Annotated in this window: 86 protein-coding genes, 1 tRNA gene and 1 pseudogene; 61 read left to right on the top strand and 27 right to left on the bottom strand. The window is 70.4% G+C overall.

Annotated features, from left to right (window positions below):
• Both JWR33_RS06855 and JWR33_RS06850 read right to left on the bottom strand, forming a co-directional pair.
• Positions 1 to 2,374, bottom strand: a 2,374-nt coding sequence (locus tag JWR33_RS06855; RefSeq protein WP_297410489.1) for an SNF2-related protein, incomplete at its 3' end; no start/stop codon positions are given.
• A 69-nt stretch (positions 2,375 to 2,443) separates the two neighbouring features.
• Complete coding sequence (locus JWR33_RS06850) at positions 2,444 to 3,814, bottom strand: APC family permease (RefSeq protein WP_297410488.1); 1,371 nt, start codon at positions 3,812 to 3,814, stop codon at positions 2,444 to 2,446.
• A 229-nt stretch (positions 3,815 to 4,043) separates the two neighbouring features.
• On the opposite strand from JWR33_RS06850, the gene JWR33_RS06845 reads away from it, so the two are divergent.
• On the top strand, positions 4,044 to 4,763 hold the full coding sequence (locus JWR33_RS06845) for a neutral zinc metallopeptidase (RefSeq protein WP_297410487.1): 720 nt from the start codon (positions 4,044 to 4,046) through the stop codon (positions 4,761 to 4,763).
• Between the two features lie 42 nt (positions 4,764 to 4,805).
• Here JWR33_RS06845 and JWR33_RS06840 read toward each other — a convergent pair whose 3' ends face one another.
• On the bottom strand, positions 4,806 to 5,471 hold the full coding sequence (locus JWR33_RS06840) for a response regulator transcription factor (protein WP_297410486.1): 666 nt from the start codon (positions 5,469 to 5,471) through the stop codon (positions 4,806 to 4,808).
• A gap of 129 nt (positions 5,472 to 5,600) precedes the next feature.
• Between JWR33_RS06840 and JWR33_RS06835 the strand changes: the two genes are divergently transcribed.
• Both JWR33_RS06835 and JWR33_RS06830 read left to right on the top strand, forming a co-directional pair.
• A complete protein-coding gene (locus JWR33_RS06835; RefSeq protein ID WP_297410484.1) occupies positions 5,601 to 5,888 on the top strand; it encodes a GlsB/YeaQ/YmgE family stress response membrane protein in 288 nt (95 codons plus the stop codon).
• A 191-nt stretch (positions 5,889 to 6,079) separates the two neighbouring features.
• Complete coding sequence (locus tag JWR33_RS06830; RefSeq protein WP_297410483.1) at positions 6,080 to 6,925, top strand: G5 domain-containing protein; 846 nt, start codon at positions 6,080 to 6,082, stop codon at positions 6,923 to 6,925.
• 117 nt (positions 6,926 to 7,042) lie between these two features.
• Here JWR33_RS06830 and JWR33_RS06825 read toward each other — a convergent pair whose 3' ends face one another.
• The gene (locus JWR33_RS06825) at positions 7,043 to 7,804 is read right to left on the bottom strand and encodes a FadR/GntR family transcriptional regulator (RefSeq protein ID WP_297410481.1); all 762 of its coding nucleotides are present in this window, start codon (positions 7,802 to 7,804) and stop codon (positions 7,043 to 7,045) included.
• Positions 7,805 to 7,971: 167 nt separating this feature from the next.
• On the opposite strand from JWR33_RS06825, the gene JWR33_RS06820 reads away from it, so the two are divergent.
• From JWR33_RS06820 to JWR33_RS06765, 12 genes are all read left to right on the top strand, one after another.
• A complete protein-coding gene (locus JWR33_RS06820) occupies positions 7,972 to 8,922 on the top strand; it encodes an isoaspartyl peptidase/L-asparaginase (RefSeq protein WP_297410479.1) in 951 nt (316 codons plus the stop codon).
• Positions 8,919 to 9,878, top strand: a complete 960-nt coding sequence (locus tag JWR33_RS06815; RefSeq protein ID WP_297410477.1) for an ABC transporter permease — start codon at positions 8,919 to 8,921, stop codon at positions 9,876 to 9,878. The genes JWR33_RS06820 and JWR33_RS06815 overlap by 4 nt, the downstream gene beginning before the upstream one ends.
• 70 nt (positions 9,879 to 9,948) lie before the next feature.
• A complete protein-coding gene (locus JWR33_RS06810; protein ID WP_297410476.1) occupies positions 9,949 to 11,133 on the top strand; it encodes a substrate-binding domain-containing protein in 1,185 nt (394 codons plus the stop codon).
• Positions 11,134 to 11,196: 63 nt separating this feature from the next.
• Positions 11,197 to 12,726: a sugar ABC transporter ATP-binding protein gene (locus JWR33_RS06805; RefSeq protein ID WP_297410474.1), complete on the top strand. Its 1,530-nt coding sequence runs from the start codon at positions 11,197 to 11,199 to the stop codon at positions 12,724 to 12,726.
• On the top strand, positions 12,723 to 13,721 hold the full coding sequence (locus tag JWR33_RS06800; protein WP_297410473.1) for an ABC transporter permease: 999 nt from the start codon (positions 12,723 to 12,725) through the stop codon (positions 13,719 to 13,721). Before JWR33_RS06805 ends, JWR33_RS06800 begins: the two co-directional genes overlap by 4 nt.
• Positions 13,722 to 13,758: 37 nt before the next feature.
• Entirely contained in the window at positions 13,759 to 14,238 is a 480-nt protein-coding gene (locus JWR33_RS06795) for a pyridoxamine 5'-phosphate oxidase family protein (protein ID WP_297410471.1), read from the top strand.
• Positions 14,235 to 14,993, top strand: a complete 759-nt coding sequence (locus JWR33_RS06790) for an SDR family oxidoreductase (protein WP_297410469.1) — start codon at positions 14,235 to 14,237, stop codon at positions 14,991 to 14,993. Before JWR33_RS06795 ends, JWR33_RS06790 begins: the two co-directional genes overlap by 4 nt.
• Complete coding sequence (locus JWR33_RS06785; RefSeq protein WP_297410467.1) at positions 14,990 to 16,171, top strand: M20/M25/M40 family metallo-hydrolase; 1,182 nt, start codon at positions 14,990 to 14,992, stop codon at positions 16,169 to 16,171. The genes JWR33_RS06790 and JWR33_RS06785 overlap by 4 nt, the downstream gene beginning before the upstream one ends.
• Positions 16,161 to 16,901: an amidohydrolase family protein gene (locus JWR33_RS06780; RefSeq protein ID WP_297410466.1), complete on the top strand. Its 741-nt coding sequence runs from the start codon at positions 16,161 to 16,163 to the stop codon at positions 16,899 to 16,901. The genes JWR33_RS06785 and JWR33_RS06780 overlap by 11 nt, the downstream gene beginning before the upstream one ends.
• Positions 16,898 to 17,626: an amidohydrolase family protein gene (locus tag JWR33_RS06775; RefSeq protein ID WP_297410465.1), complete on the top strand. Its 729-nt coding sequence runs from the start codon at positions 16,898 to 16,900 to the stop codon at positions 17,624 to 17,626. The genes JWR33_RS06780 and JWR33_RS06775 overlap by 4 nt, the downstream gene beginning before the upstream one ends.
• 328 nt (positions 17,627 to 17,954) lie before the next feature.
• Entirely contained in the window at positions 17,955 to 18,302 is a 348-nt protein-coding gene (locus JWR33_RS06770; RefSeq protein ID WP_297410464.1) for a metalloregulator ArsR/SmtB family transcription factor, read from the top strand.
• Positions 18,303 to 18,312: 10 nt separating this feature from the next.
• On the top strand, positions 18,313 to 19,326 hold the full coding sequence (locus JWR33_RS06765; protein WP_297410463.1) for an SRPBCC family protein: 1,014 nt from the start codon (positions 18,313 to 18,315) through the stop codon (positions 19,324 to 19,326).
• A gap of 97 nt (positions 19,327 to 19,423) precedes the next feature.
• Here JWR33_RS06765 and JWR33_RS06760 read toward each other — a convergent pair.
• A pseudogene (locus JWR33_RS06760) lies at positions 19,424 to 19,942 on the bottom strand (DUF2071 domain-containing protein); the annotation flags it as partial.
• A 138-nt stretch (positions 19,943 to 20,080) separates the two neighbouring features.
• Here JWR33_RS06760 and JWR33_RS06755 point away from each other — a divergent pair.
• Both JWR33_RS06755 and JWR33_RS06750 read left to right on the top strand, forming a co-directional pair.
• The gene (locus tag JWR33_RS06755; RefSeq protein ID WP_297410461.1) at positions 20,081 to 20,407 is read left to right on the top strand and encodes a hypothetical protein; all 327 of its coding nucleotides are present in this window, start codon (positions 20,081 to 20,083) and stop codon (positions 20,405 to 20,407) included.
• Between the two features lie 67 nt (positions 20,408 to 20,474).
• The gene (locus JWR33_RS06750; RefSeq protein ID WP_297410460.1) at positions 20,475 to 21,884 is read left to right on the top strand and encodes an HNH endonuclease signature motif containing protein; all 1,410 of its coding nucleotides are present in this window, start codon (positions 20,475 to 20,477) and stop codon (positions 21,882 to 21,884) included.
• A 39-nt stretch (positions 21,885 to 21,923) separates the two neighbouring features.
• Here JWR33_RS06750 and JWR33_RS06745 read toward each other — a convergent pair whose 3' ends face one another.
• Positions 21,924 to 22,757, bottom strand: coding sequence for an aldo/keto reductase (locus tag JWR33_RS06745; RefSeq protein ID WP_297410459.1), 834 nt, complete (start codon positions 22,755 to 22,757; stop codon positions 21,924 to 21,926).
• 107 nt (positions 22,758 to 22,864) lie between these two features.
• Positions 22,865 to 23,158 carry a hypothetical protein gene (locus JWR33_RS06740; protein ID WP_297410458.1) on the bottom strand — a complete coding sequence of 98 codons (294 nt, stop codon included), beginning with the start codon at positions 23,156 to 23,158 and terminating at the stop codon, positions 22,865 to 22,867.
• A 144-nt stretch (positions 23,159 to 23,302) separates the two neighbouring features.
• Between JWR33_RS06740 and JWR33_RS06735 the strand changes: the two genes are divergently transcribed.
• The 10 genes from JWR33_RS06735 to JWR33_RS06690 all read left to right on the top strand — a co-directional run bounded on the left by JWR33_RS06735 (position 23,303) and on the right by JWR33_RS06690 (position 32,449).
• Positions 23,303 to 24,361, top strand: a complete 1,059-nt coding sequence (locus JWR33_RS06735) for a LuxR C-terminal-related transcriptional regulator (protein ID WP_297410457.1) — start codon at positions 23,303 to 23,305, stop codon at positions 24,359 to 24,361.
• Between the two features lie 502 nt (positions 24,362 to 24,863).
• Complete coding sequence (locus JWR33_RS06730) at positions 24,864 to 25,439, top strand: HhH-GPD-type base excision DNA repair protein (protein WP_297410456.1); 576 nt, start codon at positions 24,864 to 24,866, stop codon at positions 25,437 to 25,439.
• An 8-nt stretch (positions 25,440 to 25,447) separates the two neighbouring features.
• Complete coding sequence (locus tag JWR33_RS06725; RefSeq protein WP_297410454.1) at positions 25,448 to 25,795, top strand: hypothetical protein; 348 nt, start codon at positions 25,448 to 25,450, stop codon at positions 25,793 to 25,795.
• A gap of 54 nt (positions 25,796 to 25,849) precedes the next feature.
• Positions 25,850 to 26,239 carry a DUF3054 domain-containing protein gene (locus JWR33_RS06720; RefSeq protein ID WP_297410452.1) on the top strand — a complete coding sequence of 130 codons (390 nt, stop codon included), beginning with the start codon at positions 25,850 to 25,852 and terminating at the stop codon, positions 26,237 to 26,239.
• Between the two features lie 128 nt (positions 26,240 to 26,367).
• Positions 26,368 to 26,613 (top strand): glutaredoxin domain-containing protein, encoded by a 246-nt coding sequence (locus JWR33_RS06715; protein WP_297410450.1) that lies wholly within the window; start codon positions 26,368 to 26,370, stop codon positions 26,611 to 26,613.
• A 77-nt stretch (positions 26,614 to 26,690) separates the two neighbouring features.
• Positions 26,691 to 27,425 (top strand): NAD(P)H-hydrate epimerase, encoded by a 735-nt coding sequence (locus JWR33_RS06710; RefSeq protein WP_297410448.1) that lies wholly within the window; start codon positions 26,691 to 26,693, stop codon positions 27,423 to 27,425.
• A gap of 196 nt (positions 27,426 to 27,621) precedes the next feature.
• Complete coding sequence (locus JWR33_RS06705) at positions 27,622 to 28,320, top strand: beta-phosphoglucomutase family hydrolase (protein WP_366073851.1); 699 nt, start codon at positions 27,622 to 27,624, stop codon at positions 28,318 to 28,320.
• Positions 28,317 to 30,869 carry a glycosyl hydrolase family 65 protein gene (locus tag JWR33_RS06700; protein ID WP_297410446.1) on the top strand — a complete coding sequence of 851 codons (2,553 nt, stop codon included), beginning with the start codon at positions 28,317 to 28,319 and terminating at the stop codon, positions 30,867 to 30,869. The genes JWR33_RS06705 and JWR33_RS06700 overlap by 4 nt, the downstream gene beginning before the upstream one ends.
• Positions 30,870 to 31,013: 144 nt before the next feature.
• A complete protein-coding gene (locus JWR33_RS06695; RefSeq protein ID WP_297410444.1) occupies positions 31,014 to 32,102 on the top strand; it encodes a DUF3253 domain-containing protein in 1,089 nt (362 codons plus the stop codon).
• 50 nt (positions 32,103 to 32,152) lie between these two features.
• On the top strand, positions 32,153 to 32,449 hold the full coding sequence (locus JWR33_RS06690) for a hypothetical protein (protein WP_297410442.1): 297 nt from the start codon (positions 32,153 to 32,155) through the stop codon (positions 32,447 to 32,449).
• A gap of 1 nt (position 32,450) precedes the next feature.
• On the opposite strand, the gene JWR33_RS06685 is transcribed toward JWR33_RS06690, so the two are convergent.
• Positions 32,451 to 33,374 carry an alpha/beta hydrolase gene (locus JWR33_RS06685; RefSeq protein ID WP_297410440.1) on the bottom strand — a complete coding sequence of 308 codons (924 nt, stop codon included), beginning with the start codon at positions 33,372 to 33,374 and terminating at the stop codon, positions 32,451 to 32,453.
• Between the two features lie 26 nt (positions 33,375 to 33,400).
• On the opposite strand from JWR33_RS06685, the gene JWR33_RS06680 reads away from it, so the two are divergent.
• The 8 genes from JWR33_RS06680 (at position 33,401) to JWR33_RS06645 (ending at position 42,019) form a co-directional block, all read left to right on the top strand.
• Positions 33,401 to 34,072 carry a nucleoside/nucleotide kinase family protein gene (locus tag JWR33_RS06680; protein WP_297410438.1) on the top strand — a complete coding sequence of 224 codons (672 nt, stop codon included), beginning with the start codon at positions 33,401 to 33,403 and terminating at the stop codon, positions 34,070 to 34,072.
• 122 nt (positions 34,073 to 34,194) lie between these two features.
• A complete protein-coding gene (locus tag JWR33_RS06675) occupies positions 34,195 to 35,166 on the top strand; it encodes a cation transporter (protein ID WP_297410436.1) in 972 nt (323 codons plus the stop codon).
• Positions 35,167 to 35,257: 91 nt separating this feature from the next.
• Positions 35,258 to 36,034: an isocitrate lyase/phosphoenolpyruvate mutase family protein gene (locus tag JWR33_RS06670; RefSeq protein WP_297410434.1), complete on the top strand. Its 777-nt coding sequence runs from the start codon at positions 35,258 to 35,260 to the stop codon at positions 36,032 to 36,034.
• Positions 36,035 to 36,147: 113 nt separating this feature from the next.
• Positions 36,148 to 37,608 carry a ferredoxin reductase family protein gene (locus JWR33_RS06665; protein WP_297410432.1) on the top strand — a complete coding sequence of 487 codons (1,461 nt, stop codon included), beginning with the start codon at positions 36,148 to 36,150 and terminating at the stop codon, positions 37,606 to 37,608.
• A complete protein-coding gene (locus JWR33_RS06660) occupies positions 37,605 to 38,120 on the top strand; it encodes an FMN-binding protein (RefSeq protein WP_297410431.1) in 516 nt (171 codons plus the stop codon). The genes JWR33_RS06665 and JWR33_RS06660 overlap by 4 nt, the downstream gene beginning before the upstream one ends.
• Positions 38,117 to 38,911: an FAD:protein FMN transferase gene (locus JWR33_RS06655; RefSeq protein ID WP_297410430.1), complete on the top strand. Its 795-nt coding sequence runs from the start codon at positions 38,117 to 38,119 to the stop codon at positions 38,909 to 38,911. Before JWR33_RS06660 ends, JWR33_RS06655 begins: the two co-directional genes overlap by 4 nt.
• A 4-nt stretch (positions 38,912 to 38,915) precedes the next feature.
• Positions 38,916 to 41,489: a glutamate--cysteine ligase gene (locus JWR33_RS06650; protein ID WP_297410429.1), complete on the top strand. Its 2,574-nt coding sequence runs from the start codon at positions 38,916 to 38,918 to the stop codon at positions 41,487 to 41,489.
• Positions 41,490 to 41,794: 305 nt separating this feature from the next.
• The gene (locus JWR33_RS06645; protein WP_297410428.1) at positions 41,795 to 42,019 is read left to right on the top strand and encodes a hypothetical protein; all 225 of its coding nucleotides are present in this window, start codon (positions 41,795 to 41,797) and stop codon (positions 42,017 to 42,019) included.
• Positions 42,020 to 42,064: 45 nt separating this feature from the next.
• Here JWR33_RS06645 and JWR33_RS06640 read toward each other — a convergent pair whose 3' ends face one another.
• Positions 42,065 to 43,867: a DUF4012 domain-containing protein gene (locus JWR33_RS06640; protein WP_297410427.1), complete on the bottom strand. Its 1,803-nt coding sequence runs from the start codon at positions 43,865 to 43,867 to the stop codon at positions 42,065 to 42,067.
• Positions 43,868 to 44,138: 271 nt separating this feature from the next.
• On the opposite strand from JWR33_RS06640, the gene mgrA reads away from it, so the two are divergent.
• From mgrA to JWR33_RS06625, 3 genes are all read left to right on the top strand, one after another.
• A complete protein-coding gene (gene mgrA, locus JWR33_RS06635) occupies positions 44,139 to 45,167 on the top strand; it encodes an L-glyceraldehyde 3-phosphate reductase (protein ID WP_297410426.1) in 1,029 nt (342 codons plus the stop codon).
• Positions 45,140 to 46,750, top strand: coding sequence for a bifunctional phosphatase PAP2/diacylglycerol kinase family protein (locus JWR33_RS06630; protein ID WP_297410425.1), 1,611 nt, complete (start codon positions 45,140 to 45,142; stop codon positions 46,748 to 46,750). Before mgrA ends, JWR33_RS06630 begins: the two co-directional genes overlap by 28 nt.
• 291 nt (positions 46,751 to 47,041) lie before the next feature.
• Positions 47,042 to 47,317, top strand: coding sequence for a GlsB/YeaQ/YmgE family stress response membrane protein (locus tag JWR33_RS06625; RefSeq protein WP_297410424.1), 276 nt, complete (start codon positions 47,042 to 47,044; stop codon positions 47,315 to 47,317).
• A 101-nt stretch (positions 47,318 to 47,418) separates the two neighbouring features.
• Here JWR33_RS06625 and JWR33_RS06620 read toward each other — a convergent pair whose 3' ends face one another.
• From JWR33_RS06620 to JWR33_RS06605, 4 genes are all read right to left on the bottom strand, one after another.
• Complete coding sequence (locus JWR33_RS06620) at positions 47,419 to 47,676, bottom strand: DUF6752 domain-containing protein (RefSeq protein WP_297410423.1); 258 nt, start codon at positions 47,674 to 47,676, stop codon at positions 47,419 to 47,421.
• Positions 47,670 to 49,202 carry a methyltransferase domain-containing protein gene (locus JWR33_RS06615; protein ID WP_297410422.1) on the bottom strand — a complete coding sequence of 511 codons (1,533 nt, stop codon included), beginning with the start codon at positions 49,200 to 49,202 and terminating at the stop codon, positions 47,670 to 47,672. Before JWR33_RS06615 ends, JWR33_RS06620 begins: the two co-directional genes overlap by 7 nt.
• A 144-nt stretch (positions 49,203 to 49,346) precedes the next feature.
• The gene (locus JWR33_RS06610) at positions 49,347 to 50,006 is read right to left on the bottom strand and encodes a ribonuclease H (protein WP_297410420.1); all 660 of its coding nucleotides are present in this window, start codon (positions 50,004 to 50,006) and stop codon (positions 49,347 to 49,349) included.
• A 420-nt stretch (positions 50,007 to 50,426) separates the two neighbouring features.
• Positions 50,427 to 50,511, bottom strand: a tRNA-Leu gene (locus tag JWR33_RS06605).
• An 86-nt stretch (positions 50,512 to 50,597) separates the two neighbouring features.
• Between JWR33_RS06605 and JWR33_RS06600 the strand changes: the two genes are divergently transcribed.
• Positions 50,598 to 51,926 (top strand): M20/M25/M40 family metallo-hydrolase, encoded by a 1,329-nt coding sequence (locus JWR33_RS06600; protein ID WP_297410418.1) that lies wholly within the window; start codon positions 50,598 to 50,600, stop codon positions 51,924 to 51,926.
• 144 nt (positions 51,927 to 52,070) lie between these two features.
• The gene (locus JWR33_RS06595; protein WP_297410416.1) at positions 52,071 to 53,300 is read left to right on the top strand and encodes a GAF domain-containing protein; all 1,230 of its coding nucleotides are present in this window, start codon (positions 52,071 to 52,073) and stop codon (positions 53,298 to 53,300) included.
• On the opposite strand, the gene JWR33_RS06590 is transcribed toward JWR33_RS06595, so the two are convergent.
• Both JWR33_RS06590 and JWR33_RS06585 read right to left on the bottom strand, forming a co-directional pair.
• On the bottom strand, positions 53,278 to 54,111 hold the full coding sequence (locus tag JWR33_RS06590; RefSeq protein ID WP_297410414.1) for a TetR family transcriptional regulator: 834 nt from the start codon (positions 54,109 to 54,111) through the stop codon (positions 53,278 to 53,280). The two genes, JWR33_RS06595 and JWR33_RS06590, sit on opposite strands and share 23 nt — an antisense overlap.
• A gap of 245 nt (positions 54,112 to 54,356) precedes the next feature.
• Positions 54,357 to 54,770, bottom strand: coding sequence for a CBS domain-containing protein (locus JWR33_RS06585; protein ID WP_297410412.1), 414 nt, complete (start codon positions 54,768 to 54,770; stop codon positions 54,357 to 54,359).
• A 193-nt stretch (positions 54,771 to 54,963) separates the two neighbouring features.
• On the opposite strand from JWR33_RS06585, the gene JWR33_RS06580 reads away from it, so the two are divergent.
• Positions 54,964 to 55,845, top strand: a complete 882-nt coding sequence (locus JWR33_RS06580; protein WP_297410410.1) for an undecaprenyl-diphosphate phosphatase — start codon at positions 54,964 to 54,966, stop codon at positions 55,843 to 55,845.
• A 76-nt stretch (positions 55,846 to 55,921) separates the two neighbouring features.
• Positions 55,922 to 56,245: a GNAT family N-acetyltransferase gene (locus JWR33_RS06575; RefSeq protein WP_297410407.1), complete on the top strand. Its 324-nt coding sequence runs from the start codon at positions 55,922 to 55,924 to the stop codon at positions 56,243 to 56,245.
• A gap of 39 nt (positions 56,246 to 56,284) precedes the next feature.
• Here the strand turns inward: JWR33_RS06575 and JWR33_RS06570 are convergent, their stop codons facing one another.
• On the bottom strand, positions 56,285 to 57,217 hold the full coding sequence (locus tag JWR33_RS06570; protein WP_297410405.1) for a PAC2 family protein: 933 nt from the start codon (positions 57,215 to 57,217) through the stop codon (positions 56,285 to 56,287).
• A 155-nt stretch (positions 57,218 to 57,372) separates the two neighbouring features.
• Between JWR33_RS06570 and JWR33_RS06565 the strand changes: the two genes are divergently transcribed.
• From JWR33_RS06565 to lnt, 10 genes are read left to right on the top strand one after another with little or no spacing between them, the layout of a single operon-like run.
• Entirely contained in the window at positions 57,373 to 58,065 is a 693-nt protein-coding gene (locus JWR33_RS06565; protein ID WP_297410404.1) for an HAD family phosphatase, read from the top strand.
• Positions 58,062 to 59,084 (top strand): tRNA (adenine-N1)-methyltransferase, encoded by a 1,023-nt coding sequence (locus JWR33_RS06560; protein ID WP_297410402.1) that lies wholly within the window; start codon positions 58,062 to 58,064, stop codon positions 59,082 to 59,084. Before JWR33_RS06565 ends, JWR33_RS06560 begins: the two co-directional genes overlap by 4 nt.
• 52 nt (positions 59,085 to 59,136) lie before the next feature.
• Positions 59,137 to 60,093 carry an FKBP-type peptidyl-prolyl cis-trans isomerase gene (locus JWR33_RS06555; protein ID WP_297410401.1) on the top strand — a complete coding sequence of 319 codons (957 nt, stop codon included), beginning with the start codon at positions 59,137 to 59,139 and terminating at the stop codon, positions 60,091 to 60,093.
• Positions 60,094 to 60,100: 7 nt separating this feature from the next.
• A complete protein-coding gene (locus tag JWR33_RS06550; protein ID WP_297410399.1) occupies positions 60,101 to 61,093 on the top strand; it encodes a WYL domain-containing protein in 993 nt (330 codons plus the stop codon).
• The gene (locus JWR33_RS06545) at positions 61,090 to 62,088 is read left to right on the top strand and encodes a WYL domain-containing protein (protein ID WP_297410397.1); all 999 of its coding nucleotides are present in this window, start codon (positions 61,090 to 61,092) and stop codon (positions 62,086 to 62,088) included. The genes JWR33_RS06550 and JWR33_RS06545 overlap by 4 nt, the downstream gene beginning before the upstream one ends.
• 9 nt (positions 62,089 to 62,097) lie before the next feature.
• Positions 62,098 to 62,508, top strand: a complete 411-nt coding sequence (locus tag JWR33_RS06540) for a hypothetical protein (protein ID WP_297410492.1) — start codon at positions 62,098 to 62,100, stop codon at positions 62,506 to 62,508.
• Complete coding sequence (gene tatA / locus JWR33_RS06535) at positions 62,432 to 62,683, top strand: twin-arginine translocase TatA/TatE family subunit (protein ID WP_297410395.1); 252 nt, start codon at positions 62,432 to 62,434, stop codon at positions 62,681 to 62,683. The genes JWR33_RS06540 and tatA overlap by 77 nt, the downstream gene beginning before the upstream one ends.
• 43 nt (positions 62,684 to 62,726) lie before the next feature.
• The gene (gene tatC, locus JWR33_RS06530; RefSeq protein WP_297410490.1) at positions 62,727 to 63,473 is read left to right on the top strand and encodes a twin-arginine translocase subunit TatC; all 747 of its coding nucleotides are present in this window, start codon (positions 62,727 to 62,729) and stop codon (positions 63,471 to 63,473) included.
• Positions 63,474 to 63,497: 24 nt separating this feature from the next.
• A complete protein-coding gene (locus tag JWR33_RS06525) occupies positions 63,498 to 65,930 on the top strand; it encodes a DEAD/DEAH box helicase (RefSeq protein WP_297410393.1) in 2,433 nt (810 codons plus the stop codon).
• Positions 65,920 to 67,569, top strand: coding sequence for an apolipoprotein N-acyltransferase (gene lnt / locus JWR33_RS06520; RefSeq protein WP_297410391.1), 1,650 nt, complete (start codon positions 65,920 to 65,922; stop codon positions 67,567 to 67,569). The genes JWR33_RS06525 and lnt overlap by 11 nt, the downstream gene beginning before the upstream one ends.
• A 117-nt stretch (positions 67,570 to 67,686) precedes the next feature.
• Here the strand turns inward: lnt and JWR33_RS06515 are convergent, their stop codons facing one another.
• The 4 genes from JWR33_RS06515 to JWR33_RS06500 all read right to left on the bottom strand — a co-directional run bounded on the left by JWR33_RS06515 (position 67,687) and on the right by JWR33_RS06500 (position 70,480).
• A complete protein-coding gene (locus tag JWR33_RS06515) occupies positions 67,687 to 68,052 on the bottom strand; it encodes an RNA polymerase-binding protein RbpA (RefSeq protein WP_297410389.1) in 366 nt (121 codons plus the stop codon).
• A 108-nt stretch (positions 68,053 to 68,160) separates the two neighbouring features.
• Positions 68,161 to 68,880, bottom strand: coding sequence for a glycerophosphodiester phosphodiesterase family protein (locus tag JWR33_RS06510; protein ID WP_297410387.1), 720 nt, complete (start codon positions 68,878 to 68,880; stop codon positions 68,161 to 68,163).
• Positions 68,881 to 68,921: 41 nt separating this feature from the next.
• Positions 68,922 to 70,004: an SPFH domain-containing protein gene (locus JWR33_RS06505; RefSeq protein ID WP_297410386.1), complete on the bottom strand. Its 1,083-nt coding sequence runs from the start codon at positions 70,002 to 70,004 to the stop codon at positions 68,922 to 68,924.
• Positions 70,001 to 70,480 carry an NfeD family protein gene (locus tag JWR33_RS06500; protein WP_297410385.1) on the bottom strand — a complete coding sequence of 160 codons (480 nt, stop codon included), beginning with the start codon at positions 70,478 to 70,480 and terminating at the stop codon, positions 70,001 to 70,003. Before JWR33_RS06500 ends, JWR33_RS06505 begins: the two co-directional genes overlap by 4 nt.
• A gap of 105 nt (positions 70,481 to 70,585) precedes the next feature.
• Here JWR33_RS06500 and JWR33_RS06495 point away from each other — a divergent pair, with 105 nt between their 5' ends.
• From JWR33_RS06495 to JWR33_RS06485, 3 genes are all read left to right on the top strand, one after another.
• Positions 70,586 to 71,365: an SDR family oxidoreductase gene (locus JWR33_RS06495; protein WP_297410384.1), complete on the top strand. Its 780-nt coding sequence runs from the start codon at positions 70,586 to 70,588 to the stop codon at positions 71,363 to 71,365.
• A complete protein-coding gene (locus JWR33_RS06490; protein WP_297410383.1) occupies positions 71,362 to 71,811 on the top strand; it encodes an NUDIX domain-containing protein in 450 nt (149 codons plus the stop codon). The genes JWR33_RS06495 and JWR33_RS06490 overlap by 4 nt, the downstream gene beginning before the upstream one ends.
• Before the next feature lie 117 nt (positions 71,812 to 71,928).
• Entirely contained in the window at positions 71,929 to 72,633 is a 705-nt protein-coding gene (locus tag JWR33_RS06485) for a phosphatase PAP2 family protein (RefSeq protein ID WP_297410382.1), read from the top strand.
• On the opposite strand, the gene JWR33_RS06480 is transcribed toward JWR33_RS06485, so the two are convergent.
• Positions 72,630 to 74,303: a sodium:proton antiporter gene (locus tag JWR33_RS06480; protein ID WP_297410381.1), complete on the bottom strand. Its 1,674-nt coding sequence runs from the start codon at positions 74,301 to 74,303 to the stop codon at positions 72,630 to 72,632. The two genes, JWR33_RS06485 and JWR33_RS06480, sit on opposite strands and share 4 nt — an antisense overlap.
• A 111-nt stretch (positions 74,304 to 74,414) precedes the next feature.
• On the opposite strand from JWR33_RS06480, the gene JWR33_RS06475 reads away from it, so the two are divergent.
• Complete coding sequence (locus JWR33_RS06475; protein WP_297410380.1) at positions 74,415 to 75,380, top strand: acetylxylan esterase; 966 nt, start codon at positions 74,415 to 74,417, stop codon at positions 75,378 to 75,380.
• Positions 75,381 to 75,494: 114 nt separating this feature from the next.
• Here JWR33_RS06475 and mmsB read toward each other — a convergent pair whose 3' ends face one another.
• The 4 genes from mmsB to JWR33_RS06455 all read right to left on the bottom strand — a co-directional run bounded on the left by mmsB (position 75,495) and on the right by JWR33_RS06455 (position 80,419).
• Positions 75,495 to 76,694: a multiple monosaccharide ABC transporter permease gene (gene mmsB, locus JWR33_RS06470; RefSeq protein WP_297410379.1), complete on the bottom strand. Its 1,200-nt coding sequence runs from the start codon at positions 76,692 to 76,694 to the stop codon at positions 75,495 to 75,497.
• A 2-nt stretch (positions 76,695 to 76,696) separates the two neighbouring features.
• Complete coding sequence (gene mmsA / locus JWR33_RS06465; RefSeq protein WP_297410378.1) at positions 76,697 to 78,226, bottom strand: multiple monosaccharide ABC transporter ATP-binding protein; 1,530 nt, start codon at positions 78,224 to 78,226, stop codon at positions 76,697 to 76,699.
• A 110-nt stretch (positions 78,227 to 78,336) separates the two neighbouring features.
• Positions 78,337 to 79,464, bottom strand: a complete 1,128-nt coding sequence (locus tag JWR33_RS06460; protein WP_297410377.1) for a sugar-binding protein — start codon at positions 79,462 to 79,464, stop codon at positions 78,337 to 78,339.
• A gap of 307 nt (positions 79,465 to 79,771) precedes the next feature.
• The gene (locus tag JWR33_RS06455) at positions 79,772 to 80,419 is read right to left on the bottom strand and encodes a GntR family transcriptional regulator (protein ID WP_297410376.1); all 648 of its coding nucleotides are present in this window, start codon (positions 80,417 to 80,419) and stop codon (positions 79,772 to 79,774) included.
• A gap of 290 nt (positions 80,420 to 80,709) precedes the next feature.
• On the opposite strand from JWR33_RS06455, the gene JWR33_RS06450 reads away from it, so the two are divergent.
• The 5 genes from JWR33_RS06450 to JWR33_RS06430 all read left to right on the top strand — a co-directional run bounded on the left by JWR33_RS06450 (position 80,710) and on the right by JWR33_RS06430 (position 85,442).
• Positions 80,710 to 81,660 carry a 3-hydroxyacyl-CoA dehydrogenase family protein gene (locus tag JWR33_RS06450; protein ID WP_297410375.1) on the top strand — a complete coding sequence of 317 codons (951 nt, stop codon included), beginning with the start codon at positions 80,710 to 80,712 and terminating at the stop codon, positions 81,658 to 81,660.
• Positions 81,661 to 81,685: 25 nt separating this feature from the next.
• On the top strand, positions 81,686 to 82,504 hold the full coding sequence (locus JWR33_RS06445) for an SDR family NAD(P)-dependent oxidoreductase (protein WP_297410374.1): 819 nt from the start codon (positions 81,686 to 81,688) through the stop codon (positions 82,502 to 82,504).
• Positions 82,505 to 82,510: 6 nt separating this feature from the next.
• Positions 82,511 to 83,386: an SMP-30/gluconolactonase/LRE family protein gene (locus JWR33_RS06440; protein ID WP_297410372.1), complete on the top strand. Its 876-nt coding sequence runs from the start codon at positions 82,511 to 82,513 to the stop codon at positions 83,384 to 83,386.
• A gap of 25 nt (positions 83,387 to 83,411) precedes the next feature.
• Complete coding sequence (locus JWR33_RS06435; protein WP_297410370.1) at positions 83,412 to 84,344, top strand: 3-keto-5-aminohexanoate cleavage protein; 933 nt, start codon at positions 83,412 to 83,414, stop codon at positions 84,342 to 84,344.
• 99 nt (positions 84,345 to 84,443) lie between these two features.
• Positions 84,444 to 85,442, top strand: coding sequence for a glycerate kinase (locus JWR33_RS06430; protein ID WP_297410369.1), 999 nt, complete (start codon positions 84,444 to 84,446; stop codon positions 85,440 to 85,442).
• Positions 85,443 to 85,524: 82 nt separating this feature from the next.
• Here JWR33_RS06430 and JWR33_RS06425 read toward each other — a convergent pair whose 3' ends face one another.
• Both JWR33_RS06425 and JWR33_RS06420 read right to left on the bottom strand, forming a co-directional pair.
• Positions 85,525 to 86,094, bottom strand: coding sequence for a dihydrofolate reductase family protein (locus tag JWR33_RS06425; RefSeq protein WP_297410368.1), 570 nt, complete (start codon positions 86,092 to 86,094; stop codon positions 85,525 to 85,527).
• Positions 86,095 to 86,143: 49 nt separating this feature from the next.
• Positions 86,144 to 86,554, bottom strand: coding sequence for a RidA family protein (locus JWR33_RS06420; RefSeq protein WP_297410367.1), 411 nt, complete (start codon positions 86,552 to 86,554; stop codon positions 86,144 to 86,146).
• Positions 86,555 to 86,916: the final 362 nt, after the last annotated feature.

The following is an 86,916-nucleotide window of genomic DNA, read 5'->3' as shown; positions in this document are numbered from 1 at the left end:
CCGCGCTCTCATGCGCCTTCGACTCGGCGTTCTTCACGAACTGTGCCTCGTCCAGCACCATGCCGGCCCACTGCACCGACGAGTAGCCCTCGAAGTCGAGCCGGAACAGTGCGTAGGAGGTGATGACGAGGTCCGCTCCGTGCGCGGCATCCCGCACGGACTGCCCGGACTTCCGCTCCGTCTCGGTGATGCCCGCCACCACGAGATCGGGTGCGAACCGCTTCGTCTCGGAGATCCAGTTGGACACCACGGATGTGGGTGCGACGACGAGGAACGGACGCCGCTTCTCCTCGGGGGTCTTCGACACGGCGTGAGCGACAAGGGCGAGCGTCTGCAGGGTCTTGCCGAGGCCCATGTCGTCGGCGAGGACTCCTCCGAGATCGTGCTCCCAGAGGAAGGCCAGCCAGTTGAACCCCTCCTGCTGGTAGGGCCGAAGGGTCGCGTTGATGCCGGCCGGCAGGGGAGTGGCGGCGACGCTGCCCGACTGGGCGAGGTCGAGCAGCCCCGAGACGCTCTCCCGCCAGGCGACCGCCTGCTGGGTCTCCTCCGCGAGGTCCTCGAAGTCGGCCCAGAGGCTCGCCTGGAAGCGGCTGATCCGGACGCCGGTCTCCCACTCGTCCAGTACGGACGCCTCGGTGAGCAGATCGCGGAGCTCGTCGAACACCGGCTGCTTGAGTGAGAGGTAGGAGCCGTCGACGAGCAGCAGCTTGGTGTGGCCCTTGGCCAGCGCCTTGAAGATCGGTCCGAAAGGCACCTTCTTGCCGTCCACGGTGACCATGACGCCGAGGTCGAACCAGTCCCGCTTGTCCGTCTCCACAGTCGAAACGCTGAGTGTGGGCGCGCCGGTCAGCTCCCGGTAGTCGGGCTGGTCGCCGACGATGTCGACTCGAACGTCGTCCTGTTCGCGGATACGGGGGAGCACCTTCTCGGTGAACTCGGCGGCGTCGATCCCGGAGAGCTTCTGCGAGGAGACGATCGCCACGTCCGGCAGCGCGGCCCGGGTCCGCTCAAGGAACTCTCGCTCGGCGACGAGCTCGCGGAAGGTTTCACCGTGAAACGCCGGCTGCACGAGCGGCGCTCGGGTCGTCCCGTAAGCCCAGCCCCACTCGAGCTTGAGGTGGTGGTTGGGGGAGTAAGAGGCGGTGAGCACGAGGGTGGGCGTGACCGGCTCGGGCAGCTCCACCGACGCGTCGGGGCTCGTCACCGGAACGGTCCGACGCAGCTTCGGGTAGTACTCCGCGAGGAACTCGGGAGCGTCCTCGGCTGGCACGATCACCGGCGTTCGGGTGGCGAGGAGCTGCCGCTGCTCGCTCGTGAAGGGCTCAGCGGCGGGTGCGAGCGTCAGCCGGGGGAGCGGGTCGAGTTCGAAGGTGTACAGGCCGTGGTCGCCGATCAGCCGAGTGGCCTCGACGGCATGCGGGTCGCCATCGATCCGGACGGACGGCGCCACCCGCAGGTCGCCGCGTGTGCCGTCGTCGGCGCTGGCGACGACCTCGATGCCGATGGTGGCCTCGCGAGCGAGACCGACCGGCGTCCCCTTCTTCCCGGTGATCAGCTCGACACCGACCTCGCCGGCGGTGGCGAGCAACGGCCAGAGGAGGGGGCTGGCGAGGTCGTCAAGGTAGATCCAGTCGGCTTCGGTGTAGCCGAAGGTGGAGCGACTGGACCGGTTGAGGGCGACGATCTGACCGAGCCAGCTCTGGTGGTCGGAGTTGAGCCGCAGGCGCCCGGCGTGGTGGCCGACGTTGCTCCAGTTGACCTGCCCCCGGACCCAGTTTCCGGACTCGCTGCGCATCACGGGGCGGACCGCAAGCCGCAGGTCCGCACTGCTTGGAGTGCGGTTGTCCGCCGGCTTCGCGGATGCCCCGCGCCAGCGGTCGCGGAGGGCGCCCATCTCCCGCACCTCGAAGAGGAGTCCCAGCGGAGCAAGCTTCGGCTGCCGCCCGGAGTCGCCGTTGATCCCAGGAGTCGTGAGGGCTGCGACAGCGGTCTTCCAGCTCGGCGTCGTCGGCTCGGTGCGGTCCGCACTGGGTGCCGCTTCCTCAGGGACGGGCGGAGTCATCCGCTCCTGAACGGTGAGGAAGTTGCGTCGGATGAGCGTGGCCGCGACGTGCTTGCAGCGTCCGCCGATGGGACAGGTGCAGGAGCTGTTGACCTCGCCCGGCTCAGGTCGGAAGCGGATGCGGCTCTCGTACGGCTCCCGGGCGGTCCCTCTCACATGCCCGCTGAGCACCTGGTGCTCGGGATCCCAGCTCGTGTCCAGGACTGCGCCGCTCGACGCGTACTCCTGGCCCCGGGCGAAGGAGCCGAGGCCGACGTGTCGGGTGATGTCGCGCACGTCGAGGAACGGTTGACCGTCACCGTGCGCAGGCATCCTTCCAGGCTACCTGCGCTACGGCACTGAGACCGTACTGAAGGTCCAGACGTCATGGCCGCAGACCGTCTAGCCCGAGCTCTCCGCCCGCCGCTCCGCAGCCCTCTTCCTGGACCCCCGCGCCGCGAAGAACAGAATCGTCCCCACCACCACGTACCCGGCAGCACCGAGCCACACGATCCCGTTCTGCTGGGTGAGCAGCACGATGCTCGCGAGGATCGCGAGGACCGGAACCACCCGCGGCACCGTGAAGTGCGCGTGCTCCACCTTGTCCTTCTTGAGCATGAGCACGCTGACGTTGGCGGAGATGAAGACGAGGAGCAGCAGCAGCACCGTCGTCTCCGCCAGCGTGCCGACGTCGCCGAAGATGCTGAGCACCATGGTGGCGCCACCGATGACGAGGATCGACACCCACGGCGTGCGCCGCTTCGGGAGCACCCGCGCGAACGGCGACGGGAGCAAGCCGGTGTCGGCGAGGCCGAACGCCACCCGGCTCGCCATCACCATGAACAGCAGCGCCCCGTTCGAGATCGCCACGAGGGCGATGAGGCTGAAGATCCACGGCGGGATTCCGACGCCGCTGGCGGCGACCACGTCGAGGAGAGGCCCGGTCGACTTGGCGAGGTCGGCCGGCGGCACCACGGTGACGGCGCCGAGCGCGATGAGCAGGTACACCACGGCCGCGGTGGACAGTGCGCCGAACAGTGCACGCGGGTAGACCTTCGAGGGGTTGCGCACCTCCTCCGCCATGTTCGCGGCGGCCTCGAAGCCGAGGAAGGAGAAGAACGCGACAACGGACGCCGCGAACGCGCCCTGCAGCGGAGCCACATCGGGCGCGAACTCGAGCACGCGGGCCGGGTCGCCGCCGCCACTGCCGAGCAGGACCGCGGCGCAGAAGATCACGATCACCAGCCCGGTCACCTCGATGAAGGACGCGACCAGGTTGGCGGAGAGCGACTCGCGGACCCCCCAGAGATTGATGAGCATCAGGATCGCGATGAATACGAGAGCAGTGGGGACGGCGGGCAGGGGGAGGAGCACGCTGAGGTAGTCGCCCGCGAACGCGTTCGCCAGCGCGGCCGCCGTCGTGATCCCGGACGCCATCATCAGGAACCCGACCAGGAACGACAGGTACGGCTTCCCGAAGGCGCGGTCCGCGTAGCGGGCAGCTCCGCCGGCGTGCGGATACTTCGTGATCAGTTCCGCGTAGGTTCCCGCCGTCAGCAGCGCGACGACGAGCGCGATCACCAGCGGCAGCCAGATGACCCCGCCCACATCGGCTGCCATCGTGCCCACCAGGGTGTAGATGCCGGCGCCGAGGGTGTCGCCGACGATGAAGCCGTACAGCAGGGGTCCCGTGATGGCTCTCTTGAGCTTGCCCCCCTCCGCCGTGGCCGGTGCCCCGCCTGCCGCATCGGATCTGCTCGTCGCGCCGCTCATGCCATTACCCCAGCGAGGACCAGCAGGCGCCGGCAAGGGGTTGCGGTGACCCCGGAAGGGTGGGAGCGCCACTGGGGAACCACCGTTCGTCGGCCGGCCGACACACCGGTTCCGGCCCGTGTCCGTGACGCGACCCGGGAAACACAGCAGACTGTCGTCCACTTCCGCATGACAGGAGATCCCGATCGTCCGCCGAACCACCCTCACCGCTGCCGCATCCGCTGCGGGTGTGCTCCTCGCCCTCACCGGGTGCGCTGCGCTCTTCGGTGCGCAGCCATCGCCGAACACCGTGGTCGAGCAGAGCCCCCAGACCATCGAGGTCACTCCTTCCGCGACCCCGAGCGCCGCGCCGGGAGCCGAGCCGCCGAGCGGCGAACCCCTCGTCGACCACCAGGTGATCGACCAGGAGATCGCGGACGCCGTCTCGGTCGTCGGCCAGTTCTGGGCCACGCACTTCGCCGAGTACTACGGCGGCACCTACTACTCGCCCGCCGATTTCATCCCCTACACAGCGGACGATCTGCCCGGCTGTGGCGGGGAGCCGGTCGAGCCGGACAACGCGTTCTACTGCATCCCCGACAACACGATCCTGTGGGATCAGAACCTGATGGATCAGCTGTACACGAGCGGCGGCGACGCGGTGATCTACCTCGTCATCGCGCATGAGTGGGGCCACGAGATCCAGGCGCAGCTCCCCGACGCCGCGCTCTGGACCGCGGAGGAGCTGCAGGCGGACTGCTTCGCCGGGGCGGCGCTCTACGGCGCCGCCGCCGACGGGACCTTCCAATGGGAGGAGGGCGACACTGCAGAGATCACCAACGGGCTGACCTTCCTCGCCGACGAGACCCCATGGACCGACATCGACAGCCATGGTGACCCGCTGGACAGGATCGACGCATTCAACGATGGACGAGTCGGCGGGACCGAAGGCTGCCTGCCCGTCGAATAGAGCCGCGGGGCAAGAGCCGCGTTGGACGAGCCGAAAGGGGTTCTACGGCCCGCCCCGCCAGTGATCGATCCGGTGATGATCGGGCGTGAACCCATGCTCCACGCCCCAGAGCAGCGCCTGGGTCCGGCTGTCCGCGCCGATCTTCCGGTACACGTTGCGGATGTACGACTTCACCGTGTTGGGGCTCAGGTAGGTGAGCTTCGCCACCTCCGCGTTGCTCTTGCCCTGGGTGATCAGGGCGAGGATCTCCGACTCGCGGTCGGTCAGGCCCTCACGGCGCCCCGGCCAGTCGAGGCCGTTCGCGCTGCTCGCCCGGCGCGGTTCTTCCATAAAGATCTTCTCGCCGGCGTGGATCCGCTCCAGGGCAGACACCAACTCGCGCGCCGCCAGCGTCTTCGACAGGTAGCCGCTCACTCCTTGCTGGCGGGCGTTCTCCACCAGCTCCGGAGCGAAGTTCCAGGTGTAGACGACCACCTTCTTCGCGTTCGGATTCTTCACCAGCTCGCGGATCTCCTCCTGGTCCGACTCCGGCTGCGCGAAAGAGTCGTAGAGGACGATGTCGACCGCGTCGTTGGTGGCCTGGTTGGCGTCGATCTCCGCGACCACGATGCGGTCGCGATACCGGTCGAACATGTGCGCGAGACCGATGAGCACCACGTCGTAGTCGTCCACAAGGGCTACGCAGATCGGCTTGGCGGGCGGGATCATAGTCCTAAAAAGCTACCCCCCTAAAGGGTGTAGCGGCACACCCTTACAGGTGGTCAGATAGAACTCTCAGCCCGGCATCTGCCGGGGCAGATCGCATGTCGACGACGTGCGCCAAACAGAAGGCGAACAATGGGAACCATCGGGCTCATCATCACCATCATCGTCATCGGGCTGATCGCCGGCGCAGTCGCCCGGCTCATCGTTCCGGGACGACAGAACCTCTCCATCGGGATGACGATCCTCCTCGGGATCATCGGCTCGTTCGTCGGAGGCTTCCTCGGCAAGGTGCTCTTCGGCGCCGACGCCGGCGACGGCTTCCTGCAGCCCGCCGGCATCATCGGCTCCATCATCGGCGCGATCATCGTGCTGCTGATCTGGATCGCCGTCACCAACCGTCGGACCACCGCCCGCCGCTGAGCGAGCGCTTATCTCACCGCGCCCCGGTCGTCCTCTCACGGAGGACGGCCGGGGCGCGGCTGCGTGCGGGGGCGGCGCACCTTCTCTCCGTCGCGCGGTAAGCCGTCCCGGATATCGAATCCTCGTGTCGGACTAGGCAATCTGCGAACCCGGCCGCATCCTGTGAGAGTTCGATTTCAACGAGGAGATCCGTGAACCCCTCAGCAGGCTGGTACGACGACCCCTACGACAGCAACAGCGTCCGCTGGTGGGACGGGGCCCAGTGGACGACGGGGACGCAGACTCGGCCGGCACCCGTCGTCACGGCGGCCGCCGCTTCTGCCAGTTCACCAGAGCCGACTTCGGGGAGCACAGCGGTCGCGAGCCCCCGCCGGTTCAAGACGCGCACCATCATCCTTGCGGCCGCAGCCGGAGTTCTGCTCTTCGTATCGGGAGCGGTCGCGGCCGGGAACGCCGCGACGCAACTCGCGCTGAGCGTTGCGGCCGTGCGACCGACGGCAACGGCGGTGCCCCTTGCCGCTCCGGTCCCCACCACGACGTCCACACCGAGGGGACCGGTGATCACGTACGCCAACACCGAGGAGCTCGAGCCGGTGGCGTTCAAGCAGAAGACCGTGAAGGACGCCGATCGCGATTCGGGCACGTCAGAGGTGACGCAGACGGGGCGGGCTGGGGTTCGCACCAAGTCGTTCCGCATCACCCTGCGCGACGGCAAGGAGGTCGATCGGGTTCTTCTCACTGACGAGGTCACGACCGCGCCGGTGGACGAGGTGACGACCGTCGGCACCTATGTCGCGCCGGCGCCCGAGCCCGCGCCTGATCCCGAACCGGTGGCCGAGCCGGATCCGGAGCCCGAGCCATCGGATGACGGCTGCGATCCGAACTACTCCGGGGCGTGCGTGCCGATCGACAGCGATGTGGACTGCGCAGGCGGAAGCGGCAACGGCCCCTCCTATGTATCTGGCCCGGTCTACGTCGACGGCTCGGACATCTATGACCTCGACCGAGATGGCGACGGAGTGGCCTGCGACGCCTGATGCGCCGCCTGGCTTGCGGCGACTGACGGCAGGCGTTCCATGGCTGCCCAGCTCTTCGACCTGCCGCCCGAACACGACTCGACCGGATGAAGCGCCCGAAGGAGGCCAGGCAGCCTCTCAGTCGTCGAACCAGGCGCGGCGGTCCGCGATCTCCTTCCGGAGCGCTCCATCGGTGGGGTTGGTATTGGCGGCCGTGGTGACCAGCGAGTAGAGGTCCCAGAGGTGCTCGAGAGTCGCCGAGCGACTCTGGAACGGATCGTGCGCGGCGACCGCGTCGACGATGGCATCGTGCGTGTGCGCGGAACGCTCAGCCGAAGCCGGGATGGCCAGCGACATCCGTCGGAAGTCGCGCAGCCCGGGCACGAGCATCGCGTACAGCCGCGCCACCAGGGCGTTCCCGGCACAGCGCACGAGAGCGGTGTGGAACTCCTCGTCCGTGTCGATGAGTTCTTCGATGCCCCTGGCGCTCCGGTGCCGTAGGGCCGCCGCCTGAAGCGCGGCAATCTCTTCCTCGCTGGCGCGCTCGCCCGCGAGTCCGGCCGCGGACACCTCCAGCGACAGGCGCGCCTCGAAGACCTCGGTGACCTCGAACTCGTTCGCCACCGACCACTGGACGAACGAGTGCACGGGTTCCATCCGGGTGCGATCGACGACGAAGGTGCCGAGGCCATTGCGCACCTCGAGCACCCCGATGGTGCGGAGGCGTTGGATGGCCTCGCGCAGCGACGTGCGACCGATGCCCAGTTGGGCGGCGAGTTCGAGCTCGGTCGGCAACTGCTCGCCCGGCTTGAGCGACCCGTCGTTGACGGCGGAGAGGAGCCGCTCGGCCACGATGTCCGGGAGTGCTCGCCGGTCTCGGCCCGTCACCGGGAGAATCACGGCGTCATCGTAACAGCGAGGTGTCGAGGCTTCGTCCTGGCCTGTGGATGAACGTCGGAGTCCCGCATTGTTTCGATCTCGTAAAAGCACGGGCCTGGGGTAGCAGGCTGTCTGACAGCTTCCCTAGGGTTGGTCCGAGTCGCTCCTGCCGACGGAAAGGGTCAGCCATGAACGCGCGCTTCACGACGTCCGAGATTGTTCTCGAGCGCCGTGCCCTGCCCGGTGGCAGCCGGGTGGTCCTCGTTCACGGCGGTGTCGACATGGAGCCGACTCAGGACACCTTCGATTCCCTGGAGACGGCAACGCTCGCGGGTTTCGAGATGTTCAGCGGCGACGACCGGGGCATCGAAGCTGCAATCGCGGCAGTCGGCGTCCTGGAGGACGACCCGGCGTTCAACTCCGGCTTCGGCTCGGTGCTCACCCGCGCGGGCACTGTGGAAACAGACGGCGCCGTCTCGGACGGCTGGCTCGGCCGATCGGTCGGCGTCGGGGCTGCGCCCGGGCTTCGGCGGCCCGCGGCGCTGGCGTATCGGCTGCTGCAGGAGGAGGACGTCGTTCTCCTGGTCGGCGCCCAGGCGAGCGACTACGCCCGATCCCGCGGCATCCCGATCGAAGACCTCGTCGTCGACGAGCAGAAGACGGCCCTCGACGCGATCACGGCCGACCCCACTCGGAGCGTCTTCACCGGGCGCGCCGTCCCCAGCGAGACGGTGGGGAGCCTGGCCATCAACGGCCTGGGACGCGTCAGCGCGGCCTCCAGCACGGGCGGCCTCGTCGGCAAGCTGCCGGGGCGTGTCGGCGACGCGTGCATCCGCGGCGCCGGCTACTGGACGGACCGCCGCTTCGGCGTCCTCTGCTCCGGGTCGGGTGAGGCCACGATGAACCGGCAGCTGGCGTCGTCGCTCGCGGCCCTCGCCTCGCGCATCGGGCTCGCCCCGGCGATGGAGGAGACCCTGCTTCAGCTGGCCGGCGCAGAGAATGCGGTCTGCGCCATCGTCGCGGTGGACGCCGAGCAGAACGAGGTCGTCACCGCGCACAACGGCTCCAGCTTCCCCGTGGTGGCGCGCACCGCCACCGAGGTCTTCCGACTCGGCGACCCCCGGGCAGGCACCCGATGACCGCGGAAGCAACGGTGAGCACCCGGGACCGGGTGCGTGGCGTCGCGAACGCGGCCCTCTCCGGCAAGGGCATCTTCATCGCACTGGCGGTGATCCTCATCGCCGCCGCGATCCTCGCGCCCAACTTCTATGCCGGGGTCAACGTCGGCAACACCCTCCGCCGTGCATCGATCCTCGGAATCATCACGGTCGGGCAGGTCTTCGTGCTCATGGTGCGCGGCGTGGACCTGTCGGTCGCGGCGATGGCGGGGATCACCGCGATCGCCGTCACCACGCTGGACAGCAGTGCGGTCGGCATCCTCGCCGCGCTCGGCATCGCCGTTCTGGTCGGCAGCGCGAATGCCTGGCTCGTCGTGCGTCGCGGCGTCCCCGCCTTCGTCGCCACCTTCGGCATGGTCCTCGTGCTCACCGGGGCGCAGCTGCTGTGGACCCGTGGAGGGGTGAGCGCGCAGGCGCCGGCGGACCTCATCGGGCTGGCCCGGGGGTCGCTGGGACCGATCGCCATCCCCGTGCTGCTCTGGCTTCTCGCCACGGCCGCCTCCACCTGGTGGACGTCACGGACGCCGTCCGGGCGCCGCCTCGTGCTCTCCGGTGCCAATCCCCGAATGGCCCAGCTGTCCGGCATCGCCGTCGGCGGCAAGCAGTGGCTGGCCTTCGTGATCTCGGCGGTTCTCGCGGTGATCGGGGGCGCGCTGCTCACCGGCTTCTCCGGCTACGTCGACCGATCCATCGGTTCCGGACTCGAACTCGACTCCATCACGGCGGCGCTGCTCGGAGGCGCGCGCTTCAAGGGAGGAGAGGGCTCTTTCGTCGCCGCGCTCGGCGGCGTGCTCGTGCTCAGCGCCCTGTCGACCCTCGTCGTGGTGCTCGGCCTCCGACCCGAGACGCAGAACATCCTCAAGGGTGTCGTGCTGATCCTCGCCCTCACCCTGCACCTGCCGGCGCGGCGCCGATGATGTCCCCTCCCCGCCTCCCGCCCCGCTTCCCGACCAGCACCAGCACCCCGCACACCATCCAAGGAGAATCGTGAATCGTCACACCCGTTCCCGGCTGATGAGGGCAACCGCCCTGATCGCACTCAGCACCACGGCGGTGAGCCTCGCCGCCTGCTCATCGTCCCCGGGCTCCACCGGCTCATCGTCGGGGACCGCCGCATCCGCGACCCCGATCGAGACGGACGCCAACGGCAACCCTGCGCTCACCGACGACTACTCCAAGCAGGTCGCGGACGCGGAAGGCGTGACCGTGGACACCAGCGCGTTCAAGAAGGACGCGCCCTACAACATCGCGGCAGTCGTCCAGGGACCCACCAACGGCTGGGGTACCACCTTCGACGCAGTCATGAACGACGCCTTCGACAAGTCCGGCAAGGTCGGCGACGTGCTCTACGTGCCGTGGGACTTCGCCACCGAGAATCAGACGAAGGGTGTCGAGGACGCCATCGCTGCGGGGGTTGACGCGATCCTGCTGACCTCGCTCTCGCGAGCAGGCCTCGTCTCCTCCGTCGAGCGGGCCAAGGAGGCAGGCATCCCGGTCGTCACCTGCATGGCCGGCGTGCAGACCGATGCCTACACCGCAGAGGTCAGCCGGGACATCCCGCTCATGGGCTTCTCCACGGCCGATGCGATCGCGAAGAAGCTGGGCGGCAAGGGCAAGGTCGTCATGCTGCACGGCATCGCCGGTGCCGACGCGGCCGAGTTCTGGAAGTCGGGCGCACAGGCGGCCTTCTCCCAGTACCCGGACATCCAGATCGTGAGCGAGCAGTACGCGAACTGGTCGGCGGCCGACGCGATCGACGTCATGCGCACCGTCATCGCTCAGCAGCCCGAGGTGGACGCGGTCTGGGTCGGTGGCCTCGAGATGGGCCCGTCGGTCATCCAGGCCTACCAGGAGGCCGGCCTGGACGTTCCGCTGATGGGCGGCACCAACCCGACCAACGGGTTCCTGCGCCTCGCCATCGAGAACAAGCTCGACTTCGAGGTGGCGCCGTTCCCGCCGGCTGCCGCACAGGAGTGCGTCAACACCGTGCTGGATGTCCTCGACGGCAAGTCGGTCCCCAAGTACACCGACGTCATCGATCTGATGGACGGCACAGCGCCGTACAACCAGGCCGACGCCGACAAGTGGTATGAGCCCGCCTTCAACGATGACTTCATCGGACCGAAGGTGGCCGACGACCAGGTCTACCTGGACGCAGGCTTCGGCAAGTAGCAGACGAGCGCCGGTGGGATCCCGCGGGGTCCCACCGGCGCTCCCCCTGAAGGGAACACACGCATGGCGGACGCACCCGCGATCCAGCTCGAGGGCATCGGCAAGACCTACGGCCCCGTGACTGCCCTCGACGACGTGAGCCTCACCGTGCACCGCGGCGAGGTGCACGCGCTGATGGGGGAGAACGGCGCGGGAAAGTCGACGCTGCTGAAGATCCTCAGCGGCGTGGTGCGCCCCGACGCGGGAACGCTGCGGGTGCTGGGGGAGGCGGTCGAACTGGGCAGGTACACGCCCGGCGCGGCTCGCGATCTCGGCGTCGCGATCGTGCATCAGGAGTTCTCGTTGATCCCGTCCCTGACGGTCGCGGAGAACATCTTCCTCGGCCAGGAGCGCGCCCGCGGGGGAGTGCTCCGAGAGGCCGAGATGGCGGCTCGGGCTCGGGAACTCCTGGCGCGGGTCAGCGCCTCTGTCGCACCGTCCACGCGCGTGGAAACACTCTCCGTTGCCCAGGCGCAGCTCGTGGAGATCGCGAAGGCCCTCGCGAGTGATGTGAAGGTGATCGCCCTCGACGAGCCCTCTGCAGTTCTCTCCGGCGCAGAGCTGCGCGGCCTCTTCGAGGTCATCCGCGCTCTTGCCGCCGACGGTGTCGCGGTCCTCTATGTGAGCCACCGCATCGACGAGGTGTTCGAGCTCTGCAGCCGTTTCTCGGTGTTGAAGGATGGCCGCAACAGCGGCGCTGGCGCGATCGAAGAGACGGACGCCGACTCTCTCATCTCGCTGATGGTCGGCCGCAGTCTCTCCCATCTGTTTCCGCCCCCCGGCGTCGAACCGGGCAGCGCCGTGCTCGAGGCGACGAATCTCGAGGTCCTCGGACTCGCCGCCCCCGTCAACCTCACGCTCCGCGCGGGGGAGATCGTCGGTCTCGCCGGCCTGCAGGGCTCGGGTCGCACACGGCTGGCCCGCGCGCTGTTCGGGGACGTCCCGATCCTCGGCGGCAGCCTCACCCTCTCCTCCTCGCCCCTCCGGCCAGGAAGCCCCGCGGACGCGATGCGGGGGCGCATCGCCTACCTGCCCGAGGATCGCAAGGGCATGGGGCTCGCACTCGACAAGCCGGTTTCTCTGCACATCTCGATGCTCGCCTGGAAGCGCCTGCGCTCCCGGTTCGGCGGCATCGGGCGCATGCAGGAGCGCACGCTGGTGGACAAGGCGATCGACGCTCTCGCGATCAAGACCGCGAAGGGCGGAGCGGCGCCGGTGCGCACCCTGTCCGGTGGCAACCAGCAGAAGGTCGTCATCGCCAAATGGCTGGAGCTGCTGCCGGACGTCATCATCTTCGACGAACCAACGCGCGGCATCGACGTCGGGTCCAAGGAGCAGATCTACGGAATCCTCCGAAACCTCGCCGACGCAGGCAAGGCCGTCCTCGTGGTGTCGTCCGAGCTCATCGAAGTGCTGGGCCTCTCCGACCGCATCCTCGTCATGGCGGACGGTCAGATCGTCGGCGAGCTTCCCGGCACCGGAGCCACCGAGGAGAGCATCATGCGGCTCATCGCATCGCACACGACGCACGGAAAGAACGAGGCCGCCGCATGAGGACCTCCTCCTGGAGCGACCGGCTGGCACGGGTCGCGGGCAACGGCGGCGTCGTCTGGCTCGTCGTCGGCATCCTGCTGGTGATCGCCCTGCTGTACGCGAAGAACTTCGCGACGCCGGGCAACCTCAACAACGTCAGCCGGCAGGGCGCCATCCTCGCGATCGTCGGGCTGGCTCAGTTCCTCGTCGTGCTCCTCGGCCACGTCGACCTCTCGATCGCCGCGAACGCCAAGCTGACCGCCATCCTCGCCGCCCTCGTGATGGACGGCTCCGACGCCAACCTGCCGACCGGCATCCTCGTCGCCGTACTCGTCGGCATCGCAGTCGGCGCCCTCAACACCCTCGTGGTGGTGGTCCTCAAGGTCGAGTCGTTCATCGCGACGCTGGGCACCGCGGCAATCGTGCAGGGCGTCGCTCTGTACATCGCTCCGACTCCCGTCGGCAAGAGCGCCCCCGCGCTCACCGCCTTCTACGGCGCCCAGACCGTCGGCGGCATCTATGTGATCGTCGTCGGCGTGGCGGTCATCTGGATCGCGGCCTGGTTCCTGCTGACGAAGACGGTATGGGGCCGCCACGTGTTCGCCGCCGGCGGCAACCCCGAGGTGGCCGCGCTCAGCGGGGTGCGGGTGCCGCTCGTCCAGGCCGGCGGATTCCTCATCAGTGGCCTGCTCGGCGGGCTGGCAGGACTGCTGTTCCTCGCCGGAGCCGGGGTCGGCGACCCTGCGGCCGCCAACGGGCTCGAGTTCACGGCCCTCGCCGTCGTCGTGATCGGCGGCGCCAGCCTGGAGGGCGGTCGCGGGCGACTCATCGGCCTGCTCGGCGGTGTGCTGCTCTTCGCCCTGCTCGGCAACGTCTTCAACCTCCTGCGCATCGAGGTCTGGTACCAGCAGCTGTTCCGCGGACTGATCATCCTCATCGCGGCTGCCCTCTTCGTGCGCGGCGTCAGCCGGGTCCGGCGTTTCCGTCGCCGTCCCCTGGCACCCGTTCCCTCCTGACCTTCAGCACCGACAGAAAGGCACTCCACTCATGGCCATGACCTCCAACGACGGCCGGGGAATGACCCCGGAGGAACGCGACGAGTTCCTCACCACCGGCCGCCTGTTCGCGAAGATCGCGACGGTCAACGAGAACGGCTTCCCCTCGATCAGCCCGGTCTGGTACACGTGGGACGGCTCCTCCTTCCTGGTGGTCAGCAAAGAGCGGACCGGCATGGTGAAGAACCTGCGCCGCGACCCCCGCTGCGGCCTCCTGGTGGACAACTTCGAGCTTCCCTACAAGCGGGTGAGCGTGCAGGGCGAGATCGAGTTCCTCGGTGACGATTTCGAGTACGTCGAGCCGATGATGGAGATGGCCATGCGCTACCTCGGACCGGATGGCATGGACTACGCGAAGAGCACCCTGGTCTTCCCGCGCGTGCCGTTCCTCGTGCATCCCAAGAAGATGACGAGCTGGAACGGCGGCGGCTACGACCGCACCTTCACCCAGGACACGCACTGGAAAGAAGCGAAGTGACGGTGGCGCCCGGCCGGCTGGAGGGCAAGCGGGTCCTCATCACCGGCGGCGGCTCCGGCATCAACTTCGCGATCGCCGAGCGGTTCCGCGCTGAAGGCGCAGCGGTGTCGGTCGCCGACCTCAACCCGGATGCCCGCGCTGCGGTTGAAGGGCTGGGCGCGCGCTTCGCGCCCGTCGACGTGGCCGACGCCGCTGCGGTCGACGCTTGGGTCAACGAGGAAGCGGACACTCTCGGCGGCATCGACGTGACGGTCGCCGGGGCCGGATACGAATTGGTGGCGAAGGCGACAGACCTCACGGTCGAGCAGTGGGACCGGCACATGGCCGTGATGCTGCGCGGCCCGTTCGTGACGTTCAAGGCCGCCCTGCCGCATCTCATCGCGGCAGGCGGCGGCTCGCTGATCGCCCTCGGCTCCAATCTCTCCTTCGCCGGCCTCACCGGGTTCACCTCGTATGTGCCGGCGAAGCACGGAGTGATCGGTCTGGTCCGAGTCCTCGCGATCGATTACGCCGAGCACAACATCCGGGTGAACGCGCTCTGCCCGGGCCCCACCGACACCCCACTCATCCGCCGCCAGCTCGTGGGGGTCCCGAATCCCGAGGAGCTCCTGGCCAGCTGGGAGAGCGACACCGTCTTCAACCGGCTCGGCCGGCCGGAGGAGGTCGCCGCAGGCGCCGTGTTCCTCGCCAGCGACGAGTCCAGCTTCGTGACCGGATCGTCCCTGATGGTCGACGGCGGGTACACCGCCCGATGAGCGCCGCCGAACTCGACCTCGAGCAGCTGCTCGAAGACCTGGTCCGCATCGACTCGCGGAACCCGTCGCTCGCCGCCGACAGCCCGGGGGAGGAGCCGCTCAACGACGCGCTGGATGCTCTCCTCAGCGGCATGGGGCTCCGGGTGACCCGCGAGCCAGTGCTGCCGGGACGGGACAACCTCGTCGCGGTGCTTCCCGGCGTGGACAGCAGCGCGACGGTGGTGTTCGAGGCGCATCTCGACACGGTGCCGGCGGACGCCGCGGTGCGGGAGGTGCGCCGTGAAGGCCGCCGCCTCTTCGGCAGGGGAACCTGCGACACGAAGGCGTCGCTCGCCGCGATGATCGGCGCCATCCAGCGGATCGCGTCCACAGCGGGGCCGCGGCCCACGGTGATCCTCGCCGCCGCCTGCGACGAGGAGTACATCATGCGCGGGGGAGCGGCGCTCGCCCGCACCCTGCCCTCGGCGGACCTGGTCGTCGTGGGCGAACCGACGTCGCTTCGACCCGCACGCGCCCACAACGGCCTGATTCGCTTCGCCGTCACGGTGGTCGGCCGCGCCGCGCACAGCTCGAAGGCGGAGCTCGGGATCAACGCGATCGCGCAGGCGTCCGAACTCGTCCTCGCTCTCGATGCGACGGTGGGGAAGCTCCGGCGGGAGACCCGGCATCCGCTGACCGGGTCGGCTCTGCTGTCGGCAACGCTCATCGAGGGCGGCACCGCCCCCAACGTCGTGCCCGACCGCTGCGTCGTCTGGTTCGATCGTCGCGTGGCGCCTGACGAGGACCCGCGGGTCGCGATGGAGGAGATCCGCACGGTGATCCGCCAGGTCGCCGACGCCCGATCGATCACCGTCGTCGTGGACGAGCCGATCATCGCCCTGGGCGGGCTGGAGACGGCGGCCGACAGCATCGCCGTGCGAGCAGCCGAGGCGGCAGCGTCCCGCGCCCTCGGCGCCGACGTGGTGGCCTCGGGGGTCACCTTCGCGACCGACGCGTGCTGCTTCTTCGAGCGCCCTGACCTGCCCGCGGTCGTGCTCGGTCCGGGGTCCATCGACCAGGCCCACACCGACAGCGAGTGGGTCGACCTCGACGAGGTCCTCGCCGCGCGCGACCTGTATGCCGATCTGGCGCGAACCGTCCACGAGCTGCGATCGGAGGAGACCGCGCGTGCTTCTTGACTTCCACACCCACGTCGATGAGGCGGAGGCCTTCGGCTGGATCGACCCGCCCGAGAAGATCGTGGGACTCCTCGACGAGGCCGGCATCGACATGGCGGTGATCATGACCTACACGGATCTGCCGGGCCTCAACCCGGACGCGCTCGACTACATCGTGGCGTGCGCTGCCGCCTTCCCGGACCGGCTCATCCCCTTCGTGCGGCTGAACCCCAACTACCCGGCCGACATGCCGGGCCTTGTCGAGCGCTCCATCGAGCTGGGCGTGAAGGGCATCAAGCTGCACCCCACCACCACGCTCGCGCACCCGGCCGGGGACGCAACCGTGGCGCTGCTGCGTCTCGCTGCCGCCGCCGACCTTCCCGTGCTCTTCCACTGCGGTGACGACCCGTACACGACGCCGCAGTCGCTCGGGCTGGCTGCCGAGCTGGTGCCGGACGCCGCCATCGTGTTCGGTCACATGGGCGGCTACTTCCACGTCCTCGATGCGATCGAGGTGGCCAAGCGGCACGACAACGTGTACCTCGAGACCTCGGCGATGCCCTACCCGGAGCTGATCCGGCGGGCCGTCGGGGAGGTGGGCGCGCATCGCGTGGTGTTCGGCAGCGACGGCCCAGGCTGCAACCCGCGGCTGGAACTCCAGAAGGTGCAGGGCCTCGGTCTCGCCGCCGAAGATGAGGCAGCGGTCGTGGCGGGCAATGCCCTCCGACTGCTCGGGATGGAGGAGCGGTGATCGACTCTCTCGTCATCCTCGGCGACAGCCTGTTCGGCTCCCGCGTCTCAGTCGACGACGCCGTCGCGGACGCCGAGCGCCTCGGCATCGACGGCATCGTCGCTGCTCCCGCCCGCGGACGCGACTACGTGCTGCCGGCCGCCAACACCCGGCTCGCGGAGGAGGCAGCGGCGCAACCCGCTGTCCGACGGCTGGTCCGCGTGGACCCGAACCAAGGCCAGGCCGCGGTGGCCGAGCTGCACCGTGGCATCGACGAGCTCGGCTGCATCGGAGTGTTCCTCAACCCCGACGAGGAGGTCTTCCGCATCCAGGACGCCGAGCCGGTCGTCCGGGTGGCAGCCGAGCGCGGCCTGCCGGTCGTCATCGCGGCCGGAGTGCCACTCCGGTCGGAGCCGCTGCAGATCCTCGAGCTCGCGCAGCGAGTCCCGCGCAGCCAGCTCGTGCTCACCTCGGGCGGGCAGATCAACATCTCCGGTCTCTCGATGGTGGATGCCTGGGCGGCGCTCGAGCAGGCACCCAATCTCGCGGTGCTGTCCAACGGCGAGTATCGGCAGGACTTCCTCGAGCGGATCGTCCGCGACCTGGGTGCCGAGCGGCTGCTGTTCGCCTCCTTCGCGCCATACTACGAGCAGGCCTTCGAGGTCACCCGGATCCGCAGCGCACGCTTCAGTGTCATCGAGCGCGACCTGGTGATGGAGGGCAACGCACGGCGGCTCTTCGGCTGACCGGCCCCGCTGATCCACAGCTGCGCGCTCAAGCCGCGCGGGCTGCGGTGCCGTCCCCTTCCGCACGTGCTCGACGGCTGACCGCCGCTCTCATCGGCACCGTCCTCGCCGGCTCGAAGCTGCAGAGCAGGCATTCGGGGTGCCCGGCCGCAAGCCGGGCTGCTCGCTGTGCCCTCCCTCGCCTTCTGCCTGCATGTCGCAATGCGTTCAGCCCGAGGGGGGTCTCCCGCGTCGCCTCGTCGGCGGTCGGCCCATCCTGGTGGAAGCTGGGCGCCCGTGCAGCCCGGTGTCTTGCGCTCCGCGTTCCCCTGGGATAACGTACAACCAAATGGTTGTACTAGGCCGAGAACTCAGTGACGAGGACGTGGACCGCATGTTCCGCGCCCTGGCCGACGCGACACGCCGGGACATCGTGCGGCGGACGCTCATCGCCGAAGCCACCGTCTCGGAGCTCGCCGACTCGTACGACATGTCTTTCGCGGCCGTGCAGAAGCACGTCGCCGTCCTCGAGGAGGCAGGTCTCGTGACCAAGCGTCCACGCGGGCGAGAGCGGATGGTCAGCGGCAACCCTGAGGCCATCCGCCGCGCCCAGACGCTGCTCGACCAGTTCGAACAAATCTGGCGGGCACGCATCGATCGTCTCGATGCGCTGCTCGACTCCGAAGAGAACGAGTGAAAGGTTCCCCATGCCCGTCACCTCCGTCGAGAAGGACCTCGACGCGCTGACCCTCACCGTCGTCGCCGACTTCCGCGCCCCGCGGGAGCGCCTCTGGGAGGCATACACCGACCCGCGCCAGATCGAGCGCTTCTGGGGGCCGCCCAGCTACCCCTCCACATTCACGCGGCACGACGCCGTCGCCGGCGGCCGCAGCATCTACACGATGACCGGGCCCGAGGGCGACAGCCACGGCGGATACTGGGAGTGGGTATCGGTCGACGCGCCCCGCTCGTTCGAGGTGGTGGACGGGTTCCTCGGCTCCGACGGGTCGCCGAACATCGACCTGCCGGCCATGCGAGCGCAGTTCAGGTTCGAATCGACCGACACAGGCTCACGGCTCACCACGGTCAGCCATTTCGGCTCGCTCGACCAGCTCGAGCAGATGCTCGCAATGGGCATGCTGGAGGGCACCACGGAGGCGATGGCTCAGATCGACGACGTGCTCGCCGACCTCGCCTCATTCGCCTCAGATCAGGCGGCCCACGCTCAGATCCTCGGCGACACCCAGGTGCGGGTGTCGCGGGTGATCCGCGGGACGCTCGAGCAGGTGTGGCTCGCCCACAACGACGCCGACCTCATGCGGCAGTGGCTGCTGGGCCCGGACGGCTGGACGATGCCCGTCTGCGACATCGCCACCTCCGTCGGCGACAGCTACCGCTACGAGTGGGAGCAGGACGGCGGCGCCAACCGGTTCGGCTTCACCGGCGAGCTGCTCGAGTCGGAGCCGCCCCGCCGAGCCGTCACCACGGAGTCGATGATCGACACCGACTACCCGTCGGCGCTCAACGAGCTGACCCTCACACCCGTTGCAGGCGGCACGCTGCTCACCCTCGTCATCACCTACGCGGACCCGGAGATGCGGGACGCGGTCCTCTCGACCGGAATGACCACCGGCATGGAGGCGAGCTACAGCCGACTCGAATCGGTGCTCGCGTCCGGAGCTGGCGGCGCGATGCGGGAGGCGGTTGCGGGCGCCCGCTGATCCGTCGCGGCAAGCGCCCCGGTTCTCTCCGAAGGAAGGTGAGCCGGGTGCGGCCGAGGTGCCGCTCGTGGAACGCCCACCGAGCGGTGAGGAAGTCCGCGAGGGGATCACCGCTCACCGCGCCGTCGTGGATGCGGGCGACGACGTGGGTGGCCGGCGTGCCGCCCGGGTGCCGGCGTGACCGGTAGGCGATCCGGTTCCCGCGGCGCTCCAACCGCATCCGCGACCACCGATAGGGGAGGCCGAACACGGCGTCGGCCGCGAGAACGGGCAGCAGATGCGACGCCTCGAGCGACACGAAGACGACGCCCCGGCCACCCGTGTCGTCCACCGAGTAGAGCCGCACGTTGATCTCGGGGAACGTTCCGAGCCACGGCACCGGCGGACCGGGCGGGACCCGGGTGCGGGACAGCAGGAAGGGGATCAGGCCCACTCAGGACTCGCCCTCGAACACGTCCGGCCGCGTGCCTGCCGGAAGAAGCGGCGCCACGCGGGCAGGGTCGACCCTCCAGTGCAGGAAGGTGACATCACTCCACCGCCGGCCGAGGATCGGACGGCCCGGCAGCGGGGGAGCGGTGACCGTGATCGGGTCCGGTGTTCGGCACGCCTCGGCCATGACCTCATCCTTCCTCGAGGGAGCGTGCAGACACCAGATGTTGTGCCTTTCCACCGTTTCGCCCTCCACATGGGGAGGACGCGCCGGAAACTTTCGGGGGCTGGTGCGGTGTCGGCGGAGCGCCGTACGGTGACCGGCATGGGGAGCACAGGAGAGCCGATGATCGAGGGGGAGCGGGCCTCTCTGGTGCTCGCGGCAGTCCTGAGTCTCCGGATTCAGAGCAAGCACGACGGCACCGTTCAGCTCGCCGGCAGAGCGGATCCGCGCGCCATGGCGGCACTCGTCCGGGCGGTCGACCGTGTGGAGCGGCGGATGCGCACGCTCGGATCCGCAGATCTGGTCGAGCAGGCCACGACCTACTCGGTGCGTCGCGGCGAGGCCTTCACGATCGTCGCGCAGCGGGCGATGGGCGCGTATGGGATGACCGTCGCCCCCTGGCAGCACCAGTTGAGCGACGCGTCCTGACGCGGCCCCAGGGACGCGGCGGTCCTGGCCGTGGAGCGATGTCGGTGGCTGGCGGTTGACTTCTCTCATGGCCAGCAATGGATCCCCCGATCAGCGCGAGCGCGCGGAGGACTTCGGGATGCCCGAGGACTGGGAGTGCTCCGAGCCGATGCTGGCTGCCGCGGCCGACCTGCTCGGTCACGGCAGGAGCTACGCCGGCCAGCTCGTCGGGTGGATCGCGGAGCGGAAGAACCTCGCCACCACGTTCGCTGCCGAGCGGCTGAGCTATATCGACGAACTGCGCCTGGAGTCCGAGCGCGTCACCGGCGCCACCTGGACAGACCCCGACGCTCTGGAGTGGCGGTCACTCCGTGCCGAGGTGGCCGCGGTGCTGCAGGTTCACGAGCGGACCGCGCAGACGGTGCTCGATCTCGCCCGCCTGCTCGTGCACTCCTTCCCACGCACGCTGGAAGCGCTGCACCGGGCCGAGTTCTCGGAGCGGCACGCGCGCATCCTCGTCGACGAGGCGGTCGGGCTTCCGCAGCAGCTGTGCGGGGAGTACGAACAACGGCTGCTGCCCCACGCCCGAACGCTCGTGGCGTCGCGATTCGAGCGGAAGGCGCGGCTGGTCCGCGAGATGCTCGCCCCCTCTGACATGACGGAGCGGCACCGCCTGGCGATCGAGGAGCGACGCACCGCGATCGAGGCGGCTCCCGACGGGATGGCCTGGTACGGCGCACTCCTGCCAGCCGAAGACGCCCTTGGCGCGGCGTCCGCCGTCAGCGGGCTGGCCCGCGGTCTCCTCGTCGACGAGGAGACCCGCACACGAGCGCAGATCGAGGCCGATGTGTTCCGGGACCTGCTCCTCGATGCCGCGGGGACCACCTCGCCTGGCGAGGCCGGCGGGAACCCGGTGCCTACCCCCGCTGCCCGGCGCGGAGTGAAGCCCGAAGTCCTCCTCCATGTGCCCGTCCTCACCGCGATGAACTGCGATCAGGGTCCCGCGCTGCTCGAGGGGTACGGGCCGATCGACGCCGAGACCGCCCGCCGGCTGGCAGGATCGGCGACCGGCTTCCTGCGGATCCTGACCGCGCCCGAGACCGGCGCGATCCTCTCCTTCGGCAGAGACGTCTACCGGGTGCCGACGGAGCTGCGGCGCTACCTGCAGCTCCGCGACGAGGTGTGCCGCTTCGTCGGCTGCACCCGCCCTGCCCGGTACTGCGAGATCGACCACACCGTCCCCTGGGCCGAGGACGGCGAAACCGTGGCGGGCAACCTGAGCCACCTCTGCAAGGCTCACCACCGCGTGAAAGGCGGAACCGGCTGGAGAGCCGGCCAGCTCCCCGGCGGGAACGGGACGATGACCTGGACCTCCACCCTCAGCGGAGTCAGCTACACCACGGCCCCTGCGGTTCAGCTTCCGCCGGGAGGGCGACGAAGGCCCGGGAGTCCACCCCTCGTGCGGACGGAGTGGTTCACCGAGGACCCGCCCTTCTGAGCTTCCCCGCTCTGCTTCTGTCAGGGATCCTCGGGATCCTCAGCTGACCTCTGCGGGGTTGCCGCCGACGCGGCGATCCTCGTTCAGGGCGTCGATCGACTCCATCTGGGCCGCGTTCAGCTCGAAGCCGAAGACATCGAGATTCTGCGCCATGCGCTCCCGGGACCCCGACTTGGGGATCACGATGTTCCCCGTCTGCAGGTGCCAGCGCAGCACCACCTGGGCCGGCTGCACCTGATGAGCGGCGGCAGCGGCCTGGATGGGAGGCAGGCCGAACAGGTCGTACTTGCCCTGCCCCAGCGGGCCCCACGCTTCGGTGCGGATGCCGTGCTGGTGGTGGAAGGCCCTCAGCTCGGGCTGCGAGAAGATCGGGTGCAGCTCCACCTGGTTGACGGCCGGCACTGTGTCGGTCTCGGCGAACAGCCTCTCGAGGTGCGGGATCAGGAAGTTGCTGACGCCGATGCTCTTCGCCCGCCCGTCGGCCGCGAACGTCTCCAGCTTCCGCCACGTCTCGACATAGAGGTCGTGGGCGGGAAGCGGCCAGTGGATGAGGTAGAGGTCGATGTACTCGAGTCCCAGCATCTCGAGGCTGCGGCCGAACGCACCCTCGACGTCCTGCTCCTTGTGATGGTCGTTGCGCAGCTTCGTGGTCACGAAGATCTCCTCGCGGGGAATTCCCGACGCGCGGATCGCGGCCGCCACCTGCGACTCGTTGTTGTAGCCGGTCGCCGTATCGAGGTGCCGGTAGCCGACGTCAAGGGCGTCCTCCACCACCTGCTGCGTCTCGGACGGGTCCACCAGGAAGACCCCGAAACCGAGCTGAGGGATCGAGGAACCGGAGTTCAGGGGGATCGACGGCACGCTGTTGCTCATGCTTCGAAGGCTACCCGCGCCCCAAGAGCCGCGCCGGCGCCCGTCGAAGTTCAGCGGGAACGCCCTGCCCCTCGTCCCGTCCGCTCCGCTGCCGGCCGCAGCGCGCCTCACGCGGTCGAGCCGCCCACCAGGGACAGGATGCGCGTCTTCGGCTCACCGGCAAGCGCCGGGGACGTGGATGGCGACGCCCACACCTTCTGGCGGAGGAATCGCTCGAAGGACGCCGCATGCTCGACATCTGCGAAGTCCAGCTCGATGACCACGTACGCCGGGTCATCCTCGGGGCGCAGGATCCGTGAGGCGAGCACCCCTCCCTGCTTCCGCGCCGGTGCGAAGCGCGCGAATGCCGCGCTCCACGTGCCGAAGTCCGAGATGGGGTGCTCGATCTGCAAGGTGGTCATGGTTCTCTCCTCTGCTGGATGGGATCGGGAGCGACGCTAGACGTGCCGCATCCGGCCGCCCATCCCCGTGATCTGGGGTATCGGACGCTGGCGCGAGGGAACGGAGTGGACGGCCAGCCCGGGCGCCGGAGTACTGTCGGCGCCATGTCGAGGTTCGTTCACGCGCGTGCGCTGGAACGGGTCGAGTCGATCTGCGACACCGCCGAGGACGCAGCATCGCTGCGCACCGAGCTCCTCGCAGAGTTCCGTCGCAGCATCCGCTTCCACGCTCACGTCTGGGTGCTCACCGATCCCGGGACGGGGGTCGGATCCGCTCCTGATGCGCGCATACCCTGCCTCCCCGAGCTCCCTGCCCTCATCCGCCTCAAATACCTGACCCGGGTGAACCGGTGGACCTCACTGGCGTCGCCGCCCGTCGCGTCGCTGCGGGCCGCGACCGATGGCGATCTTCCGGCGAGTGCGCTGTGGGCGGGGGTCCTTTCCCGCTACGCCGTGTCGGACGTGCTCTCCGCCGTGTTCCGGGACCGCTACGGATGCTGGGCGTTCCTCGATCTCTGGCGGATCGGGGACGACAGTTCGTTCACCGACGGTGAGGTGGCCTTCCTGGGTGACGCCGCGGCTCCGGTCACCGCCGCCATCCGCCGGTGCCAGGCCGCCACCTTCAGCACCGGCCGCCCCACCGCGCCTCCACCAGGTCCCGTGGTGCTCATGCTGTCTCCCGCGCTCGAGGTCCTCGGCCAGACGCCCGAGACGCGCGAGTACCTGGCGCGCCTGCTTCCGCCATCCGGCGAGCGGTCGCCGATCCCCGCCAGCGCCTACAACGTCGCGGCCCAGCTGCTCGCCGTCGAGGCAGGGATCGACGCGCACGCGCCCTCCGCGCGCGTCCATCTGTCGGACGGGTTCTGGCTCACCCTCCGTGCCGCCCGCCTCTCGGGGGAGGGCCCGCCGGGCGGCCGCAGCATCGCGGTCACGATCGAGCCGACGCCGCCGGCGGCACGGATCGACGTCTTCGCCCGCGCCTTCGGCCTCAGCGCACGCGAGACGGAGCTGCTCGCGCAGCTCGCGTCGGGAGTCGACACGAGAGAGCTGGCACGGCTCCTCTTCGTGTCCGAGAACACCGTGCAGGACCACCTGAAGTCGGTCTTCGCGAAGACGGGCACCCACAGCCGGCCTACGCTGCTGGCTCGGTCGCTCGGGACGTAGGCCGCCGGGACGCCCGACCCGCTGTCCGCCTTCATACCAGGTCGGGGGCCCGATCAACAGCACGTTCCACACGAACAAGGGTGTCGACGCGCAGATCGACGAGGCGGCCACGCAGACCGACGACGCCGCGCGGGTTAAGCTGTACCAGCTGATCCGCAAGCAGGTCACGGGCGACGCGCCCCTTGTGGTCGTCGACTACGAGACGCTCAACTATCTGATGAACCGCAATGTGGTGGGCTCGGAGATCACTCCGACGCTGAGCCTGCACATGGAGAACGTCGGCTTCACCTCCAGCCGACGCACTGAACGCCCGGGCCCTGGCCGTCTCCTGAGACGCCGGGGCCCGGTGCTTTTCCGCCCGCTGTGCGGGCACTCTCGCTCAGCAGGCAATCTGGGCTTCAGCAGGCGATAGCGGCCCGACTGGCGGCGTGTCCCCGCGTTCTGCCTGCTGAGCGAGAAGGTCGGCGATCCGCCGGCGAATGCGTGCTGTCAGGATGTGCGCATGAGCACGTCTCTGCACATCACCGGCGACGCCGCGGCGGACGAGCTGCTGTCCGCCGATCCGCTCGCGCTCCTGCTCGGCATGCTGCTGGACCAGCAGGTGCCGATGGAGACGGCCTTCGCCGGTCCGGCCAAGATCCGGGACCGGCTGGGGGCGTTCGATGCGAGGACACTCGCGGACGAGAGCGAGGAGCGGCTGACCGAGGTGTTCCGCACGCCGCCCTCGGTCCACCGGTATCCGGGTTCCATGGCGGGCCGCACGAAGGCGCTGTGCGAGGCGCTGGTGGAGCACTGGGACGGAGACGCCTCGGCCGTCTGGACCAGGGACGACCCGGACGGCCCCGAGGTGCTCCGGCGGCTCAGGGCGCTGCCCGGCTTCGGCGAGCAGAAGGCGAAGATCTTCCTCGCCCTGCTGGGCAAGCAGTGCGGCCTTCCCGCCGCCGGCTGGCGGGAGGCCGCGGGCCCGTACGGCGAAGCGGGGAGCTACCGGTCGGTGGCCGACATCGTCGATCGGGACTCTCTCACACGCGTCCGCGAGACCAAGCGGGCCGCCAAGGCCGCAGCCAAGAACGGCTGAGTGCGCACGTGGCCGAGATCTCGCACGACGAGGCGGAGCGCATCTCGCTGGCCCGCCAGCACTTCGCCGACGTCCTGGAGGCACTCGCCCCCGAGGTCCGGCAGGGCACGATGATGGGCCGGCCCAACCTGATCGCGGCCGGAACGATGGTGGCGTGCCTGCACCAGGACGTCTTCGGGCTCCGGCTCGGGCGGAACAGCGCCGAGTTCGCGCGGGCCATGGCGGTGCCCGGCGCGGCCCTGTTCGACCCGTCCGGAAAGGGGCGGCCATTCAAGGACTGGGTCGGCGTCCCGGTTGCCGCCGCCGACGAGTGGCTGCCGCTCTGCGCGGCCCTCCTCGCTCGCCGCCACGCCTGAGGCCTGCACGAAGCGCCGGGCGGACGAGGCCCGCCGGCGATCTAGCGTGGACGCATGCGTCCGTCTACCCGCCGGGGAATCGCCTGGCTGATCGATCTCCTGCTGCTCCTGGTCTTCGTCGCCATCGGCCGCGCGAGCCACGGCGAGGACGCCGGGGGATATGCCCTCACCCTGCTGCCCTTCCTCGTGGGACTGCAGAGCGGATGGCTGCTCGCCGGACGAGGGAACCCGTTCGCGGTGCTGCGCTTCGGCGGGGTGGTCTGGATCAGCACGCTGGTGCTCGGGATGCTGCTCCGCGCGGCGATCGGCCAGGGGATCGCCCCCGCCTTCGTCGTCGTGACGGTGATCCTGCTCGCCGTGTCCTTCCTGGGCTGGCGGCTGCTCGTCGCGCTGGTCCTCCGAGCCCGCAGCTCACCTTCCGCGATCCGGGCCAGGAGGCGATGAGGTCTCCCGCTCCGTGTCCGGAGGTTCCGGGTCAGCTGACTGGTCAACATCTCGGACGCCCCAGCGGATGGTGCTGCCGCGTCCCAGCCCCGGGAATACGCCCTCCTGCGGGGGCGTTGGCCATCCGCATGAGCGATACGAAGCGGATCACGATGTTCGGTGCGGACTGGTGCGGCGACTGCCGCCGGGCGAAGGCGGTGCTCGACCGGGAGCAGATCGACTATGACTACATCGACACGGAGGCAATCGTGGATGCGGCGGACCGGGCTCGCGCCATCAGCGGACGCATGAACATCCCCGTGATCGTCTTCCCCGACGGCTCGCATCTGGTGGAGCCGAGCGACTCCGAGCTGCTCGCCAAGCTCGCCGCCTAGGCCGTCGTGATCGAGGGCTGCTCCGCGGCGCAGGACCGCGGCGCGGACCAGCCCCACCTCGACGCGGGGCAGCCGTCGTGATCGAGGGCTACTCCGCGGCGCAGGTCCGCCGCGCGGAGCAGCCCCACCTCGACGCGGGGGAGCCGCTGATGGCGCGGGCCGCCGCGGGCTTGGCGGCGGAGATCCGCGCGATGCTCGAGAACGAGAGCGACAACGGCACCGGCACCGGCACCGGGCGCAGCCGCAGCCCAGGAAGCGCGCCGCGGCTCCTGCTGCTGGTGGGGCCCGGCAACAATGCGGGCGACGCCCTGTTCGCGGGCGCGGAGCTCGCCGCAGGCGGCACGGAGGTGACCGTCGTCCCCGTGCTCGGGCGCACCCACGCCGAAGGACTCGCGGCGGCGGAGGCGGCCGGCGTCGCTGTCCTGCCTCCGACGCCGATCGACGCCGTGGTCGCCGCCGCGCGGAACGCGGACATCCTGGTCGACGGACTCTTCGGGACCGGATCCGCAGGCTCGCCCGCCCTTCGCGGAGCCGCGCGCGCGGCGGTGGCCGCCCTGCTGCCCCTGCTCGGCCTTCCCGGGGCACCGCGCGTCGTGGCCGTCGATCTCCCGAGCGGCGTCGACGCCGACACCGGGGAGGTCCCCGACCCGACCGTGCTCCCGGCCGAGGTCACCGTCACCTTCGGGGCGGTCAAGGCCGGTCTGCTTCGTCCTCCTGGCCGCGACTACGCCGGGCGGCTCCGCCTCATCGACATCGGCCTCCTCCCGGAACTCGCCCAGGTCGAGCCGCTCGTCCGGCTTCCCGAGCCCTGACCCGGCGCCCGCGGCACGGCCGGGGCGTCGTGCTCGACGACAGCCGTGATCGAGGCGTTACCTGTCGGAACCCGCCGGCGCACCACCGGTCGCATATGCTTCCCGGTGCCGCGGGAACCCGGGGCAGCAGAACCCGGGAGCCCTCCTGAATTCCACCCCCTCTCCGTCGCTGCCTCGCCTCGAGGACTATCGCGCCGTGCTGTTCGACCTCGACGGCGTGCTCACGCCCACCGCGGACATCCACATGCATGCCTGGCGCGCCATGTTCACCGAGCTGTTCGCCGAGAAGGGCGTGACCGCGCCATACACCGACGACGACTACTTCACCTATCTCGACGGCAAGAAGCGGGACGACGGAGTCGCCGGCCTGCTCGCCTCGCGAGGCATCTCGGTGCCGCTGGGGACGCCCGGGGATCCGTCCACCGCGGACACGGTGTGGGGCATCGGCAACCGCAAGAACGACGTCTTCACCCGGGTGCTCGACGAGGAGGGCATCGAGGCGTATCCCGGCTCGCTGGCCCTCGTCGATCGGCTCGCGGCGGCCGGCATCCCCATGGCCGTGGTCTCCAGCTCGAAGAACGCTCGCTGGGTGCTCACCGCAGCGCACCTGCTCGACCGCTTCCCGATCGTCGTCGACGGAGTCACGGCGGGGGAGCAGGGGCTCGGCAGCAAGCCGGCGCCCGACATGTTCCTGCACGCGGCGCGCGCGCTCGGCGTCGAGCCCGCGCAGGCGGTCGTGTTCGAGGACGCCATCTCCGGCGTGGCCGCCGCGCACGCCGGCTCGTTCGGTCTCGTGGTCGGGGTCGACCGCGGAGCGGGTGAGGAGGCGCTGCGATCGGCCGGCGCCAGCATTGTGGTCGACGATCTCGCCGAGTTCTCGGAGGTGCGCGAATGAGTGCGGAAAACGTGTCAAGGCCGGTCCTCGATCGCGACCGGTTCCCCGTGGATCCCTGGCGGCTTCGTGAGGCGCGCTACAGCGGTGAGGACATCGGCGTGGTCGAGACCCTCTTCGCCGTGGGCAACGGCTTCCTCGGCATGCGCGGCAACAATGCGGAGGGACGCAAGGCGCACGAGCACGGCACCTTCCTCAACGGGCTGCACGAGACCTGGAAGATCCGGCACGCCGAGCAGGCGTACGGGTTCGCCGAGGTCGGTCAGACGATCGCGAACGCGCCGGACAGCAAGATCATGCGCCTCTACGTGGACGACGAGCCCCTCGCGCTCGACGAGGCGGACCTGCTGGAGTACGAGCGCAGCCTCGACTTCCGCGAGGGCGTCCTGCGCCGCGACCTGCTCTGGCTCACCCCGGCAGGCAAGCGCGTGCGAGTGAAGACGAGCCGCATGGTGTCCTTCTCCGAGCGGCACCTCGCGATCATGACCATCGAGGTCACGATGCTCGACGCCGATGCGCCGATCACCGTGGCCTGCCAGCTGCTCAACCGGCAGGACGGCGAGGACGAGTACGCGGGCACTGTTGCGCCCGCGAAGGTCGTGCACGACCCGCGCAAGGGCGAGCGCATCGTCGACCGGGTGTTCCTGCCCGGCGAGCACTGGCAGGAGGGGGACCGTGCCGTGCTCAGCTACCGCGTCGCCAACTCCGGGATGCGGGTGGCCGTGGCGGCCGACCATCGGATCGAGACCGACAACGACTACACGGTCGACAACTACGTCGACGCCGACATCGCCAAGAACGTCTACTCGGTGCAGGCGCGCCGCGGGAAGCCGGTGCGGATCACGAAGGTGGTCGCCTACCACGACTCCCGCAGCACGCCGACACGTGAGCTCATCGACCGCTGCGGCCGCAACCTCGACCGCGTCCGCACCGAGGGCGTCGAGCTGCAGTACCTGCGGCAGCGGCAGTGGCTCGACGCCTACTGGTACCGCTCCGACGTGGAGGTCACCGGGCACCGCGACATCCAGCAGGCGGTGCGCTGGAACCTGTACCAGCTCGCCCAGGCGGCCGCCCGCGCCGACGGTCTCGGCATCCCCGCCAAGGGCGTCACCGGCAGCGGCTACGGCGGCCACTACTTCTGGGACACCGAGATCTACATGGTCCCGTTCCTCGCCTACACGAGTCCGCTCTGGGCGCGGAACGCCCTCCGCGCCCGGCAGCACATGCTGCCGCTCGCCCGCGAGCGCGCCCGGATGCTCAACGAGGACGGAGCGCTCTTCCCGTGGCGCACCATCAATGGCGAGGAGGCCTCCGCGTACTACGCGGCTGGCACCGCGCAGTACCACATCAACGCGGACGTGACGTTTGCTCTGGCCAAGTTCCTGCATGCCACCGGCGACATCGGCTTCCTCGCGAACGGCGCCATCGACATGGCGGTCGAGACGGCGCGGATGTGGATGACCCTCGGCTTCTGGCGGCACAACGGCGGCGACAGCTTCGAGATCCACGGCGTCACCGGCCCCGACGAGTACACGACGGTCGTCAACAACAACCTGTTCACCAACGTGATGGCCCGATTCAATCTCCGCTATGCCGCTCAGACCGTGCGGCAGCTGGCCGAGTTGGAGCCCGACGCATATGTGCGGATGGTCGACCGGCTGAGCCTGCGCGATGACGAGCTCGAGGACTGGGACCGCGCCGCGGAGGCGATGTTCATCCCGTACTCGGAGGCGCTGCAGATCCACCCGCAGGACTCGCACTTCCTCGAGCGCGAGGTATGGGACCTCTCGAACACGCCGCCCGAGCAGAAGCCGCTCATGCTGCACTTCCACCCGCTCGTGATCTACCGGTTCCAGGTGCTGAAGCAGGCGGATGTCGTGCTCGCACTGTTCCTGCAGGGCAACCAGTTCACGCTCGAGGAGAAGCTCGCCGACTTCGACTACTACGACCCCCTGACCACCAGCGACTCGACCCTGTCGAACGTGGTGCAGTCGATCATCGCCGCCGAGATCGGCTATCAGGACCTCGCGCTCGAGTACTTCACCCACAGCCTGTTCGTGGACCTCGCCAACCTGCACAAGAACACCTCCGACGGCGTGCACGTGGCCTCGGCCGGCGGTGTCTGGAGCGGGCTGGTGTCCGGGTTCGGGGGAATGCGCGATCACGACGGCGAGCTCAGCTTCGACCCGCGCCTGCCCAAGTCCTGGCCGCAGCTGCGGTTCCGGATGATCTGGCACGGCACGCGGATCCTCGTCACCATCCAGGAGACCCGGATGCAGGTGACGGTGCTCGAGGGCGACAGCCCGGTCAGCTTCACCGTCCGCGGCACGAGGTACCAGGTGGCGCCCGGCGCCGACGCGGATGTTCGCCTCGACGGGCAGGGTCCTGACCGCGGCCCGGGCCCCGGACAGGACCGGCCGTTCTCCTATCGTCGCGAGGACGGCACCCTGATGGTCCCCTCCCTGCCGACCCTCACCGAACCGATTCCCCTGGTCACCATGCAGATCCCGGTCCTCGACGAGTCCAGCGAAGCGAGCGACGCCCTGCACTGACCCGACGCCGCGGAGGCTCCGCCCTCCTCTCGCTCAGCAGGCAGGATCGGCGCCCCCGCGGCGATCCGCGACAGAAGTGCCTGCTGAGGGCGAGAATGCCTGCTGAGCGAGAGAGTCGGCAATCGACGGGAGGCGGGGAGAGCGATGCCACGGGTCCAGGGAAAGCCGGCGGGAGCCCCGGTGTGGATCGAGCTGACCAGCACCGATCCCGAGGAGGCGGGCCGCTTCTATTCGGCCGCGCTCGGCCTCGAGCCGAGCGAGCCGAAGGCGGAGTTCGGCGGCTACCGCGACCTGCTGCACGGGCAGGAGGTGATCGCCGGACTGCTCCGAGCCCAGGGCGGGGCGCCGAGCGCGTGGCGGGTGTACCTGCTCGCGCCCGAACTGGACCAGGTCCTCGGGCGGGTGCAGGCCAGCGGGGGAGAGATCGTTCTCGCCCCGGAGGACGTGCAGGGGCTCGGCCGCCGGGCGATTCTCCGCGACCCGAGCGGAGCAGAGCTCGGCCTCTGGGAGCTCGACGGCTTCGAGGGCACGCCGATCGAGGACGAGCCGGGAACGCCCTGCTGGTACGAGCTGCACACGACCCGCGAGTATCCGAAGACCGTCGAGTTCTACCAGGATGCCCTCGGCTGGGAGGTGAGAGTCCTGTCCGACTCCGACCAGTTCCGCATGGTGACCTACCGGGAAGGACCCGAGGCGGAGGCTGGGATCGTCGATGCCTCGTCGGGCTCACCTGAGGAACCGTCGCGCTGGAACGTCTACTTCGCGGTGACCGACGCGGATGAGGCCGCCGATCGCGTGCGCCAGGCGGGCGGCACCGTTCTGGACGGTCCCATGGACACCCCGTTCGGGCGGATCTCGCACGCGACCGACTCGACCGGCGCGGCATTCACCGTCATCCAGCTGCCTGAGGAGCCACGGCCGGTGGTCGCGCACAGGGGGGCAATGGACAGCGAGCAGGCGGAGATCGCCGCGACGATCCGCACCCTGCTCGCCGCTCGTGCGGCGACCTCGACGATCTGCCCGTCTGACGTCGCCCGCACGATGGCGCCGGAGAGCTGGCGTCATCTCATGGAGCCGGTGCGCCGGACCGCCGCGCGCATGATGGCGGAGGGCGAGGTGGAGGTCACGCAGCGGGGGAGCGTGGTGGATCCCGCGACGGCCCGTGGGCCGCTGCGCATCCGCTGGAGGCGCACACCGGAGGACCGCAACGGCACTGCCGACGGGACCCGGTGACGACTGAGCGCTGACCCGGCGGCTGCATTGCTCGTGCCTATCCTGGGTCCGTGCCGTCCTACCGGGTGATCATGACGATCGGGCCGCTGCGTCCCGGGACCGCCCCGCACGAGGTGCTGCCGGCCGCCGCCGACGCGGTCGCCGAGGTCGCCCTGCTCGAGGCGTCCAGCGTGAACGTGGTCCGAGGGGCCGCACGGATCACCGTTCGGTTCACGGTCGAGGACGATGAGGTCGCCGTGCAGGTGGGCGAGCACGCCGTGTCCGTCACCGAAGAGCGCGCGGCGGTGGAGGACACCCGTCTGACCCGGCAGAGCCGGGGACGGTGGACGACGGTCGCGACCCGCTGAATCAGTGCGCCTCCGCCGCATCCACGGCCGCCAGCACGTCCTCCACCGCCTCGACGGTGAGGTCGACGTTGCGCATGTGGATGTAGTGCGACCGGTCGCCGGTGAGCAGGTGCCGGCTGCGGGCGTAGCGCCGGGCGATCTCCTCGTGCAGCCGGATCCAGACGGCCGGATACGTGCTGCTCGTGACGAGGGTCACCGGGACGGCCGGGAACGAGGAGACCGCCAGCTCGCGCCGCGCCTCCCGGGAGACCGGCAGCACGGACCTCAGCTCGGGCACCATGCCGCCGCGGACCTCGCGTTCCACCTCGCTGCGCCAGGACCGTCGCGCGCCGTCGTCGAGCATCGATTCGAAGTGGCGCTGGTCGGGGTACAGCGGCGAGGCGCCCAGGCGGAACAGGGCCCGGACGAGCCCGACGGGCGCGAGCGCGCGGACGAGCGCCCCGAGCAGCACGAACAGTCCGAAGCCGCGGCGCAGCACGGCGCTCTCCGCGAGGCGGTCCGGAGTCGCGTCGAGCAGCACGAGGCCGGCGACGCGATGGGGGAAGCGCTGCGCGAAGACGCGGGCGAGCAGGCCGCCGAAGGAGTGGCCGACCAGAACGCAGGAGCTCCCCGGAGCCGCTGCGTCGATGAAGCCCTCGAGCTCAGCCACGAGATCGTCCAGTCGGTCCGATCCGCTTCCCGAGCTGCCGCCCATGCCGGACCGGTCATAGGCCAGCACTCGTGCCCGGCGCGCGAGCCGGGTCTGCACCGGGAGCCAGGAGGACACCGTGTCGCCGGCACCGGTGAGCAGCACGACGACAGGGGTGTCCGTTCTGCGCGGGACCGCCGCCGAGGAGGGACCCGCCTCGAAGTAGCGGATCCGTCTGCCTGCGACCGTCGCCTCGGAGGCGGGCAGGGTCCGGGCCGGATCCGTAGCGAAAGCCATCGGACGAGTGTAGGCGGCCCCGTAACATGTCGCCGGTGAACTCCTCCGAGCTGCTCGACCGCGTGCGCCGGCTGGCGGACGCCGGCCCGCGCGTCCTGATCGGCATCACGGGCGCGCCCGCCGCGGGCAAGTCCACCCTGGCCGAGTGGCTCGTCGGTGCGCTGACCGCGGATGGCATCGCGGCGGTGTGGGTCCCGATGGACGGCTTCCACCTGGCCGACGCGGCCCTCGACCTGCTCGGCCGGCGTGACCGGAAGGGGGCGCTCGACACCTTCGACGGGCACGGCTATCTCGCGCTGCTCCGCAGGCTGCGGGCCGAGACCGGAACCACGGTGTACGCGCCCGCCTTCGAGCGCGTGCTGGAGCAGCCGATCGCGAACAGCATCGCCGTTCGGCCGGACGCGCGGGTGGTGGTGACGGAGGGCAACTACCTGCTCGCCGACCCCGAGCCGTGGCCGGCGGTGCGCCGGGAGCTGACCGAGGTCTGGTACTCACAGGTCGAGGACCGGCTCCGGATCGGGCGACTGGTCGCGCGACACGTGCGGTTCGGCAAGACCCCCGACGCCGCGGCCGCCTGGGCCGAGACCGTGGACGAGCCCAACGCCCGCCTCATCGCCTCGACGCGGGATCGCGCAGACCTCGTGATCGACTTCGACGCGCTGGGCATCGAGCCCGATCGGCGCGAATCACGGCCGTGACCGTGACCGTGACCGGGGGCGGCCACGGCCGTCAGCACGCCGGCCGGGACACCCGGCTAGCGCTCGGAGCCCTCCTCCGCCATCCCTCCTTCTCCGGGGACGGCCGGTGACAGGATGAGGCCGTGAGCGATGCGAGGTCCGCCGACACCGCGCCGGCCGAAGCCGAGGAGAAGCCGGAGTCGACGCTGACCGTCCTCGTCGCCCTCGTCGCCAACGGACTGATCGCGATCGCCAAGACGGTGGCGGCGGTCGTCACCGGTTCCGCCTCCATGGTGGCCGAGGCCGCGCACTCGTGGGCCGACGCCGGCAACGAGGTGTTCCTCTTCGTCGCGGGCCGGCGGGCGGCGCGGCCCGGCGATCCGCGCCACCCCCTCGGCTACGGCAGGGAGGCGTACGTCTGGTCGATGTTCGCCGCCTTCGGACTCTTCTCGGTGGGCGCCGCGGTGTCGGTGATGCACGGCATCCAGGAGCTGCTCGAGCCCGCCGAGGCGAGCAACTACGGGGTCTCCTACCTGGTCCTCGGGATCGCCTTCGTGCTGGAGGGGATCTCGTTCCTGCAGGCCTACCGGCAGGCCCGCGGCGGGGCCGCGACCAGCGAGAAGGACCTGCTCGACTTCGTGCTGCACACCTCCGACCCCACGGTCCGGGCGGTGTTCTTCGAGGACGCCGCGGCACTCGTCGGCCTGCTGATCGCGTTCGCCGGCATCCTGCTGCACCAGCTCACCGGGAACGCGGCTCCGGACGCGATCGGGTCGATCCTCGTCGGGGTCCTGCTCGCGGTGGTGGCGGTGGTGCTGATCGAGCGCAACCGGCGCTTCCTGGTCGGCGAGGCGGTCGACGACCGTGTCCGGGGGGCGGCACTGGACCGGCTGCTCAGCCACGAGCGAATCACCGCCGTCACCTACCTGCACATCGAGTACGTCGGCCCCAGCCGGGTGTTCCTCGTCGCCGCGATCGACCTCGTCGGCAACGAGGACGAGACGAGCGTGGCCGTGCTCCTCAACGCCCTCGAAGAGGAGCTGCAGGAGAGCCCCCGCATCGTGCGGGCCGTGCTCACCCTCGCCAACCCGGAGTCGGTGCCCCTGGCGCCGTAGCGGCCGTCGCCCCTCCTCACCGCTGCAGGTGCTGCCCGGAGCGTGCGCGGCTGTCAGCATCCGGCAACGCGGGCAGGGCTAGCGTGGGGGGATGAGCATCGAATCCCGCGCCCGCCGACTCGTCGAACTGCACCGTGCCCCCGAGATCCTGTCCGTCGTCAACGTCTGGGACGTCGTCACGGCGAAGGTCGTCGCTGCCCTGCCCGAGACGAAGGCGCTGGCCACGGCGAGTCACGCGATCGCCGCCACCTTCGGCTACGAGGACGGCGAGAAGATCCCGCTCGACCTGCACCTCGACATCATCGGACGCATCGTCGCGAGCGTCGGCGACCTCCCGGTGTCGGCGGACCTCGAAGCGGGCTACGGGGACCCGGGGGACACCATGCGTCGCGCCATCGCCGTCGGCGTGGTGGGCGCCAACCTGGAGGACCAGGTGAAGCCCCTGCCGGACGCCCTCGCGGCCGTCACCGCCTCCGTCGCCGCTGCGGAGAGCGAAGGCGTGCCGTTCGCTCTCAACGCCCGCACCGACGTCTTCCTGCGGGCCGGCGACCGAGACCCGTCCGAGGTCCTCGCGGACGCCATCGAGCGCGGTCGCGCCTACCTGGGTGCCGGGGCCACGTGCTTCTTCGTGCCCGGCAAGCTCAGCGACGACACGGTCGAGCAGCTGGTGGAGGCTCTCGGGCCGCAGCAGATCAGCGTGATCGGCGTCCCGGGGGCGCAGAGCTCCACCCGCTTCGAGCAGCTCGGGGTGGCCCGCATCTCCTACGGCCCGTGGACGCAGCGCATCGCGCTGACCGCGCTCGAGGACGCCGCGAGGAGCCTCTACGCAGGAGGCGTCGTGGATCCGGGCACCCGCCCGCTCAACTGACCCGGGTGCCGAGCCGTCGGCGAGCCGCGTCGCCCTGACCGGGTCCGAGGCTTCCGACGGTTCTCCTGCCCGGCTCATCGGAGGCTCATAGCGTCCCGGCGCAGTCTTTCCTCATGACCACCGCCAGCACGGGGCCCTCGGGCCCTCCTCTCGGCACCGGGCCGGGGAGCGGCAGGGCAGCGGTCGGTCCGGCGAACGCGGGCGCCCGCCGTCCGGGTGCGGCGCGCGCCCGCCTCGCCTCTCGCCGGGCACTCACCGCCGACCTCCTGACCGCACTCTGCTGCGCATCCGCCGCATTCGCCGTGGCCCTCTGGCTCGCCTACGGCGGCCCGGCCGCATCGGGCAGCCTGTCGGGCGCGGTGACCGCCGCCGGGATCGTCTCCGGCCTCGTCGGCACCGACCTCGTGCTCGTGATGCTCGTGCTCGCCGCGCGGATCCCGATCGTCGACCGCACCTTCGGCCGCGACGTCGTGATGGGGCTGCACCGCAAGCTGGGGAAGCCGGCCCTCTCTCTGCTGCTCGCGCACGGCGTGCTGCTGATCCTCGGCTACGGGCTCGCCGACGGCCTCGACCCGGTCGCCGAGACGCTCTCCCTGCTCTCGCTGGGCGACATCGTGCTCTCCGTCCTCGCCATGGGCCTCCTGATCACCGTCGTGGTCACCTCACTCGTGGCCGTCCGCCGGCGCTTCCCCTACGAGGTGTGGCACGCCATCCACCTGCTCAGCTACGGCGCCGTGCTCTTCGCGGTGCCGCACCAGCTGAGCGTCGGCGGCATGCTCGCCGAGGGCACCTGGCAGCGGCTCTATTGGATCGGCATCACGGCCCTCGCCGTCGGCTCGGTCGGCTGGTACCGCTTCCTGGTGCCGACGATCGCCACCCTCCGCCACCGTCTGCAGGTGCAGGACGTGGAGACGATCGCCCCCGGCGTCATCTCCCTCCACCTGTCCGGGCGCAACCTGAGCCGCCTGGGGATCGTCGGGGGGCAGTACGCCACCTGGCGCTTCTGGAGCCGCGGCACCTGGTGGCACGCGCACCCCATCTCCTTCTCGAGCGTGGGCGACGACCGGAGCGTGCGCATCACGGTCCGCGCCCTCGGCACGGGGAGCGGCCAGCTCGCGGAGCTGCCTCGCGGCACTCGGGTCTCCTTCGAGGGCCCCTACGGCATCTTCACCGGGGAGAACCGGACGGCCCCCTACCTCGCGGTCGTCGCTGCAGGCATCGGCGTCACGCCGGTGCGCAGCATGCTCGAGGATGCCCGACTGGCGCCAGGGGAGGCCACCGTGCTGCTCCGCGCGCGGTCCACCGACGAGCAGTACCTCTGGGGCGAGGTCCGCACACTCGTCGAGCGGGCCGGGGGCCGGATCTTCGGCATGACCGGCTCCCGCGGGTCGGGCAGCTGGCTGACCGCCGCCGACCAGGCGCGCGGCGTCCGGCTCGAGACGGTGTTCCCGCACCTGCTCTCCTCCGACCTGTACGTCTGCGGGCCGCAGCCCTGGACCGACCTGGTCGTCAGGGACGCCCTCGCCGCCGGGGTCCGGGAGGACCGCATCCACGTGGAGAGGTTCGACTGGTGAGAACACGCGCGAAGGTCGCGAGCGTCCTGTCCTCGGTCGCCGTTCTGGTCCTCGGCTGGGAGCTCGGCGCCCAGGCGACGCAGAGCATCACGATCTCGCACACGGCCTCCTCGAGCGGGGGCACCTCCTCGTCCTCGGGCAGCGGCGACGCGACCGGCAGCACAACGCCGAGCGACTCGGCCGGCACGTCCACGGGCAGCGCCGACTCGAGCAGCGCGGCGAGCTCCTCCGCGGCCGACGGCACCTACACGGGCGACTCCGTGCAGACCCGCTACGGATCGGTTCAGGTGGCCGTCACGGTCTCCGGCGGCGCGATCACCGAGGTCACTGCCGTGCACCTCACCGATGCGGAGCAGAGGTCGGTGCAGATCTCCGACTCGGCTGCGCCGATCCTGCGGAGTGAGATCCTCCAGGCGCAGTCCGCCCACGTGACCACCGTGAGCCGGGCGACCGTCACCAGCGACGCCTACCTGGAGTCCGCGGCGACCGCCCTCGCCCAGGCCGGCTGGTGAGCGACTTCCGCGTCTCCTTCTCCACGATGGGGACCGGCTGCACCCTGCACCGCCGGTCCTCACCGCTCGCCGCGGAGGTCGTGGCGGCGGTCCGGGCGCGCTTCGAGGCGATCGAGGCACGCTTCAGCCTCTACCGTGCCGACTCCGAGCTGAGCCGGGTCTCCCGGGGAGACCTGACCCTCGCCCGCGCGAGCGAGGAGCTGCGCTCCGCCTATGGCGAGGCCCTCCAGTGGCGGGCCGCGACGGACGGGGACTTCACGCCGCACCGGCCCGACGGCGGCCTGGACCTCTCCGGCCTCGTCAAGGCGCACGCCCTGCGCGACGCCGCACGGATCCTGGAGGAGACCCAGGACGGGGCCTGGCTGGTCGACGTGGGCGGGGACATCGTGTGCTGCGCCCCTGACGGCATGCCCTGGCGCACCGGGATCGCCGACCCGGGGAACCCCGCCGGGCTGCTGACGGCAGTGGATCTCGGTTCCGACTGGAGCGCGATCGCCACGTCGGGGACCGCCGAGCGAGGCGAGCACGTCTGGCGCTCCCGGCAGCTGGACGACCTGGTCCAGGTGACCGTGCTCGGCGGCGACATCGTGGAGGCGGACGTGCTCGCCACCGCGATCCTCGCCGGCGGCCTGCCCGCCCTGGATCGGGCCACCCGCACCCGCGACATCGACGTCCTCACCGTCGACCGCCACGGCGGGCTGCGGGTCACGCCTCGCCTGCGGGCGCATGTCTCCGCTCACGCTCGCGAGGGGAGTGCTTCGACTGCCGGAAACATGCGCGCCGTAGGGTGATGGCATGGCGGCCGAGCTGACCCTGGGAGCCGAAGAGGAACTGCACCTCATCGACCTCGAGAGCGGGAAGCTGTCGGCGCGCGCGCCACGGCTGCTCTCGCGCCTCCCTGCCGCCAACTACTCCGCGGAGCTGCAGCGCAGCACGGTCGAGACGAACACCGACGTGGTGCAGACTCTCGACGATCTGCGCCGGGAGCTGCAGCGGCTGCGCCAGGGCGTGATCGATGTGGCGGGGCCGGAGGGCATCGGGATCGCCGCAGTGGGCACCGCCCCCAGGTCGGCGTACGCCGACTTCGAACTCACCCCCACCGGCCGGTATGGACGCATGCAGGAGCAGTACCGGATGCTCGTCGACGAGCAGCTGATCTGCGGGCTGCAGATCCATGTCGGCGTGTCCGACCGTGATCTGGCGGTGCAGATCGCGCAGCGGCTGTCGCCCGACCTCTCGGTCCTCCTCGCCCTCTCCTCGAGTTCGCCCTACTGGAACGGGCTGGACACCGGCTACGCCAGCATCCGGTCGATCATCTGGCAGCGGTGGCCCAGTGCGGGGGCCACCGGCCCGCTCGCCTCCGCGGCGGCCTACGACGAGCTGCTCGCAGACCTGATCTCATCGGGCGTCATCGCCGACGCGAAGATGGCCTACTTCGACGTGCGCCCGAGCGCCCACGCGCCCACCCTCGAATTGCGGGTCTGCGATGCGTGCCCGCTGGTGGACGACGGAATCCTCGTCGCGGGTCTCTTCCGAGCGGCGGTCAGAGCCGCAGAACTGGACATCGAGGCGGGACTACCCCACGTTCCCCAGGCCGTTCCCCTGCACCGTGCGGCGATGTGGCAGGCGGCACGCGGCGGCCTCTCCGGCAAGCTGCTCGACTCCGGCGTGCATCCGCGCCCGCTGCCCGCTGCGGAGGTGGTGCGGGCCCTCGTCGGCAGGCTGCGACCGCAGCTCGAGGAGCTCGGCGACTTCGACCAGGTGCACGAGCTCGCCGAGACGGTCCTCGCCCGCGGAACGTCCGCGGACCGCCAGAGGGCGGCGTTCGCGGAGCGGGGCGAGCTGGACGATGTGGTGACTCACGTGGTCCGAGAGAGCCAGGGGCCGCCCCACGGCGAAGGTCCCGTCGTGCCGGCACTGGCGCGATACCGGACCCGGGCGGGAGACGAGGCGGTACGCCCCAACGCCGGCCCACGGCCGCACTACGCGCCGATCCTCGAGCACGTGCGCTCGCTCTCCGAGTCGGAACTCTCCGCGCTCCAGCAGGAGCGGGACCGCTGGGCGCTCGCCAACAGCCTCACCTCCGGGGTGCGGGGCGCGGAGAAGCCGGTCCCCGTCGATCTCCTGCCCCGGGTCCTGAGCGCCTATGAGTGGAGCGAGCTCGCGGCGGGCCTCACCCAGCGTGCGCGTGCGCTCGAGGCGTTCCTCGAGGACGTGTACGGGGATCAGCTCGTGATCGCCGACGGGGTGATCTCCGCCGACGATCTGGCGAGCGCCACCGGTTGGCGGGACGAGGCGCGGCGGTTGCCCCGCGGGGTGGTCCGCGCCCCGATCATGGGGTTCGACCTCGTGCGCAACGAGTTCGGCGGGTGGCGGGTGCTCGAGGACAATGTGCGCAGCCCGAACGGCGCCGCCTTCGCGCTGACCGCGAGGGAGCTGATGGACGCCGTGCTGCCGGGGCTGCCGCGACCGGACGGGCTGCTCGACCCCCGCTCCATGCTGCCCATGCTGCGGGACACACTCCTCGCCGGGGCTCCAGCCGGTGCGCCCGCACTGCTCAGCACGGGGGAGCGGAGCTCCGCGTGGTTCGAGCACCTCCGCCTGGCGGACGGCGCCGGGCTGCTGCTCGTGCGACCCGACGACCTGGTCGTCGACGGAGGAGCGCTGATGCATCGGCGGACGGGCCAGCGGATCGGCGCACTGTATCTCCGGCTCGACGCCGAGCTGGCGGATCTCACGGACAGCGCTGCCCGGCCGATCGGCGCCGCGATCCTCGACGCGGCGGCGGCCGGCACGGTCTTCCTCGCGAATGCACCGGGCAATGGAGTCGCCGACGACAAGGCCATGTACTGCCACCTGCCCGAGCTGATCGCCTACTACCTGGACGAGCATCCGCTGCTCGAGTCGGTTCCCACCTACCGGACGAGGGACGAGACCGAGCGGATGTCGGTGCTGGAACGCGTCGGCGAGCTGGTGACGAAGCCGGTCGACGGCCATGGCGGCATCGGCGTGCTGATCGGCCCGTCTGCCTCCGCCTCCGCGATCGCGGCACGGCGGGCCGAGATCACCGCGCACCCCGACGCCTGGGTGGCCCAGGAGGTCGTCGCTCTCTCGTCCATGCCCACCTTCGCCGGCTCCCGCCTGGAGCCGCGGCATATCGATCTCCGTGCCTTCGTGCACGTGCGCGGGACGGGCGCGAACGACTGCCGGCTCGCCGATCTCGCCCTCACCAGGGTCGCCCCGCGCGGGAGCATGGTCGTCAACTCGAGTCAGGGCGGAGGGGCGAAGGACACCTGGATCCTGAGCAAGGATGCGCCTCCCCGGCCGTCCGTCGAGGAGGCGGGCGCGGATGTGCGGTCTGGCGGGTGAGCTGCGGTTCGATGGCAGGAGCAGCTCGGCCTCAGCATCGTTCGGCACCGACCACTCCCGCTGCCAGATCGACGGCTCGCCCTTGCGGGCGTGCCTCGGGAGCAGGCAGCCGTCGCCTACGCCAGGGTCTTCTCCGACCGGATCTGGAGCGAGCGGAGCGGCTGCCCTCGCCCGGCTGGCTGGCCGAGCAGGACGCGCCGACGTGCTCGTGCCGTTCCTCGGCGCTGCGCTGGTGCCCGAGAAGCCCCATTCGGCCGGGTCCGGGCACTCGGCCCGCTCCAAGGCCGCTCCGGGAGGATGACCGCATGGCGGACTTCGAGAACGAGACGACCGGCGAGGGTGCCGTTGGCACCGGTGCGGAGAAGGTGCAGGGCATCGCCGAGCAGGTGCTCGCCGATGTGCAGACCGGGCTCGTGGAGGAGGACGTGTCGGCGCTCCTTCAGCAGCGGCTCGACGATGCCGGCCTCGAGGTGCGGCCCGAGCAGGTCGACGACCTCGCGGAGCGCATCGAAGGCGACGCCTCCCGCTGACCGGCTGCGTCCCTCAGCCCACGCTCTGTCGCCGGCTCAACCGGGTCAGCCGCACTCCTTCGCGTTGATCGTCACGGGGACGTCGCGCACCTTCGGCGTGTGGCTGACTCTGAGCTGATCGCTGGGATCGTCGGCGCCGGCGAACGTGGCCGCGACCTCGACGGTCTCGCCCGGGCCCATCTTGACGCTGACGACGGCGACCGGTCGTCCGTGCATCCGGCCCGAGACGGCGGGACGACGGTCGTCGACCCCGGTCGCGTTCCACACGGTGTTCGCCGCGTTGAGCAGGTTGTCGCCGAAGGTCACCGCCTCACCGTCGACTGTCGCTCCCGTGAGCTTCGACCCGACCGGCCCATAGATGTTCACCCACTGTCGATCGCCGGCGAAGGGGATGCGGGGCTGATAGGCCAGCACGTAGCGGGGAAGGCCGAGCGCGGTGCCGGGGTCGAGCGTGTCGGTGACCGCGGTCGTCACGCGATAGGCCGGCTTGCCGGGCGTGCAGAGGTCCGCCGACAGGTCGATCGTCGCGTTCATGTAATAGCTCATCTTCGACGTGGAGTCGTCGTTGTAGTAGACGCCCACCGCCGTGCTCTTCGAGTTGTCGGCGGGCAGCATGTTGCCGACCGGATAGGACAGGAGCAGCTCCTCCTCGTCCTTGCGGCTGCTCCAGATCTTCAGGCGCTGCTGGTCGATCATCGGCGCCAGCTGCTCGAGGTAGGCCTTCGGATCGCCCTGACCGGAGGTCACCGCGGAGAAGATGGACGCCGCAGCGGAGGCGAAGACGGCGTCCTGCACCCGGGGGTCGTCGTACCGGGCGTACACCCCGGCCAGCAGGAAGTCGACCGCATTCTCGGCGGTCAGCTCCTCCCCGGACTCGAGGGTGATCGGGCCTGTGGCCTTGAGCAGGTAGGACAGTGCGACGGGATCGAACGAGATGACCCCGTCCACCTTCTGGCCGAACTCGATGTCCCACATCTTCTGGGCGAGCCTGGCCGTGGTGGGGAAGTCGGGGGTGAAGGTGATGTTCGTCACGTAGGTGCTGGTGTAGGGGCCGTACAGCTTGTCCCAGTCACCGCCGAAGGTGAGCGGCTCGGTCGGGTAGGGGTGATCGAAGTCGAGAGATGACGCATGCGCCGTCATCTCGATCGCGCCCTTGTCCACTGTGAGCAGGACCATGGAGGCCGGGTTGCCGCCGCTGGCGCGCTCCTCGGCGTTGTTCTGGAACATCAGCAGGTAGTGCCGGGCGCCCTCGCCGCCGAGGGCCGGGAACAGATACGGCATGACCTTGGAGGCCTCTGCCACCGTCGGCTGGTACTGGCTGAGCAGCCCGTCGATCTGGGCCACCGCGCCGGAGATCTGCGACACCGTCTTCTCCGTGTCGATCGCCGCCGCCTCCGTGCGCGCACGGGTCATCGCGGTGTCGAGCTCGGCCAGCGCCGGCGCGAGCTTCTGCAGCGGCGCGATCTCGATGCGCCCGTCCTTCGGCTTGATGCTGTCGAGGCTGAGCCCGTCCGCCGCCTTCGCGACCGGGCCTACGCCATCCGACACGAGGCCGTCGACCAGGGAGGCCACCTTCCGCACAGCGGCGAGGTTCGGCCCGATCCAGGGCACCTTCTCGGCCGCGGCCCAGACCGGGTCACCGGTCGCATCGGCGGCCTCGGTGGTCTTCTTCTGCAGACTCGAGTAGAGGGCGGCCGTGCTGCCGTCGGAGGTGCCCACCACGCTGCGGAACTCCTGCAGCTCGGTCTGCGCGTCCTCGAGCGCGTTCTTGGCGATGAGCGCCCGTGTGCCCACCCATACCGCCGCGAGGATGACGGCCACGAGCACAACGCCGAGCGAGATCAGCACGGTCCGCAGCACCGGGCGGGTGCGGCGGGTGCTGCGGCGACCGCGCCGACGGCGGGAGGGTCTCTTGGCCGAGCTGGACAGCGTTCTCCTCCTTCGATGGACGCCACCGGGGCGGCGTCGGCTCGGAGGGGAACTGGCCCGGCCCCGAGCGGGCACAGCTTCGAGTATGAGGGGCCCGTCAGGAAAGGGCGGCCCGCCGCCCCGGGCGGGCCGAGAAGGGCCCGATGGAGGCGCATCGCGCCCACCGGGGCGTGCGTGCCACGATGAAGGCATGACCTTCCTCGCCGCGGACGACCGCTACGACTCCCTGCCCTACCGACGGACCGGCCGCAGCGGCCTGCAGCTGCCGGCGGTCTCGCTCGGCCTCTGGCAGAACTTCGGGGGCACCGTCCCGATGGAGACGCAGGCCGCGATCCTGCGCCGGGCGTTCGACCTCGGCGTGACCCACATCGACCTGGCCAACAACTACGGTCCGCCCTACGGCAGCGCGGAGGAGAACTTCGGGGAGCACCTGCGGCGCGACTTCCGCCCTTACCGGGACGAGCTCGTGATCTCGACGAAGGCCGGGTATCACATGTGGCCCGGCCCGTACGGAGATCAGGGGTCCCGCAAGTACCTGCTCGCGAGCCTCGACCAGTCCCTCGAGCGCATGGGGCTGGACTACGTGGACATCTTCTACTCGCACCGGGCCGACCCGGACACTCCCCTCGAGGAGACGATGGGCGCGCTGCACACCGCGGTGGTGTCGGGGAAGGCGCTCTACGCGGGCATCTCGTCCTACTCGCCGGAGCGCACCCGTGAGGCCGCGCGGATCCTCGCCGACCTCGGCACCCCGCTGCTCATCTCACAGCCGTCCTACTCGATGTTCAACCGCTGGGTGGAGGAGGGGCTCCTCGCCACGCTCGGCGAACTGGGCGTGGGCTGCATCGCGTTCTCGCCGCTCGCCCAGGGCCTGCTGACGGACCGCTACCTCCAGGGCATCCCGAAGGACTCCCGCGCGGCTCAGAAGGGCTCGATGCAGGAGGAGATGATCAACGACGAGACGCTGTCCGGCATCCGGGCCCTGTCCGAGATCGCCGCGGGTCGCGGCCAGACCCTCGCCCAGCTCGCCATCTCCTGGGTGCTCCGGGACCCCGTGGTCACCTCGGCGCTCGTGGGCGCCTCGTCCGTCCAGCAGCTGGAGGCCAACCTGGCGGCGACGCAGAACCTCGACTTCTCCGCGGAGGAGCTCGCCGCGATCGACGAGCATGCCGTCGACAAGGGGATCAACCTGTGGAGCACGTCGAGCGACGTCCGCTGACGATGGTCTCCCGCCCGCACTCCACTCCCCGGGTGGAACGGCGCCGCGCCCGGCTCCTCCCGCGCGGCGTGCTGCGTCTCGACCGCGCGGCGGCGGACGCCATCAACGGCGGGACCGGCAGCGCCGCGATGGACGGCGCCTTCGCGGCGCTGTCCCGTGCCGCGGACCGGGGACGGCTCTGGTTCGCCGCGGCGGCCGTGCTGGCGCTCCTCGGGCGGCGCCGTGCGGCACTGCGGGGTGTGCTCTCGCTCACCGTGGCCAGCATCCTGGCGAACCTGGTCGGCAAGCGCGTCTTCGGTGGGGATCGGCCGCTCACGAGCAGCATCCCGGTGGGCCGCCGGCTGCGCCGGCCGCCGTCCTCCCTGTCGTTCCCTTCCGGCCACACCGCGAGCGCCGCCGCGTTCGCGGTCGGGGTGGCGCTCGAGTCGCCACGAGCGGGCGCCCTGCTGGCGCCTGCCGCCGCGGCCGTCGCATACTCCCGCCTGCACACCGGGGTGCACTGGCTCTCCGACGTGGTGGGCGGTGCCGCGCTCGGCGCCGGGGTGGCCCTGGTGGGGGGCGCGCTCGGTTCCGGCTCGCTCTTGCCCTCCCGGGCGATCGGGCGCCCTGGCCTCCGGATCGACCTCCCCGAGAGCGATGACGGGCGAGGGGTGCTTCTCCTCGTCAACGGCAGCGCCGGGCGGCACGTGAGTCGCCGGGATCCGCTGCGCATCATCTCCCGCCGGCTGCCCGGAGCCACAGTGCGCTTCCTCGGCCGGGATTCTCCGGAGCAGGTCGTTCGCCGGGCGCTGGCCGGCTCTCGGCCGCCCCGGATCCTCGGCGTGTGCGGGGGAGACGGCACGGTGTCCGCGACCGCCGCGGTCGCCCGCAGCACCGGACTGCCCCTGCTCGTGCTGCCCGGAGGCACGTTCAACCACTTCGCCCGCGCGGCGGGCGCGTCCTCGCTGGATCGGGCGATCGACGCGCTGCAGGCCGGACAAGGCCTCCGGGTCGACGTCGCGGACCTGCGGATCGACGGGGGCGAGCCGACGACCGTCCTCAACGCGGTCGGCGTCGGCATCTACCCGGACTTCGTGGACGTGCGGCAGCGGTTCGAGGACGGCTGGACCAAGTGGGGCGCATCCGTGATCGCCGCGGCACGGATCGGCCGGTCGGCCGACCCCGTTCCGGTCACGGTGGAACACCACACGCGGATGGCCTGGTCCGTGTTCGTCGCGGTCGACCGCAACTCGCCGCGGCTCGTCTCGACCCTGCAGCGCCGAGGGCTGGACGACGGAGTGCTGGATGTCCGCATCCTCGACGGAGCGACGGCGCGTCTGCGGGCGGTCGCCTCGCTCACCTTCGGCAAGCGGATCAGCGCGGTGCTCCGGGCCGTGCATCTCGCGCCGTCGTCCGCACGCGTTGACGCATTCACGGCGCCGTCGGTCCGGGTGCGGGTCGGGATGCGGCGCGGCGCCCCGCCGCCGGTCACCCACGACGGCGAACTGATGCGGGTTCGTCCCCGCGGCAGCGACGGCTACGAGGTCGAGGTCCGGATCGTTCCCCAGGGACTCGACGTCTACAGTCCGGGAGTTGGCGCATAGGGCCTGCGACGATTCGGGTCAGCTCGCGGAGTCGACGCCCATCACGCCCGAGGATGCCGGGGACGTTGCCCTGCCACGGGACGGCCGTCGCTCTCGCGGTCCGCCGCGCCGGCCGTGTCGCTGTCCCGGGATGCCGATCCGTCGGGCAACTCCTAGCTCACGCACAGCCCGTTCGATGGTTGCGTCCGAACTTTCCGGATCACGCGAGCGGATTTCAAGGGGTATCACGCAACCCGCGATCGGTGAAAGGCTCAACCTCGTCATCAAGCTTCACGAAAGGGAGACACGACAATGAACTTCATCGCCTTTCTGATCCTCGGCCTCATCGCCGGCGCGATCGCGAAACTGATCCTGCCCGGTCGGCAGGGTGGGGGATGGCTTGCCACGCTCGTCCTCGGAGTGATCGGCGCCCTCCTCGGCGGGTTCCTCGGCAACGTCCTCTTCGGAATCGACATGAGCGAGTTCTGGTCGATCTCCAGCTGGCTGCTCGCGATCGCCGGTGCGATCATCGTGCTGCTGATCTGGGGCCTCATCACGAACCGCCGGGGCAGCGCCCGTCGGGCATAACGCCTCCTGAACCCCAGAGGGAAGGCCCCGGACCGACGGTCCGGGGCCTTCTCCCTGTCCGGGCGTCGCCTCTCCCCGGTGGGAAGTCCCGCCCGCGCCGATCAGCGCTCGCGCTTGTCGAGCTCCTGGTAGACGATGTCGAGCAGCTCGGCCGCTCGGCGATTGAGCCGCCGGGACTCGTCGAGGTCGGCGTCCAGGCGATGGATCTCGCTTCGCAGTGCTTCCAGGCTCGCCTCGAGCTCCTGCACCCGTGACGAGAGGGACTCCACGGTCGGCGCCTGCGCCGCCTCGGTGAAGGCCGCCTCGAAGTCGTTCAGCTCCTCGAATCCGTTGCCGGCGTCGCTCAGGTTCTTCACCATCTCGCTCCCTTCACCAGCAGGCGGATCCTCGTCGATCCGTCCTCGTCCTCGCACCCTAGCTGGAGATCCGAGATCTCCAGGCCGCTGGCCTCCACCCTCGCCTCGAAGGCCGACCAGTCGACCGGCCGGTAGTACTTCCAGCGCACGTTCCGCGTCGGCCCTCGCGTCTCCAGCTCGAGATGCGCCGACGTGCCCGGTCGGCGCAGCAGATGCGACAGCAGCTGGAAGGTGATGTCCCAGCCGGCCGGCGCGAGCGCGTCGAAGAAGGAGCGCGCGTAGACCTGAAGCGGCCCGTCCAGATCGGCACAAGCCCGCCGAAGCGCGACGGCCGCCCGGATCGAGTAGAGGTTGACGGCCTCGAAGCGCAGTCGCGCGTCCGCGGGCGCGGCGGCTCGGGCGTGCGCGACTGCGGAGCGGCTGTAGTCGACGGCCAGCACCGTGTGCCCCAGCTCTGCCAGGTGCCGCGCGTCCATTCCGAGCCCCGAGCCGAGCTCGAGCACCGTGGAGGCGTGCGGCAGCAGCTCTCCGGCCGCGCGGGCGAAGGCCGACGCCTCGGCGGGGCCGGCCGCGATGTCCTCCCGATGCCGCTGCTCCCAGTTCTCGCGGTCCATGTTGAGGTCGCCGAGCCAGGGCTTGTAGCGGCGGAGGGCCGCGGGTGGGGTGCTGAACGCGAACGCCGGGTCGGGAGTGCGCCAGTCCGTGCCGTAGATGGCCTCGAGGAGGGCGGCCGGGTCTGCGGGCGCCAGGAGGGGGCGGCCGTTCACCGCCAGCAGCTGCAGGGGAAGGATCGGCACCCGTTCGGCCGGCTGTCGGACATGGAAGGTGCCGTAGAACCACCCTTCGGTGACGAAGTAGCTGAAGATGTCGATATAGAACCGGTCGGAGACGCTGCGGCCGGGGAACATCAGCTGAAGGTGGCCGGTGGAGAGGCGGAAGATCTCGTAGCCCCGGGCGAGCAGCGCCCTCTCCATCGCATAGCTCTCGAGCGCGACGTCGGACGGATTGTCGTGCGTGCTGAGGTAGGCGAGGTCCGCATCGTCGTCCGAGGGCATGATCCTGCCGTCCCGCACCGGACCGAGCAGCGTTCCCCCGGTGATGAACAGATCGATGCCGAGGTCCGCGCGCACGGCCGCCATGACGTCCTCCGCCGCGTCGAGCACCTCGGTGATCAGCGACTCGTCCGCCCCGACGAAGGAGGGCGCCAGCATCTCCCACTTGTTGAGGATGAGGGGGGCCCTCGTGAACGGCTGCTCGAGCACCAGCTCGACGTCGGTGTCATCGAAACGGACCAGGGCCTCGGTCACCACCTCGCCGTCGACCTGCAGCCCGAGCGGCGCCCAGCCGACCAGCCGCTCCGTGAGCGCGCCCGGCCACCGCACCCGGAACGACCCGTTCTCGTCAGGCTGGGGCAGGTGGAACGACCAGATGCGCCGTCCGGCAAGCAGCAGCGACACCGTCGAGCCGGGCTCGACCGCGACTCCGCTGATGCAGAGCGTGCGCGTGTCCGCGGTCAGCGTAGGCGTCATGGATTCCTGTGCGGCTCGGTCGGTGTGGACGGGGGAGGAGGACAGCAAATCACGGACCCCACCGGCCCTTCCAATCCAGCCGGCCCGATTGACGGCGGTGCCACCGCTGGCGTAGGAAAGCCTGGTGAGCTCGCCAAACCCGGGTCAGATGAGGCCGCGGAGGAGCTCCTCGGGGCTGCGGCCCTCGGCTCGGGCCCGGATCAGCAGGCGCGAGTACTCCTCATCGCTGAGCGACAGCGTGACCTCCCGCAGGACGGGCTCGTCGAGGTCGAACAGGGACGCGGCGGCGGTCGCCGGCGCCGTCTCACGTGGAACGGTCACCCGGATCGGGGAGGAGGACGCCCCACCGAAGCCCGGCCCGGCCGGGACCTCGAGATTCCGCTGGTAGGCCTCCGCCGCGGCCCGTGCCCGCACGTCCGCGGCCTCGTTGAGCACGTGCCCCACGTGACCCTTGACCCACTCGAAGCGGTACTGGCGCCCCGCGATCGCCTCGTCCAACTCCTGCAGCAGGTCGAGGTTCATCACCGGCTTGCCGTCGCCCTTGCGCCAGCCCTTCTTCTTCCAGCCGGGCATCCACTTGGTCACCGAGTTGATGACGTACTGGCTGTCGCAGAGGACGAGCAGGTCCTCGCCCAGGTGCGCGGTGGACCGGAACAGCTCGAGCACGGCCTTCAGCTCACCCATGTTGTTGGTGCCGTGCTTCCAGCCGCCGGCAGCCCAGCGATCGTCGTCGATGTACCAGGCCCAGCCTGCCGGTCCGGGATTGCCGAGGGCGGAGCCGTCTGCGGCAGCGGTGATCGTCACCCGACCATCGTTTCACCCCGCGCCGACGAGAGCCGCAACCGACCGGCCAAACCGCAACCGCGTGCCGTCGCAGCTTGGCCGGACGGATGCGCGCGTGGGCACGGGGCGGCATCGCAGCTCGGACGGCCCCTTCCGATGATTCGTCGGCGATGTGATGCTCGTGCGACGCTGGCGACCGATGAGCGGGTCCCCGTCCGGGTTCTGGCGCGACCACCGACGGCGATCGGGGCGGTCTTCCGCGATGCCATGCCCCATCGGGTGACGTTCCACGCACTCTTCAGCGCGGTGGCCCACTGCCTCTGCCTCGCGGTCCGCATCGGCGCCCGTCGCGTGCAGGCCGCCCCTCGCCTGCTCCCGCGGAGTGGGCGCACAGCGAAAGGCCCCGCCGGAGCGGGGCCTTTCCTACTGTCTCAACCAGTGTGTCCGAGGGGGGACTTGAACCCCCACGCCCTATACGGGCACTAGCACCTCAAGCTAGCGCGTCTGCCATTTCCGCCACCCGGACAAGGTGAGGCGACCAGGATCGCCGAGGGAAGACACTACCAGATCGCGCGAGGCCGACCGGGCACGCGGCCCGGGTAGCGTGGAGCCATGACGGACACCTCCGCACCCGGTTCCAGCGGCGAGGACGGCCTGCCCGAGGTGGCCGCGATCGCCCGCGATCTGATCCGGATCAATACCGTCAACTGGGGCGAAGGCCGCAGCGAAGGCGAGGGCGAGGCCGCCGAATACCTCGAGGCTCGGCTCACCGGCATGGGGCTCGCGCCGCGGCTGTTCGAGTCCGAGCCTGGCCGGGTATCGGTGGTGACCCGCATCGACGGGGCCGACCCGGGGAAGCCGGCGCTCGTGCTGCACGGCCACACCGACGTGGTGCCGGCCGATCCGGCCAGGTGGTCCGTCGACCCGTTCGGCGGCGAGGTGCGGGACGGGATGCTGTGGGGCCGCGGCGCCGTGGACATGAAGGACATGGACGCCATGATGCTCACCGCGCTGGGCGACGTCCTCGCGTCGGGGCGCCGGCCCGCCCGCGACATCGTGCTCGGCTTCTTCGCCGACGAGGAGGCCGGCGGGCTGCTGGGCGCGCACTGGCTGGTGGACAACCACCCCGAGCTCTTCGCGGGCGCCACGGAGGCCGTCAGCGAGGTGGGCGGCTACTCGGTGACCTTCGGCGGGCAGCGGTCCTACCTGCTGCAGACCGGGGAGAAGGCCCTCCTCTGGATCCGGCTGACGGCGCGCTCGCCCTCCGCGCACGGCTCCCGGCTCATCACCGACAACTCCGTGACCCGGATCGCCGAGGCGGTCGTCGCGCTGGGCCGCCGCGACTGGCCCATCCGGCTCACCCCCACCACGGAGCGCCTGCTCGAGGAGATCGCGCGCATCCTGGGTGTGGACCCGGCCCAGTCCGGTCCCGACGAACTCGTGCTCGCCACCGGCAGCGCGTCCGGCTTCCTGCTCGCCACGCTGCGCACCACGTCAAACCCGACGCTGCTGACCGGTGGCTACAAGCACAACGTGATCCCGGAAGAGGCCTCCGCTCTCATCGACATCCGCTGCCTGCCCGGCGAGGAGCAGCAGACGCTCGCCGAGGTGCGCGAGCTCGTGGGGGAGGACATCGAGGTCCAGATCGTGCACACCGATGTGGGGCTCGAGACCCCGTTCGCCGGTCCGCTCGTCGACAGCATGGTCCGCCTCCTCGGGCGGCACGACCCGGAGGCCACGGTCCTGCCGTACCTGATGTCCGGCGGCACCGACAACAAGGCGATGAGCCGCCTCGGCATCACGGGCTACGGGTTCGCGCCCCTCCGGCTCCCCGAGGCGCTCGACTTCCCGTCGATGTTCCACGGCGTCGACGAGCGCGTGCCGATCGCCGCGCTCGAGTTCGGCAAGGCGGTCCTGACGGACCTGCTCCTGGAGTACTGACGCCCCCGTTCGGAGGCGGCGCCGGATACTCGCGCCCCCGAACGAGACGCTCCGGCGTCGCGGAGAGGCGCAGAAGCGGACACCGGCTAGTCTCCGCGGGCAGGGGGCGGAACCGTCGCCCCTGCTCTCTCGAAGAGGACCCTCTTGCTCTCCCGCCTGCTCCGCCCCGCCTTCCGCGCCTGGTACACCCGGGTCATTCCGACCTTCGAGGCGATCCCCACGCCGGTCGACGAGCCGACGGCGACGGCGAGCGGACGGGGCGAGGACCGCATCCTGATCGTCGGCAGCGGCCCCGCGGCGGGCTGGGGGGTGCGCAGCCATGACCTGGCCCTGCCGGGACAGCTGGCGCGGGAGCTCGCCGCCAGGACGGGCCACGGCACCCGGGTGGACGTGGTGGCGACCCGCTCCATGACCATCGCCGACGCCGTGCCCGCGCTCGAGGGACGCCCGCTCGCCACTTACCGGACGATCGTGGTGGTGCTGGGCATCTCGGACGCCATGACGCTGCTTCCCGAGGGGCGCTGGCGCTCGCGAATGCAGGGACTGGCCGCATTCCTGCACGACTCCGCGCCCGATGCGCAGATCGTCCTCGCCGGCGTGCCGCCCATCGCCTCCATCCCCGTGTACGGACACCTCCTCGGCCGGATCGCGAACAGGCACGCAGTGCGACTGAACGCCATCACGCGCGCGACCTGCCTGCGCCGGGCGCACCTGACCTTCGCCCCCCTGGGCCGACCCACCCCGCAGGGAGAGAGCCGCCATCGGGGGCCGGAGGAGTACCGGCAGTGGGCGCGGGAGCTTGCGGCGGCGATGGTCCCGAAGCTCCGCGGGGCAGCGGCGGAGGCACCCCGCGGACGCGGCGACGAGGACCGTGCTGATCGCGCGCTCGAGCAGCGGGAATCGCTCGCCGGCGCGCCCGCTCCCGGAGTCGACCGGGTGCTGTCCCTCGCCCGATCGCTGTTCTCGGCCGACCTCGCGGCTGTGGCACTCGTGAGCCGGGACCGGGTCTGGTTCCCGCACCGCTCGGGCGAGTGGGCGGTGGAATCCCTGCCCAGGCAGCTCTCGGTGTGCACTCACACGGTGCGGGCCAAGGAAGCCTTCGTCATCGGCGACCTGTCCACGCACGAGCTCTTCGCCGGGAACGAGACGCTGGCGCGCGCCGGCGTGCGCTTCTACGCCGGCTACCCGCTGGAGACACCGGATGGGCACCCGATGGGCGCGCTCTGCGTGCTGGGGAGGAACCCCCGCCCCGCTGACAGCATCAACAGGGCCCTGCTCCGGGACGTCGCGCTGCTGGCCCAGCGCGAGCTGTGGAAGATCTCCCGCGAGGCGGCGGAGAGCGCTCTCCCGCTCAGCGGACCTCGGGGGTCGTGATCGCGCTCGGGGCCATGCGCGCCGCGACGGCCGTGTATGCCTCGTTGAGGGTCGGGAAGGGTCCCAGCCGGGCGTAGCCGATGGCGTTCGGATAGCTCGTGTACCCCGCACGCTCCTTGCGGATGATCGCGAGCGCCCCCTCGCCGCGGCGCTTGTTGCCCTCCGAGATCACGAGCCACTCCGAGTCGTCGGCGCAGCGGGCCAGCGACAGCACGTCGTGCACCTCACCTGCCGGATGATGCATGGCGATGAGGGCGCTCGCCAGATGCTTCGCCCGCCGGATGGCGGCGGCGTCGCCCTCGATCGCCGAGATGATGGCGCCCTTCAGCAGGATGTGGCAGGAGAGCGCGAAGTCGTCGGGCTGCCGGAGCCCGGCCTCGGCGGCGAGCGTCGCGATCATCTTGCGCACGCGCTCGACGTGCACGAGGGAGCCGGCACCGGTCTTGCTGAACCGCCCCGCCTCGGCGAGCACCGTGAACAGCTCCGCCGCCTTGAAGTCACTGCGACCGAACCACTCCTCGTATGCGTCGAAGAGGGCCAGCAGCCGCTCCTCCGCCGAGGAGTCCGGCGCAAGCGTGCCGGTGCTCTGCATCTCCGCGGCCCAGCGGTGTCCCTGATGCTCCATCGCTGCGAGCAGGAGGGTCCGCTTGTCCGGGAACCGGTCCTCGATGTCGGCCAGGGTGGCTCCCGCGGCGGCCGCCAGCTCCTCCAGATCGGTTCCGGCGAGGCCGTGGCGCCCGATCCACTCGTACGCCGTCTCCAGAATCCGTTCGCGCAGGTCGACGGTCTGGGGCGTTGAGAGAAGGGTCATTCCGGGGACCCTACTCAGCCTCGGAGCTGACGCGCCAGTCGGCGTACCCCGTGGTCCTCGGGCGCCTCGACGGTAGATCCCGATGCCGCAATCCGCGAAGGACCGCGCTTCACACACTCGTACGACGTCTTTTCCGCGGCCGGGGCCGTCCCCCTCGTGCACCCCGACTGGGGCGGAAGTGGGGCGCGCTCCGCGCCGGCGACACGCGGAGGGCCGCCCGGCTGCCCGGGCGGCCCTCCGACGCTTCAGGACGAGATGTCCTGGAGCAGGTCGCCGACCTTCTCCAGCGGCAGGTTGCGCGCGAGGTCGGCCTGGCTGAGCATGCCGACCAGCTCGTGCCCGTCGATCACCGGGAGCCGGCGGACCTGGTACTCCTGCATCGTCCGCAGCGCCTCGTCGAGGTCGTCGTCGGCGCCGATCGTCACCGGCTTGCCCTCGGCGAAGGAGCCGGCCGTCGCAGTCGTCGGGTCGCCGCCCTCCGCGAGGCACTTGATCACGATGTCCCGGTCGGTGAGCACGCCCTTGAGCCTGCCGTCCTCACCGCAGATGGGCAGGGCGCCGACGTCCAGGTCGCGCATCTTCTGCGCCGCCGTGACAAGGGTGTCGTTCTCACCGACGCATTCGGCGCCGGCCGTCATGATGTCCCGTGCAGTAGTCATCGAATTCCTCCTAGGGTCCCGGGCCGCAGGAGGTCGCGCGACCCGCGCTGGGCGCGAAGCTACGCCGGGGCGACCCGTGCCTCAAGGGGTTGCGGACGCCTCCGCCCCGTGATGCTGACCCGAACCCGTCGCCGGGCTGGGTACCCTGGACGACGGCAGGGGACCTCCTGCTTCGCGAACCCAGGAGTCCACCGTGCACTTCCTCGAGGCGCTCCTGCTCGGCTTCGTGCAGGGCCTGACCGAGTTCCTGCCCATCTCCTCGAGCGCGCACCTGCGCATCGTCGGCGAGTTCCTGCCCGGGGCCCAGGACCCGGGCGCCGCGTTCACCGCGATCACCCAGCTGGGCACCGAGACCGCGGTGCTGGTCTTCTTCCGGCGGGACATCGTGCGCATCGTCTCGCGCTGGTTCCGCTCGATCGTCGGCTCACGCGACCTCAGCGGCGCGGTCCGCGTGCCCCGCAGCGATCCCGACGCGCGGATGGGCTGGCTGATCATCCTCGGATCGGTGCCGATCGTGATCCTCGGGCTGCTGTTCCAGGACGCGATCGAGACCACCCTCCGCTCGCTCTGGGTGGTGGCGATCATGCTGATCGCGTTCGGCCTGCTGCTCGGCATCGCCGACCGGGTGGGCGCGAAGTCGCGGCCCCTCGACCACCTGACGGTCCCGCACGGCATCGTCTACGGGCTCGCCCAGGCGCTGGCGCTGATCCCCGGCGTCTCGCGGTCGGGCGGCACGATCACCGCTGGCCTGTTCCTCGGCTACACCCGGGCCGCCGCGGCCCGCTACTCCTTCCTCCTCGCGCTGCCGGCGGTCTTCGGCAGCGGGCTGTACCAGCTCTACAAGACCGTCAAGGACCCGTGCACCGCGGCCGCGGCGGCGGGCTGCACGCCGGAGGTGTTCGGCCCGCTCGAGACGGCTCTCGCGACCCTCGTGGCCTTCGGGGTCGGCCTCGCGGTGATCGCGTTCTTCCTCCGCTACGTCTCGAGGCGCTCCTTCCTTCCCTTCGTGATCTACCGGGTCGTTCTCGGGGCTCTGCTGATCGTGCTCCTCAGCACGGGAGTCCTCGCCGCATAGCTCCGGTGGCAGGATGGGCGCGACGGGCGCGACGGGCGCCAGACGCCGGACGACTTCCGCCGCGAAGGAGAGCGCCATGAGCGAGGAGACCCCGAACGTGCGCCTGGATCCCGCCAAGCAGCGCTTCGTGCTGGAGGTGGACGGCGAGTACGCCGGACTCGCGCAGTTCGTGGAGCGGGGCGACGCCTGGGTGTTCACCCACACCGTGGTCGATGACCGGTTCGAGGGACGCGGGTTCGCCAGCCGCCTGGTCCGTGCGGCGCTCGACGGCGCCCGGGACGCCGGCCGGCGCATCGTGCCGATCTGCCCCTTCGTGAGCGCCTACCTGGGCAAGCACGACGACTGGGCCGACCTCGTCGATCAGCCCTCCGACGAGCTGCACACGAGCCTGCTCGACTGACCGCCTACCGGCGCGCGGCCGGACCGGGACGCTCCTGGCTCACTGCGAGCCGGGGCCGGCGGCGTAGCCGTCCCGGCCCTCACGCCCGTCGCCGCGACGGCGCAGGTAGCGCTCGAACTCCTTCGCGATCGCCTCTCCGCTCGCGTCGGGCGAGTCAACGGTGTCCCGTGCCTGCTCGAGCTGCTCGATGTAGGCCGCCATGTCCTCGTCCTCGCCGGCGATGGCGTCGATTCCGGACTCCCAGGCCGTCGACTCCTCCTCGAGGTCGCCGTGCGGGATCGGGATGTCCAGGATCTCCTCGAGCCGCCGCAGCAGAGCGAGGGTCGCCTTGGGGGATGGCGCGTTGTGCACGTAGTGCGGCACCGACGCCCAGATCGACACGCTGGGGATGCCGACGACCTCGGCCACATCGGCGAGCACGGACAGGATTCCCACCGGTCCCTCGTAGGAGCTGCGCTCCAGCTCCAGCTGGTCCCGGAGCTCCGCGCTCTCGCTGGAGGCGAAGATCGAGATCGGGCGGGTGTGCGGCACATCGGCGAGCATCGCGCCGAGCAGCACGATGCCGGTCACGTCCGCCACGAGCGCGGCGTCGAGCACCTCCGCGGCGAAGCTCTTCCAGCTCCGGGACGGCTCGCTGCCGACCATCACATAGACGTTCGCGATGCGCTGCAGGGAGGGGCCTTCGGTCTCCGGCGCGACGCCCGCGGGAAGCGGGTCGGGATCCGGCGAGGGACCGAAGACCGTGGCCGCCGGCCAGCGCAGGCGGCGCCGTCCCTCGTCGTCGACATAGACGACGGGACGGGTGAACTGGTAGTCGAAGTACTGCTCAGGGTCCACCTCGTGGATGGGCACCAGACCGAGGGAGTCCTTGAGCACGCTCGCGGCCCCGGAGGCTGCCTCGCCCGCATCGTTCCAGCCCTCGAACGCGACGACGAGGATCCGCCCGTCGCTGAACCGCCGCTCCTCAGCCACGTGACCTGCCCTTCCGCCCGCGCGCGGGCTCCTCCCAGGATAGGTGCGCCCTTCCCGGACATGGGCCGCGCGGGCCGCCGTTCGCCCTCAGCCGATCCCTGGGGACCGTCGCCCGTCGACCGGGCCGCGCGTCGCCTTCCGTAGACTCTCCCGTTGTGACTGCCGATCTGCCCGCCGCCGTCCTGTTCGACATGGACGGCACGCTCGTCGACACGGAGCCGTACTGGCACGAGGCCCAGGTGGAGCTCGTGACGAGCTTCGGCGGCAGCTGGACCGCGGAGGAGGGGCTCGCCCTCGTGGGCACCAGCCTGCTGCTCTCCGCCGAGATGCTCCGCCGGCGGGGCATCCCCTGGGAGTCGCAGCGGATCATCGACCACCTCACCGATCGCGTGCTCGATCGGGTTCGTGAGGACGTGCCGTGGCGCCCGGGAGCGCGCGAGCTGCTCCGCGAGCTGAAGGGCGCCGGGGTCCCGACCGCCCTCGTCACCATGTCGATCGGCCGGATGGCCCGCGAGATCGCCGCCGCCGTGCCTGAGCCCGGCGAGGGCGCCGCGTTCGACATCGTGGTCTCCGCGGACGACGTGACGCATCCGAAGCCGCACCCGGAGGCGTACCTTCGGGCCGCGGAACTGCTCGGCGTCGAGCCGGCGCGCTGCGTGGCGATCGAGGACTCTCCGCCCGGACTCGCCGCCGCCGTCGCGTCCGGCGCTGCGGCCGTCGGCGTTCCGCACGTCGTCGACCTGGCCGGCGGAAGCGGCTACACGGTGTGGCCGACGCTGGAGGGGCGCTCTCTCGGTGACCTGGCGAGCCTGCTCCGACGGGCACGCGGCTCCGAGTTCGCGTCATGACCGCCGCGTTCTCGGGACCCTTCCGAGTGGGGGACCGGGTGCAGCTCACCGGCCCCAAGGGCCGGCTCAACACCATCACCCTCGCTCCCGGCGCGCAGTTCCACTCGCACCGCGGGGTGCTCGAGCACGACGCCCTGATCGGGCTTCCGGACGGCTCGGTCGTGGCCGCGACCGGGGGAGTCGAGTACCTCGCGCTGCGCCCGCTGCTGCAGGACTTCGTCATGTCCATGCCGCGCGGCGCCGCGATCATCTACCCCAAGGACGCCGCGCAGATCCTGGCCAAGGCCGACATCTTTCCCGGCGCCCGCGTGGTGGAGGCCGGCGTGGGCAGCGGCGCGCTCAGCCTCTGGCTGCTGCGGGCCCTGGGCCCGGCAGGCAGCCTCACCTCCTTCGAGCGCCGCGCGGAGTTCGCCGACGTCGCCGAGGGCAACGTGGTCGGCTTCCTCGGCGAGCGTCCCGGCAACTGGAACGTCGTGACCGGCGACCTCGTCGAGGTCCTCCCGCAGGCCGTCGAGCCGGGAACCGTGGACCGTGTCGTGCTCGACATGCTTGCTCCCTGGGAGTGCGTGGACGTGGTGGCCGACGCCCTCACGCCCGGGGGAGTGCTGCTCTGCTACGTGGCGACCGTCACCCAGCTCTCCCGGGTCGCGGAGGCTCTCCGCGACAGCGGCGGCTTCACGTCCCCCGACTCGAGCGAGACATTCGTGCGCGGCTGGCACATCGAAGGACTCGCGGTCCGGCCCGACCATCGGATGGTGGGACACACCGGGTTCCTGATCAGCGCCCGCCGGCTCGCCCCCGGCGCGGTGCTGCCTGAGGTGCGGCGTCGCGCGTCCAAGACGGAGTTCACCGACGAGGACGTCGAGCTGTGGACGCCGGGAGCCCTCGGCGAGCGCAGCTCGAGCGCCAAATCGCTGAGGCGCAGGGTGCGCGAGGCCAAGGCCGGTGCCGCGGCCTCCCTTGCCCGGGAGAGCTCGCCGGATGCGTCCGTCCCCGGCCCGGAGCCCGACGAACGTTAGACTGATCCGCGGCCGATCCCGGCCCCCGGCACCCCTGGACGGCTTCTCCAACATGAACAGACGACTCCGCCGCGTCGGCTCCGCCGCGCTCGTGGCCTCGGCCCTTCTCGGTGCCCTCTCCGGCTGCTACGTCGGCCCCGCCCGGACCGGCTGCACTCCCGGCGCCACCGCAGGCAGCGCCTCCGACGCCGTCGAGGCGACCGGCGACCTGCTGAGCCCTCCCACCGTCTCCTTCCCGTCGCCGCTGCGCCCGACGAGAACCGAGGTCAGCACCCTGATCCAGGGCAAGGGCGACCCGATCCGCGACGACCAGTACGTCGCCGGGTTCCTCACGATCCTCAACGGCTCGACCGGCGAGGTGCTGGACCACTCCGACTACGCAGGCACCCCCGCATCCTTCGTCATCGACCGGCTGCCCATCAAGGGCCTCACGAAGGGCCTCGCCTGTGCGGAGGTCGGCAGCCGAGTTGCGGTCGTGATGCCCGGCAAGGACGCGTTCACCGACGACACCCGCCCTGCGGCCCTCTCGCCCGAGGATTCGCTCGTGGTCGTCGTCGACTTCGAGAACGCCTATCTCGCCCGGGCCCAGGGCACCGCCCAGCTCGCCCAGCCCGGCTTCCCCTCGGTCGTGCTCGCGCCCGACGGCCGGCCGGGCATCACGATGATCAAGGCGGATCCGCCCAAGAAGCTTCGGGTCTCCACGCTCATCGCCGGCGGCGGCGCGAAGGTGAAGGAGGGGGACCAGGTCCTCGTCAACTACACCGGAGTGCTGTGGGACGGCGGCACCGTGTTCGACTCCAGCTGGGAGAAGGGGGCACCGGTCCCCATCACCGTGACGGAGGGCCAAGCCATTCCTGGGCTCCTGGCCGCCATCAAGGGCGCGAAGGTCGGCTCGCAGGTCGAGGTCATCGTCCCGCCCGACCAGGGCTACGGCGACCAGGCGTCTGGCGCGATCCCCGCCGGCGCCACGCTGGTGTTCGTCATCGACATCCTCGGGATCGTCGGGTAGCACTGCCGTGGCAGCCGGAGCGGTGCCCGTCGAGGAGCGGCTGTTCAGCCTCGTCCTCGCTCTCGTGGCGACCGACCACGGGCTGACGAAGGCCGAGATCCTCTCCAGCGTCCAGGGCTACCGGCATCGCTACGTCGTCCGGGGCGACAACGCGAGCCTCGAGCGGCAGTTCGAGCGCGACAAGGACGACATCCGGGACCTCGGCGTGCCGCTCGAGACGATCGAGCAGGCGACGGAGGCGGGGAACAACCAGAACCTCCGCTACCGCATCCCCAAGGGCGCCTACGACCTTCCGCCCGACGTCACCTTCACGCCGGAGGAGACGACCCTGCTGAACCTCGCCGCCGAGGTCTGGCGGGAGGGCTCCCTCTCCAGCGAGTCGCACCGGGCACTGCTGAAGCTGCGGTCGCTCGGCATCGAGGTGGACGGGCCGATGATCGGCTATGCGCCTCGCGTGCGGGTGCGCGAGGCGGCCTTCGAGCCGCTGCGCTCGGCGATCGACCGCAACCTCGTGGTGACCTTCGCCTATCTCAAGCCGGGTGAGCGCGCGGCCGTGGTCCGCACCGTCGAGCCGCTGGCACTCGTCAAGCACGAGGGCCGCTGGCACGTGGCCACCCTCGATCGCGACCGCGCCGCCCCGCGCACCTTCCTGCTCAGCAGGATCGTCGGTCCGGTGACGCCCACCCGAACGACCTTCTCGCCCCCCGAGGGCGACAGCGCCGCCGCGGCGGTGCAGGAGCTCGACCGGGTGCTGGCGACGAACGTCGCGCGGATCCGTGTGCGGCCCGACTCGGACGCGGATTCCCGGCTGCGCAGGCAGGCTCTCGAGCCGTCCGCCGACACCGACCTCCGCGTCAACTACCTCGACGCGAACCTGATGGCCGACGAGCTCGCGTCCTACGGTCCCGAAGTCGTGGTGCTCGAGCCGTCGGCACTCCGTGCCGCCGTGATCGACCGGCTCCGCCAGGTCGCCGCCTCGCACACGGGGACGGACCGATGAGCGCCCGGCCGCTGCAGGCCCAGGACAAGCTCGCCTTCCTGCTCTCCCTCGTCCCGTACCTCATCGACCACGACGGGGTCTCTGTGGCGGCGGCGGCCGCCCAGTTCGGCGTCTCGGAGCAGGAGATGCGCACCGCGGTCGAGCTGATCGCCGTGTCGGGGATCCCGGGCGGCAGCGGGCAGTACCAGCATGGCGACCTGTTCGACATCGACTGGGACGAGTTCGAGGAGAACGGGCGGATCATCCTCACCCACTCCGTCGCGATCGACGAGGCGCCGCGGTTCTCGGCCCGGGAGGCGGCCGCACTCATCGCGGGGCTGCAGTACCTCTCCGCGCTGCCCGAGAACGGGGACCGCGCGGCGCTCGCGTCGCTCACGGCGAAGCTCGCACGGGGGGCCTCCTCGGCTCCCAGCCCCGTCGCCGTCTCGGTCCGCGGCATCGAGGACGCCCTCGCCCCGCTCCGGGACGCCGTGGTGCGGCACGTCCAGGTGGAGTTCGACTACCGCGACGCGCAGGGCGAGACGGAGCACCGGACGGTGGACCCGCTGCGCCTCGACTCGGACGATGAGAGCTGGTACCTCCGCGGCTGGGACCACCTGCGCGAAGCCGTTCGCACCTTCCGGCTCGACCGGATGAGCGGGATCGCCGTGAGCGACCGTGCGGTGACCCCGGCGTCGGGCGAGGTGACACTGCCCGATGTGCTCTTCGAGACCTCGTCCACCGACCTCACCGTCGTGGTGGAGGTGGCGGAGGCGGCGCTTCCGCTGCTCGGCGACTACCTGCCCGAGGGGACCAGGACCCAGCCCGGTCGCGGGCCCGGCCTGGTGCAGGCGACCATGCGGGTCGGCCACTACGCGGGGCTCAAGCGCCTCGTCGCGCGGCTCGCCGGCATGGTGACGGTCCTGGCGCCCGACGACGCGCGAGCCGCGGTCGCCGACTGGGCCCGCGCGGGTCTCGCGGAGTACGGCGAGAGCACGGAAGAGGGCTCCCTCTAGACTCGGCTCATGCCGTGGTGGTCCTGGGTCCTGATCTGGGCACTCCTCGTGCTGGGCCTGCTGGGCATGCTGGCCCTCTTCGCCCTCTGGCTCTTCCGCAAGGCGCGAACCGGCTTCGCCGCGCTCTCCGAACTGGGCGACAAGGTCGCCGCACTGGAGGCGGCGAGCGAGGAGGTGGCTCGGCAGCCCTTCCGGGCCGCGGTTCTCGCGCCGTACGACGAGGTGCGCGAACGGCACCGGCTGCGCGCCGACCTCCGAGCAGACCGGAAGCGTTCGCGCCGGGAACGCCGACTCGCGCGGGGTAAACTCCTGACAACCGCCGACCTGAGACAAAGGACCTTCAATGTTGGGCAACGCGTTCGGATGGCCGCACCTGATCGTCATCCTCGTGATCGTGCTGTTGCTGTTCGGCGCTCCTAAGCTGCCCGGGCTGGCAAAGAGCCTCGGCCAGTCGATGAAGATCTTCAAGGCCGAGATCAAGAGCGACGCCCCTGCCGAGGCCGACGCACCGAAGACCCCCATCGTCTACACCGAGGAGCCGCCGGCCGTCGACGCCGCTCCCCGGGGCGCCTCGGGGCTTCCGCCGAAGCAGTAGCGGCGTGGCCCGCGTCAATCGCGGCACCGGCGCGGAACGGCGGATGTCGCTGGGGGAGCACCTCCTCGAGCTGCGCCGCCGGCTCTTCCTGTCGGCCGTCGCCGTGATCCTCGGCATGATCGCCGGCTACTTCCTGTCGGACTGGGTGTGGGACGCGCTCCGCGCGCCCATGGACCTGGTGGCGCAGCGTCACAACGCGAGCATCAACTACACCAACATCACCCAGGCCTTCGACCTCAAGCTGCGGATCGCGTTCACGGTCGGCATCGTGCTGTCCGCCCCCGTGTGGCTGTACCAGCTGTGGGCGTTCATCGTGCCAGGGCTCTCCCGGCGTGAGAAGCAGTACGGCTTCGGGTTCTTCTTCGCGGCCGTGCCGCTGTTCTTCGCGGGCTGCGCCGCGGGCTGGTACGTGTGGCCGCACATCGTGGAGCTGATGGTGGGCTTCGCGCCCGTCGAGGACTCGGTCTTCCTCGTCGCGAGCGACTACCTCGACTTCGTGCTCAAGCTGATCCTCGTCGTCGGCGTGGCCTTCGTGCTGCCCGTCTTCCTCGTGCTGCTCAACTTCGCGGGCATCCTGCAGGCGGCCACGATCCTGCGCAGCTGGCGGCTGGCGATCCTCGCGATCACCCTGTTCACCGCGATCGCCACTCCTGCCGCGGATCTCGTGTCGATGTTCTTCCTCGCCATCCCCATGGTGCTGCTCTACCTGGCGGCCGCCGGCGTCGCGTGGCTGCACGACCGCAGGGCCGCCAAGCGCGCCGACGTGCTGGCCGCCGAGTACGCCGCCTGACGCACACGGAGGAAAGGTCCCTCGATGAGCACCGAACTGACGCCGGCCGAACGCTTCGCCGCCTCCCGCCAGAAGCGCCGCTACCCCGCGCTCGACGCGTTCGAGGCGGCGCAGAGCTTCGACCTGGACCCGTTCCAGGTGCGTTCCTGCGAATCCCTCGAGGACGGCAGGGGGGTCCTGGTCGCCGCCCCCACGGGGGCGGGCAAGACGATCGTCGCGGAGTTCGCGGTGTACCTGGCGATGCAGGAGCCATCGGCCAAGGTGTTCTACACGGCCCCCATCAAGGCGCTGTCCAACCAGAAGTACAACGAGCTGGTCGAGACCTACGGCGAGGAGAACGTCGGACTCCTCACCGGTGACACCAACATCAACTCGCGCGCCCGGGTGGTCGTGATGACCACCGAGGTGCTCCGCAACATGCTCTATGCGGACTCCGACCTGCTCCGCGACCTCGCCTTCGTGGTGATGGACGAGGTGCACTACCTCGCCGACCGCTTCCGCGGCCCGGTCTGGGAGGAGGTCATCATCCATCTGCCGCAGGGCATCCGGCTGGTGTCGCTGAGCGCCACCGTGTCGAACGCCGAGGAGTTCGGCGACTGGCTGCAGGCCGTTCGGGGCGACACCGACGTGATCGTCTCCGAGGACCGCCCGGTGCCGCTGCAGCAGCACGTGCTCGTCCGCAGCAAGCTGGTCGACCTGTTCGACTCGTCCGGGCTCGCCTCCACCAACCGGGTGAACCCGGAGCTCGCGCAGCTCGCCCGGTACGGCGGCCGGATGCAGGGCACCCGAGGCGCTCCCGACCACCGGCACCGTGGCAGCCGGCCCGATATGGGGCGCATGGAGCGCTCCGACATCATCGCCCTGCTCGACGAGCGCAACCTGCTGCCGGCCATCTTCTTCATCTTCAGCCGCGCCGGCTGCGACGCCGCCGTCCGGCAGACCCTGCGCGGGGGTGCGAGCCTCACCGAGACCTGGGAGCGCGAGGAGATCCGTGCCATCGTCAACGACCGGTGCCGCACCCTGCGTGACGAGGATCTCGCCGTCCTCGGCTACTGGGAGTGGATGGAGGGACTCGAGCGGGGCGTCGCGGCCCACCATGCCGGCCTCCTGCCCGCATTCAAGGAGGTGGTGGAGGAGCTCTTCCAGCGGAAGCTGGTGAAGGTCGTGTTCGCCACCGAGACCCTCGCCCTCGGCATCAACATGCCCGCGCGCACCGTGGTGCTCGAGAAGCTGGAGAAGTTCAACGGCGAAGCGCGGGTGCCGATCACCCCGGGGGAGTACACGCAGCTGACCGGGCGCGCCGGGCGCCGCGGGATCGACGTGGAGGGCCACTCGGTCATCCAGTGGGTGGACGGGATGGAGCCCCAGGCGGTGGCGTCCCTCGCCTCCCGTCGCAGCTACCCCCTCAACTCGAGCTTCCGCCCCACCTACAACATGGCGGTCAACCTCATCGAGCAGTTCGGCCGGGACCGGACCCGCGACATCCTCGAATCGAGCTTCGCGCAGTTCCAGGCGGACCGGGCCGTCGTCGACCTCGCCCGCAAGGTCCGCCAGCAGGAGGAGTCGCTCGCCGGCTACGAGGCGGCGATGAAGGATGAGACCGGCCAGACCGGCGACTTCGCCGAGTACGCGTCCATCCGGCGGGAGATCAGCGACCTGGAGAAGAGCAACGCACAGAACGGCGGACGGAGCCGGGCGCAGCAGGAGAAGCAGCAGCGGCGCCTCGCCGACCTGCGCCGCAAGCTCAAGGCGCACCCGGGCCACGCCTCGCCCCGGCGTGAGGAGCTGTCCCGCTGGGCGGAGCGGTGGTGGCGGCTCAAGCGCCAGACCGATCAGCTGCGCCAGCAGATCGCGACCAGGACGGGCGCGGTCGCCAAGGTGTTCGACCGGGTCACCGACGTGCTCCTGGAGGAGGGCTACCTCAAGCGCGACGCGGACGGTCAGATCGTGCTCACCGGCAGCGGGACGATGCTCAAGCGGATCTACGGGGAGCGGGACCTCCTCGTCGCGGAGTCCCTGCGCCGGGGAGTGTGGAACGACCTCGACCCTGCGTCCTTCGCTGCTCTCGCCACGACCCTCGTCTTCGAGCCACGCCGGGAGGAGGAGCCCGCCGCGGAGCGGTTCTTCCCCCGTGGGCCGTTCCGCGTCTCGCTGGAGCGCCTCCAGGAGATCTGGGCGCGCCTCGACGACGTGGAGCGCGAGCACAAGCTGCCCGGGTCGAATCCGCCCTCCACCGGGCTCGTCATCGCCATGCACAAGTGGGCGAGAGGCGGCCCGCTCGACCAGGTGCTGCGGGATGCGGACCTGCAGGCGGGGGACTTCGTGCGCTGGTCGAAGCAGACCATCGACGTGCTCGACCAGATCTCGATCGTCGCGGACGGACGCCAAGCGCGCACCGCACGGCAGGCACTCGACGCGATCCGGCGGGGCATCGTGGCGTACTCCAGTGTCAGCTGACGCCGAGGCGCCCACGCGTCCGGCGCGGGTGCAGCGGACCCGCGCCGCTGGTGTGCGGCCGGCGCCGGCCCACCGCACCCGCGCGGTCGTGCCGCTCTGGGGCGCCCTGCTGCTCGCCGTGCTCTCGGGCCTGCTGCTCGACGGCGCCTTCCCGGACACCGGGATCTGGCCGCTCGTCTTCGTCGGGGTCGGCACCGTGCTCGTCGCCCTGCGCGGCCGGCGGGCGTGGGCGGCGTTCCTCGTCGGCCTCGTGTTCGGGCTCACCTTCTACCTCGTGCACATCCAGTGGGCCACGCTGTTCCTCGGGGTCCTGCCGTGGCTCGCGCTCTCGAGCCTCCAGTCGCTGTTCGTCGCCGCGGGCAGCGTGCTGATCTCACTCGCCTACCGGATCGTGCCCGCCGCCTGGCCCTCTGTCGCCGCTCGCTTCGGCCTGCTTCCCCTCGCGATCGCCGGGCTGTGGACTGCGAGGGAGGCGATCAGCGCCGTCTGGCCGTACGGCGGGTTCTCCTGGGGCCGCATCGCGATGTCGCAGTCGGAGAGCCCGTTCGCCGACCTCTTCCCGTGGCTCGGCATCTCCGGAGTCGGCTTCGTGCTCGCCTGGCTGACCGCGCTCGCCCTCGAGGCCTGGTTCTGGCGCCCCCGAGCGACGGGGCCGGGCCCGCGCCGGACCGTCGTATCCCCGGGGCGCAGGGGGGCGCTGCAGCGGGCACTGGTGGTCGCCGTCGCCACAGCCGCCGTCCTTGCGGTGCCCGGCTGGCGCACGGCGGACGCCGGCACGCTCACCGTCGCCGCCATCCAGGGCAACACGCGCTCCGCGTACTTCGACCAGCGCGGCTACCAGGGCGAGATCCTCGACGGGCACGTGTCGGCGACCCTGCCGGTCCTCGGCGAGGACATCGACGTGCTGCTCTGGCCGGAGGGGGCGAGCGACCTGGACCCGCTCGAGTCCGCTCGGGCGGCCGAGGAGCTCGACATCGTCGCGGCCGCGGTGCACGCGCCCCTCATCACCGGCGCGATCACCACCCGGAACGGCAAGTTCTACAACTCGTCCCTGCTCTGGGAGTCCGGGAAGGGCGCGATCGACATCTTCGACAAGCGGCACCCCGTGCCGTTCGGCGAGTACGTGCCCGAGCGCAAGTTCTTCGAGCCGCTCGCACCCGACCTGATCGGGCTGATCGAGCGCGAGTACACGGCCGGCACGAACGACTCGGTGTTCGATCTCGGGACCGCGCTCGTCGGCGTCAACATCTGCTTCGACATCGTGGACGACCAGCTGATGACGGAGACCGTGCAGAACGGCGCCCAGGCCATCTTCGCGCAGAGCAACAACGCCGACTTCGGGCGCACCGACGAGAGCGTGCAGCAGCTGGCCATCGCGCGGATCCGCGCCCTCGAGACCGGACGCACCGTGGTGAACATCTCGACGGTCGGCACGAGCGCCGTGATCGCCCCGGAAGGCGCGACCCTCGACACCCTGCCGACCTACACGGCGGGGGCGATGATCGACGCGATCCCCCTGCGGAACGGGCTGACCCCTGCCGTGCTCGCCGGACGGCAGTTCGAGCTCCTGGTGTCGGGCTTCGGCCTGGCGGCGCTGAGCGTCGCCGCGCTCACCGGTCCGCGGCGCCGGCGACGCTGACCCGCCCACTTCTGTCGCTGTTTCCGGCCGAAATGCGACAGAACTGGGCAGGTCGGCGGAGAGACAGAGGAAGGGCCGCCGGAGATCCGGCGGCCCTTCCTCTGTTCGCGTGCGGGGTCAGGAGGCGATGGACTGCTTGCCCCGACGTGCTCTGAGGTACTGGAGCCGCTCCTCGAGGAGTTCCTCGAGCTCTGCGCGCGTCCGACGCTCGAGCAGCATGTCCCAATGGGTGCGCGGCGCCTTGGTCTCGACGTGAGCCTGCTCCACCGGAGTGCCGTCGCTCTCGAGCAGCACACCTTCCTTGCCGCTCTTCGGCGACATCCACTTCTCGGGGACCTCCGCCTCCTCAGCGAACGTCACCTCGAAGGTCGACCCGTCTTCACTGCGGTACGTCGCGATGCTCCGAGGCGAGAAGACGACGCCCTCTTCGCTCTGCAGACTCTGACTTCCGAGTCGCATGCCGCGCAAACTTCGATCTGCCATTGTGTGACTCCTCTCCCTGGTGGTCCCCATCCTCAACCTCGGTGCGGAAGCCAGTCTTCCCCCCTCGCGGCATTCCCAGAACCTTCCCAGGGCGAGGGGGGACGAGTTTCAGCTGGGCCGAAAGAGCGCCTCGACGAGCAGGTCGCAGCGGTCCGTGACGATGCCGCGCACCCCCGCGGCGAGCAGTCGGCGCATCTCCACGGGGTCGTTGACGGTCCAGATGTGCACCTCCACGCCCGCGTCGGCGAACGCGGCCAGCATCCTCGGTGTGGTGGTGGGGATCCCGAGGATGCGCTTCGGGATCTGCACGGCGTCGACCCGCCGCAGAGCCGCCCGCACGACCGCCTTCAGCCCGAGTGCTGCGCCGAGGACGGCGGGGAGGATCTCCTCGGCGGACGCGGACGTGGCGACATCGCCCAGGCGGACGAGCGTGGCGCGCCGCCGCGACGCCCGGAAGGAGGCGATCAGCACCCGGTCGGACGCGCCGGCCGCGCGGATCGCCGCGGCGACGGGGACGGCTGCCTCGGCCGCCTTGACATCGATGTTGAAGCGGGCAGACGGAAAGGTCTGCAATGCGTCGACGAGGGTGCAGATCGACGCGCCCCCAGCCTCGACCGCGCGGAGTTCCGCGAGTGTCAGGTCGGCGACCCGCCGATCGAGAGCGGCGATCCGGCGGAGCTCCGGATCGTGCAGCAGCACCGCGTGGCCGTCCGCGGTCGCGTGCGCGTCGGTCTCCAGGTACTGGGCTCCGGCGGCCAGGGCGGCGGCGAACGCGTCGATGCTGTTCTCCAGCTCGCCGTGCAGCGCCAGGCCGCGATGCGCGATCACCCGGGGTCCCGGGGGAGAGAAGTAGGGCCGAGGCGGGCGGCTCACGCCGCGGGCGGCGGCACGTCCGGCACGCCGGGCTGCGTGCGGGCGGTCACGTCGGCACCGGCCGCGGCCTCCGCCGCCTCCGCCCGCGCCGCATCGGCGGAGGCCCGAGCTGACGCGGCCGCATCGGCGGCCCGGCCGCGCGCGGCGGCACGCTCCTCTTCGTCGATCGGGGCGGACGGCCCAGCTCGGCCGCCGAGGGCACTGCCGATGCCCTTGAGCGCCTCCGTGAGCTCGCTCGGGATGATCCAGAGCTTGTTGGCCGCACCGTCGGCGAGCTTCGGCAGCGTCTGCAGATACTGATAGGCCAGGAGGGGCCCGTCGGGGTTGCCGAGGTGGATGGCGTTGAAGACCGTCGCGATGGCCTGGGCCTCGCCGTCGGCGCGCAGCACCTGAGCCTTGGCGTCACCCTCTGCCTGCAGGATGGCGGCCTGCCGAGCCCCCTCTGCAGTGAGGATCGCGGCCTGCTTGGTTCCCTCCGCGGTGAGGATCTGGGCCCGCCTGTCGCGCTCGGCGCGCATCTGCTTCTCCATGGAGTCCTGGATGGACGCGGGCGGGTCGATGGCCTTGAGCTCGACGCGGCCGACGCGGATGCCCCACTTTCCGGTCGCCTCGTCGAGCACGACGCGCAGCTGGCTGTTGATGTTGTCGCGGCTCGTCAGTGCCTGCTCGAGGTTGAGCCCGCCGACCACGTTGCGCAGCGTGGTGGTGGTGAGCTGCTCGACGGCCCCGAGGTAGTTCGCGATCTCGTAGGTGGCGGCGCGGGCATCGGTGACCTGGAAGTAGACCACCGTGTCGATCGAGACGACCAGGTTGTCCTCGGTGATCACGGGCTGCGGCGGGAACGAGACCACCTGCTCGCGCATGTCGACGAGGGGCCGCACGCGATCGATGAAGGGCACCAGGATGTTGAGGCCCGGCGTGAGCGTCTTGTGGTACTTGCCGAGTCTCTCCACGACGCCCGCGTACGCCTGCGGGATGATGCGGATCGCTCGGGCGAGCACCACCACCACGAACACGGCGACGACGATGAGCAGCGCGACCACGAAGAGCTGCGCCAGGAATCCGGCCGGGTCGGTCATGCGCCCGCCCTCCTCTCGGTAGATGGGATGACGAAGGCGGTGGACCCGCGGATCGCTGAGACGACGACGGCGGAGCCGATCGGCAGGGGGACCTCGGGCGGGGAGCCCTCGAAGGCGGCGGTCCACGTCTCGCCGTTGGCGAGCTTGACCTGGCCGCCGTTCTCGCCGAGCTCGAGCACCACTCGGCCGCTCATGCCGTAGAGCGCGGACAGGTTGGTGGGCGTCGGGTCGGCGCCCTTCCGGGTGAGGCGCAGCAGCACGGGCCGGATCAGGAGGATCAGCAGCACCGCGAGGACGAGGGCGACCAGGATCTGCACCCACCATGGGGCGCCGAGGAGATTGGCGGCGAAGCCGCCCAGGCTGCCGGTCGCGATCATCAGGAAGGTGAACTCGAGGGTGAGGAGCTCGATGATGACGCAGACCCCGATGAAGCACAGCCACACGATCCACAGGTACTGCGTGAGGTCGGGCAGCATCGGCGTCCTTCCCGGTCGGGGTACTGCAGAATCTAGCGCCTTCCGGCGACACCGCCTCAGGAGCGCGACCGCGGGCCCTGCCGTGCCGGTTGCTAAGGTCGGATCGTGGTTGCTGCGCCTGAATCGAATCCCCTTCCCGCCGGCGCGCTGTCCGGCCGACGCGTCCTGGTCACAGGCTCCTCCCGGGGCGTTGGCGCCGATACCGTCGTCTATCTCGCCCAGGCGGGCGCCAAGGTCGTCGTGAACTACCGGAACAAGGAGAAGCGAGCCGTTCAGCTCGTCGAGCAGCTCCGCGAGCGGGGCGGCGAGGCGATCGCCGTCGGCGCCGACCTCACGGATCCCGCCTCGGTGGCCGACCTGTTCGCGAGGATCGAGGGGGAGTGGGGCGGGCTCGACGTCCTCGTCCTCAACGCCTCGGGCGGCATGGAGTCGGGCATGCCCGCCGACTACGCCCTGCGACTGAACCGCGACGCCCAGCTGGGCGTCCTCGACGCCGCGCTTCCGCTGCTGGCCGACGGCGGCCGCGTGGTGTTCGTCACCAGCCATCAGGCGCACTTCATCCGCGAGGTGCAGACCATGCCCGAGTACGAGCCGGTCGCCGTCAGCAAGCGCGCCGGTGAGGACGCGCTCCGTGAGCGGATTCCGGAGCTCCGGGAGCGGGGCATCGACTTCGTCGTCGTCTCGGGCGACATGATCGAGGGCACCATCACGGCGACCCTGCTGGAGCGTGCCCGGCCGGGCGCCATCTCGGCACGCAAGGAGGCGGCGGGCCGACTCTACAACGTGGCCGAGTTCGCGGCGGAGGTCGCCCTCGCGGTGATCGAGCCGGTGCCCGCCGACAACACCCGCCTGGTGGGCGACGTGTCGAGCTTCGTCGCGTCGTGAGGTTCCGCGCCACCTCGCGCGTGCTCCTCTTCGACGCCGACGATCGCGTGCTGATGTTCCTGCAGTACGGCAAGTCGCACTCGGTGCCGCCGCGCTGGGCGACGCCCGGCGGGGGAGTGGACCCGGGCGAGGACCACGCCACCGCCGCCCTGCGGGAGGTGCGTGAGGAGACCGGCCTGTCGCTCGTGCGCGTGCCGACCGCCTTCTTCGCCGAGGACTTCGTGCCCGACGCCCGCTGGCACGACTACGACACCAGCCACTGGGAGTGGTACGCCGTGCGGGTCGACCGGTTCGAGCCGTCCGCGGCAGGCTGGACCGACGAGGAGCGGGCGGACGTGCTCGGCTGGCGCTGGCTCAGCGCCGAGGAGCTCGAGGCGGACGAGCACGACTACGAGCCGGGTTCGCTGCCCGAGCTGCTCGCCGCGGGTGCGAAGACGCTGCGCTAGCCCGCTCATCGCCCGAGCCGTCCTCGCCGCAGGGGAGGACTGCGCCATGCCGCGGGGCGATGTCAACCGGCAGCAGCGGACAACTGCTCCCGGGCGGTCCCGACCTACCATCGGGGGATGAGCGATACCCAGACCCTCCACAAGCAGGACCGCCAGACCCTGGCGGTTCAGAGGAAGTGGCCCCTCGTCAGCGGGATCGTCGCGCTGGCCCTGGTCGTCCTCGGCGGCGCCCTGATCGCTCTCCGACATTCGGCCGTCGTGCCGTACGAGGTCGACTCCAAGTGGATGGACGAGCTATACGAGAACAGGTCCCCGTTCTGGGAGTCGGTGGCTCGCGTCTTCGACTTCCTCGGCGGCGGCATCTTCGGCGTCGTCGTGGTGCCCATCCTGATCCTCGTGCTGCTCCTGCTCTTCAAGCGCCGGGTGGGGGCCGTCTACTTCCTCGCGGCGAGCGTGCTCAGCGCGGTGCTCGTGCAGATCCTCAAGAACACCGTGGACCGGCCTCGCCCGGAGCAGATCCTGGTCAGCGCGGACTTCGGCTCATTCCCGAGCGGGCATACGGCGAACGCCGCGACGATCGCCGTCGTGCTCGCGATCATCGTGAACCGCTGGTGGGTGTGGGCCCTCGGGGCCATCTGGACCGTCTGCATGCTGCTCAGCCGCAACTACCTCGGCGCCCACTGGCTGACCGACACCCTGGGCGGCCTCGTCCTGGGCGCAGCCGTCGCGATCATCGTGTGGGCGCCGCTCGCGCACCGGCTCCATCGGGAGACGCTCCGAAAGCGCGCCGTCGCCCCGGCCCCGGGAGTGCCTGCGGCCTAGCGGTCACGGCCGTCGGTCGCGGGCGACGCGTCCGGCGCGGTCGCCGATGCCGCCGCGCGAGCCGGGCCGCTCGTCTTCTCGGGCTTCGGAGCGGAGTCGTGCGGGTGGGGAGCGGTCGCCCGCAGTGCCAGCTCCTCGGCGTCGATCGCCGCGAGCACCGCGCGGACGGCGTACTCCTCGTATCGCCCCTCGGCCCTGGCCTGCCGGACCGTGTCCCGCTCGGCCTCGATCATCTTGCGCCGCAGGTTGGCGTAGACCTTCAAGCGGGGCGCATCCTCGGGCTCGAGATCGTCCTCGGTCTCCTCGGTGAGGAAGGTGGCGTTGACGCGCAGCCGGTTGAGGACGCGATCCTCCACACCCTCGGGCGCCTCGGCCTCGAGCCGCGCGAGTCCGGCCGCCTGCGCCTCCGACATGAGGAGGCGGCGCTGCGTCTGCTCCTGCATCTCGTTGGGCGGCGGCAGGCGCAGGCGGCGGATCACCCACGGAAGCGCGAGGCCCGAGACGAGTGAGCCGGCGATCACCACGAACGCGAGGAACTGCAGGAAGCCCCGGGACGGCGTCTCCGCCGGCAGCAGGAACACGGCGATCAGAGTGACCACCCCGCGGATCCCGGAGACGGCAACGGCGATCGAGTTGTTCCAGCGCCAGCCGCGCTCCCGCAGCCACGCGGGCCCGCTGCGATACAGCACCGTGGACATGGCGACCCAGAGGACGCGAGCCAGGAAGACCGCCGCCAGCACCGCCCCACCGATCACGACCGACGGCCACAGGCCGGGGGAGTCCGCGACCGCCTCGGCGAAGATGCCGGCGAGGCTCAGCCCGATGAGGAGGAACACGGCGTTCTCGAGCAGGAAGCGGACGGTGCGCCAGTTGATCGACTCCGCGATGCGCGCCTCCGCCGACTGGATGGTGGGGGAGCGGTAGCCGAGGAAGAGGCCGGCGATCACGACCGCGAGCACGCCCGAGCCGTGCAGGAGCTGTGCCGGGATGAACGCGACGTAGGGCGTGACAAGCGACAGGCTGGTGTCGAGCACGGGGGATTCCAGGCGCTTGCGGATCGCGGCGATGAGAAAGCCGACGAGAAAGCCGGCGCCGACTCCCACGCCGACGGCCAGCACCAGGTCCAGAGCCACGGATCCCGGGCTCACCTCGCTGACGATGGCGGTGATCGAGGCGCTGAGCGCGACCAGGGCCACTGCGTCGTTGAGGAGGCTCTCGCCCTCGAGGATCGTGAGCACCCGGCGGGGGAGCCGCAGCCGGCCCGCGATCGCCGTGACCGCCACGGCGTCGGTGGGCCCGACCACGGCGCCGAAGGCGAGCGCCGCAGCCAGCGTGATGCCGGGCACCACGAGCCAGGTCGTGAACCCGACCAGGACGAAGGTGAACGCGACGAGCCCAACGGAGAGCAGCAGGATGCTGTCGAGTCGCGCCGTGATGTCGACGACGGAAGCGCGGATCGCGGACGCGAAGAGCAGGGGCGGCAGGACGCCGAAGAGCACGAGATCGGGCTCGATCTCGATGTCCGGCACGCCGGGGACGAACGACGCGATCGCGCCGAGCGCCACAAGAGCCACGGGAGCCGAGACTCCCCAGCGTCCGGCGAACCCGGTGACGGTGACCGTCACGATCACGAAGGAGACGATCCAGATGATCGTGGCCACCGAGTCCATCCACCGATTCTGCCGTCTGGACGCCACCTCATGGGCCCGCGATGACGCCACTAGGGTGAGGAGTGATCGGAGCGTCTCCGATCCACGAGCACCAGCGCGATTGGCACGACCATGCACAGCGACCTGCCCGAGCCTGAACTGCGCCGCTACCGCAGCAGCCAGAAGGACCCCGAGGATTTCGACTCCTTCTGGGCATCGACTCTCGAGGAGAGCCGCGGTTTCGATCTGGCCCTGCAGGTCGTCCCGGCGGAGTCGCCCCTCACCGCCATCGACGTCTACGACGTCACGTTCGGCGGCTACCTCGGCCAGCCCGTGAAGGGCTGGCTGCGGGTGCCGGCGGGCGCGGCGGGGCCGCTCCCGACCGTCGTCCAGTACGTGGGCTACGGCGGTGGCCGGGGGCGCGCGGAGGAGAGCCTGCTGTGGGCGGCCTCCGGCTACGCGCACTTCCAGATGGACACGCGCGGCCAGGGTTCTGTCTGGAGCGCCGGGGCGACCGCCGACGTCGCCGGAACGGGACCCCAGGTTCCCGGGTTCATGACCCGCGGCATCGAGAGCCGCGAGACCTACTACTACCGCCGCCTCTTCACCGATGCGGCGCGGGCGGTGGACGCCGCGCGGGCCATGGACGCCGTGGACGCGTCACGCATCGCCGTGCTGGGCACGAGCCAGGGCGGCGGCATGGCGCTGGCCGTCTCGGCGCTGGTGCCGGACATCCAGGCGGTCATCGCCTACGTGCCGTTCCTCTGCGACTTCCCGCGCGCCACGGTGATCACGGACCATGAGCTGTACCGCGAGATCAGCCGCTACCTGGCTGTTCACCGCGAGAAGTTCGACCAGGTCCAGGAGACGCTCTCCTACTTCGACGGCGTGAACTTCGCCAGAAGGGGCGTCGCGCCGGCCCGCTTCTCGGCGGCACTGATGGACCTCACCTGCCCGCCGTCCACCGTCTTCGGCGCCTACAACGCCTACGGCGGTCCTAAATCGATCACGGTCTGGCCGCACAACGGGCACGAGGGCGGCGAGATCGACGACGATCTCCGCACCCTGCGCGCCCTTCCCGAGCTTCTGGGCGCCTGAGGTCTTCGACGCCGGCGCCCGAGTCGGTGGCGCACGGAGGAGAGCCGCACCGGTGCGGTGGCGCATCGCCACCGCACGGTGCGGCTCTCCTGTCCCGTCTCCGGGAGGCGGGGACTAGCGGCCGCCCGACCTGCGCTTGCTGATGATGTCGAAGGCGACGGCGATGAGCAGCACCAGTCCTTTGATGACCTGCTGCCACGCCGCGTCGACGGCGAGGATCGACAGTCCCTGGTTCAGCACGCCGATCAGCAGGCCACCGATGATGGCGCCACCGATGGTGCCGACACCGCCCTGGACCGATGCGCCACCGATGAAGACGGCTGCGATGGCGTCGAGCTCGAAGTTCTGGCCCGCTCCGGCCACGGCACTGTCGGCGCGGGCGGTGCTCACGATGCCCGCGAGCGCTGCGAGGACGCCCATGTTGACGAAGATGAAGAAGTTGACCCACTTCGTCTTGACTCCGGACATGACGGCCGCGAAGAGGTTGCCACCCATGGCGTAGACGTGCCGTCCGAAGACGGTGCGGTTGAGCACGAAGGTGTAGCTGAGGATCAGCACTCCGAGCACCACGAGGATCACCGGGGTGCCCTTCGCGTTGGCGAGCAGCCAGGCGATGGCCATGATCGCCGCGGACACGAGGATCGACTTGAGCCAGAACGAGCCGGCGGGCTCACGCGGCAGCTCGAGCCTCTTGAGGGTGCGCCGGGTGCGCAGGCCCATCCCGATCAACCCGACCACCGCGACGGCGCCGATCAGGAGCGTGATCAGATCCGGGTTGCCGGTCTTCCCCAGGGAGCCGGCTCCGATCGCCACGAACGGGTCCTCGAGGCCACTGATGGTGCCCCGGGTGAGCAGCACCAGGGTGAGGCCGCGGAACACGAGCATCCCCGCGAGCGTCACGATGAAGGCGGGGATCCCGACGAAGGCGATCCAGTACCCCTGCCACGCCCCGACCGCGGCGCCGACGAGGAGCGAGATGAGCACAGCCGCATACCAGGGCAGGTGGAACTGGCTCATGGACAGAGCGGCGACGGCGCCCACCATCGCGGCGACGGACCCGACCGACAGGTCGATGTGGCCGGCGATGATGACGATGACCATTCCGATGGCCAGGATCAGGACGTACGCGTTCTGCAGGATCAGGTTGTTCACGTTGAGGGGGAAGAGGAGCTTGCCCCCGGTGAGCACCTGGAACAGGAGCACCACGATGGCGAGCGCACCGAAGATCCCGTACTGACGAGTGTCTATCCGCATCCGGCGCCTCGGCTTGGCCGGGTGCAGATCGGCCGGCTGCTGGGTGAGTGTGTCGGTCATGGTCAGCCTTTCCCCGCGGTCATGTAGTGCATGAGGACTTCCTGTGTCGCTTCTGCTCTCGGGACCTCGCCCGTGAGCTTGCCCTCCGAGATGGCATAGATCCGGTCGGCCATGCCGATCAGCTCGGGCAGCTCGGACGAGATCACGATGACCGCCTTGCCCTGCGCGGCCAGCTCGTTGATGATCCCGTAGATCTCGTACTTCGCTCCCACGTCGATGCCGCGCGTCGGCTCGTCGAGGATGAGCACGTCGGGACCGCTGAAGATCCACTTGCTCAGCACGACCTTCTGCTGATTGCCGCCGGACAGCTTCCCCGTGATGGAACGCACGCTGGGTGCCTTGATGTTCATGGATCTGCGGTAGGAGTCCGCCGTGGCGTATTCGCGATTGCGATCGATCACGCCGTTCTTGGCGAGCTTGCCGAGCGCGGCCGCGGACACGTTGACGGTGATGTCGCCGATGAGGTTCAGGCCGTACTTCTTCCGGTCCTCGGTGGCGTAGGCGATGCCGTGCCGGATCGCGTCGTCGACCGTGCGGACCGTGATCTCCTTGCCGTTCTTGTAGATCCGGCCGCTGATGTTGGTCCCGTAGGAGCGTCCGAAGATGCTCATGGCCAGCTCCGTCCGGCCGGCGCCCATGAGGCCCGCGAAGCCGACGATCTCGCCCGCCCGCACGGTGAAGTGAGCGTTGTCGACCACCTTCCGTGCCGTGTCGACCGGGTGGTAGACGTTCCACTCCTCGACTCTGAGGATCTCCTCGCCGATGTGCGGATCACGCGGGGGGAACAGGTGGTCGAGCGGCCGTCCGACCATGGAGCGGATGATCCGCGCCTCGGTGGCGTCCTCACCGCGCATGCTGAACGTCTCAACGGTCCTGCCGTCCCGGATGATGGTCACGGTGTCGGCGATCTTGCGGATCTCCTTGAGCTTGTGGGAGATGATGATCGAGGTGATGCCCTGCTCGCGCAGGTGATTGATCAGTGAGAGCAGGTGGTCCGAGTCCTCGTCGTTGAGGGCTGCGGTCGGCTCATCGAGGATCAGCAGCTTGACCCGTTTGGACAGGGCCTTGGCGATCTCGACGAGCTGCTGCTTGCCCACTCCGAGCTCGAGGATCTTGGTGGCCGGGTTCTCGTCCAGCCCCACGCGGGCCAGCAGCAGGGTGGCCTCGCGGTTGGTCTTGTTCCAGTCGATCACGCCGTTCCTGGCATTCTCGTTGCCGAGGAAGATGTTTTCCGCGATGGAGAGGTAGGGGCTGAGCGCCAGCTCCTGATGGATGATGACGATCCCGTCAGCCTCGCTGTCGTTGATGGTCTTGTAGGCCGTCTCGGCCCCCTCGAACTCGATGGTCCCGTCGTAGGTGCCGTGGGGATACACCCCGCTGAGCACCTTCATCAGGGTCGACTTGCCTGCGCCGTTCTCGCCGCAGATGGCGTGCACCTGGCCGCGCTCGACCTCGAGAGAGACGCCGTCGAGCGCCTTCACACCGCTGAAGTCCTTGCTGATCTCGTGCATCCGCAGGATCGTGTTGCTCATGCTTGGGTAAGCCTCCTTGCTCGATGTCATGGCGGACCCGGGGCCCGGAGAGGGCCGGGCCTGCCGGGATCCTGAGATCCCGGCAAGCCCGGCCTGTTCACTGGGTCAGGCTACAGACCGACGTCCGCGGCCTTGAGGAAGCCAGAGTCGATGAGCTTCTCCTGGACCAGGTCCTTCGTGACGGCCTCGACGGGGAGCCCGAACGAGGGCACCTCGACCTTGCCGTTGTCGAAGGTGGTGTTGGTCTCCACCTTGTCGCCGGCGAGGTCCTGCTGGATCATCAATGCCACGCGCTTGCGGAGCTCGCGAGTGTCCTTCCAGACCGTCATGGCCTGCTGGCCGTTGAGGATCGCCTTGACGTTGGCCTTGTCACCGTCCTGGCCGGTGATGATCGGCCAGTCCTGACCGACCTTGTAGTCCGCGCCGGTGAAGGCCGCCTCGATACCCAGCGCGAGGCTGTCGTTCGGGGAGAGGACCGCGTCGACCTTGTCGCCGCCTGCGTAGAACGACGCGAGGCGGTTCTCCATCTCGGCCTGGGCGTCATCGCTGCCCCAGCCGAGGATGCCGATGGAGGTCCACTCGTCGTTCGACTTGGGGGCCTTGCCGGACTTCACGACCAGCTTTCCGCTCTCCACGTAGGGGAGCAGGATGTCCCACGCGCCGGCGAAGAACTGTCCGGCGTTGTTGTCGTCCGGGCTGCCGGCGAACGGCTCGAAGTTGAACGGGCCCTTGCCGTCCTTCAGACCGAGCTGCTCCTCGATGAACTTGCCCTGAGCCTCGCCGACGGCGTAGTTGTCGAAGCCCGCGTGGTAGGTCACCGCGTCGGAGCCGGTGATCAGACGGTCGAACGCGATGACCTTGACGCCCGCGTCCTTGGCCTCGCTGAGGACCTGACCGAGCGTCGCGGAGTCGATTGCCGTGATCACCAGGTACTTGGCGCCACCGGCGATCATGTTCTGGATCTGGGAGATCTGCTGGTCGGTCTTGTTGTCCGCGTACTGGAGGTCGGTGGTGCAGCCCTGGTCCTTCAGCAGCTGCTGCAGGCCCTCGCCGTCCCCGATCCAGCGCTCGAGGCTGCGGGTCGGCATCGCGATTCCGACGTTGCAGTCGGCCGACGCCTGGCTGCCGTCGGTCGAGCCGCCGCCGGTCGAGCCGCCGCCGCCCGAAGCACAGGCGCTCATCGTCAGCGCAAGCGCCGCCGCCGCGGCGACAGCCGCGATCTTCTTGTTAATTGCCATGTCGTATTGGTCCTTCTGTTGTGGTGATGCGGGACGTCACTGTTCACCGCGGGGACGCAGGCCAGGTGAAGCCTTCCCTGCGACGGCGTCGCACGGAAGAGAGGCCGCTAACCGCAATGAACGGGAGAACGACGCGATGGTCCGGCTGACTGCCGATTGCGCGGGTGCACACAGCCGACAAGCCCTGAGACCAGTTCCGCTGACGCGCCCATGCGTTGTGCTCCTGTAATGCAATGTCACAGATCGATGCGACGTTCGGAACCTATATCAGGGCCGGGGGCGATGCAAGCAAGCGCGCCGAGCGTGATCAGCTTGTGAGGTGCGGGGTCAATTCGGCCAGCGCATGCTCCAGGTGGCGTCGTGAGGCGTCGGCCGCGGCCTCAGGGTCGCCGTGGGTGATGGCGTCGAGAATCCCGTCGTGCTCCCGAGCGATCACCAGCGGGTCGAGCAGCCGCTGGGCCTGAACCTGGACGAGACACAGGCGCATCTCGTTGATGAGGGCCCGGTGGGTGGCCGTGATCCGAGGGCTTCCGAGGTGGTCGATCAGCGACCGGTGGAAGCTCACGTCCGCATCGACCAAGTCGCTCAGCTCCTCCGCGTGGGCGGCGGCCTTCAGCCTCTCGTTCGCCTCCACCGCCTCGGCCGGCGTCGAGCCGTGCTGCGCGAGCAGCCGGTAGGCCTCGGCCTCGATCAGGCCGCGAGCGAAGTACATGTCACGGACTCTCGCCAGATCCATCACGGGCACACGAGCGCTCTTGTGAGCGGCGCGCTCCAGCAGGCCTTCGGCCACCAGGCGCTCGACGGCAGCCTTGGCCGTCGGCCGCGCAATCGCGTAGTGCTTGGCCAGCCCCACCTCGGAGAGCACCTCGCCCGGGCCGAGGGCGCCGCTGGTCACACGCGCGCGGAGCTCGGAGGTCAGCGCGTCGGTCAAGGAGAGAACCGGCAGGGAGGGCATGACGTCACCTTTCGGATCGCTTCACGATAGCAAGATCATTGAATTGACACCCCTGTATACCTGCCTTACAGTCGACGCATGTTCACCGGGGAACAGGACCGACGAGCGGCCACTGCCGCGCGTCGGGGAGCATCGCCGGCGGCTTTCCCCGCCACGACCGTGCCGGAGCTCGATCACGGGCGTCCGACGACAATCTGCCACCCGCCGAGCGGGAAGGCCACCCGGGAGGACGTTCACTCCTCCTCGGCTCGACACGCCGGCCCGCGGCACCACCAGGAGAACTGATCGCCATGGCACAGCAGATCGCAGTCGTCGGATCCGGGTACATGGGCGGAGGGATCGCCCAGGTGTTCGCCTTGGCCGGAGCGCGCGTCGCCCTCGCCGACGTCTCGGCCGAGGTCGCGGAGAGGAACCTCGCGCGGCTCCTGGACGAGTCGGAGGCGTACATCGCAGACGGGCTGTTTCCCGCCGGCGCCACCGAGACCCTCCGCGAGAACCTCTGGGCGGCCCCGTCCATCGAGGCGGCCGTCGCGGACGCCGACTTCGTGGTCGAAGCGGTGCCCGAGGTCCTCGACATCAAGCACGCCACGCTGAGCCGGATCAGCGCCGCCGCGCGACGCGACGCCGTGATCGGAAGCAACACCTCGACCATCTCGATCGCGGCACTTGCTGTCGCGGTCGACGCGCCCGAGCGCTTCCTGGGCGTGCACTTCGCCAACCCCGCTCCCTTCATCCCCGGGGTCGAACTGATCCCGCACGCGGGCACCGACCCCGCCGCCGTCGAGACGGCTCGATCGACGGTCGCCGCGTCCGGCAAGCAGACCGCGACGGTCAAAGACGTCACCGGCTTCGTGATGAACCGGCTGCAGTACGCGCTCTTCCATGAGGCGGCTCTGCTCGCCGAGGAGGGAATCGCGTCCCCCGAGGACATCGACACCATCGTCCGGTCCACCTTCGGCTTCCGTCTTCCTCTCTTCGGCCCCTTCGCCGTCGCCGACATGGCCGGGCTCGACGTCTACGCGTTCTGCTACCAGCAGCTGCAGACCACCTTCCCGGAGCGGTTCAAGACTCCCCGGATCCTGGAGGACCTCGTCACGGCGGGAAAGCTGGGCACGAAGACGGGCGCCGGATTCCTCAACGTCCCCGCCGAACGGGTCCCCGAGCTCCTCGCCTACCGCAACAAGGCGTACGTGATGATGCAGAGGCTCCTCGACGAGCTCGGCCCCGCCCCCCTGAACTGAATTCCCGACAAGAAGGAGACCACACGTGACGGGAGCATCGCAGGCGGCTTCGACCGCCGGATCCGCAGCACGCGCCGGGAGTCAGCGCGTTGTCGTGACCGGGATCTCGCGAGGCATCGGCCGTGCGACGGCGCTCGCCTTCGCGGATCAGGGCGCGCGCATCGCGGGGCTTCATCTCGACTCCGAGGATGATTCGCGGGAGCTCACCGAGGAGATCGAGGCCCGAGGCGGAACCGCTCTGATCCGGGTCGGCAACATGAAGTCGACCGAGCAGGTGGATGCCCTGGCCGACGACGCCGCAGCCGCCTGGGGCGGCATCGACGTGTGGGTCAACAACGCGGCCCGCCTGCTCGTGGCACCGTTCCTCGACATGACCGACGCCGCCTGGAGCGACCTGCTCGACTCCAACCTGTTCGGCTTCATCCGGGGCGCCCGCGCGGCTGCCCGCCACATGGTTCCGGCCGGTGCCGGGACGATCATCAACCTGAGCTCCTGCGTCGACCCGATGCCGGCCACCGAGATGACGGCCTATGTCACGGCGAAGGGCGGGATCGCCGGACTCACCCGCTCGCTCGCAGTGGAGCTGGGACCGAAGGGCATCACCGTCAACGCCATCGGGCCGGGAGCGGTGGAGACCCCGCTGAACACCGACAGCTGGGACGACTCGGTCCGCGCGACGTACCGCACCCGCATCCCGCTCGGGCGCATCGCGGAGCCCGAGGAGATCGCGGACGCGATCGTCATGCTCGCGTCCCCGGGCGCCCGGTACATCACCGGGCAGGTCATCTTCGCCGACGGCGGGCTCACCATCAACGGCTCGGTCGGCCACCGGCACAAGGACTGAGCCCGCGTGACGCTGCCGCTTCGACCCGCACAGTTCCGCCCGTTCGCGGTCGGCTTGAACGCGCCGGAAGGCGTCGTCTGGGATCCGGATCGGGAGGTGCTGTACGCGGGCGGCCGGCACGGCGAGCTGTACCGCGTGACGCTCGACGGCACGGTCGAGCAGGTGGCCCACTTCGGGCCCGGCTCCTTCGTGCTGGGCCTCGCCCTGGACTCCCGGGGCCGGATCTACGCGTGCGAGCGCGGGAACGGTCGGCTCCTCCGGACGGATCCGGACAGCTTCGCCTTCGAGCCCTACACCGGCGGCACCGCTGACCGCCCGCTGATCACCCCCAACTACCCGGTCTTCGGCCCCGACGGGACGCTCTACCTGAGCGACTCTGGCACGTGGGAGAAGGACGACGGGGTGCTCTTCCGCGTCCTCCCCGGGGGCGAGACGACCGTGTGGCTCGACAGCCTCTGCCACTTCCCGAACGGGCTGGCGCTCGCCCCCGACGGCAGCGCGCTCTACGTCGCCGAATCCGGCACGTCCGCCATCTGGCGCGTGCCGATCGAAGCCCGGGGGAGTGCCGGCACTCCGGAGCGGGTGTGGAGCAGGCCCCGCACCTTCACCGACGGCATCGCCTTCGACGCAGCAGGCCGGCTCTACGCGAGCATGTACCGGCCCGACGCCATCTACCGCATCGATGTCGCGACGGGGGAGTCCGAGGTCGTCTCCGACGACTGGACCGCCCAGTACCTGCAGGCTCCCACGAACATCGCCTTCGCGGGGGAGGACCTCTCCTGCCTGGTCACCGCCAATCTCGCCGGTGAGCACCTGAACCTCTACGGCGGCCCGCTCCCCGCTCCGGGACAGCCTCTGCATCGACCACTGATCGCGCCGTAGGCCCGATCCCGACCGAAGGACCCCTATGGCTGAGAAGCGCAAGGTCATCATCACGAGCGCCGTGACCGGCGCGATCCACACTCCCTCGATGTCGGAGTACCTGCCGGTCACCGCCGAGCAGATCGCCGACGCCGCGCTCGGCGCGGCGGAGGCGGGTGCGGCGATCGTGCACATGCACGCCAGGCACCCGGCCGACGGCCGCCCGTCCCAGGATCCGGAGCACTTCGTGCCGATCCTCGACAAGCTCAAGGCGAACACCGATGCGATCGTCAACATCACGACGGGTGGCTCGCCCCACATGACCGTCGAGGAACGCCTCCGGCCCGTCGCGGCATTCAAGCCGGAGCTGGCCTCGCTCAACATGGGCTCGATGAACTTCGGGCTGTACCCGATGCTCGACCGGTTCAAGGAATTCAAGAACGACTGGGAGCGCGAGGGTCTCGAGAAGAGCCGTGACCTGGTCTTCAAGAACACCTTCTCGGACATCGAGACCATCCTCGGCATCGGCGAAGCGAACGGCACCCGCTTCGAGTTCGAGTGCTACGACATCTCCCACCTCTACAACCTCGCGCACTTCCTCTCCCGCGGGCTGCCGAAGGTGCCCCTCTTCGTCCAGTCGGTCTTCGGCCTGCTCGGCGGGATCGGCGGTGATCCGGAAGACCTCATGCACATGCGGCGCACTGCCGACCGCCTCCTCGGCGACCAGTACCTCTGGTCGATCCTCGGCGCCGGCCGGAACCAGATCCCGCTCGCGACCATGGGCGCGGCAATGGGCTCGCACGTGCGCGTCGGGCTGGAGGACTCCCTGTGGATCGGGCCGGGGCAGCTCGCCAAGTCCAGCGCAGAGCAGGTGTCCCGGATCCGGATCATCCTCGAGGCGCTCAACTTCGAGGTGGCCACACCCGACGAGGCACGCCAGATGCTCGGCCTCAAGGGCCGGGACAGCGTCGGGTTCTGACGTGCGCGGCGGCGGGGGAGAGGCCCACGCCCCTCGTTTCGCGCATCCCCGGCGGGAGACCGCGGGAAGCGCGACAGGCGGCGGGGGAGCGGGGGCGCGATGACGGTCATCGTGGCCCCGGACAGCTTCAAGGGCACCTACTCGGCGGACCAGGTCGCCGCCGCCATCGCGGCCGGGATCCGGCGTGCCGGCGGCAGCGCGCTCGAGCTGCCCGTGGCGGACGGCGGAGAAGGCACCCTGAGCGCCCTGTCCACGTCGCTCGGCGCCCGCACCGTGCCGGTCGAGACGGTGTCGTGCTGGGGCGACCCGATGACGGCGGAGATCGGCGTGGCCGCGGACGGCACGGCCATCATCGAGGTCGCGTCCGCCAGCGGGCTGCACACTCCGACCGCCGGCCCGCGTGACCCCGTCACGGCGAGCACGTACGGAACCGGTCTGCTGATGGCTCGGGCCGTTGACCTCGGCGCTCGGCGGATCCTGGTCGCGGCCGGCGGCTCCGCCACCACCGACGGGGGCTGGGGAGCCATCGAAGCGATCGAGGCGAACGGGGGCATGCGCGGCGCGAAGGTCGTCGTGCTCTCCGACGTGACCACCCGCTACGCCGCCGCAGCGGAGGTGTTCGGTCCTCAGAAGGGGGCGGACACCGCGACGATCGCCCTCCTCACGGAGCGCCTCCGGGAGCTCGCCCGTCGTCTGCCCAAGGACCCGTGGGACACCGCGCGAACGGGAGCCGCAGGAGGGTTCTCCGGCGGCATGTGGGCCCAGTACGACGCCGAGCTCGTCTCAGGGGCCGACTACATCCTCGATCTGCTGCGCCTCGACGAGCATGTCGCTCGCGCGAGGGCGATCGTCGTGGGCGAGGGACGACTCGATGCCCAGACCCGTCAGGGCAAGATCGTGTCCGCCATCGCCGCCCGCAGTGCGGGGCTTCCGGTCTTCGCCGTCGTGGGCTCCGTGGGCGCGGACGTCGGCGACTATGTGGACGTCTTCCGTCAGGTCATCGTGGCATCCGATGCCGCGGCGATGACTGCCGCCGGGCAGGCGATCGCGGAGGCCGTAGCAGAGGCCGGAATCCACCCTCACCTCGAGCGCCGATAATGCACATTATGTCAGTTCACGGGAACGGACGGCGTGCGGCACGCGCCGCAGGCACGCCGTGGCCCCGCCTCCGCAGGTCGCGTCAGTGGGACCTGGCCACCCGATACCGGACGTAGACGACCTTCGAGGCGAACAGGCGAGTCTCGACCAGCTCGAGATCCACTCGACGCTCGCGCTGCGGAAAGAACGGAATTCCGCCGCCGACCAGCACCGGGTAGATCCTCGCTCGGTATTCGTCGATCAGGCCGAGCGCGGCCGCCTCTGCGGCGAGGGTCGCGCCGCCGATCGCGATGCTGCCCGAGCCCGGCTCGGCGCGCAGCCGCTCGATCTCCTCGGTCAGGCCTCCCGAGGCCAGACGGGCACTCCCCTGCACGGTCGCCAGCGTGGTGGAGAACACCACCTTCGGGAGCGCCTGCCAGAGAGCCGCCCACACGAGCTCTGAAGCCTCGAGGGCCGGATCATGGTCGGCGCTCTCCCAGTACAGCATCGTCTCGTACAGTCGCCGCCCCAGCAGGTGGACGCCGACCTCTCGTATCTCCTCCGTGGCGAAGCGGAACACTTCCTCGTCGGGCTCACTCCAGTCGAAGCCGCCGTCCGGCCCCACGATGTAGCCGTCGAGCGAGATGCTCATCGAATAGGTCACGGAGCGCATCGGAATCTCCTCCTCGGCTGCGGGATCGACCCCACGACCGCTCCCCCGCTCATTCCCGCGGTCCCGGTCGTGACGCGGGGATCGCCGCAACCGCCTCGATCTCGACCAGAGCGCCCGGCCGTGCCGGCGCGACAGCGAGCACAGTGACCGCGGTCCGCCGGCCGCCCCACACCGACCGGGTCGCGGCGTAGGCGTCCGCGGGATCCACAGAGGGGTCCAGGAAGATCGTCAGCTTCACGACCTGCTCCGGGCCGGTCCCCGCCTCGGCGAGGACGGCGAGCACGTTCCGCAGGGCCCGTTCGGTCTGGGCGAGGAGCCCCTCGAGCAGGGCGCCCGACCCGTCGGTGCCGTTCTGCCCGCCGACATAGAGCAGGGGACCGGCGGGAGCGATCATCCCCTGAGCGAACGCCGGACTTCGGAAGAGCTCGGGCGGGTCGACGGGCGATGGGGAGGCGGTCATGGCGAGCCCCTCTCTCGGCGATGAAGATCACCCGCGGAGCCCTCTCCCCTCCGGTCGAAGGCCCCGGCCGCTGTGCGGACGAAATCGCTCATGCGCCGACGCTAGTCCCCCAATGTGTACAGCGTCAACATCGATGCGGCAGGCGCTGTGCGTCCGCTTCCGCCGCCAGCGCCAAGACGGGCACCAGGGCGACGCGATCGAGGAGCGGCTCGATCAAGGTGATGCGCCCGCCACCTGCTGTGCCGCGCGCATCCGGAGATGCAAAAACTCAGTCGGTGCCGGAGTCGAACGCCGCACCCTCGGAGGCCGCGTCGGTCGCCCGCTCGAGCGCGTCGCCGGCGTCGCCCTCGGGGCGGTCGAGG

Source organism: Naasia sp., from assembly GCF_025465545.1.
Classification (GTDB): Bacteria; Actinomycetota; Actinomycetes; order Actinomycetales; family Microbacteriaceae; genus Naasia.
This window is presented reverse-complemented; position numbering and strand designations above follow the sequence as displayed.

Excerpts from the sequence above, each read along its gene's own strand:
- JWR33_RS06850 (WP_297410488.1), bottom strand. The coding sequence starts at position 3,814 with ATGAGCGGCGCGACGAGCAGATCCGATGCGGCAGGCGGGGCACCGGCC.
- JWR33_RS06840 (WP_297410486.1), bottom strand. The coding sequence starts at position 5,471 with ATGATCCCGCCCGCCAAGCCGATCTGCGTAGCCCTTGTGGACGACTAC.
- JWR33_RS06835 (WP_297410484.1), top strand. The coding sequence starts at position 5,601 with ATGGGAACCATCGGGCTCATCATCACCATCATCGTCATCGGGCTGATC.
- JWR33_RS06820 (WP_297410479.1), top strand. The coding sequence starts at position 7,972 with ATGAACGCGCGCTTCACGACGTCCGAGATTGTTCTCGAGCGCCGTGCC.
- JWR33_RS06815 (WP_297410477.1), top strand. The coding sequence starts at position 8,919 with ATGACCGCGGAAGCAACGGTGAGCACCCGGGACCGGGTGCGTGGCGTC.
- JWR33_RS06805 (WP_297410474.1), top strand. The coding sequence starts at position 11,197 with ATGGCGGACGCACCCGCGATCCAGCTCGAGGGCATCGGCAAGACCTAC.
- JWR33_RS06800 (WP_297410473.1), top strand. The coding sequence starts at position 12,723 with ATGAGGACCTCCTCCTGGAGCGACCGGCTGGCACGGGTCGCGGGCAAC.
- JWR33_RS06795 (WP_297410471.1), top strand. The coding sequence starts at position 13,759 with ATGACCTCCAACGACGGCCGGGGAATGACCCCGGAGGAACGCGACGAG.
- JWR33_RS06785 (WP_297410467.1), top strand. The coding sequence starts at position 14,990 with ATGAGCGCCGCCGAACTCGACCTCGAGCAGCTGCTCGAAGACCTGGTC.
- JWR33_RS06770 (WP_297410464.1), top strand. The coding sequence starts at position 17,955 with ATGGTTGTACTAGGCCGAGAACTCAGTGACGAGGACGTGGACCGCATG.
- JWR33_RS06765 (WP_297410463.1), top strand. The coding sequence starts at position 18,313 with ATGCCCGTCACCTCCGTCGAGAAGGACCTCGACGCGCTGACCCTCACC.
- JWR33_RS06755 (WP_297410461.1), top strand. The coding sequence starts at position 20,081 with ATGGGGAGCACAGGAGAGCCGATGATCGAGGGGGAGCGGGCCTCTCTG.
- JWR33_RS06750 (WP_297410460.1), top strand. The coding sequence starts at position 20,475 with ATGGCCAGCAATGGATCCCCCGATCAGCGCGAGCGCGCGGAGGACTTC.
- JWR33_RS06745 (WP_297410459.1), bottom strand. The coding sequence starts at position 22,757 with ATGAGCAACAGCGTGCCGTCGATCCCCCTGAACTCCGGTTCCTCGATC.
- JWR33_RS06740 (WP_297410458.1), bottom strand. The coding sequence starts at position 23,158 with ATGACCACCTTGCAGATCGAGCACCCCATCTCGGACTTCGGCACGTGG.
- JWR33_RS06735 (WP_297410457.1), top strand. The coding sequence starts at position 23,303 with ATGTCGAGGTTCGTTCACGCGCGTGCGCTGGAACGGGTCGAGTCGATC.
- JWR33_RS06730 (WP_297410456.1), top strand. The coding sequence starts at position 24,864 with ATGAGCACGTCTCTGCACATCACCGGCGACGCCGCGGCGGACGAGCTG.
- JWR33_RS06720 (WP_297410452.1), top strand. The coding sequence starts at position 25,850 with ATGCGTCCGTCTACCCGCCGGGGAATCGCCTGGCTGATCGATCTCCTG.
- JWR33_RS06715 (WP_297410450.1), top strand. The coding sequence starts at position 26,368 with ATGAGCGATACGAAGCGGATCACGATGTTCGGTGCGGACTGGTGCGGC.
- JWR33_RS06700 (WP_297410446.1), top strand. The coding sequence starts at position 28,317 with ATGAGTGCGGAAAACGTGTCAAGGCCGGTCCTCGATCGCGACCGGTTC.
- JWR33_RS06695 (WP_297410444.1), top strand. The coding sequence starts at position 31,014 with ATGCCACGGGTCCAGGGAAAGCCGGCGGGAGCCCCGGTGTGGATCGAG.
- JWR33_RS06685 (WP_297410440.1), bottom strand. The coding sequence starts at position 33,374 with ATGGCTTTCGCTACGGATCCGGCCCGGACCCTGCCCGCCTCCGAGGCG.
- JWR33_RS06680 (WP_297410438.1), top strand. The coding sequence starts at position 33,401 with ATGTCGCCGGTGAACTCCTCCGAGCTGCTCGACCGCGTGCGCCGGCTG.
- JWR33_RS06670 (WP_297410434.1), top strand. The coding sequence starts at position 35,258 with ATGAGCATCGAATCCCGCGCCCGCCGACTCGTCGAACTGCACCGTGCC.
- JWR33_RS06665 (WP_297410432.1), top strand. The coding sequence starts at position 36,148 with ATGACCACCGCCAGCACGGGGCCCTCGGGCCCTCCTCTCGGCACCGGG.
- JWR33_RS06650 (WP_297410429.1), top strand. The coding sequence starts at position 38,916 with ATGGCGGCCGAGCTGACCCTGGGAGCCGAAGAGGAACTGCACCTCATC.
- JWR33_RS06645 (WP_297410428.1), top strand. The coding sequence starts at position 41,795 with ATGGCGGACTTCGAGAACGAGACGACCGGCGAGGGTGCCGTTGGCACC.
- mgrA (WP_297410426.1), top strand. The coding sequence starts at position 44,139 with ATGACCTTCCTCGCCGCGGACGACCGCTACGACTCCCTGCCCTACCGA.
- JWR33_RS06625 (WP_297410424.1), top strand. The coding sequence starts at position 47,042 with ATGAACTTCATCGCCTTTCTGATCCTCGGCCTCATCGCCGGCGCGATC.
- JWR33_RS06620 (WP_297410423.1), bottom strand. The coding sequence starts at position 47,676 with ATGGTGAAGAACCTGAGCGACGCCGGCAACGGATTCGAGGAGCTGAAC.
- JWR33_RS06615 (WP_297410422.1), bottom strand. The coding sequence starts at position 49,202 with ATGACGCCTACGCTGACCGCGGACACGCGCACGCTCTGCATCAGCGGA.
- JWR33_RS06600 (WP_297410418.1), top strand. The coding sequence starts at position 50,598 with ATGACGGACACCTCCGCACCCGGTTCCAGCGGCGAGGACGGCCTGCCC.
- JWR33_RS06590 (WP_297410414.1), bottom strand. The coding sequence starts at position 54,111 with ATGACCCTTCTCTCAACGCCCCAGACCGTCGACCTGCGCGAACGGATT.
- JWR33_RS06585 (WP_297410412.1), bottom strand. The coding sequence starts at position 54,770 with ATGACTACTGCACGGGACATCATGACGGCCGGCGCCGAATGCGTCGGT.
- JWR33_RS06575 (WP_297410407.1), top strand. The coding sequence starts at position 55,922 with ATGAGCGAGGAGACCCCGAACGTGCGCCTGGATCCCGCCAAGCAGCGC.
- JWR33_RS06560 (WP_297410402.1), top strand. The coding sequence starts at position 58,062 with ATGACCGCCGCGTTCTCGGGACCCTTCCGAGTGGGGGACCGGGTGCAG.
- JWR33_RS06555 (WP_297410401.1), top strand. The coding sequence starts at position 59,137 with ATGAACAGACGACTCCGCCGCGTCGGCTCCGCCGCGCTCGTGGCCTCG.
- JWR33_RS06545 (WP_297410397.1), top strand. The coding sequence starts at position 61,090 with ATGAGCGCCCGGCCGCTGCAGGCCCAGGACAAGCTCGCCTTCCTGCTC.
- JWR33_RS06540 (WP_297410492.1), top strand. The coding sequence starts at position 62,098 with ATGCCGTGGTGGTCCTGGGTCCTGATCTGGGCACTCCTCGTGCTGGGC.
- tatA (WP_297410395.1), top strand. The coding sequence starts at position 62,432 with ATGTTGGGCAACGCGTTCGGATGGCCGCACCTGATCGTCATCCTCGTG.
- tatC (WP_297410490.1), top strand. The coding sequence starts at position 62,727 with ATGTCGCTGGGGGAGCACCTCCTCGAGCTGCGCCGCCGGCTCTTCCTG.
- JWR33_RS06525 (WP_297410393.1), top strand. The coding sequence starts at position 63,498 with ATGAGCACCGAACTGACGCCGGCCGAACGCTTCGCCGCCTCCCGCCAG.
- JWR33_RS06515 (WP_297410389.1), bottom strand. The coding sequence starts at position 68,052 with ATGGCAGATCGAAGTTTGCGCGGCATGCGACTCGGAAGTCAGAGTCTG.
- JWR33_RS06505 (WP_297410386.1), bottom strand. The coding sequence starts at position 70,004 with ATGACCGACCCGGCCGGATTCCTGGCGCAGCTCTTCGTGGTCGCGCTG.
- JWR33_RS06500 (WP_297410385.1), bottom strand. The coding sequence starts at position 70,480 with ATGCTGCCCGACCTCACGCAGTACCTGTGGATCGTGTGGCTGTGCTTC.
- JWR33_RS06485 (WP_297410382.1), top strand. The coding sequence starts at position 71,929 with ATGAGCGATACCCAGACCCTCCACAAGCAGGACCGCCAGACCCTGGCG.
- JWR33_RS06480 (WP_297410381.1), bottom strand. The coding sequence starts at position 74,303 with ATGGACTCGGTGGCCACGATCATCTGGATCGTCTCCTTCGTGATCGTG.
- JWR33_RS06475 (WP_297410380.1), top strand. The coding sequence starts at position 74,415 with ATGCACAGCGACCTGCCCGAGCCTGAACTGCGCCGCTACCGCAGCAGC.
- mmsB (WP_297410379.1), bottom strand. The coding sequence starts at position 76,694 with ATGACCGACACACTCACCCAGCAGCCGGCCGATCTGCACCCGGCCAAG.
- mmsA (WP_297410378.1), bottom strand. The coding sequence starts at position 78,226 with ATGAGCAACACGATCCTGCGGATGCACGAGATCAGCAAGGACTTCAGC.
- JWR33_RS06460 (WP_297410377.1), bottom strand. The coding sequence starts at position 79,464 with ATGGCAATTAACAAGAAGATCGCGGCTGTCGCCGCGGCGGCGGCGCTT.
- JWR33_RS06455 (WP_297410376.1), bottom strand. The coding sequence starts at position 80,419 with ATGCCCTCCCTGCCGGTTCTCTCCTTGACCGACGCGCTGACCTCCGAG.
- JWR33_RS06450 (WP_297410375.1), top strand. The coding sequence starts at position 80,710 with ATGGCACAGCAGATCGCAGTCGTCGGATCCGGGTACATGGGCGGAGGG.
- JWR33_RS06435 (WP_297410370.1), top strand. The coding sequence starts at position 83,412 with ATGGCTGAGAAGCGCAAGGTCATCATCACGAGCGCCGTGACCGGCGCG.
- JWR33_RS06430 (WP_297410369.1), top strand. The coding sequence starts at position 84,444 with ATGACGGTCATCGTGGCCCCGGACAGCTTCAAGGGCACCTACTCGGCG.
- JWR33_RS06425 (WP_297410368.1), bottom strand. The coding sequence starts at position 86,094 with ATGCGCTCCGTGACCTATTCGATGAGCATCTCGCTCGACGGCTACATC.
- JWR33_RS06420 (WP_297410367.1), bottom strand. The coding sequence starts at position 86,554 with ATGACCGCCTCCCCATCGCCCGTCGACCCGCCCGAGCTCTTCCGAAGT.